Here is a 115,343-nt window from a genome sequence, read left to right as displayed (position 1 = left end):
CTTCATGGTAGGTTGTAATAATTTCTGCTTTTTTCTCAACAATATCTTTTGTCTTACGATCAATCTTTACATCAACATCAGCAAAAGCCATTCCATAAGAATTTGCTTGTACGACAAGTTTATTATTAACAGTTCCATTTACATAGGTGTGGCTATGCCCCCCAAAAATAACATCGACTTCTGGATCAGTCTCATTTGCTAGTCGGACGAGATCACCATTTGTTACGCCGTTCTCATCTGTTGTACCTCCGTTATGTGCAAGAACAACGATAGATTTAACGCCAAGTTCTTTTAATTTCTTTACGGATTTGTTAATGGCTTCAACTTCATCTGTAATTTCTACATTCTTTAGCATAGTAGGCATAACAAGGTTAGGAACATCTGTTGTTACGACTCCGATAAAGCCAACAGGAACTCCTTGTACCTTTTTTATAGTAAATGGTGGTAAAAATAGACGACCGGTGGATTTATTATAGAAATTTGCGGCAACATATGGGAATTTTGCTCCTTTAAAATTCCCTGTTTTTTCATGGTATCCACCATAAATAAGGCGGTGCATTTCTTCAATACCTTCATCAAATTCATGATTTCCTATGGTTCCAACATCAAATTTTAAATCATTTAGAAATTCAATCGTGGGTTCGTCTTGTAATAATGCTGAAACAGGAGGACTTGCTCCAACAACATCGCCAGCATGAACCTTTAATGTATTCGGATTTTGTTTTTCATGATCACGTAAATAAGCCGCTAAGTACTCGATTCCCCCTGCATCTTTATTGTTAATTTTCTTTACAGTGTCTAGTTGCCCATGAAAATCGTTAATACCGAGCATTTGTACATCTATGTAGCGGTTTGGTTCTGTAGTTGCTTGAGCTGGAGGCGCAGCAAATACACTTGAAAAAGTAACTGTACTTAATGCTAAAGCAACTGGAATGATTTTTTTCAACATAAAATTTTCTCTCCCCTTATTACAATCTGACATCATTCGGTATAATTTTAATAGATTAAGAAGATTATTTCTATAAAAATTCTACTAATTATAAAAATTAATAAGATTTTATTGTTTTCCGACAAAAGACTCATTCCTCAAAAATGTGAAGGTGTGAAATACCAATTTTAGGTAGGAGGTGAATATCGGTATGCATGAGCCTACGTTTTTTTGATTAGGATATAAAGAAAAAGTGCCACCGGCACTCCAAACATATATATAATCAAAACGCACACCATTGGAGCCAATGGCATGCGCTACATAAATTGTTAGATATTCGCACACATCTGTTTTACAAACTATTCACAGGAAAACAGATTCATATAGATGAAATGACAGAATCAGAGTAAACGTAAAATAGGGTGAGTGCAAAATTATGGATGTTACTTTTACATTGTTCTTTGTGAGGCAGCCTTACACATCCGTCAACTTAAGAAATTGGTAGTTCTCCAAAACAAAGAAAATAAGCTAAGTTCTTATAAACAACTGTAAAATAATAAAATTTTCGTTTTGGGGACACTTCAAAATATTAGCTTGATGGACGTGTGGTACTACACCAAATAACAATAAAATCCTTCGAAAATTAATATAGTTTTTTAAAAATAGAGATGATATGATGGATAATCATACCATTTTTTTCACTTCATGCATGATTTTACAGTAGGATACCTCTATATTAAGATGATGTAAATAAGAGGGTATATTAGTAACAGGGGGAGAATAATGAAAAAGTTATTACAAGAAATTATAAATTGGATTAGTATGACCGATGAACAGATTGTTATTGGCATTTCAGGACACGGTGCTGCCGGAAAAACAACGTTCGCCAATAAGCTCATAAACCAATTAAATCAAAATAAAGTGAGTTATATTAATACAGATCCATACATTGTTAGTTCAAATGTACGAAAGTATACAAATATCCACTATACATATCAGAATGAAAATCATTATGATAAAATGACAGCTTGTCATCCATCAGCCCATCATTTGTCTGCGTTAGAAAGAGATGTTCAAATGGTAAGAGCTGGTTTAGATTTTTATACAATGGATACACATTATATAAAAAGTGAGTTAATTTCTACGAAAAATAAGGTGACGATTGTAGAAGGAATGAGTGTCGCATTTATTAATCCAAATTTATTTGATTTGAAAATTTACTTCTATACAGATGGAGAAACAGAATTAATGAGAAGGTCTAGCCGTGATATTATTGAAAGAGGAGCCGATATTAATTACTTAAGGAAGTCTCATGAAGAACGTCGGATTCAGTATGAAGTGTTTATGCATCCATATAGTCAACGTTTTGATATTATTATCAAAAATTCCAATGAAACAATATGTTTAGAAAAAAATACATTTGAGTTTTATAAAGTTTAAATGCAAATACTTTATTTACTAAAATAGCAAGTTAGTGAATAAATTGTTCATATTTTTTCGGAAGGAGGTTAAGCAATGAGAGCACCGTATCAAGTATTGATATTTCCTTATATAAAAACTGACGATTCCATTCAATATGCCATTTTTAATCGAAGTGATTATGGTTATTGGCAAGGAATAGCTGGTGGTGGAGAAGATGGTGAGACTCCTATTGAATCAGCAAAACGGGAAGCATTTGAAGAGGCTGGTATTACAAGAGAAAGTCCATATATAAAACTAGATTCTGTGTCTTCACTACCAGTAGAGGATGTAGTTGGTGAATTTCTTTGGGGCGAAGATGTTTATGTAATAAAAGAATTTTCTTTTGGAGTTAAAGTTCCTACAAAAAATATTAAATTATCTAAAGAACACTTCAATTATAAATGGCTGTGCTTTGAGGAAGCCGTAACGCTTTTAAAATGGGATAGTAACAAAACGGCTTTGTGGGAATTAAACAAAAGGCTGTTAAAATAATTAAAGTGTTAGTTAACAAAGCCGATAGTGGAGCGAGAATTAAACAACTTAAAAAAGCTTTGCTACATTACCTATGTAGCAAGGCTTTTTTCTTAGCGTACGAAATCGCGTTTTGTTGGCGGCACCCCGCTAAGAGCATGCAAGATTTTATACAGTTTTTCGGCTAATCCAATAACAAACGAGAACCCGAAAACCCGCGCCACAATAGAAATGTATAAAAAGATGTATAGAATGATAGAAAAAGAAAAAGGCGGATTCCTTGTGAGAGTAAGGGTCCGCCTATTTCCTTGCTACCGATAATGAAACGTTATGTTAACCTAGCATGAATATGATATACAATAAAAATATAAAAAGGAGGTAATAAATTCGATGAATATAAAAAAGATGAATAAAACCACTGTGATATTATCTTTTGCTTTGATGCTTGGTATTGTAGGAATATATAGTACTGTATTAACTCAAAAAAGTACCCCTATTGTTCCTGAAAAGATTGAAGTTGCAGAATCTATCTCAACAAAAGAAAATAAGACAGAAAAGGTAGGGTATTCAGAACTAATTTCTGTAAAAAAGTCAGATAAGGATAAATTTACAGAAGAAGGTTGGAAAGAAGTTTTAAAAAAAATTCAAAGTGGAGAAGTTTATTGGGAAAAGTAAAAGAGATATTATGAATTATTACTAATCTTAAATAAACGATAAGTTAATTTCCGTTAACGAGAATTATGTAAATAAGCTATCCATATGGGCGGCTTATTGTTTTTTTGCTTAGCGTGTTTTTTTCAAAATGCTAGTGGTACCTGTAAAATGATAATAAAGTTATTTAATTTTAAAAGCTCAACCAAGCATAACCCCGTTCTAAATTTAGGACGGGGTTAAAAATATAGTTGTTTAATTTTTAAAGTAAGGTATTTCACTACACTAAAAAATATAATAATAAAGTCGTTTAAAAATCTAATTTTTATTCAACAATAGCGCCCGATTGTGGAAAATATGTAACTTCCTTTTATATGTTGATCCAAAGAAAGTAACTGAATTATTGATTTAAATCCATATATTATTTTCAGCAGTTAGTTTGGAATTAGTTTCACCAGTGTTGACTACACCTTTAGGCTCTACCAGCATTATATGGCATTCCTTTTCAGCATAAGGCTTATGCTCCACACCTTTTGGTATCACATACATTTCTCCTTTGGAAAGTTTAACCTGTCCATCGCGGAATGTGATGGACATCTCGCCGTCTATCACGATGAATACCTCATCGGTGTCTTTATGATCGTGCCATACAAAATCCCCCAGAATCTTAACTAACTTAAACTGATAGTCATTCATTTCACCAATGACTTTGGGCGACCAGTGTTCACTGAATTTGGACAGTTTCTCGCTTAGATTAATAGCATTATAATTGATATAAATCCCCCCAGAACTATTCTTACCCTTATTTTACAACTTCGATAGATTAATTACTATTTTGATTAAGATCTCAAAAGTTTCTGCTGATCTTCCACAAAATGGCCCGATTGTTGAATAAAACTTAGATTTTTAAACAACTTTATTATTTTTTAAGCGACTTTATTTTAAATTAAACAACTTTTTTGTCACTTTACAGTACCCCTGATTTGAAAAATTCACTTTACTGTATATAGCAAGAACCCTGTTATCTCCACTTATAAGTACACTTGTAAATATATTTGCAAGTGTACTTATAAGTGAATTATTTGTATTCTTGTCTATATAATTTAAACGAATAAATAGCTCCAACGAAGAATACAAAGGCTTCAAATAATATAAAGATTTGACGGAAATTCTCAATATCTTTACCAACTAAAGAAATAAATATAGCATTCATTAGAATTTGAGTAGTAAACATACGAGAAGTAATTTTTAAATAAATAGGATTTGTTCTTTCATATGGTTTACCAATTTTTTTGTAAATAATAATAAGTGCAATTACTGAACCCAAAAATAGAAGTGCTGTAAGTCCTACAACGATATTGAAATTGCCTGTACTTTCTAACATCCATTTATTTAATAGATCAATCATTATTATCTTCCTTTCCTACATAAGAGAATATTTCGTTCTTCTTTTTCACTATAATAAAAAATGAAAAAGGAAAACATCGAACTTTCTTACAAACATTCGTGCATTCTTACAGTTTTGTCACTTTGTAAATGTATTCATCGTCTTGCCTTTCGCTATTTTCTTTGAAAAACATAGTGAATTACGAGAAAGAGTGCTACAAGATCAACTTCAAAGAAGTAGTGCACTAAACCTCTTAATTAATGCAATTAGTATGTGGAATATTATTTATTTAAGTGAAGCAATAAAAGCTTTGAAGAAAAAAGAACAATTTGATGAAGAATTATTAAAACATAGTTCTCCAGTAAGGTGGGAACACATTAACTTTCTAGGAGAATACCGATTTAGCAAAAGAGAAAGTGCACCAGTAGACTCTCTACAATCACTAGAAACAACTAAACAGTAAGAAACCGATGATCTCTTAGCGTACGAAATCGCGTTTTGTTGGCGGCACCCCATGCCCATCAACTTAAGAATTTAGAACTCCCCCAAAAAATTATGAGTTTTTTGTTACAAGTTATCACAAAATTTTCGTTTTTTGGGTAGTTTTATTTTCTTAGCTTGATTGCGATGAGCGGTACCCCATAAAGGCCCCTGATACATAATTGATGTTCTGCCATTTGTAGAAAACAATCCACTTATACCATTTTAACAAGAAGAAATATCTCGTCCATGTTGTAATATTGGCTTACGTTAAGCTTGTGAAAAAAACATATTCATGTATAATACAATTGATGTATGATACATTAGTTGTGGGAGGGTGACCTTTTTGAAAAGAGAAGATGCCTTAAAACTAAGAACAGATATTAAGAAAATGATTATAATAACTGGGGTTTTTGAATCTCAAAATTTGCCCAATGGACCATTTGAAAAACCTTTACCAACTTCTCAAATGATGGCGTTAGAGGAACTAGAGGTGGAAAAATTAACTGTTTGGCAACTATCCAATAAACTTAGATTAGAGACTTCAACTGTAAGTAGATTGGTAGATAAGTTAGTAAAAAAGGGGCTTATTTATCGTGAAGTAAATGAAAAAAATAGAAGAGAACTTTTTCTGCACCTCACAGAAAAAGGTCACATAACTGTTAATTGCTTAAGAGAGCAATCCATTACATTTTATCAAAGTATTCTCAATAATTTATCAGAATCAGAACAAAAAATAGTTGTGGATGGTTTTGAATTATTTATTGATTCTATTTCTAAGCCTTTTGATTAGAGTGAGGTAAATCATAACATTTGGAGGGTAAAATGAGTTTGGATTTTGAACGTCCTATTATTGAATTAAAAGAGAAATTTGATGAATTAAAGAAAATTATGAAAGAAAATAATGTAGATTTATCGCCAGAAATTCATGTATTAGAAAAACGTTTAAATAAAATGCAAGATAAAATTTATTCTAATATTACACCTTTTCAACGAGTTCAAATTGCAAGGCTACGTAACCGGCCCACGACATTGGACTATATACCTTTATTGTTTACAAACTTTCTCGAACTTCATGGTGATCGATTATATGGTGATGATAAAGCAATGATAGGTGGTATTGCACAATTTAAAGGGATGCCCGTTACGGTTATTGGTCATCAAAGAGGTAGAAATACAAAGGAAAATATAGAAAGAAATTTTGGAATGGCACATCCAGAAGGTTATAGAAAAGCGCTAAGACTTATGAAACAAGCTGATAAATTTAATCGCCCTATTATTACATTTATTGATACAATAGGCGCCTACCCAGGGAAAGGGTCTGAAGAACGTGGAATTTCTGAAGCGATAGCTCGAAATCTATTTGAAATGGCTACACTTAAAGTGCCAATTGTTTGTATTGTAATTGGAGAGGCATCAAGTGGTGGAGCTCTTGGCATTAGTGTCGGTAACCATATCCATATGTTAGAGTATTCATGGTACTCGGTAATTTCGCCAGAAGGAGCAGCATCTATCCTATGGAAGGACGCTAAGTATGCTCCAGAAGCTGCTGAACATATGAAAATTTCAGCAAAAGATTTAAAACATTTAGGAATTATTGATGAAATCATTCCTGAAATTAAAGGTGGAGCACAAAATGATATAAAATCACAGGCAAAAGTGATTGAATCTGTAATCGAATCATCTCTAAAAAAATTGATACTATTATCCTCGGAAGAGCTTATACAACAGCGGTATGAAAAGTATAGACAAATAGAGAATTATAAATGAAAATATTTAAAGTCCGTATTACATTTCGGAGGATTTTCGCAAAAAAATTCTAAATATTTTGTAAGTAACCTCTTAAACTGGGATATGCTGATACTATTACTCTACAAAAGGTGTGTGATCGGTATGGAAAAGGAAAATTTGTTCAAATGGAAGCATTATCACATACCCATCAACTTAAGAAATTGATTGTTCCCCAAAACGAAAAAATGAGCTGAATTCTCATAAATAACTGTAAAAAGGTGAAAATTTCGTTATGGGGGGTATCTCAAAAGCTTAGGTTGATGGCAATGTGGTGCTCCCCCTGTTAGTAGTAATTTTAATATCACTATGGATAAATTACTTTTAAAACTTTACTTCCGAGAACGATAATTATGTAAATAAGCTGTCCATATGGGCAGCTTATTTTATTTTTTGTTTAGCACGGGGATCTTTTCCGATAGTTTTTTAGCAGAAGCAAGCAGCTCCAACGATGATTAATAAAATAAACAATACAACTAATAAAGCAAATCCTCCAGCGAAGCCCCAGCCGCCACAACTACCACCAAAGCCCATAACAGTTCCTCCTTTAGATAGGAGGGGGAAGACAAAGGTTCACTCATGTGTTTTAACGGATTCAATTTACTTTATGCATTTATGAATGGAGCAGGTCCTTTTGAAAATAAAGAAAAGACACCTTATAAGGTGTCTTCCTTCGATTTGAAACATTTTAAGTTTAATAATATACGGTCTCGCCACTGACCTATTAGGCTGGAATTTTATAGTGTTTCTGAACAAAATTTTGTGCTAATTTTGAATCCTTAAGTTGATGGCGATTCTTTTACCTTTTGTCATTTTTAAAGAAATCCTTCATCATTTTAGCGCCTTCAATGTTCAATGTCACACCTTCTACTTTATCTTTCTTCTCATCTTTAGCAATCGTAATTTTCTCCTTATTATCAACCCATACAAGAAACTCTTCTTTTGCGTCATCTTTATATGTAACGGTAATAGTAGAATGTGCAGATTCTCTCTTTTTTTGATCTAATGTGATTGTTTTTGGTGTTCCGTTTTGGACTGCTGAAGCGATTGATTGTATCATTTCCTCGTTATCTGTTTGAGATTTGGAACTAGTATTACTTGTTGTTCTAAGCATCTCAATGTTGGTAATGTCTGCAGAGTTTAATTGAATGGTATTTTTCGTATTTTCTTGCTTAGTTGTTGGAGTATTGTTTGTAGTAGAAGTGCTTGTACAACCTATTAAAGTGAAAGATAGAACACTTAGAGCGCATATAGATATGATTTTTTTCATAGTATCCCTCCTTACGTTTAATTATAACAATTTTCTGTTATTTTAGGTAGTTATTGTAAGGAGATCATTTTGTAAGTCGTAGGGAGACATGTTTACTAGTTTTAATGATGTTCGTATGAATAATATGAAGCGTATATATGAAAAATATGCGGTTCATTCTCTATCAAAATCAAAATTCACATAATTTTTTTCATATTTTATGTTTAACATTTCGAAAATGGGTGTATTACATATAATATAACAAATAATTCATTTTAGAGGAGGAAGTTAAAGATGGAAACGAAGTATAGTAAACCTTTTGTATATGAATTTATTACGGAGAAAGAGGTCATGAATGCGGCGAATGATCTAGTGAAGAAAGGAATCGACCAAAAAGATATTTACGTATTAACACATGAGAAAGAAAGGACAGATAGAATCGCAGACAATGCAGACGTGAATACAATTGGAATAAAAGAAGAGGGACTTGGGACAAGTATTATTAATGTCTTTCAAAAAACGGGAGATCAGTTAAGAAATAAGATGCAAGAGTTAGGACTTAATGAGGAAGAAGCTAACTTTTATGAAGAAAAGCTGGATGAAGGAAAAATCTTGTTATTCGTTAAGGATTTAGAAAGAGTCGGTGAATGGTTACAAGAAAGAAGATGCACGTATTCTATTTAAATTCATACTCTTTAAATCTACAAATCTATTACGAAAAGGAGATTGGAAATATGAGTGAGAGCGGGCTAAAAGAACAAATTACTGGTAAAGTTGAAAAGAAAAAGGGACAAGTAAAAGAAGGAATTGGTGAAGTTACAGAAGATAGAGAGTTGAAAAATGAAGGGAAGTGGGAGAAGACGAAGGGAACTGTAAAAGAAAAAGTCGGAAAAGTGAAACAAAAGATAAGTGATGGATTGGATAACAAAGAATAATACATGTTTATCAAGCTTTGGTTAAACGCCAAAGCTTGATAAATCCATTATAAAAATATACAGGAGGTCTAATTGTGGGACTTATTATTACGTGTATTGTAGGTGGACTTATTGGTATGTTAGCTGGAATGATTACAGGAAAAGACTTTCCTTTAGGTATAGTTGGTAATGTTATTGCCGGATTAATCGGATCTTGGGTAGGTAGTGCGTTATTTGGTCATTGGGGTCCTGAATGGGGAGGTATTTTTATTCTTCCAGCGTTATTAGGTGCAATCGTCTTTATTTTAATCGTTACATTCTTTTCTAGAATGCTACGGAAAGCATAAGTATTATAATGAATAGTAATCTTAAGTTTATTATATGTAGCTATAAAGTTAATAAACTGATAAAAATACATAAAAAAGCATCCAATTAAACTAATTTGGATGCTTTTTTTATGTATTTTACATAGGAATGAGTGGAGGATGAAGAACCCCCACTCATTAAAATTACACTTTCAATTATGTATTAAACCATCGTTACCTTTTTACAATTATTTATTCTTACGACCTGCCTTGGTTCTATATGAGATAAGTCGTCGCTATTACCTATATCAACTACAATTGTATTCGTTAGTATGTTAATAATGGAACCAATTAATTTTGTAGCATGATCGTGTCGATAAGAAAATTGAACAAAATCTCCCTTTTTAAAGTTGTGCTCTTCCATAGATAGATCCCCCTAAAAATAATGTTTATACATTATACATACACAAATTTATAAAGTTTAAACATTTGGTAGTATTTTTTTTAGTGTTAAGCTAAGAAAGGTGTAGAAAATTTATTTATAATTAAAATGAAAAAATATGTTTAAAACTAATTTTTATGGGTAATTAAATAGTAGTAGTTTGAGATAAGGGGGCGGAAATGATGAATTTGGCAATAAATATTTTGCAAAATGATTTAGGTTATACAGTACAACTTAATGGTGAGATTGATGCGTATACGGCATCAGATTTGAAAAATAAGATCATGCCTATTGCAAGTGAGAAAGAGGTTTATATAGTAGTAGATTTTAATAAGGTAGATTATATGGATAGTACAGGTTTAGGCGTGTTTATAGCTCTATTAAAAGCAATTAAGAAAAATGATGGAAAGCTAGAGTTTATTGGTGTATCTAAAAGACTAAAAAGATTATTCGATATTACAGGATTAACGGAAATATTGAATTTGAATTCCGATTTTGAAAAAGTAGAAAGAAGGTGACTAGGGATGATGGAGAAATTTGAAAAGATAGAAATGAAAATTCCTGCAAAAGCAGAATATGTGGCTATTATTCGTTTAACAATGGCTGGTGTTGCGAATCGATTGGGCTTTGCTTATGACGATATAGAAGATATGAAAATTGCTATTAGTGAAGCATGTACAAACATTGTACAACATGCATATAAAGAAGACGTTGGAGAAATTACAATTGTCTTTGGTCTATATGAAGATCGATTAGAAATTATGGTTGCGGATAATGGGGTTAGCTTTAATTTTAGTACCTTAAAAAGTAAAGTTGGTCCGTATGATATTAATAAACCAGTAGAACATTTGCCGGAAAATGGTTTAGGTTTATATTTAATAAATACGTTAATGGATGATATACAAATTATGCATGATGAGGGCATGACAGTTTTAATGACAAAATATATACAAAGAGAGCAGGTGGAGAATGATGGAAATCCAATCTCAACCTACAAATCTTACTAAAGAAGATGTTATTAAACTAATTGCAGAATTCCAACAAAACCAATGTGATGAAGCACAGGAAAGGTTGGTTAATCACTATAAAAATCTCGTATATTCCATTGCATACCGCTATTCAAAAGGTGGGCCGATGCATGAGGATATTATACAAGTAGGGATGTTAGGGCTCTTAGGCGCAATAAGAAGGTATGATTATTCGATAGGGAATGCTTTTGAGCCGTTTGCAATACCTACGATAGTAGGGGAAATAAAGAAGTATTTACGTGATAAAACTTGGGGCATTCATGTTCCAAGGCGAATTAAAGACTTGGGCGGGAAAATTAAACTTGCGATAGAGGAACTAACAGATCACCTACAACGTTCACCGAAGATTATAGAGATTGCGAATCATTTAGGACTATCCGAAGAGGAAGTTCTAGAAATTATGGATGCTAAAAATAATTATCAAGTATCTTCCTTAGATGATGTAGTTGAAAATTCATCTGATGGAAGTTCGGTAGCGAGAATTGAATCTGTAGGTGAAGTAGAGCAAGGATATGAACAGACAGAAAGACGTCTCGTTTTAGATGATATTTTTAACGTATTAAATGATACGGAAAAGAGTGTTATTCATTATATATTTGGAGAAAATTTAAATCAAAAGGATACAGGAGAGCGGTTAGGTATTTCACAAATGCACGTTTCTCGTATTAAAAGACAAGCGATAAGTAAATTGAAGCAAGCGGCGTTTTTAGATACATAAAAAATTTAAAATAATTATGTTTAAAACATGAGAAAAGGGGTAGTTATTAAGTATAGGAGGAGATATTAAAATGTCACACGATGTGAAAGAACTAATCGAAGGATTGAATGAAGATTTAGCAGGAGAATACTCGGCAATTATTATGTATAACCATAATGCAGCTACGGTTTCTGGTATATATAGACAAGTGTTAAAACCTTTCTTTGAATCTGAAATTAGTGATGAACAAGGACATGCCCTATATTTAGCGGAGAAAATTAAGACGCTAGGTGGTACACCTACTACGATCCCTTTACCAGTGAAACAAGTAGAAGATGTTAGAGAAATGTTAGAAGCAGCTAGACAATCAGAATATGAAACAATTAAGCGTTATGAAACGAGAAAAGAACAGGCAGCGAAATTAAATATGACAGAGTTAGTTGTAAAGTTAGAAGATATGATTGCAGATGAAACAAATCATATGGAAGAATTAGATCGCCTTTTAAATGACAAAGCAATGGTGTTAAATTAAAAGTGGAAATTTATAGAGTGAAAGAACAAACTCTCATTTCTAGGGGGTTTGTTCTTTTGCTGTATAAATACGTATGAGTAGGAAATTTTTATTTTATAACTGAGTATGCAATACTAGAAAAATAGAGAATGATAATAGATTTACATTTTAAATAAGAAAAGGGGAAATAACTTGTGTCCATTTTAATTGTCGATGATAATCCGGTTAACATCTTTGTAATTGAAAAAATTTTAAAACAAGCCGGATATCAGGATCTTGTATCGCTTAATTCTGCACAAGAGCTTTTCGAATACACCCATTTTGGAAAAGATTCTTCCAGGCATAATGAAATTGATTTAATACTATTAGATATCATGATGCCTGAGATTGATGGACTTGAAGTTTGTAGGCGATTACAAAACGAGGAGAAATTTAAAGATATTCCTATTATTTTTGTAACAGCTTTAGAAGATGCGAATAAATTAGCTGAAGCGCTTGATATAGGTGCAATGGATTATATTACGAAACCTATAAATAAAGTTGAATTGTTAGCTCGTATGCGTGTGGCATTACGCTTGAAATCGGAATTAAATTGGCATAAAGAACAAGAGGAAAATCTTCGTAATGAATTAGATTTAGCTACACAAGTACAAAGAAACTTATTAAGTAGCCCATTAAGAGAAGATCATATAAAAATTGAAGCAAGTTACTTACCTTCATTCAAACTAGCTGGAGATATGTATTATTGGTATAAAATCGATGAAAACCGCTACGGTATTATATTATTAGATGTGATGGGACATGGTGTATCTGCTTCATTAGTTTGTATGTTTATTTCGTCTGTATTACGTGAAACGATAAAATGTTTAATCGATCCAGAACTCGTCATTAAAGACTTAAATAAATATATGACTCTTTTACATAATGAGAATGACAATATTCCATATTATTTTACAGCAATATACTTAGTAGTTAATACAGAAAATAGAACAATTGAATATGTAAATGCAGGACATCCTTCGGGATACGTTTTAGTTGATGAAGAGAATATAATTGAACTAGATCGTGGGGGTTGTGCGGTAGGATTTTTTGATGAAATAAAAGTCGAGAAGACAGTCATACCTTTTGAGAAAAACGCTCAAATATTATTGTTTACAGATGGTGTTCTTGAATCAATTGCAAATGATGAATTTGAGTCTGAAGAGAAGTTGCGTACTTTTACAGAAAGAAAATGGGGAGATTTAGAAGGAGAGATAGAAGGATTTTATAAGGAAGAACAGAAGAAAACACAATCAGATGATATGTGTCTAATTATGATACAAACGAATGCGAAATAAAAAGCGTATGAAATCCAAACATAGGATTTCATACGCTTTTTATTGTATTTTTTGATAGATTTGTTCGTTAGGATTAAATTGGATATAATGCGGCATTATATCTGAAAAACGAAGAGTTTCTTTATTTCCTAAACATAGGAATCCATTGTGGCCTAAACTTTCATAAAATAGTTGCTGTACTTGGTTTTGAAGTTTACTCGTAAAGTAAATTAAAACGTTACGGCAAAGTATAATATGAAATTCGTTAAAAGACTGATCAGTTACTAAATTATGTTGCGCAAAAATAATGTTTTGTAACAGGGATGGATTAAAATAAGCAAAACGACTATCTGTTGAATAATAGTTAGAAAATGCTTGTGTACCGCCAGCTTGTAAATAGTTTTTCGTATAAGTTTGCATTTTATTTAACGGAAGGATGCCTTGTTTTGCTTTTTCTAACACATTTGTATTCATATCTGTTGCGTAAATAACAGCTTTTTCACTTAATCCTTCTTCGTGAAGTAAGATGGACATTGATAACACTTCTTCACCAGTTGCGCATCCAGCATGCCAAATTCTAATTTCAGGATACTTTTTTAATTCAGGAATAACATGCTCTCTTAACGCTTTAAAAAAAGTAGGGTTACGGAACATTTCAGTTACATTAATGGAGAAATCATTTAATAACTGTTCTAAAAACCCTTCCTCATGAATTACTTTTTCAATTAATTTTGAAATGGTAGGGATATTAGAGAGCTGCATTCTATTACAAATTCTTCTATAAATAGATGTGCGAGCATATTGGCGAAAATCAAATCCTGACAGTTTAAATACCGCTTCCAATAGTAATTCAATTTCTAAGTTCGTACGCTTATCCATATCTACGGATGGATCAAAATTATAATACTTATTTTCCACTTAAACTAAACCTCACTTATTTTATTAACCATACACTCATTACCGAATAGAGTTGATGTAAATTTAATGGTTTACTTATATAATCTGAAGCGCCAGCAGATAAACATTTTTCTTTATCATTTGGCATTGCTTTAGCAGTTAATGCGATAATAGGTATTTCATGTAACCCTAAATTCATTCGGATATGTTCCATCGTTTCATAACCGTCCATATTTGGCATCATAATATCCATTAAGATAAGGTCAATATTTGTATTGCTTTTTAGTATTTCTAAACACTCTATGCCGTTTTGTGCAGTAATAATGTTGGCATGTTGTTTTTCTAATGCATTTTGTAATGCAAATATATTTCGATGATCATCATCGACAATTAAAATAGTTTTCTCTTGGAAGACGTTATTTGTTTCTGGAGTAACTATAGTTTCCTCAATAACTTCAGCAGGAATAACATCTTCTATCGTTGCTGCAACTTCTAAATTGGATACTTGTATATCAGTTAACCCATTTGGAAGGTTAGGGATATATACGGTGAAAGTACTGCCTTCTCCTACATTACTCTCTAACGTAATCCAACCGCCTAATAATCTAGCAAACTCTTTACAGATAGATAATCCTAAGCCTGTACCACCATATTTCCGAATCGTTGCTCCATCTGCCTGTTGAAAAGCTTCGAAAATAAGTTGATGCTGTTCTGTAGCGATACCAATACCAGTATCTTTTACTGAAATTGTAATCCAATCATTACTTATAGACTGCATTTCATTACTCAAATTGGTTGTTTCTATCGGATCGAAATGTAAAGAGACGGATCCTTTTTCCGTGAATTTAAATGCATTGGATAATAAATTTTTAATAATTTGCTCAATCCGTTTTGCATCTGTATAAAATAAATCAGGAATAATATCACTGTCTTCAATAGTAAATTCGACATTTTTTTGTGCAGCTATATGTAAAAAGTTTTGCTGCATATTTGCTGCCATGTCACTTATGTTCGTTGCTTCAAAAATAACATCTAGTTTCCCAGCTTCTACTTTAGATAAATCTAGTATGTCATTAATTAAAGTAAGTAAATCTTTCCCTGATGAATGAATGACGGTTGCTAATTCAATTTCATCATCGGATAAATGATTATCATGATTTTCTCTTAACATTTCAGATAATAGTAAAATACTATTTAACGGTGTGCGTAATTCATGTGACATATTTGCTAGGAATTCTGATTTGTATTTTGAGCTACGTAATATTTCACTTGCTTTTTCTTCTAATTCTGATTTAGTGATTTCTAAATCAGTTGTCTTTTGTTCAGCCTCTTCAGTTCTAGACTCTAGTTGTTCATTCGTTGTTCGTAATTCTTCGGCTTGCATTTGTAGTTCTTCAGCTTGCGTTTGCAATTCTTCTGATTGAACTTGTAACTCCTCCGTCATTGCTTGTGATTCATGTAAAAGCGTTTGAATTCGCATACGTCCCATAATACTATGGATTGTTAGACCTAGGTTATCAACGGTTTGTTGAATTAAATCTTGATGTAAGTCTGAAATCTCAGTTACACTTACTAACTCCATTACTGCGATCACTTCATCTTCAAATAAGATAGGGATGACTAGTAGGTTTTGAGGGCGTATTTCTAATAAGCCGCTAGTGACATAACGAAATTCTTCTGGTATTTCTCGAAGAATAAAGCTTTGTTTTTCTAAAGCACATTGCCCAATTAAACCTTCACCCATTTTAATGGATTGTTTTCCAACATCAGAACCTTGATCGGCGAAAGAAGCTTTCTTCACATAGTAGACAGTTTCTTCAATTTCTTCACGTACATAGAATGCACCGCAAGAGGTTTGCGTTTTTTGTATAACTCCACTAAGAATTTTTTTACCTAACATCTCAATAGAAGGTACACCTTGATACATTAAAATTAATTCTGCAAGCTCGGTTTGTAACCACTCTCTTTTAGATATTTCGTCTAGTAGGTGGTTCGTTGTATGAGCAAGCTCTTTTATTTCATCCCGCGTGTTTACATGAATTCTTTCAGTAATTTTTTCTTTAGAAGAAATGGATTTAATAGCTTGAATTACGTTTTTAATCGTTTTTGTAATGGAATTCGAAATATAGAGTGAAATGATAATAGAAATACAAGAAAGTAAGAACAATAAACTGTATAACCAAATCTCTAATTTATTATTTTCAGTATCTAATTGTGCAGCTCTTTTTTTCGTTAGTTGCTCCTCTACACCACGGAAGTTAGTTAGCTGCGATTGTAATGACTGAATTTGAGTCGTGTCAATTGCTTGTATGTTATTACTATTGTGATTTGTAATTAATGGATGAATCTCTTTATTAATCCAACTATTAATATTTTCGTTAATCTGTTTTAATTTTTCTTGCTGAGAGGGGTTATCCTCTAATAGAGCCAAAAGATCTTGATAATGTTTTTCGTAATCCTTTTCCGCAGTGTTAAGGGATTGCACGTAATTTGCGTTATTAGAAGTAATAAATCCTTTCGCTTTATTTTCAATTGTTAGCAATTCTTTCTCCACTTGATTCGTTAAATTAAGAACTTTAAAATCGTGATCAATAATAAAATTACGAGATTTTTGTAAATTGGAAATCTCATTGTTTAACATAATGAAAGAAATAAGTAAGAACAAAATCATAACTAAATAACCAGACATAATTTTGTAGCGAATACTAAATTTTGCTTTCGATTTCATTAAAAATTCCTACCTTCAAGGTTATTCAAAGTTTTCTATTGTAAAGAATGAAAAACGTAATATATATTATATCAGTTTTCATAAGGCCAAACTAGAAATCCCCCTATTGTATAAGGGGGTCTCGTTTTGAATAGAGGAAATCATTTTGAAATATAAACATATATGAAAAGTAACGATTGAGGGAATAGGGGGATAATAAAACTTTTAAGAAGGAAAGAGTGTTCTTAAAGCTTTTTTTGCATCTATTCCTTCAAAGATAAATAATACAAGCTCTCTTTTTTTTACAGTAAGGAAGAAGGATATTAATGTGCTTAAGGTTTTAATAGAAGTAAGTGTTCCGTGTTTACTTATAAATAGATTAGTTTGAAATGTTGTCATTAAAGCATAAAAATGATGAATCTGCGTTATTGTAGGTGTTTCATTATAAAGAATAGTAGTAGATTGGATTGCATTCATCGAAATATTCCTTTCTGTATAGTAAGCATAACAATATAAACATACCCGTTTTAAAAAATGTTAAACATATAAATAAGAAAAAATATAATTATAGTTTTTTAGGTTTAGAAAGGGTTACGAAGGGTATACATATACTACAAAGAGATTGACTGAAGATGAATTGTAAGATTTCTAGTCTATAAAAATATACTTTTACTTTAAATGAAAAGGAGTCTGGTATACATGAATGAAATGATGATTGATATTACATTTGATTTAATTTACTTGTTAAGTAGTTCGCTTGTAATGCTTTTACTATTCGCTTTTTTCGTAAATGGTTATGTTAATAAGAAGGTTAGTGTATACAGAAATGAAGAAAGATAAAGATACATTATATAAAACTTTAGGAGGTTAATAGTTATGGATGTAGATAGAAAAATAGTAGGTATTTTTAGAACAATTGATGATGCGGCATTCGTTATTAATGAATTAAAAGATAAAGGATACTCGGCGGGTAACATTTCAGCTATTGCGAAGGATCAAAAGGAAATTGAACATCTGGAAGAAAAATCGGGTGAAAAAGTGAATAGTGAAACGGCACATAAAGCGGATATCTTTTCAGCGACAGGGCTTGTGGCAGGAGGAGTAGCAGGCGGACTTGGTGGTTTATTAACAGGTCTTGGTATACTTGCTGTTTCTGGAATGGGTCCAATCGTAGCAGCGGGACCTATCGCAGCAGCTATTGGAGGAGCCGGTATTGGCGGAGGAGCTGGAAGTTTAATAGGAGCATTTATCGGATTAGGAATTCCTGAAGAACATGCTAAAAAATATGAAGAATACATTTACGATGGAAATATATTAATTTTAGTAGATGCAAAATTAGATGATAAGTTAGAAATCTATAAAATATTTGATAAGCATAATGCTTATAACTCTGATTTCTTTAAATAATATTTACTTCACATATCAATTATGCAAAATGTAAACATAGTGAATATCGTTTTTTGATCTTACAACTTTGGCGCGGCCGAGGAGTCGTATGACTATAAGAGAGGAAGGGCTTATAGTAAAAGATCAAGTTCTATTCTGTTACCTCGCTATTTGTGGGCAGTAAGACCCCCACCTCAAAATTTAGTGAAAGCAAAGAAGTTAAGTGGGGGTCGGGCTGCCCGTAAAAGCCCGATTGGTGAGGGCTGATTAAAGTTTCACTTTATTGAAAAGGAAAGAGGTGTCTTTTCGTGATTGTAAAAATAGTAAAGGATAGTAGTAATAGTTTTCTTTGTACAGTTCAAAAGAAAAATGGAGATCAGTATGTGAAGAAATGGTTTCGTAAACAGAAAAACAAGGAAGAAGTAGGGCGACCAACTTTTAAAGAAGTAGAAAAGGATTGGAAAGAAAATAGAGAATCGTTTATGTATCCTGATGCTAAAGCGCTTTATTAAAAATAATAGGCGTTTCATTCTTACAAAATTGTCACATTCATGTAAGGTAATTCAATAGATTAGATACTTTTTCCATGTCATAATAAAGACATAAGAAAGCTAATCAAAAAACTATAAGTTATTAGGAGAGTGTCAGTCATGATTGTAACAACAACGTCTGGAATTCAAGGTAAAGAAATTATTGAGTATATCGATATTGTAAATGGTGAAGCTATTATGGGTGCAAATATTGTCCGCGACTTATTCGCTTCCGTTCGTGATGTTGTCGGTGGTCGTGCTGGTTCTTACGAAAGCAAGCTAAAAGAAGCTCGTGATATCGCAATGGATGAAATGAAAGAACTTGCAAAACAAAAAGGTGCGAACGCTATCGTTGGTATTGACGTAGATTATGAAGTTGTTCGTGATGGAATGTTAATGGTTGCTGTAAGTGGTACAGCTGTACGTATATAAGTAAGTAAAAATACAGGCTCACCCCTTGAAGCTTATGCTTTGAGGGGATTTTTTTGTTTCGTGATTAAAGTTAAAATGAAGAAGAGTGGACGGATTTTTATAAGTGGAAAAAATAAGATGAGGGCGGATGTACTAGCTCACTCAAATGATATAACGGTTTAAGTGATAAAGTTGAAAAGAAACTATAATTTACATATGTTTAAAGTGCCAAAACTTTTTCGTCAAACGTTATTGTAAAAAATGCTAGGATTGCTCCTAGCATTTCGTGAGGGGGTATTGCACGGGAATTTAGATAATAAGCAGACGTACCCGCTTATTTCAAATGTAGTATATATTGTTTTCAAGGAGAAAAGTAAGAAATACAACAATCTTTATATATGTTTAACGAGAGTGTTAACTTTATGATAAATAATAAAATTGTTATTTGAGATAAGGAGAGGGAAATCAATAAAAAAGGTGTATAGGATATGAAAGGGAAGGTGATAGTGTTGATGCAAAAATAAAGGACAGTACATATTGTATATGGCTACTATGTACTGTCCTCACTTATTTCTTTTGGATTATGAAAACTCATTACCTGTCTTGCTATAAATTTCATAGGCGAAATAACCAAATAAATAGCCTATTCCAGATCCTAAACTAATGGAAAGTAGTGAGGAATCCGGAAAAAACATACCGAAAATCAAACCAATCATACAGCCAACAAGCATTCCCATAGGTATGAAACTATCTAATAACAGTTGAGCTTTTTGAGATTTTTTCTTACCTAATTTTCCGTTCTTATATTTATGTTCCAATCTTTTAATTACAAATACTACAATTCCACCAACTATTACAACAGGCGCGATTGCCGAAATGAACCACATGTTAGAAGCTCCTTTCGTTTTTAATTAAATTACACCATATATTAACATTTTAAATTTAAGCGGAGAAAAGATCTTCTGCATTTCTTTTCCTTTTATTCATGACTAAAGTTAATAGGAATAAAATGAAGCTTAAAAGTGCCATTATAATAAAAACTTGCGTATAACCATCAAAATAGTCACGAGCGATTCCTGCTAGGACAGGAATGAATCCGCCCATAATGTATCCTCCGGACTGCATCATAGCGGTCCATGCACTCGCATCTTCTGAAGTTTTTGTTTCATATAGCGGTAGCATGAGAGCGAGTGGGAATACGCCGCCGAGCCCGATACCTAGTAAAATAGAAGGGATCCATGGTGTAGTTAGTGGGTAAATCATAAGCGATAAACCTACGAGTACAAAGCATATACTCCCTAATAACCAAAGTGCTCGGTTTTTATAAATATCCGCTAATGTTGGAATTAAAAAGCTGCATATCATTTGAACAACTGTAAAAACAGTTATGAGAGTACCAGCTTGTTCGCTACTGACACCCATATTTTGATTTGCGGGCGCAAGCCAAGTCGTAATGGAATAAAAGATTCCTGATTGTAGTCCGAAAAAGATTGTGAACAACCATGCTTTTTTATTTCTTAAAGGTAAACTATTATTCTTTTTATCTTGTGTGCTCGTATTCTTTTTTCGTTTCATAACCGGATACCAAAATATAATAGCGATTATAGTAAGTACACCCCAAAAAGCGAGTGCCATATTCCAATCGTCTTTTAATACATGTTGTAAAGGAATCGTTAATCCTGCACTTAAAGAAGCGCCAGTTCCCATGCCTACTGAATATATTCCAATCATTAAGCCGATTTTCGTAGGGAATTTTTCTTTAATAAAACCTGATAGTAACGGACCTGCAAGTGCAATTCCAATGCCGATAAATAAAGAGCTCGCGAATAATGTGGAAATGGAAGAGGTAAAAGCCCTCATACATGTAGCAAAGCCAATTAAAATAAGACAAGCCATAATTGCTTTTTCTGCCCCATATTTTTTAATTACCTTCCCAGTCATTAAGGCGAATGTCCCCATACAAAAAACAGGAATAGCTGTTAAAAAACTAACGGAAAAATTGCTTATATTTAAGTCTTGTCGGATGGTTTCTAATAAAGGTGAAATAGATGTAATTCCGATACGTAAATTAATGGAAACAAAAAATAGTGCTAGTATATACAAATAAGTTCGTCCTTGATGTTTCAATTTGATTTTCTCCTCTCATAAACATCAGATGTTATTGAGTATATCATCTGATGTTTAAGTGTAATATATAAGGAGCTTATTTCAGCTCCAAATTTTGAACGGCGTATGTTCGTGCCTCTTCGGCATTTTGTTTTAAAATAGCTTGGAATAATTTTTCATGAATTTCAGAGTTATCTTCATAGTTCACTGTATTTAATATTAATTGGCTTAAAATGTGGCGAAGGGCAGGTACGAAAGATTGATACAAATCAAGTAGAACTTCGTTTTTGCTCGCCTTTGCAATTGCTAGATGAAACTGAATGTCTGCATCTATGTATGCTACATAATTTCCTTCTTGAAGGGCATGTTTTCTTTTATTCAAATGTCCTTTTAAGTATAAAAGATCCTCTTCACTTCGGCGCTGTGCCGCTAACATCGCTACTTCTTTATCTAACATATTTCTTGCTTCATACACATGATTAATATTAGCTGCTTGCAGTCGTTTTTCAAATGAATCTTGCGTTGTATTTAGTGAGACAATACGAGTACCTTGTCCTTGTCGAACTTCTAATATGCCGGCATGTACTAATATCTTTATGCTTTCTCGCAGCGTCGAACGCCCTATACCTAATTCTTCCATTAATTGCGGCTCTGTAGGGAGGCGATCACCAACTTCATACTCGCCAGAAAAGATTTTTTCTTGTAAACGTTCCAACACTTCATCGACTAATTTCCGCCGAGAAACTTTTGAAAAAGATTTCTTTTCGTTTATATTCATCTGCTCATCTCCTGTTATATTCGCTTTTATGATAACCAATTTAAGTTCTGTTGACAATGTTATTTTTTAGGTAGTTGAAGCGGGATACTAAAATAGGGTTTATAAGACATAAAAAGATCTATTTTGAAAAAATCAATCAAAATAGATTCTTCAATTGCATTTAATAACTCGTCAAAAACACTTTCCCTTTCGTTTTCTCAGCAGACTGTACAACATCAACTACTGTTTTCACATCCGCTAAGTCATACGTAGAATGGACTCTCATAAAACGTAATTGCTTATTTTCCACTAAGCGAATTAAGTGACGAAACGTTTCTTGCCATTTATATGGTGACACTTCTTTATTCCAATGTCGTAAATGAAATATGTTCGCGTGCACTTTTGCTTTCGTGACAATCTCTGCCCAGTTAACTTGTATTCCTGATAGAAGACCGATCGTTAAAAAGCGCCCGTTTGGACGTAAGGAGAAAGCTAATTCATTTCCATCCGGTCCCCCGATAGAATCAATCGCAGCATCCGCACCGAGCCCGTTTGTTAATTCCATAACTGTTTCATAAAGTGGGGCAGTGGAGGTATCTATTACATATTCAGCACCGAGCTGAAGTAATTCCTCTGTATGTTTACTATTTCTCGTAACTGCAATTAATCGGAAGTTTAAAATTTGTGATAACTGAGCAAAAAGATGACCAATAGCGGATCCACAAGCATTTACTAATAAAATATCATTCTGTTTTAAGTTTAGCGTTTCTGTACATGTGACCCACGCCGTAAGGGGATTAATATACATTTGTGCCGCTGTAAAATCATCGATGGAATCAGGAATAGGGACTACAAAGTCAGCTGATGTTGTAACGAACTCTTGCCAAGTACCATCTCCGCGTAAAGGTAATACGCGTTTACCGATAAGGTCTCTAGTAACGCCCGCGCCTACATCTTCTACAATACCAACACCTTCATAACCAGGGATGTTAGGTAAAGGGATTCTATGTGCATATGCTCCGGTTACGGGAATTAAGTCAGATGGATTAATCGGTCTAACTAACATACGAACTAAAACTTCATTATCTTTTAATGGTTCTATATTTTTAGATTCAACTTGTAATACATCTTTTGGGTTACCAAACTCATGAAATTGAATGTATTTTCCGTGCAAGATAGTTGTTCCCCCTTAGTTTGATTGGGTTTATTATAGCATTTTTGGTTTAAATGATTATTTCATTAGCACTAAATAAAAGGGAACAGAAAGTCGTCGTTTATACTTTGAGGAGATTTTGATTGTGCAAACTTTTAAAATATACATTAATTATGTAGCATTGTATGGATTGCTGAATAATAATCTTACATAAACATCAATGCATTTCGATATACAATATTTCATATTTGTATTTGGTAATGAGGATGAAGAGGAATAAGGGACTTATCCCGCTATTTGTGGGAGTCGGGCTGTATGTAAAAGCCTTCACTTTATCAAAATGTAAGTTGCATCTTGTATAATGTAATGGTGGAGGTCAGATATGAAAAAAATAAGTTTAAATATAGATTTGGATACAAATGTATTGGAAGTGGTATTTATTCCAAGAAGGTTTATTATTTTATGGATTACACTCGTATATATAGCTTCAGTACTTTTAGAATTTCGTAATAATATTTTCTCTATGGATAGTTTTTTCTTTACAATAGTCATTGTTATTCATACTATTTTTCATTGGTATGCGAGTTCATTAAAAAATAGGCAATTGTTGTACTTCTTTTTTGTACAACTTTTCATTGTGTTTTTGGCTGCGTTTATTGCAACAAATGCTTCGATAGCGATTTTTGTTGGATTAACTCCTATTTTAATCGCCCAAAGTTTATATGTTTATAACAATATATTTAAAGTAATGGCAGTTTTTACTCTTATGTATGCAATATTTTGTGCTGCAATTAGTATCAATTATGGTGTGAATAAATTAGCTATTCTTATCTCTATGTTTCTTTTAGTGTTAGCAATTATTATTCCTTTTTCTTATATTAATAAGCAGCAATTTGATGCACGTAATCGTATACAGAGCTATATTCAAGAGTTAGAGTCTGCATATATGAGAGTGGAAGAATTGACATTAGCTAATGAAAGGCAGCGTATGGCAAGAGATTTACATGATACGTTAGCGCAAGGTTTAGCAAGCTTAATTATGCAATTGGAAGCGATAGATGCCCATATGCAAAAAGGGAATACAGGACGATCTCAAGAGATTATGAAACAAACTATGATAAGAGCGAGACAAACTTTACATGATGCAAGGTTGGTTATTGATGATTTGCGTCATACTACTAATTCATTTAATGGAGCAGTAAAAGAAGAGATTCAACGTTTTTCTGAAGCTACGTCTATACATGTGAGATTTACTATCCAAAGTCCACCGTATATTTCAAGCGTAGTAAAAGAGCACTGCTTATATGTAATTAGTGAATGTTTAACGAATATCGCAAAACATTCACAGGCAGCAGATGTAAATTTAAATGTTGAATATATCGATGATCTTGAAAAACTTACTATTGAAGTTGAAGATAATGGAATTGGTTTTGACACTAGATATATCGGTAAGAATCCTGGACATTATGGTTTAATTGGTCTAAATGAGCGTGTTCGATTGATTAAGGGAGAAATACATATATTGAGTGAAAAGATGAAAGGTACGAAAGTGTATATTCAAGTGCCTATAAATAAAGAAGGAGATAGCCATGAAACATAACGTATTAATTGTAGATGATCATTTCGTTGTAAGAGAAGGTCTGAAATTAATAATAGAAACGAGTGATTCATTTCAAATTATAGGTGAGGCTGCAAACGGAGAAGAAGCCCTTTCTTTCATAGAAAAGAAGAAACCTGATGTCATTTTAATGGATTTGAATATGCCTAAAATGAGTGGTTTAGAAACAATTGAGGCTTTGAATGAAAAACAAAACCATACGCCGATTATTATATTAACTACTTATAACGAAGATGAATTAATGTTAAAGGGAATTGAGTTAGGGGCAAAAGGATATTTGCTAAAAGATACGGATCGAGAGAATTTGTTTCGAACATTGGAAGCGGCTATTCGAGGTGAGATTTTACTACAACCAAATATTATGGAAAAGATAGTGAAGTATAAAAGGAAAGAAGTACATGCTGATAAGGTTGCAGAAAATAACTTAACGGTTAAAGAATTGTTTGTGCTGAAAGCTATTGCACGCGGATATAAGAATAAAGAAATTGCATTTGATATGGGAATAGCTGAGCGAACGGTAAAAGCATATTTAACAAATATATACAATAAATTAGGTGTTAATTCACGGTCAGAAGCAGTAGCTGTATCTATTGAAAGGAAGTTAATTCATTTTTAAAACATTATATATGCCCAATCGTACATTATAGGCTTGCCCTTTTGTACGATTTTTTTATTTCTTTCTCATGTTATGCTTCAGAAAGTATGAGAGATTTAAGAACAATCTAATTGCATTACAATTATAGACGTTTCTAATGTAGGAAAGGAAGAAGAATAATTAAATGGAAACTTTGCTTTTAATTCCTGTATTAATTTTCTTTGGCTGCAAAGCAAACAAAGAAAATTAAACTGGATAGATATTATAACTTTTCTCATGATGATAGGGATTATTACTTATACGGCGCCGCAACAAATGACTAGGGATTTACAAGCAGAGTTACTGGCAGTTACGCTTATTTCTTTCGCTATTGGTGTTTGGCAAGGTGGGGGAATTACAGTCTGTTATGAGGATGAAATTTTATATATTACAAATGGAAAACAGTATTCCATTTCATGGATTCTCTTAATAATTGGCAACATAATTATTATTAATATATTTGAAGATGAATTTACATTTAATGGATCGTGGTTTCTTTTGTGTGGTGTTGTCATTACATCTGGGGTGAAAAACAGTATTCTATGTGTTCTGTACAAATTAACAGTGCGAAATTGAATGGAAAACCAAAGTTATTTTCTTTTACCCCAACATAAAACGTATTGCTGTAAGTTCATTAAAAGACCGTAGTTGATAAAAAATGAGATGGAAGTATTGGAAGAATGGGGGAGTTAACGTAGATGTTTCTACCTATTACTACATTTGATAGGTTTAGTTGGCTGGGGAATGTTGCTTTCTCTTCAGAAAAGACTAGTAGGAATCGAGCGCTATCGAGGGCTGAAGAAAGCAATGTTAATTTGTGTGAAAATAAATGTAGAGATTCAGTTAATAATATTCATCAAAAAATAAATGTGGATGCTTTGGACTATAGTAATAATCGTATATTGGGCCGTGCAGAACCCCATTCAACAATTGTCATAACAAGTAGTGATATGTATGTTGGAAGCGGACGAGTTAATAAGTATGGAGAATTTAAAATATATACAAATGATTATCTGGAAGAGTATTTGGTACTAGAAATTCAGTTGATAATGGGCGGTTTCTATCAAGGAAGTATAACGGTAAAGTTAAGGTATGATGATTTCCTTTTTATTTAGTAAATAAAAAGGAAGCAACCGTAGTCGCTTCCTACATCTATTAAGCCGAAGCTTTCTTCATTCTCTCAAGTAAACTAGATAAAATATGTGTACGATAAGATTCTAGTTTTTTACCTTCGTAAGTACGAATCCCTAATTTTTTAAGTTCTTTTACATACCAACCTTTGCTTCCGAAATACATGTGATCGCTCCCCTTCAACTTTGTTTATTTGTCCTGATTGTACTTGGAGGTACGGGTAATATAATGAAGGAAATGAATTTCGCGCGAAAATGGTTAACTTTGTTGCAAAAGACATATATACTAAGGGTAGTATATAACGAGGTGGGCAAGACGTGATTATAGAGAAGCACGAAATTCAAATTGACCAAATTACGAGCGGTAAAGTGAATATCTTTACTTTCTATAGAAATAGAAAGCAAGTTGATGATCATTTTTTACGATTGCAAGAACCATCGCTTACAGCAAACTACTTCTTCCATTTTCATTTTGATGCAGAGAGCTTGCATCTTCTGCAGGAAGAATTTCCAGGCGTATATCCGTACGACCGTAGTGACACGATTCACGACTGGACGGAAAAGATGAAAGCGGAATTGCAACATCAGATCCAAACAGGTAAATGGAATAAACGCGTACGTATCGGTAATCGCATTCTAGATGTGGTGTTTACGTGGTGTGACGAAGATATAGTAGAGTGAAAAAGAAGCGGATGACGCTTCTTTTTTTAGCGCTGGAATAAAACGAGCTTACCTGCAGAAGATGTGCAGCGATGTGTTTTTTCATACAATCCTTTTTCTTGTAAAATAGATTCACCTTTTGCTTTCGCTTCTTTTTCAGTTGCTGCCTCGAATGATTCGTCTAATGCTTTTGAACCATCTTTTTCAAAGACTGTTAGAACGTATACTCCCATGAAAATTCCCTCCAATAATTAAAATCAGAATCTTATAACTATTTTGGCATAAATCAATAGAATATGCAAAGAAATATATGACATTGCGTGTTACAATAAAGTGAAACTTTAACTAGTGGGGAGTCTTTTCATCCCCACTAGTTATTAGTTGAACCAATCGGGTATTTATGGGCAGTTTACTTTCAGATTGGCTCCTTTGCCTACTGCCCGTTAATACGGGGTAAAGTGAAACTTTAACTAGTAGGGAGTCTTTTCATCCCCACTAGTTATTAGTTGAACCAATCGGGTATTTATGGGCAGTTTACTTTCAGATTGGCTCCTTTGCCTACTGCCCGTTAATACGGGGTAAAGTGAAACTTTAACTAGTAGGGAGTCTTTTCATCCCCACTAGTTATTAGTTGAACCAATCGGGTATTTATGGGCAGTTTACTTTCAGATTGGCTTCTTTGCCTACTGCCCGTTAATACGGGGTAAAGTGAAACTTTAATTAGTGGGGGATTTTTTATCTCCCGCTTATTACTAGTTTTCAACAATTGAGCATTTATTGTTTGTGTTCATGCGGATAAGATGAAACTTTTGAACTATAGAAAGGATCGTTATTTGTGAAACAAGTGAAGTTTATACATGCGGCTGATTTGCATTTGGATAGTCCGTTTAAAGGGATGGAAATGAATGTACCACAGTCTGTTTGGGAGAGAATGAAGCAAAGTACGTTTGAATCGTTCGAGCGTATTGTTGATAAAGCGATTCAAGAGCGCGTTGATTTCGTATTACTAGCCGGGGATTTGTATGATGCGGAGACGAGAAGTTTGAGAGCGCAAGTGTTTGTGCGTGAGCAAATGAAGAGACTTTCGCAGTACGATATTCCCGTTTTTATTATTCATGGTAACCACGATCATTTAGGAGGAAGCTGGGCAGCGATTGAGTTTCCGGAAAATGTTCACGTGTTTACGGAGCCTTATGTGGAAGAGAAGTCATTTTATAAAAATGGTGAGCTTGTAGCTTCTATTTATGGTTTTAGTTATTTGCAGCAAGCGGTAACGGATAATATGACAGCGCAGTATACGAAAATGAGTGATGCGCCTTTCCATATTGGAATGCTTCACGGAAGTGTGGAAGGGGATGCAGAACATAATCGTTATGCACCGTTTCAAATTCGTGAGCTGAAAGAAAAGCAGTTTGATTATTGGGCTCTTGGTCATATACATAAACGTGAAATTTTATCAGAAGAGCCGTGCATTATTTATCCGGGTAATATACAAGGGCGTCATCGTAAGGAAACAGGGGAGAAAGGTGCGTACCTGATTGAACTCACGAAACAAGGAACGCATTGTTCGTTTTTCCATACGGCGGATGTTGTGTGGGATGAGATTGAAGTTAGTATCGATGGACTTGAAACTGTTGATGATCTTATGACGAGCGCGTCAACTGCGATGAATGAATGCAGAAGAGAAGAGGAAGGCACGCTTTTAACTGTCGTATTTACAGGGCAGGGGCCACTTTCTCCTTATTTGCGTGAAGACAAGCGCGTGGAAGAGATTTTTCATATTTTAGCAGCTGGCGAAGAGCGAAAAGACTTTGTGTATGCGATGAAGTGGAAAAATGAGACGGTTTCTTTTGCGGAAATTGAACGTTTGAAAGAAGAAAATCATTTCGTCGGTAGTGTGCTGAAAGAGTTAGAAGCTTTCACAAATATGGACGGAGTGTTGCGCACCATTTGGACATCTCCTGTAGCACGTAATAGCATTGAAGCTTTTACGGAAGAAGAGAAGAAAGAGATTCAAAAGGAAGCGGAAAATATTATTTTAGAGCAATTATTCCAGCAAGAGAGGGATAAAAAATGAGAATTGAAAAACTCCATATTTATGGCTATGGAAAACTAGAAAATGTGGAAATGGATCTGTCAATGCTGACGGTGTTGTACGGTGAAAATGAAGCGGGAAAATCGACAATTCGCTCGTTTATGAAAAGTATTTTATTCGGTTTTCCGACGAGAGGACAGCGCCGTTATGAGCCGAAAGAAGGCGGGAAGTATGGCGGAGCGGTCACTGTTCAAACAGAAAAGTACGGCCGTTTGAAAATTGAACGATTGCCAAAGACGGCAGCTGGTGAAGTGACCGTTTATTTTGAAGGCGGGAAAACTGGCGGCGAAGATATTTTAAACGATATATTAAGCGGTGTGAATGAAAGCTTATTTGATTCTGTTTTTTCATTTGATATGCATGGTTTGCAAAATATTCATCAGCTCGGCGAAGCGGATATCGGCAATTATTTATTTTCGGCCAGCGCAGTCGGAAGTGATGCGTTATTGCAGTTAGATAAAAAATTAGAAAAAGAAATGAATCAGCGCTTTAAGCCGAGTGGTCGTAATCCTGAAATTAACGTGTCACTGCAAGAGATGAAGAAAATTGAGGAAAAGATGAAAGAGTGGCAAGGGAAGATTGGCACGTATGAAAAACAGGTCGAGCAGTTAAAAGAAAGTGAAGAGAAACTTGCTTCTGTTCGTGCGGAAAAAGAGTCAGCCGAAAGACGAAAGCAAGACTATGAAATATTAGCGGCGCTTGAGCCTCTCGTTATTGAAAAGAGTGCGCACGAGAAAGTGTTGAAAAGCGAGAGCGGGCAGTTTCCTGTAAACGGAATGGCGCGCTATGAGGCGGTAAAGGCAAAGATAGAACCGCTGCAAGTACAAGTAGATTCGCTTCAAAAAAAGATAGAAACAGTGCAATCAGAAATTGATTCCACAGAAATAGATGAAGCATTTTTACAAAAAGAAAGTTACGTAGAAGAACTTCGTATGCAGCATATGTCTTATGAAAATGCACGCCAAGAAATGCGTGATATGACGGGAAGTATTGCGAATATAAAAGAAGAAATCGCAGAACTACAGCAACAAATTGGCGCTACTTTTGAACAAGAGACTGTTCTTTCATTTGATATAAGTTTAGCGACGAAAGAATTAATTACACAAACGGTGCAAAAAGCGAGAGAGTTAGAAACGCAAAAAACACAGCTTGATGAACGTTTCAAAACGGCTCAGGAGCAATTAGAAGAGCAAGAAGAAAATATAAAACAAATAAGTCAGCAAATGTTAGCTGATGAAAAACGAAATACGTTAGTTGAGAGAGAAAAATCATTTCAAGATGCGGCGTTTATCGGTATGGGCGCAGAGAGAATGAAGCGTAAGTATGAGGAAAAAACAGGGGCGGCTATGCAAAAGAAAAAACAGTGGCAAAGAATTTGTCTTCTGTTACTTCTTATTAACACGCTTGTTTTATTCACGAGTCTATTTATAGATAACCGCGTGCTGTTATTTATTAGTGTGATTGTTTTTGTAGGGATTGTTTTAGCACTCGTTTTATATAAAGATCCTTCGGGTGGATTACAAGAAGAGCTTCTTACTCTTCAGCAAAGTGCTGGCGGGCGTCAAAGTGAAGAGGCGATGTCCGTTCGTTATCAGTTAGAAAAGGATGAAGAGATTCGAAAGTTATTTGAGCGAGAGTCTTATAAATTACAACAAATGGAACGTGCTTATGATAAAGTCGTTTCATCTTATGAGGAATGGGAGCGAGAAACGTTCCGCATTAGCGAACAAGTAGATGTGTATAAAACGCGCTATATGTTCCCTGAATTTTTTACATATGCGCACATGTTGCCAGCGTTTGAGCGTATTGAAAAAATGCAGCAATTATATCGTGATTTAGAGAAGCAAAGTAAGCGGAAATCTTCATTATATGAAATGATTTCGCACTTTGAGCATAAACTAGAAACTGTTATCGGTAGCACGGAGTATAGTAATTTGCATGAGGCGCAAAGTCGTATGCAAAATGAAAAAGAGAAGCGCCAAACTTGTAAGCAGCTGAAAGAGAAGCTGGCGGAATGGCAAGAAGAATATGAGTTCATGCAAGAGCAATTAAAACAACTACTAGTAGATCGAGATGGGTTATGGCATATCGCAGAATCTACAGATGAAGAGATGTTTTTAGAAGCAGGAAAATTGGCAGATAAACGTGAAGACGCGGATAAGCAAGTGGGGCGTTTATTACCTCAAATTGATTTGTTAGAACAGCGCTTAACGAGTTTGTCATTAGCTGAGCATTATGAGGCTGACGGTTATGATGAAAAATTAAAGCAAGAAATTACAGCCGCGCAAAGCTGTCTGGCGCAAGAGAAAGAACTGACAGAGCGTATTGCGAAGCATCGAATAGAAATTGCGAATTTAGAAGAAGGCAGTACGTATGGTGATTTACTACATGAGTGGGAAATGAAAAAAGCGCAAGTGCGTGAACAAGTGAAGAAGTGGGCTGCATATGCGGCCGCAAAGACAGTATTAACGAAAACGAAGCAATATTATCATGAAGTGCATTTGCCGCGTATTTTACAAAAATCCGAAGAGTATTTCGTGTATTTAACAGGCGGAAGATATAGTAAAATATTCTCACCGTCAGAAGCAGAACCGTTCATTGTCGAACGTAACGATGGTATGCGTTTTTACAGTCATGAACTAAGCCAAGCGACAGCGGAGCAGTTATATTTATCATTGCGATTCGCGCTAGCGAAAACGTTTGAGCATGACTATCCATTTATTATTGATGATAGCTTCGTACATTTTGACGCGGTAAGGACGAATCGAACGATTGAACTTATAAAAGAAATTGCGAAAGATAGACAAGTTATCTTCTTTACATGCCATGCGCATTTATTAACGTATTTTACAGAAAATGAGATTATAAAATTAACACGTAAGCGTAAAGAAAATGAGTTGTAGTATGCTATACTAAAAGTAACTGATTTGGTGGAGGAATTCGAATGAAAAAGAAAATTGTAGAATATGAAGTTGGTGAACAAGTCGATGTTTTCTTGTTAATTAAAACAGCGACAAAAGGTCTCGCAAGCAATGGTAAGCCGTTTTTAACAGTAATCTTACAAGACCCAAGTGGAGATATTGAAGCGAAACTATGGGATGTATCACCAGAAGTTGAGAAACAATATGTAGCGGAAACAATCGTTAAAGTAGCTGGAGATATTCTAAACTATAAAGGACGTATTCAATTACGTGTGAAACAAATTCGTGTTGCGAATGAAAATGAAGTAACAGACATCTCGGACTTTGTAGAAAAAGCTCCAATAAAAAAAGAAGATATGGTTGAGAAAATTACGCAATACATATTTGAAATGAGAAACCCGAACATACAGCGTCTAACAAGACATTTGTTAAATAAGCATCAAAACGAATTTTTAGAATATCCAGCAGCGACAAAGAACCATCACGAGTTCGTATCTGGACTAGCTTACCATGTTGTATCAATGTTAGATTTAGCGAAAGCTATCTCGGCTCTGTACCCATCGTTAGATAAAGACTTACTATATGCGGGCGTTATTTTACACGATCTTGGTAAAGTATTCGAACTATCTGGCCCAATTTCTACAACGTATACGTTAGAAGGAAATTTACTAGGCCATATTTCTATCATGGTGAACGAAATTGGTAAAGCAGCAGACGAACTACAAATCGATGCAGAGGAAGTATTAATCCTTCAGCACATCGTCCTTTCCCATCACGGAAAAGCAGAATGGGGTAGCCCAAAACCACCATTAGTGAAAGAAGCAGAAATTCTGCACTACATCGATAACTTAGATGCAAAAATGAACATGATGGACCGCGCATTAGGACGCACAAAACCAGGCGAATACACTGAGCGTGTCTTTGCACTTGATAATCGTTCGTTCTATAAACCGACGTTCCATAATTAAGATTGTGAATAGAATGGCCTCATTAAGTGTGGCATGACAATAAAATTGTTTAAAAAGATGGTGTGAAATTAAGTTTTCACACCATCTTTTATTGCCCTGATAAGGGAAGACACTGCAAATAGCTTTAAAAACCATTATTTATTCCTTGATGAGGAAAGAAATAATGAGAGAAAAAGATGTAAATCATACGGCAAATTTATATTCCATTAGCTCGTGTAAAGCTAATGGATGAGGATCTGTTGTCAATAAAAAAACGGATCTTAAACAAAACAACCCTTTTGCATATCATGTGATGCAAGGGAGGCAAGAGAACGTGTTCGTTGATTGGAAATCTTTTGTAGAGTATTCTAAATATAGAGTTGTATTAGGAATATTCTTTTAAGGAGAGTGATTACTTTATGCTAGGAAAATGGATGGATAAAGTAAGAGAACCTAGATGTATACACAATTATAAATTTATTAAAACTCAGGATAGTGAAAATTTTAAAACAGGGCAGATTGGGACAGCTAATATTTATAAGTGCGAAAAATGTGGTAAAGAAAAGGTTGATTATAAATATAACAGTGATATAAATAGTGATTTTTGGAATATATAAAATAAATCATTTAATGAAACAGAGAATTACTAATATTAATTATTCGCTAAAATTACAATTTATTGTAAGGATATTTGACTATTAAAGAATTTTAATAGCCTATGATTAGTTCATTGATTGTAGGCTATTTATTTTGGCGAGTGAAAAGGTTTTATTACCAGTAGATATGAAAATAATTACGCCACAAAACATATAGCATTTTAAACTAATACTGAGATATTAAAAAATATCTCGAATTCAAGATAATTTACTTGCTTTTTAATCACTTGAGTTGTAAAGTGATAGTAACGAAAGGAATTATTACTTTCGAACGAATCGTTTTACACAGTGAATTATTTTTTTAACTATCACTTGACTGGTAAAATGAACTGATTACTTTTATAAATACGCGCTTTGTTGACCAGCGAGCAAAAATAAAACAGTTAAATATAAATTAAAACCATTGGAGGAATATAAAATGAACCAATTAAAAGGAATTCACCACGTTACAGCAATTACAAGTAGTGCAGAAAAGAACTATGAATTTTTCACTCACGTTTTAGGAATGCGTTTAGTTAAAAAAACAGTAAACCAAGATGATATTCAAACGTATCATTTATTCTTTGCAGATGATAAAGGTAGTGCAGGAACAGATATGACATTCTTTGACTTCCCAGGTGTTCCAAAAGGAGTACACGGTACAAATGAAATTTCAAAAACTTCATTCCGCGTTCCGACTGACGCAGCACTAGAGTATTGGGTGAAACGTTTTGACCGTCTTGAAGTAGAACATACAGGAATTAAAGAGCAATTTGGTAAGAAAACTCTTTCTTTCGCTGATTTTGATGATCAACACTATCAATTAATCTCAGATGAATTTGATAAAGGGGTGGAATCAGGTACACCTTGGCAAGACGGGCCAGTTCCATTAGAATATGCAATTACTGGCTTAGGACCTGTATTTATCCGTATCGCGAATTTCAGTTATTTCAAAGAAGTACTAGAAAAAGTTCTATTATTTAAAGAGATTGCTCAAGAAGGAGAATTCTACTTGTTTGAAGTAAACGAAGGTGGAAATGGTGCCTCAGTCATTGTAGAACATAATACAGTTCTTCCAGAAGCACAACAAGGTTTTGGTACAGTGCACCATGCTGCATTCCGCGTAGAAGATCGCGCTGTATTAGAAGAGTGGATTGAGAGAATCGGTAGCGTTGGCCTTCCATCATCTGGCTATGTAAATCGTCACTTCTTCGAGTCATTATACGCAAGAGTTGCACCACAAATTTTATTTGAATTTGCAACAGATGGTCCTGGTTTTATGGGAGATGAGCCATACGAAACACTTGGAGAAATATTATCGTTACCTCCGTTCCTAGAGCTAAAACGTGAAGAAATTGAAAAATTAGTTCGTCCGATTGATACAGTGAGAAGTACTAAGGAATTTATTAAAGAGTAAAAGTAGAGATAATAAGTAGGAGAGGAAGTAGTTTTAGCGAATCGCTGGAATTGCTTGCTTTTTTATTTGGGCTATAAAATTTTCTGAAAAATGTTTCTCAAGTTTTTTAAATAGAAATATTTGGTATAATTCATTTAAATTATAAATTTTCTGACAATTATTTTTCAATACATATAAAAGAGGTGATAATATACAATTCGGATAATTGTATAAAAATTCTAATTTTTTGAATTTGGAGAAAAGGGGATGCGAAGGTATGGGAACAGATGTAGTAACGAAGGAGCAAATGAAACATTCTTTAGATAATTGGTATCGTGTAATGTTGCAGCAAAACATAGAGAAAGCAACGGAAATGAAAGAAGAAATTGATAGTAAGATTAGTGGTTTGGAAGTGGATCAGGAATTATCTTTGTATTTTACGTTATTAGATTTTAGATATAAAATGCTGACGGATTGGTTAAATATAAAAGAAAATAGTTTTGAGAGAATAGAATCTTTTGAAGTTCCAACTGAAGGATTTTTAGCATATTATTATCATTTTTTTAAAGGGATATATTGTACTTCAATGTCTAAATATAATGATGCGAAGGAAAGTTATGAAAAGGCAAATATACTACTGAAATACGTTTCGCACTCTTTAGAGAATGCTGAGTTTGATTATCGTATGGGTAATTTTTACTATCAGACGTATCAACAAGTTAATGCAATTGATTATTTGAGAAAAGCAAAAGAGGAGTTCAAAAAACATATAGGTTGCGAAATAAATATAGCGCTATGTGAAAATGCTTTTGGTCTGTGTTGTATTGATTTGAAAAATTACGAACTCGCGGAAGAAAGCTTTAATGCTGCTATGGATATTTTCCAAAAGGTAAATTATGAAAAATATATTTTAATGGTGCGTCATAATTTAGCCTTTTTGTATGCCAGTCAAGATTTATCGGAACTTGCAGTTCGTCATGCATCCGAAGTTACAAAAAAACAGCCGAAATTCTTTAAAGCGCTATTTGTTGAAGCTCGTGAATGTTATAAATTAGGACAATATCAATTGGTGGCAGATTTGATTGAAAAAGGTTTGGATATTTGTAAAGAGTTAAATAAGGAAGAGTTTCAATATCGTTTTATGATTTTGAAAAGTGTAAATGACAAATCACCTACATTAAGCTTAGAGCAAGTAGTTTTAGAAGGTATTTCTTATTTTGAAAAAGAAGAGCTATGGGAGTGTATACAGGAATACGCTGAAATGTTAGCCTTAAGGTTTTATAAAGAAGAGAATCACGATAAAGCAAGTCATTATTTTTACATGAGTCATAAAGCTCAAAAAAAATTATTAAAAAAAGGGGCGCTAAAATAATGAAAAAGATTCACTTTGGAATGTTGGGGATTGCATTAGTAGGTGCGTTATCAATTGGAGCTAATAGTTCATTTACAAATCAAGCATTAAATATAGGAGAAACAGGCGGAGCACCAGCAAGACCAGACTACGTTAATATAGGTGACACGGGAGGAGCACCAGCAAGACCAGACTACATTAATATAGGAGATGGCGGAGCACCAGCAGATAATAGAGGCGACGGTGGCGGAGTAAGCCAACTATAATACAAATAAAGAAAGGGACTTCAAAATGGAGTCCCTTTCTTTATTTTTAGGCCACGTAGAGAAAAGAATTGACTTACTTTTCATATGTAACTATAATAGTTACAAAATAACCATCATTAATAGAAATGAGTTATATTTTTTTAATTTGATTGTAACTAAAGTGGTTACAATCAAAAAAGAACATAAAACAACCAAATAATGTAAAAACTTTAAATAGCAACATGAGAAAGGAGACGGGAATTTTGAAACGGTTTAAATTTTATTTTATTAGCGGTATTGTGCTCGTTTTGTTAATCGTATGTAACTTCGTTGATAAGCCGATTGCGAAGGTTGGAGAAGTGAAAGATACTGTGATGATGAGGATGAATACGAAAGAGAGTATGGCGCAGATTGATGGGCAGACGATTTATTTTAAGCAAATTGGTGAGGGGAAACCGCCTTTACTTATGCTTCACGGGTTCGGTGGTTCTTCAGATGGGTTTAATGATATTTATCCGGAACTTGTAAAGGATCATACGATTATTGCGGTTGATATTTTAGGGTTTGGGCATTCTTCTAAACCAATTGATTTTCAGTATTCGTTTCCCACGCAAGTGAATTTATATTATAAGTTAATGAAGAAACTCGGATACGATCAATTCGCAGTACTTGGTCATTCGATGGGCGGAGAGATGTCTCTAAATTTAGCATATTTATATCCGGATGCAGTAACGCATCTCGTTTTAGCGGATTCTACAGGAATAGAGTCTTTCCAGCAAAAAGAAAGTTATGAAGTGCCGCCACTATCGACAGACTTACAAACTGTAACAGAGATTACGGATTATAATAAAAATGAAGTGAAAAATAGTCGCGATGATAAAGAGCATTATGATCAGCTTACGAAAATGAGAGAGCGCCGCATTGCGATGGAAGCAGATAAAATTAAGGTACCGACTTTAATTATATGGGGACGACACGATAAGAGTGTTTCTTGGAAAAATGGTGAACTGTATCATGAGCTATTTGCAAATAGTACGTTCCATATCATTGAAAAAGGATACCACGCACCGTTTCGCCAGGAACCAATCGAGTTTATGGAATATGTACAAGCGTTCTTCGCGAAGAATCCACAATAAAATTTAAGCATAAATCCACTTCTTTCCTCATAAAGTGAAACTAATAAGGCTTGTCTAAGGAAAGGGATGAACGAAAGTGGAAACTTTACCATGGTGGATTTATCTTGTAATCATTGGGATCGTATTGAGTGGCTACATGGTTTTATATACTTCGAAAAAAGAGCAAGAGATGGATAATGATTTTATCGAAAAAGAAGGCGAAGTATATATGAAGCGTTTAGAAGAAGAGCGAGAGAAGCGGAATCAGGATAGTGATAAAGATTCGGTATTGCTTTAATAGAAAAAGTTTGAAGAAGAGAAAAGGATTTTGTTTCTCTTCTTTTTATTGTTCGGGAAATTATTATAGAAGAAAAGCATATGAAATCGACATGATACATAGCGTCATTTTTAGATGTAACGCACAAGTTGCACAACCTATGCAACGATAACTAGCTTTACTCTTCATCATTTATTTGACCATACTAGACATAGAGAGGTGATAAACACAGTATGATTTTTAGTGAACGTTTAAAAGAAGAAAGGGAAAAAAGAAATTGGTCGCAAAATGATTGGGCTGAAAAAATTCATGTAAGTAGGCAGTCTGTTTCGAAATGGGAGACGGGAAAGAACTATCCGAGCATTGAAATTATTATTCATTTAAGTGATCTGTTCGGTATTACAATTGATGAGTTATTGAGGAGTGATGAAGAGTTGACGCAAAAAGTAATTGAGGATAGTAAGCAATTAGCGTATCCGAAATGGAAGGTGTTTTTCGATAGTCTATTTATGATGGGCGTATTTTTATTTATTACAAAAATCGTTGTATGGGCGTTAAATAAGTTTGCAGGAGCAAGCATTACAATTGTCGCAGATGCACCATATGTAATGAATTTTTTACCGCTCCTATTAATGATTATAGGTGGTACGGTTTCTGATAAGTTGAAGAAAATATATAGATAAGAGAAAGATTTGTAAGAAATCCCCTACACTAGCTGTTCTTTTCACCCAAATTGTGTACTATAAAGGATAGATAGGAAGGGGACGGTTAGAATGGAATTTCATGAGCAAAAGATTTTGCCGGCAGTGAGGCAAATTAAAGATTTGGAGAAGCTATTACATAGTTCGTATGAGTATATTGTTATTTTAGATATTCATGTCGGTCAATTGAAGAGTGTTGTGTCGCTCGCGAAGCAGCATAATAAAAAAGTATTTTTACATGTGGATTTGATCCATGGATTACAAAGTGATGGGCATGCGACGGAGTTTTTATGCCAAGAATATAAACCGTACGGGTTATTATCGACAAAGGCGAGCGTAATTATGAAGGCGAAGCAAAAAGGTGTCGTCTCCATTCAACGCATCTTTTTAATTGATTCTAGCGCAATGGAAAAGAGCTGTAATTTGCTAGAAAAGACGAAGCCGGATTATATAGAGGTGCTTCCTGGTGCGTTAACGGGTGTCATTGCTGAGGTGAAAGAGCGTACAGGTGTACCAATTTTAGCAGGTGGTTTTATTCGAACGGTAGAAGACGTTGAAAGAGCGTTAAATGCGGGTGCGACAGCAATTACGACATCGAAAAAAGAACTATGGAAACATTACCAAAAAAAGTGACGAAAATGTGAAAAAATTCTGTTGACACCGCTTTCATTAAGGGTTAACATTATAGACAAGTTAATAAACGTGACGGAGAAAAGAAGAGATCCACATTTTATTGTTTCTATATATATTATATAGAAGCATGTAAGCTGTGGATCTTTTTCTTTTGAAAAAAACGAATGGCCATTCATTTTACCTCTATCACTTTTCGAAAGCATTTAAATTGATTGTGGAGGGATTTTATGTCAGCATTTTTAGGGGAATTAATAGGGACTGCGTTGTTAATCTTACTTGGTGGCGGTGTTTGCGCTGGTGTAAGTTTAAAGAAATCGTTTGCGAAAGATTCTGGTTGGATTGTAATTACAATGGGTTGGGGTCTAGCGGTTGCTATGGCAGCGTATGCAGTTGGATCAATTAGTGGGGCACATTTGAATCCGGCTTTAACGATAGGACTTGCGTTTAAGGGAGCGTTCCCATGGAGTGATGTACCTATGTATATCGCAGCACAAATGATTGGGGCAATTATCGGGGCAGTTCTTGTATATTTACATTACTTACCACACTGGAAAGAAACAGAAGATCCAGGAACAAAGTTAGGTGTATTTGCAACAGGTCCAGCAATTCCGAACACATTTACAAACCTTTTAAGTGAAATGATTGGAACATTCGTTTTAGTATTTGGTATATTAGCAATTGGAGCAAATAAATTTGCAGATGGTTTAAATCCATTTATCGTAGGTTTCTTAATTGTAAGTATTGGTTTATCATTAGGTGGAACAACAGGATACGCAATCAACCCAGCTCGTGATTTAGGTCCGCGTATTGCACACTTCTTCCTTCCGATTGCAGGAAAGGGCGGTTCAAACTGGAAGTATGCATGGATCCCAGTAGTTGGTCCAATTCTAGGTGGATCACTTGCAGGATTATTCCATCAAGTTGTATTTGAAGGAAAACAAAATTCAGCACTTATTTATGTGATTATTACAACTGTGATTGTACTAGCAATCTCTTATATGACAAGTAAAAAAAGTGAAGCTACTACAAATAGTAGAAAAGTAGCATAGGGGGAAACTGATATGAAAAAATATATTCTTTCATTAGACCAAGGAACAACAAGCTCACGCGCAATTCTTTTCAATAAAGAAGGAAAAATCGTTCATTCAGCTCAAAAAGAGTTTACACAACATTTTCCAAAGCCAGGCTGGGTTGAGCATAATGCACAAGAAATTTGGGGATCTATTTTAGCAGTTATCGCAACTTGCTTAAGCGAAGCAGATGTGAAGCCAGAACAAATCGCTGGTATCGGTATTACGAACCAACGTGAAACAGCGGTTGTATGGGATAAAACGACTGGAAAACCAATTTATAACGCAATCGTATGGCAGTCTCGTCAAACAGTTGAAATTTGTGATGAGTTAAAAGAAAAAGGTTATAGCGAGATGGTTCGCGAAAAAACAGGTCTTTTAATTGATGCATACTTCTCTGGTACGAAAGTAAAATGGATTTTAGATAACGTTGAAGGTGCAAGAGAAAAAGCAGAAAACGGCGAGTTATTATTCGGAACAATTGATACATGGCTTGTATGGAAATTGTCTGGCGGTAAAGCGCACATAACAGATTACTCAAATGCATCACGCACATTAATGTTTAACATTCACGACTTACAGTGGGATGATGAGCTTCTAGACATGTTAACAGTACCAAAGAACATGCTTCCAGAAGTACGTCAATCATCTGAAATATATGGAGAAACAATTGATTATCACTTCTTCGGTCAAAATGTACCGATCGCAGGTGTAGCTGGTGACCAGCAAGCAGCATTATTTGGACAAGCTTGTTTCGGTGAAGGTATGGCGAAGAACACTTACGGAACTGGTTGCTTTATGTTAATGAACACAGGCGAAAAAGCAGTAGCTTCTGAGCATGGCCTATTAACAACAATTGCATGGGGTTTAGATGGTAAAGTGAATTACGCATTAGAAGGAAGTATTTTCGTAGCTGGTTCTGCAATTCAGTGGTTACGTGACGGACTGCGTATGTTTAAAGATGCGAGCGAGAGCGAAGTGTACGCTAGCCGTGTTGAATCAACTGAAGGTGTATACATAGTACCGGCATTCGTAGGACTAGGTACACCGTATTGGGATAGTGAAGTACGCGGCGCTATGTTTGGTGTAACACGCGGTACGACGAAAGAGCATTTCATTCGTGCAACGCTAGAATCTTTAGCATACCAAACGAAAGATGTACTATGCGCAATGGAAGCAGATTCAGGTATTGAACTAAATACATTACGCGTTGATGGCGGGGCAGTTAAGAATAACTTCTTAATGAAGTTCCAAAGTGATATTTTAGATGTTCCTGTAGAGCGTCCAGTGATCAATGAAACGACAGCTTTAGGTGCAGCATACTTAGCTGGTCTTGCGGTTGGATACTGGAAAAACCAAGATGAAATTAAAGCACAGTGGCATATGGACAAACGCTTTGAACCAACGATGGAAGCGGAAACAAGCGAAGAGCTATATGCTGGATGGAAAAAAGCAATTGAAGCAACTAAAGCTTTCAAATAATCATAAACAGTGTTATAATGATGACAAGTTAATAATTCGGTAGGAGATTTGGAGAGACCACAACACGCTATAGAGGCGAAATCTATAGCGGAGCTTGTGGTCTCTTTTTTCGTTATCAAAGGGAGGAATTACCATGAAATTTTCAAGTAAACAACGTAAAGACGTATTAAACGGAGTAAATAAACAAGAGTTAGATGTGATCGTAATTGGTGGAGGTATTACTGGTTCTGGTATTGCATTAGATGGGGCAACACGCGGTTTATCAACAATTGTGTTTGAAATGCAGGACTTTGCAGCAGGTACATCAAGTCGTTCAACGAAACTTGTACACGGCGGTTTACGTTATTTAAAACAACTTGAAGTGAAAATGGTAGCAGAGGTGGGGAAAGAGCGTGCGATCGTATATGAGAACGGTCCCCATGTAACAACACCGGAGTGGATGTTACTTCCGTTCCATACAGGCGGCACGTTCGGGTCATTCAGTACATCAATTGGTCTTCGTGTATACGACTTCTTAGCAGGTGTAAAACGAAGCGAGCGCAGAAAGATGTTTAACCGTGAAGAAACGCTAAATAAAGAGCCTCTTGTAAAACAAGAAGGATTAAAAGGCGGCGGTTACTACGTAGAATATCGTACAGACGATGCGCGTCTTACAATTGAAGTAATGAAAGAAGCGATTGAACATGGTGCGAAAGCTGTTAACTACGCAAAAGTAGACAGTTTCTTATATAAAGATGGAAAAGTATGCGGTGTACGTGTAATCGATTTACTAGACGGAGAAGTGTATGAAGTTTACGGTAAGAAAATTGTAAACGCAGCTGGTCCTTGGGTAGATACACTTCGTGAAAAAGATAACTCTAAAAAAGGGAAAGTACTTCAGTTATCAAAAGGTGTGCATTTAGTAATTGACCAAAAACGTTTCCCATTAGGGCAAGCAATTTACTTTGATACACCAGATAAACGTATGGTGTTCGCGATTCCTCGCGAAGGAAAAACGTACGTAGGTACAACAGATACGTTCTATGATAAAGACGCAGCTGTACCGCACATGACAACAGAAGATCGCACATATATCATTAATGCGATTAATTACATGTTCCCAAGCGTGAAAATTACAGAAAAAGATGTGGAATCAAGCTGGGCTGGTGTACGTCCGCTAATTTATGAAGAAGGTAAGAATGCATCTGAAATTTCTCGTAAAGATGAAATTTGGACTTCTGAATCTGGTTTAATTACAATCGCGGGCGGTAAATTAACAGGATACCGCAAAATGGCTGAAATGGTAGTAGACTACGTAACGAATCTATTACAAAAAGAAGGCCATAGCGCATATAAGAAGAGCGATACGAAACATATGCCAATCTCTGGTGGTCATGTAAGTGGTTCACACGGATTCCCGGCATTTGTTGCGAAAAAAGCAGGCGAAGGTACGAAGTATGGTTTAACGACAGCACAAGCGGAAAAATTCGCGAAATTCTACGGCTCTAACGTTGACGTACTGTTTGACTTAGCGAAAAAACATAAAGACGAAGCGAAAGAATACAACATGCCGCTAGACGTTCTAATCCCGCTTGTATACGCAATGGATTACGAAATGACAGCGAAACCAGTTGACTTCTTCGTACGCCGCAGAGGTGCTGTATTCTTCAACATCCACTGGGTATACGAGTGGAAAGAAGCAGTAATCAACTACATGGCTGCGAAACTAGGCTGGAGCAAAGAAGAGCAAATGAAATACACAGCAGAACTAGAAAAAGCGTTAAGAGATGCTGTAATTCCTGTAGATCAACAAGAGCAGGCGGCTGCGTTAGCGTAAAATAGAAAACCACCTGAAGGGGAGCCTTTAGGTGGTTTTCTTTATGGTTTATTTTTCTAACTATGCTGCATAACGACATATGTTGTTATACGATGTAGGTAAGGAGGTGGTATTGTTGGACAAAGAAATCTTGAAGGGAAGTATAGATATTTTATTACTTTCTATCATTGCAAAACGTGATACATATGGATATGAAATAGCCCAAAGTTTAAAGGATGCAAGTGAAGATTTGTATAGTATGGGGCAGGGAACTTTGTATCCAGCTTTAAAGCGATTAGAAAAAAAGGAATTTCTTGAATCTTATTGGAATCAATCTGAGAATGGGATGAAAAGGAAATTTTATACTATTACAAGTAAAGGGAAAAAAGAATTGCAGAAGAAAGTGAACTCTTGGGAGCGTGTAACATCATTAATTCAAACTTGTCAGAAAGGAGTTATTTATGAGTGAATTTGATGAGTATATTAAGTCCATTTTAGCTTATTCAGAACTTAGTAATATTGAACAGGATGAGCTATTTCTAGAAATATATGATCACTTGAACAGCTTGAAAGAAGAATATATGGAACAAGGTATGAATGAAAAAGAAGCGGTGTATAAAGCGATTCAAACTTTTGGCGAATCAAAAGTTATTGGTTTAGGGATTAATCAATCGGTATACGAAGTTCCTAGACCATTAAAGATATTATCAAAAATTTTATGTATTCCTTATATAATGATTTGTTTTATTGTCTTTTTGGGAACATTTATTTCAACTTCTACATTTGACTCTATTCGTAGTTTGACAGGTGGAACTGTCTATCATCCTCTTGAATTTTGGCAGCAATTTTTACATATATCTGATTTAGAAACGTTATTACAACTTTTTGGAATAACACTTTGGCAAATTAAAGATTTTATTGCGCATCCGGGTTTGTGGGGGAACTCAACTTATTGGTTAATCGTTTTACAACATATAATATTGTTAGTTCCATTTGGATTTTTCGTTCCAGTGTTGATTAATAAAGTGACGAACTATAAGAAAGCTTGTAAGTGGTATGTTATGACCTTTCTTGTTTGGGAGTTATTACATTTACTAACTTTATCTGATGTTTTTGATGTGTGGCGGATTGCTATAAATATGCTCGGTGCATCGATAGGATATCTTTTATTTATAAGCCTGATACAAATGGATAATAAATTTAGGGTTATGCGCAAGAAGATATTTGAAAATTAACTTGCTATCATGTAGTTAAAATTATATAAATTAGTTCGGTGGTAATAGAGTATCACTGAAAACATAGGTATTATGTAGTGAGCCAATTTTTTATACTCGTAATAGGTGTTTTTAGTTGTTTATTTATTCATACTGTTATGAAACTGTTGCATAATCTGTCTTTATTGGCGCCATAAATGATGATAGCGTCGAAATGAAATACACAGCTGAATTAGAAAAAGCATTAACAGACGCTGTAATTCCTGTAGATCAACAAGAGCAAGCAGCAGCGTTAGCATAAAAATAAACCGCGTGAGGGAGAGCCCTCGTGCGTTTTTTTGTTTTATTATATTTGTATAGAGTGTACTGAAATTAACTGAGTGTAGATTTTTGTTGCTTAACAGGATATGAATACGAAAGGTATAATAAGTATTATTATACCGTTTGAATAACTTAACAATTGTAGTAGTGTATTGGAGTTGAAATGAATCAATTTATTAATTTGCTTCTACAGTTAGGATTTATTGAGCAGGATTAATTTAAAGAGGTGAATGGAATGAATACTAATGTTCAAAAAGAGTTAAATCAATTAGTAGATAAAATGACTTCCTCTCTTTCTGATGTTAATAAAATTATTTTATTTGGGTCTCATGCTTACGGTATGCCTAATGAGGATAGTGATTTTGATTTGTGTGTAGTGGTTGATGGTATTGGTAAGAGGAAAAGAGAAGCCTTAAAGAAATTGAATTTAAGTATATTCGATGTAATGAAAACACCAGTCGATTTACTTGTTTACGGTTCTGAAGAATTTAATGAGCGTTCTGGTAATCCTGTAACAATGGAATACAAGATTGCTGAAGAAGGTAAGGTATTGTATGAAAAATTTCAGTGAGGCAAATTTATGGTTTGAAATTGCAGATTCAGATCTTAGAGCTTCTAATCATTTATTGTCTTTAATGCCTATTCCTTTTGCAATTATCTGTTATCATTGTCAACAGTGTGCTGAGAAATATCTAAAGGGGTATTTAACGTTTAAAGGAACTCATCCGCCTAAAACGCATAATTCATTGCTGTTAGCAAAGGAATGTGCTGAATTTAATATGGAGTTCAATGATTTAATAGATGATTGTGCAGAGTTAAATAGTTATGCGATTGAAGTCAGATATCCTTATTTTGAAGAACTTAATAAAACAGACGTATCGCAAGCTATAAAAAGTGCGGGGAATATTAAAAGTTTTGTTTTAGAAAAAATTAAATAGTAGAGGATGAACCAAACGGTATGGACATTTCCAACCGTTTTTTTTATGAATTTATAAAACTTTTCCATACAGTGCGTCGTCTAATATATGGGAAGGAGGAAATGATGTGGATGAATTAACGGTAGAAGCGTTTGAAATAGAAGATAAGGAACTCCTTATCGATGAAATAATGAACAAGTATGGACAAGAAGTCTTACAGCTTGTGTATTCATATGTGAATAATAAAGAGGTCGCTGAGGATTTAACGCAGGATATATTTGTGAAATGTTATAAATCTCTTCATACATACAAAGGGAATTCGAATGTGAAAACGTGGTTGTGGAGAATTGCCATTAATCATTGTAAGGACTATATAAAAAGTTGGTATAACAAAAAGGTGATCGTGACAGAGGATGAAGCTGCTTATATTGGGGTTCAAAATGATAGTGTCGAACAAACTGTTATTCAAAATGCGAAGGACCGTGAACTGGCTTCTGCAGTAATGAATTTACCGATAAAATATCGAGAAGTCATTTATCTATTTTATTATGAAGAACTATCAATTAAAGAGATTGCTATTGTAATAGAAGTGAAAGAAAACACAATAAAAACGAGACTGAAAAAAGCGAAGGAGCTTTTGAAGAAAGGATTGGAGGAATAATCAAATGGAAGATCGATTAAAAGGCCTGCGAAAATCAATGGAGAATACAACGTTTAAACATTTGAGTTTTTCTGATCAACACCGAAAGCGGGTGCGCGAAAAAATCAATGCATCACACGAAAAGGAAGAGGACATCTCGTTAGCCATTTTACAACTCCTCAGTAATGAAAAAACAGGATACGAATTGTCACAGCTACTACGAGGGAGAGGGATTCGAAAATTCGAAGGAAATGAAGGGTTTTTATATACCGTATTACATCGGCTAGAACAGAATCGTTTAATCCAATCAAGTTGGGATCATGCAGGAGCTAAATATTATCAATTAAATGATAAGGGAAGAAAGATGCTGCGAAAGGCAGAGAAAAATGCTACGAAGGTACAATTTATATTAAAAGGCTTAGTACAGGAGTGAGGCGAAATTGAATAAAAAAGGGGAGCGTTTTGTAAGCGAAGTTACGAATCATATTAAATCAAAAGAAGCAAAGAGCTTTGTAGCAACTGAACTAGATTTTCACTTAAAACAGGCGAAGAGCACATGGATAGAAAAAGGGTTAAGTGAGGAAGTTGCTGAAAATAAAGCGGTGGAACAAATGGGAAGTCCGATTAAATTAGGGCGGGAGCTTAACAAACTACATAAGCCGAAGGTGGATTGGTTCTTACTTATTTTATTAGTGGCTGCTATGGGGTTAGGGTTTTTGCCAATAATAGCTCTTGGGCATACGAACGATTTATTAATGAACAAAGTAATTTTTGTTATTCTCGGCATTGCAACAGCTGTTGGGATAATGCTACTTGATTATCGAAAGTTAGAGAGGCTTGGATGGCTGTTTTATACAATCGGAGTACTTATTCTGTTAACGTTAAAATGTTTTCCAAGTGGTTACGTGAATGGGGAAGCGCTCATAAAAACTGGTCCCATCAAAATTGACTGTTTAATGACGATACCATTCTTTTTTCTAGCCTGGGCTTCATTTTTTAATAACAGTAGATTAAAATTTATACATCTTTTCATGCTGTACGTATTTTCTTTATATCTATTTTTAACGACATCAATTCTTTTACCAATTTTCATTTATATTACGATGGTATTTGTTATGCTTTGGTGGAGTAAGTTAGGAAAGAAAACGGCATGGCTCATTACAATGTTACCAATTTGTTTCTTTATTATTAGGGATTTACTTTCCTGGTCTGCCGTAAAAGAATATCGGATAGCTAGAATTTTAGGATTTTTAAACCCGGAGCATGATCTATGGGATTTACGTTTAAAAGAGGTAATGTCGTCGGCAGGTTGGTTTGGTACATATGGAAATATAAAGTCTATCCCTGCTGCGCATACTGATTTTGTATTCGCGAGTTTGACTTACTACTATGGATATGTGCTTGCGCTTGTTCTTGTCTTGATTCTTTCTCTTTTTGCAGTAAGAATAATGACCATATCGTATAAAACAAATGATGGTTATGGTAAATTGCTACTCGTTGGTGGAGTAACCCTTTTTGTAGTCCATTTCATTTGTAACGTTGGCATGATCCTCGGGATATTACCACGTGTTGCTATATCATTACCTTTTATTAGTTATGGATTAATACCAACTCTGTTTCATGCATTTATAATGGGGATCGTGCTAAGTGTATATCGACGTAAAGATATGTCGTTTAGAATGAAAAAAACACCTTGATAAAAATCAAGGTGTTTTCGTTATACATTTAAAACTCTCCGAAGCAGCCCCTGTTACAAAAGGACTAACCTCACCAACGCTATAAAGCTGCAATTCATGCATTGCGCGTGTACAAGCAGTGTAGAACAATCTACGTAGGCTTTCATCACTGTACACATCTTTAGAAGCATCGTAAATAATGACAGCATCAAATTCGATACCCTTCGCTAAATAAGCAGGGATAACGACGATGCCTTGCTCATACTCGGCTGAGTTACTTTTCACAAGTTTAATATTCTCGATATGACTGAGTGCCTCGTATGCAGCGGCACTTTCAGCCGCGGATTTACATATAATTGCGATCGTATTGTGCTGTTGTTTTTGTAGTTCAGCAACTTTGGAAGTGATACGCTCATGCAGCTCACTGTAATCCGAAACTTTAGTTACTGTAGGCTTTTCACCGTCACGTTCAAATGCATTAATGTTCTTTCCTTCAGGTACGAGGTCCCGTGTAAATTCAATAATCGGTTTTGTTGATCGATAGCTACGAGTTAAGTTGATGCCGTTTGTTTCATCTGGTCCGTATAAGCTAGTAAGTGTATTGAAATTAACTGTTTCACTCGCATGGGCAAATATCGCTTGGTTAAAGTCTCCGAGTACTGTCATTTTTGCGGCAGGGAAGAGACGTTTTAAAAACTCGAACTGAAACGGAGAATAATCTTGTGCTTCATCTACGAGTACGTGTTTAATTGATCTGTTCGTTTGGAAGCCTTCAATTAATTCTTTTAAAAGTAAAAATGGAGTCGCATCCTCGTAATGTAGCTTTCCTTCATCAAGCATGTTCACAGTTAATGAGCAAATTTCGTCCCATTCTTTAGGCTTTTCTCCAGTAACCCATGATGCATCTGTGAAGAGTTGTTTATATATGCCTGTAAAATTGATAAAACGTAGTGTTTGAACGCCTTTACGTAACGGTTTTAATTTTTTACGGACAATCATACGACCGAGTACTTTCGTTTCTTTTTCATAATCATTAAAGGAGTTGTCATCAAACTCGCATTTTTTCTGTAAGTATTTATAAGCTTTTTGATATTCATCTTTACTAAGTAGTTCAATTTCTTCTTCTACCCAAGGCTTTTTCAGTTCTGTTTTTTCAATTGTGTCTATTTGTTTGTTTAGCCAATCCGTTAACTTCTCAATTCGATTATGGAAGCGGAGGGAGGAATCAGTATTATAAAATTGCTCTGTAATTTCTTTAGCAGAGGCAATCAGTTTTCCTCTAAATTTCATTCCTCTAAATAGCATGCCTGAAGATTCAAGAGATTGTCTGTATGATCTAATCATCTCGAAAAATTGAGTAGATGCTTTAAATCGAATGCTCGCATTTCGAGTTTTATAATTTGCGCTATTCGTTTCAGTTAGCATATATTCTAATTGCTCGTAAGGATCCTCAACGTCAAATGACTTACTTAGTCTATGGTTTAAATATTCTTGGAATGTAACTTGCTGCATATTCTCTTCACCGAGTTCTGGCAGTACGTTAGATACGTAGCTGTTGAACATGGAGTTAGGGGAGAAGAGAATGATTTGATCTGCTTTTAGCCATTCGCGATATTTATATAGTAAGTAGGCGATTCGCTGCAGGGCAGCTGACGTTTTACCGCTACCAGCAGCTCCTTGAACGATAAGTAGTCGCCCTTCATCGTGACGGATAATTTCATTTTGCTCGCGCTGAATAGTAGCAACGATACTTTGCATATGTTTGTTTGTTCCTTTTCCGAGCGCTTGTTGCAGAATTTCATCGCCAATTGTGAGGCTCGTATCGAACATGGAATCAATCTCGCCATTCTGAATTATATATTGTAATTTCTTCTCCACATTACCGCAGATTACGCCTCCTGGTGTGCTGTATTCAGCCGGTCCTGGTGGATAATCGTAGTAAACACTTGAAATTGGTGCGCGCCAATCGTATATAAGAAAGTTTTCTCCGCTTGCATCGGTAAGTGTAGCAACGCCGATATAAATTTGTTCTGCACCAATTTCTCCTTCTTCTTTGAAATCAATTCGTCCGAAGTAAGGTGCTTTATGCATACGGCGTAGTGCGGCAAGTCGATTAAAGGTGTGCTTATGGGTAATTTGTGTTACGGCTAGTGACTGAGCTTGTTGTCTTAAGTTGATAACTGTTTCAAGATAATCGTCAAAAGTATCAGTATTAACTTTTACATCATCCCAAAAGTGTTTACGAATGTTGATTACTTCTGCCCGGCGTCTGCCAGTTTCGCTTTCCAGTTTATCAATTTGCTCCGTAATCGTTTCTATTACGTTATCCAATCGTTTTTGCTCTTGATCAAGTTTTTTGTTCATACGTAAGCACTCCTTTAAAAGTGAAAAATAGAGGTTGACTGAAGATGTGTTTTGGTGTACAATTAAGATACGGATAAATACATTCTTTTATTTTTAGCGAATGCGTTTCTGTACTAATTTAACATAGTTTTTTAATTTAATCAATGATAATAAGATAAACCTTGGTTTCGTGCTGTACGAAATCAAGGTTTTTTTGTGTTGAATGGAGTAAGATGGGGGAGTATATCGATTTATCGGTAAAAAACTACTACAAAATAAAAAAGCTTGGGGCTACCCAAGCTTTTTTCACTTCATTATTTCTTTGCGTCTTTTTTAGCGTCAGCTTTTGGTTCTTCGAAAAGATCTTTCAAATCTTTGTCGTCAACTTTTACGTCAGCTTTTTTGATTTCTTTCATCATAAGATCGTTCATAAATTGAGCATCTTGTGTTTTTTCTTGAACTGCTTCTTTTTTGATGTCAGCTTTTGCTTTATCGAAAGTTGCGTCAGCATGAGTCTCAGTTACTTTAATGATATGGTAACCATGCTGTGTTTTTACTGGTTCACTTACTTCATCTTTTTTCAGCTTACGAGCAGCTTCATCGAATTCTTTTACCATTTTATCTGGTCCGAAGAATCCTAAGTCGCCACCTTTTTCTTTTGAACCTGGATCTTCAGAGTACTTTTTCGCTAACTCTTCGAAAGATTTACCTTGTGCAAGTTCTTCTTTCACTTTTTTAGCAGTCTCTTCATCTTTTACAAGAATATGGCTTGCTTTAATTTCTTGCTTATAGTCCTCAAATTTTGCTTTTAAGTCTTTATCAGTAATTGCTTTTTCAATCGCTTGTTCTTGAGCTAATGAAGCGCGAACGCCATTTTTAACTGTTTCTTCTTTAAGGCCTTGTTGTTTCATTAGTGTATCGAATTGGTCACCGACTTGCTTTTTCATTTCATCGAACTTTTTGTCTACTTCTTTTTCATCGACTTTGTAGTTTTTAATAAGTACTTTTTCCATAACCATGTTATTTAGTACTTGTTTACCAGCTTGTGTCTTCATTTGATTGTAGAACTCTTCTTTAGTGATGTCACCAGCTTTAGATGTAACAATTTTGTCTGATGATGATGTTCCACATGCTGATAATGCGATTACACTTGTTGCGGCTAAGGCAAGCATAGCTTTCTTCATTCAATAAACACTCCTACTATTATGTATTTTTAATTTATCCCATACGAATGAAGAAACGCCTTATGATAGGTTATTTTCGTTCATAAGAACCTGATTAAGTCTCACTGATGTCTTTGCTTTTTTTATATGTAAAAGCACGCTTAACAGGGCTTACCGAGGCTTTAGGATAAAGTTTAGATGCGTGTCGTTTATTTCATAGTATAAGCAATATGTACAAAATTTAATATATCATATTTCGACGGGTTTTCCTATTGATAAAGAAATTTTAACCAGTTTGTGTCAGATTTTGAAAGGGTACCATATTGGGCGGATGTCGCATATACAGAAAAGAGGAGGGGATGGGGGATGAATTCAAAACTTATTTTATTACTTGTACTGTTTATTTTATTAGTCATAGTAGGTATAATTTGCTTATAGAGGAAAAAAATGAGGAAGGGGCTTCCTTCCTCACTTTCCATGAAATATAATTTCTACATAACTAGAAATTAATAGAATGGTAATACATACATTAATAACTCGAAAGACACCGGGCTGGCGGCTCGCAGATATTTGTTTTCGCTCACACAGTGTATGTGTCATGAAATTCGTGTAAAATATAACAAGAAGTGCGAATGCAACAAAAACAACGGTTATAAGAGTCATGAGGCGAGACCTCCTTTTGGCTAAAATACATATACTTTATATATTGTATCATACGATATTTTGTTCGTGTTACAAAATTCAGAAATAGAAGACTTTGTGTTAGGAAGCGAGGGAGAAAATGGACGTTGTAAGAAGACTAGAACAAGCTGAATACTACGTAGACCTACTATTTAAAATGATTGATGAAGAAAAGTGTCCATTTTATTCTTTAATCATAAAGAAAAAAGCTCGTAAAAAAGACATTGAACGTATACTAAAACTTTGTGAAAAGCTGAACGAACAATATGTAGTGGAGAAAGCAGAAGGCCTTCTATTGTTTGATGCGCTATTAGATCAATTTGAAAAAGCGCTTCCACATCAGCTCGAAGTATACGAAACTGCGGAAGCGCTAGCAAAGCAGGGCTTATTTGTGCCACTTATGAATGAATTCTTACGCATGATTGCGAAAGGATAAATAGATTATTTCTTAACTAATTTTTGATCGGTCTCCGTAAAGTTCTCCTCAATATTCTCTAATGATTTCTCAAAAATATCGATGAAGTCCTGTCCGTAAATATTGCGAAGGATCGCAATAAGTTCGATATTTTCTGGGAACTTACCGTAAAAATTACGAAGTTCAAGTGCACCATTAAAAACAGAATTATTTTCAGGGTCATACTCCTCCATTAAGCGAAGTAGTAATTCTTCCCCTTTGTCTGTAATTTCAATGTACGTATTTCGTTTATCATCTTCTTTTTTAGAGAATACAAGATAGCCGCGTTCTTCTAGCTTTTTAGAGAAGTTAAACGCCGTTGATACGTGCATAACTCCAAACTTAGCAATCTCAGAAATAGAAGCCCCTTTTAAATGATAAGCGATTGATAAAATATGATGCTCGTTAATGTTTAAATCGTAAGGTTTAATCCATTGTTGCCAATCTTTCTCTACGCATTTCCATAACGCTTTCGATAATTGAGCAATACGTTGGCTGAAAATCATCGCTTCTTTTACCGAGTAATTTTTTTCTCCACTTTTCATTTACTCACCCACTTTAACATTCTTTTTTCATTATTATCTATTATGCCAGTAAAATAAAAATTAATAAAGTCTTTTTGTGAGAATTGTGAAAATTTTTCGGAAAAATAACATTCTATACAAATCATGCATAACTATGGAAGCGTTTTATGAGTCGAGAATACATGTGTTGTCTTTACATGTTAAGGGATAACATATATTGTAAATGCATAAAAACACGGCATATCTATGTGATATGCCGTGTTAAGGTCAATTCGTATGAAAAATATTTGTTATATGCAAAAAACTAAGCAGGAATATGTTTACGCTTTTTCTGGAACGGCTTCTTGTAGTTTCTCAATTGACTTTTGAATGTCTAAAATTTCTTTTTCGATATGTCGTTTGTTTTGAGAAATATCTTGTTTCCAGTTAGAAAGCGTGTCATGCATATCGTCTTTTAGTTCTTGGAATACTTCTTTACCTTCTGAAGCAGTTTCAACGATTTGACGCTTTAATAACTTCGTATCAGCTGTAATATCAGCTAATGTTTTTTTAATATTAGTTCCTTTTTCTTTCAGCTTACCGCGCATAGCTTTACCAGAAGAAGGAGTTGAGAAAAGAACGGCTAGTCCAGCAACTGCTCCGCCGCAAAGTACACCTGTAATAAAGGATTTAGCTTTTGACATAAAAGGAAACCTCCTTATTTTTCGTTCGTATTCATGATGTATAAAAGTGTGCATATCTTTAAGACAAGGGGAAGAAAAGTGAGCTTTTCTCTCTTGTACATGCTATGCACAAAAAATCATACCCCCGGCATTTTTTGTGAAGAAAGAAGCCATACAATAAATGCCAGAGGAATCGGCTTGTTATGTATTACTTCTTATTATAGTGGCACTATTTCACACTATTTGCAATTGTACTTGCGATGTTTTGTAAATTTTCCATTGTGTATTCATTTTGGTGTGATTTCCAAACAGCACCGAAACCATCGTTTTCACCGTAGCGTGGAATTAAATGAAGGTGGAAGTGGAATACAGTTTGTCCAGCTTTCTCGCCGTTATTGTTAAGTAGGTTGAAACCAACTGGATTAAATTCTGCTTTCATTGCATTTGCGATTTTTGGAACGACCGCAAAAATATGTGATGCGATTTCTGGCGTTAACGCAAAAATGTCTTGTTTGTGAACTTTCGGAATAACAAGAGTATGTCCTTTTGTTACTTGACTAATATCTAAAAATGCAAGTACATGTTCATCTTCGTATACTTTTGAGCAAGGGATTTGCCCGTCAATGATTTTACAAAAAATACAATTGTCCGCTGTATGATTCATCGATCTCATCCTTTCAAATAGTCTTAGCCGTATTTTACCATAATTACATAGGAGAACAAACACGAAAAACAGGAAGCTGACTCAGCTTCCTGTTTTCTGAAGAGGGATTGAAAAAGCATTTTTTATAATTTACGGTTCGCAGACACCTCATTTATTTAAGAAATGCACGGTAAATCGGCTAAAGTTTCTGCCGTAGACACCCCATTTTCAAGTGAAATGAATTGCAATCTTTTTTTAAAATGAAATTGTTTATTTTTTAAAACAGTATATGCTCTTTCGGAGACACCCCGTTTCGAAAATGAAACAAATTATCTGGTTATGTGTAAATTTCATTGTCCAACTTGGACACCCCATTTCATGATGACTTCACTATGTTGTTGTACTCATCAATTGGTGGTTGCTTTTTCAATGTGTTCCTTCTTCACTAATTATGATGTCCGCTTTCGTAAAAATATATGCCAAGAAATTTAAATTTTTTTTTGAAGGCATCGATACTATGTAGTGCACCATGATTTTTGGTAAGATGAATATATACATTTCTTACAAAAGTGAATGAATATAAATGAAGAAAGTGGTGTCGTATGAGCGAGTTATTGCGTGTAGAAAATGTTACAGGAGGATATACGAAACGACCTGTACTGCAAAATGTTTCATTCTCTGTTAATAAAGGCGAACTTGTCGGCTTAATCGGTTTAAATGGAGCTGGGAAAAGTACGACAATTAAACATATCATCGGTTTAATGGAGCCGAAAAAAGGAACTGTCACAATTAACGGGAAAACAATTCGTGATGATATGACAGCGTACCGTTCTAGTTTCTCCTTCATTCCAGAAACGCCAGTATTATATGATGAGTTAACGTTAGAAGAGCATTTGAAATTAACAGCGATGGCGTACGGTGTAGATGAAAAACAATATGAAGAACGCGTAGGGCAACTATTACAAGAGTTTCGCATGAAAAATCGCTTAAAATGGTTTCCGTCTCATTTCTCAAAAGGGATGAAACAAAAAGTGATGATTATGAGTGCATTTTTAGTTGAACCATCTCTTTACATTGTGGACGAACCTTTCGTTGGGCTTGATCCGTTAGCGATTCAATCACTTCTTCAAATGATGGATCAAATGAAAAAGAGTGGTGCGGGCATCTTAATGAGTACACATATTTTAGCGACAGCAGAGCGCTATTGTGATTCATTCATCATTTTGCATCAAGGTGAAGTGAGAGCGATGGGAACATTATCAGAACTTCAATCCGGGTTTAATATGCCTGGTGCAACGCTTGATGATATTTATATTGCGTTAACGAAGGAAGAAGATTATGAATAGCACAGCGTTATGGAAAGAACGATTTCTGCACTTTCTAAAAGAAGTTCGTACATATAGTAAATACGTATTTAATGATCATTTGAAATTTATTTTCGTATTTATCATCGGCGCAGGAGCGTATTATTACCAGCAATGGTTACAAACGTTAACACCTTCGTTTCCGACAGCGTTTGTTATGGCAGTCTTACTTGGCCTCGTATTAACAGCTGGGTCCATCCAAACGTTATTAAAAGAAGCAGACCTCGTGTATTTGCTTCCAGTTGAAGAAAAGTTAAAGCCTTACTTTACGAAGGCATTTCTCTTTACGTTTATGATTCAGTTATACATAATCGCAATGGTAGCAGCTGCGCTTGCCCCGTTATATTTCCAGCAAATGAAACAAACAGGTGCCAATTACATATGGATTGTAATCGCGTTTGTCATTGTAAAAGCGTGGAATTTATTCGTAGCGTGGGAAAAATCATTTTTAACAGATCAAAGCGTTCAAAAAGCAGATTGGTTCATTCGCTTTATCTTAAACGGCTTATTTGTGTACTTCCTTGTAGAACGTACTTCATTCATTTTTACCGGTGTAATTGTCTTTCTTATGGCACTATACCTTGCTGTTATGCATCAAAAGGTGAAAGGAAAGCCGCTAAACTGGGAGTATTTAATTTCTGAAGAAGGTAAAAAAATGATGCTGCTGTACCGCATTGCGAATATGTTCGTTGATGTACCAGCGTTAAAAGAGAGAGTATCACGTAGGAAATGGCTTGATTTCATTCTTTCGATGATTGGTGAGAAACGTACATATTTATACTTATATACGAGAACATTTTTAAGATCGGGTAACTATTTCGGATTATATATGCGTTTACTCGTTCTTGGGGGAATTATTCTTTACTTTATCCCATTTTTATATGGACGTTTTATCGTAAGCCTTGTTTTCTTATACTTAATCGGCTACCAGCTCTTAACCCTTTGGAAACATCACCGTATGAAAGTTTGGCTTGATTTATATCCGGTAGGGGGAGACGAGAAGAAGAGAGATTTCCTTACTTTATTAAATGCGATTCTTATTATCGGCAGCGTTGTATTTACAGTTATATTTGCACTTGCGACGAAAGATTTCATAATGACCGGCATTTTATTTGTCGTAAGCATATTATTTAGTATTGGTTTCGTTTATCAATACGGTGCGAAACGCATTGAGCGTTTAAACTGAAGGGAATGAACCTATGATTACATATGAAGAGAAGGTTATAAAAGAATTGGAGCAGTGGAAAGCTACATTCATGAAAGATTCTTCTATGATGACACGGTTCTCTAAAAAAGTGCAGGTGAAAGTGCAACAACTAGTGCCCGCGAAAGTGCAAAAGGTACTAACAGAAACGATTCGGATGATGGTGCAAACAATTAGTGCTGGATCAAACTTCATAAAACCGAAGCTAAAAGAAACGAACTGGTCACTGCAAAGACGAGACGATGAAGTACGTAAAAAAATGGATGAGTACAAAAAAGTCGCAGCGGCAGAAGGGGCAGGAACAGGAGCAGGTGGTATTCTCCTTGGCCTTGCCGATTTCCCGTTATTACTTACTATTAAAATAAAATTTTTATTCGATGCAGCAACATTGTACGGATTTGATACGAGTAAAAAAGAAGAGCGCCTTTTTATTCTTCATGTTTTCCAACTTGCTTTTTCAAGTGACGATCACCGAAAAGAAGTATGGAAAGCGATTGAAACGTGGGATACAGAAGAAGAAAATCATATGGACTGGGAAAAGTTCCAAACAGAATACCGAGACTATATCGATTTAGCGAAAATGCTTCAGCTCGTCCCAATTATCGGTGCCCCGGTCGGAGCGTACGCAAATTATCAATTGTTGCAAAGGCTTGGGGAAGTAACGATGAATTGTTATCGTATGCGCTTGCTTAATAGAAATTAATTTGTTTTATCAAAAAAGAAAGCCTCTTAAATGTGTAATTTAGGAGGCTTTTCTATTTATCCCGCATTAACGGGCAGTAAGACCCCCACCTCAAAATTCAGCGGAAGCAAAGAAGTTAGGTGGGGGATCAACTGCCCGTAAAAGCCCGATTGGTTCAACTAATAATCAGTGGGGATGAACAAAACCCCCACTGATTAAAGTTTCACTTTATTATTTTGGCTGTTTTCGTAGATATTGTTGCTTTTGATGCAAAAACGAAGAGGGGTAAAGCCCCTTTTCGTTCCTACTTCCTCATCGAACTCCCTACGATCTTACCTGACGGTTCGTCCACGAGTTTATTTATATCGCCTAACAACTCTCGCTGTTTAGCCGGAAAGGTAACGAGTGTTACTTCTTTTCCTTTGAATGACGCATCATCGAGTTGATATTTGGTTGTATCCGCTATTACCTTGCTGACTTTTGCATCTTTCCAACTACCATCTACTCCATCTTTCGCTGCTTGCGATAACGAGCTCCAAACCAATTCCCTTACATCCTTTGTCGTTTGTGCTGTTTCTGTTTTCGGGGTTTCGTTGGTTTTTGTTGTTCCACAACCGCTTAAAAAGATGGATACACAAGTGAATGCAGATACAATCATGCCGATTTGTTTCTTCAAGATGCAAAACTCCCTTCATCGCATAGATACTTCCATATTCCACGTCCTGACACATATCCCTTCTTCACACCAAGGTATATCAATATACGATATTTCAGGATTAGCTCATACACATCTCAAAGAAGAGACGGTATGAAAGTTCGCTCGTTGACACACTTGCAGAAGCAAGAGCGTTGCTTGTTCCGACTTTGGCATTTAGTGATTGAGATAGTTCTCAATCACTTTTTTTATATTTTTATTCATATTTTTAATTTTTTTACCAATAATATACAAATAAAGTTACTTGAGCTTACTTTACTGTATTTAGGGGTGCAAAATATGAAAGTATCAATATTTATTACTTGTGTTGCAGATGTTTTTTATCCAGAAGTAGGGAAAGATGTTGTGGAAATTCTTGAAGATTTAGGGTGTGAAGTTGATTTTCCAAAAACTCAAACTTGCTGCGGACAACCTGCTTATAATAGCGGGTATGTGAAAGAAACAAAAACAGCTGCAAAACATATGATTGAAGCCTTTGCTAGTTCAGAATATGTTGTGGCACCATCGGGGTCTTGCGCTATGATGGTTCACGAGTTTTCTAGCTTATTTTCTGAAAGTGAAGCGGATTGGAAGAAAAAAGCTACTGAACTTGGAAATAAAACATATGAATTCACACAATTTCTAGTTGAAGTGTTAGGGAAAGAAGATTTAGGTGCGGAGCTTCATAAAAAAGCAACGGTTCATACATCTTGTCATATGAGCCGATTAATGGGGATTAAGGAACCACCGCAAAAACTATTAAAGTGTGTAAAGGGACTGGAAGTTGTTTCATTGCCGCATAATTATGATTGTTGCGGATTTGGAGGGACATTCTCGGTGAAAATGCCAGAAATCTCTGAGCAAATGGTTGAAGAAAAAGTAAAGCATATTATGGAAACCGGTGCGGAATTGTTAATCGGGATGGATTGTAGCTGCTTAATGAATATAAAAGGACGTTTAACACGTAATGGTTATCCAATTGATGTAAAACATATTGCTCAAGTATTAAATGAAGATCGAAAACAAGGGGGGATATAGAGATGGGAATGAAAATTGGGAACGATCCCTTTCATAAGCGTACTGCAACAGGTATTGGGGATCAATTTATGCGACAGGCTGTCAGGAAAGCGCAAGATGGTCTGAGAGTCAAGAAATTAAAAGCTACTGAGAGTCTTGGGAACTGGGAAGAATGGCGAGCTTTAGGAGAAGAAATTCGAAAGCATACATTAGAAAACCTTGATTATTATTTATATGAGCTGAGTGAAAATATTGAGAAAAACGGTGGTTTCGTTTATTTCGCAAAGACTGCAGAAGACGCAAGGGAATATGTAAAAGAGATTGTAAAAAAGAAAAACGCGAAAAAAATTGTGAAATCAAAATCGATGGTAACGGAAGAGATTAGTTTAAATGAAGCGATTGAAGAAGCTGGAGCGGAAGTGTTAGAAACAGATCTTGCTGAATTTATTCTACAAGTGAACGACCACGATCCTCCATCACATATTGTTGTTCCGTGTCTTCACAAAGATAAAGAGCACATTTGTGAAATATTTAAAACAAAGTTAAATTACACTGGAACATCTGATCCTACGGAAATGGCGAGGTTTGTAAGATCGTATTTACGTGATGATTTTTTTGCAGCGGATATAGGGGTGACTGGATGTAACTTTGCTGTTGCAGAGTCGGGATCAATTTCTATCGTAGCAAACGAAGGAAATGCAAGACTTACTACGACACTTCCAAAAACGTTGATTACAGTTATGGGGATGGAGCGTATTGTTCCGACATGGGAAGAGCTTGATGTTTTAGTAACACTTCTATGCCGAAGTTCTGTAGGACAAAAGTTAACAAGTTATATTACAGGGTTAACTGAGCCTGGCGGGGAAGATGGACCTGAGGAATTTCATTTAGTTATTGTTGATAATGGTCGTTCCGATATTGTAGGAACAGAATTCCAAAGTGTTCTTCAGTGCATTCGTTGCGCGGCATGTATTAATGTGTGTCCTGTATACAGGCATATTGGTGGACATGCATATGGCTCTATTTATCCAGGACCAATTGGAGCTGTGTTGACACCGCTTTTAGGGGGATATGATGAATATAAGGATTTACCTTACGCATCTAGCCTTTGTGGTGCTTGTACAGAAGCGTGTCCAGTGAAAATCCCGTTACATGACTTATTAATTAAACATCGCAGCCGCATTGTAGAAGAAAAACGATCACCTGTAGCTTGGAACGTGGCTATGAAAGGTTTTGAAAAAGCGGTGAAGAGTCCTAGACTATTTTCTTTTGCAGCGAAGAGCGCTCCGTATGCATTAAAACCTCTTGCAAAAGGGGATAAGATCGAGCGTGGAATTGGGCCGTTAAAAGCTTGGACGGATGCGAGAGATTTTCCAGTTCCGAAAAAACAACCGTTTCGAGAGTGGTTTGAAAAACACGAAAAGGAGAACGATGATGGCCATCCAAAATCGTGAGGAATTTTTACTCCAGTTATCAGAAAAGCTTGGTAGGAAACGTCCAGAAGCAGTGAAAAAACCGAACTGGTCTTTTTCCCCGCAGTGGACTGTTTTTGACGGACTGGCGCAAGACGAACTTGTATTAAAGTTAATAGAGCACTGCGAAGTGATTCATACAGAAGTAAAGCGAACAACAAAGGAAAATCTTGTTGAAACATTGGGGTCTTTTATAAAAGAATGGAATATCAAATCTGTTATATGTTCGAATGATGAGCGCTTTAATGAGTATGGTCTTACGCCATGTTTCAGCAATAAAGGTACAACACATTTTCGTACATGGGGATTAGAACATAAAGAAGAGGACATAAAATTTGCGAAAGCTGCTGACCTTGGTATTACGTTCAGCGATATGACCCTGGCAGAATCGGGAACCGTTGTGCTTTTTAATGACGGGTTAAAAGGAAGGCATGTTAGTTTGCTTCCAGAGTCATATATTGCAATCGTTCCTAAAAGTACGATCGTACCAAGGTTAACCCAAGCTACAAAACTGATTCATGATCAAAGTAAAGCGGGAGAAAACCTGCCAGCTTGTGTGAACTTCGTTTCTGGTCCGTCAAATAGCGCAGATATTGAAATGAACCTTGTCGTAGGTGTACACGGGCCAATTAGAACAGCGTATATTATTGTGGATGATCAATAATGATTTACGTGTGCGACAGAGCGCCCGCGCATACGAGTTGGAAATATAAATGAAACATTATAAGAGTACTGAAAATAGAAAGCGCTGGCTGTTAAATATAACCGGGGCTTTTTATTTTGCGTGCCCAGGTTATTAGTTTTTAAGTTCTAAATTTTTTGAATGAGACATAGAGCTTATACGATATTCTCCGCCACCATATTCTACATCCACAGAGAAAGTTTTACTTTTGTCATCTTTAACATGTCCATTTATAAAAACTGTTTGAAAATCATTGGGAGCAAATTTATGACTTGTAAGGGTTACTTCTAAATTCTCTTTTTCTTTGAAATATTCAATTGTTACTTTTTCTGCTTTATTAACTATTTGTTGTTCATCATTTTTTTTATCTATAGTACATCCTCCTAAAAGTATAAGTGTAAAAATAAAGAATAATCTTATACCAAATTTTTTCACGTAGAATCACTCCATTAATATTGCGTTATATTTCTTTTTCCTAAATTTTATACCCACTGAACATTGTGGTGGGGTATAAAGAAAAGGCACTTTAAAAGAGTGCCTTTTCCTTTATTATTTTAAATGTAAATTTTCACTTGTAGAGATTGAACCTATTGTATATTCATCTCCACCGTATTCTATTGTAATATTAAATGTTTTGCTTTCATCATTTTTTATATAGCCGGAGATAAAGATACCTTGTAAATCACTTGGACCAAATCTATAATCAGTGATTACTACATCTAAGTCTTGTTTTTCTTTGAAGTATTGGATTGTTCTTTCTTGTGCCTTTTCAACTATTTGTTGTTCAGTATTTTTTTGATCTATCGTACATCCTCCTAAAAGGATAAGTGTGAAAGTAAAGAATAATCTTATAGCATATTTTTTCACGAATAATCACTCCATGAATGTTGCGTTATATTCCTCTTCAATAAATTTTATATTCACTGAACATTGTGTGGTGAAGTATAAAGAAAAGGCACTCTAAAGTGCCTGGATTATTAGTTTTTAAGCTCTAAATTTTTGGTGGTTGAAATAGCGCCGATATGATAATTATTTGCGTATTCAACTGAAGCAGTAAATTCTTTAGTTTTATCATTAGTCACATAGCCTGATATAGAGATAGTTTGAAAGTCTTTTGGTCCAAATTCATGATCAGTAATTGATACATCTAAGCCCTCTGTTTTTTTGAAATATTGAATGGTTTCTTCTTTGGCCTTTTCAATTATTTGTTGTTCGTCTTGTTCTTGTTTCACAGTACACCCTCCTAATATAGTAAGAATAAGAATTAAAACTAAATAAAAACTAATTTTTTTGTTTTTATTTGCCATAATTACCTTCCAAAAAATGTTATCTTAATTATTATAATACTTTTTTTATAGGAGGAGAAAAGATGACTGGAAATAATCAAGTTTTAGATAGTACATATTATCAATTATCTAATATGGCATATTATAATGATAAGAAACTTAAAGATAGAGTTTATATTAAAGATAGTAGCAATAATGTAATGCAAGAGTGGGGCGTAAATGAAACATTCCACGACAAACAAACCGGAATGGACGCAGTAGTCTTTGAACGAGATGTCGATGGGAAAAAGCAAGTTATGGTAGCTTTCCGAGGTACAGAAGGGGACAAAATTATAGAGAAAAACTCTTTAGGCATTCCGATGAAGCCAGGGGAAGGCATGAAGGATTTAAAAACGGATACTAATCATTTTGTATTACGAGAAGGTGTTCATGAACCAGCAGCACCTCCTGTAGCAGGGACTGAGAATGAAGGTTCAAAGAAATATTGGAATGAAGAGAATCAGCGCTGGGAAACACACAATCAATTCGAACAAGCTGAAAGGGTCATGAAACAAGTAACGGATACATACAAAGACAGGGATGATGTGGAGATATATACGACGGGTCATTCGTTAGGGGGGAGCTTTAGCGGAATATGCAGCGGCATCTAATGACAATGTAAGATGTATGTCATGGAATGCGCCGAGTGCAAAACATTTGTTACCGTCTGATTTACAAGAAAGAGCAAATGATGGTGAGTTTAATAATAGAATTGTAAGTGTTGTTCACGGAAATGATTCGATTGGTTATGGGCCGTTTGGCTCATATGAAAGTCATATAGGATCTACTTATGCGGTAACACCACCAATTTCGAAAGAAGCAATGTCAAAGTTACCATTACAGCAAAAGCTCGGGATGGATGTTGTTCGATTTTTGAATTCGATAAGTGGCCCTGGTTATCATTATCAAACAGATCGGAACTTCCGTTTTGGAGAGAATGGATCTTTATCAAATGAATACTTGTTAAATGTAGACACGAATGAAAGAGTTTATGATTCACCGGGCGCGTTATTAGGCGGGGGAGAGATTCGTGTGGTTGTAGAGAATTTGGAAAAGGCCGTAAGAGATATGAAGCGAAACGCGCAAGAATTTCAAGATAGAGTACCGAGGTTAATTTCTAATATGATGACATTATTAGAAACGGCTGAAAGTAGACGGGTAGAAGCTAAAGTAAATAATATACGTGGACATGTAGAGCATTTAAGTTTTTGGTACATACGAACAGCAACGGAAATTTCAGATTTTATTGAGAAGAAAGCCGATGATTATAAGAAGACGGATCAACAATATTAAGGGAGAAGATTAGGATGCCGAGAATTTACTTAAATGAAGAAGCATTGAGCCAAGCTTTACAACAATTTGACCATATGATTCAAGACTTAAACCATAATAAAAGAGTTGTAAGTACTGTACATGATTTACTCTTATCAAGCTGGTCTCAACTTGGAGTAGGGAAAAAAGCCATTAGCGATTTAGAATCTTTTAAAAAAGATATTGAAAGAAGAATGGAAGAATTAGAGTCTGATAAACGAGAGTTAAAGGGTGCGATTGATTTACTAAAAGCGCTGGACCAAAGTTATGATTACATGGGTCCTAAATATTAGATTACAAGAAGCACTCATAAAGGTGCTTTTTGTGGTTTAAATGGATTAAAGATTACTGTAGTAATTATTGAGGAATATGGCTCGGATCCATAATGTTGATCAAGAAAGTACCATATAGTAGTTTTAATAAAGAAAACTTGCAAATCATTCATTTTCATTTTACAATTTACTTACCGACCGGTAAGTAAAAATAAGTGAGGTACAGTATGACAAAGAATTTACAAACATCGAAGAACATTGTAGAGGCATCATTTAAACTAATGGCAGAGCACGGTATTGAGAAGATGAGTCTTTCAATGATTGCAAAAGAAGTTGGCATATCAAAGCCAGCTATTTATTATCATTTTCCGTCTAAAGAAGCGCTAGTTGATTTTTTATTTGAAGAGATTTTTTCTGAATATCAATTCGAGGGTTACTTCGTTAAAGAACAATATACGAAAGAAAATTTTGAAGAAAAATTAATTGCAGATGGTTTACATATGTTGTCGGAGTATAGAGGTCAAGAAGGTATATTACGCATTATAAATGAATTCATCGTAACTGCGACGCGAAATGAAAAGTATCAGAAACGCTTATTTGAAATACAAGAAGAGTTTTTAAATGGATTCCACGATTTATTAAAGAAAGGTGTGGAACTTGGTGTTGTGTCACAACATGCAACTGAAGAAAACGCGCATACGTTAGCGCTCGTTATTGATAATATGAGTAATTACATATTAATAGGATTCGATTTAAAGTATAAAGAAATTTGGATTCGAAATGTGAAAAACGTAATGACGGAGGGGGAATAAAAATGAAAATGCAGAAAAACTGGTGGCTCGGTTTTCTGGGGTTAATTGGAATTTATAAAATCCCAGGTATGATTGAAGCTTTTCAAGCGGATAAAGGTTGGTTCGCGTTAATTAGTTTAGTTTGGCTGCTTTGGTTCGGGTATTTTATTCCTGAGAAAAAAGAGGATAAATAATAAATTTTCAATTTTATGTAAAGTTATGTAAAATATAGATTGAGACAATTCATATATTAGATTAATAGATTTGGAGTGGTTACATGGATCCATTGAAAAATGAAATTCATCCTGACATGGTCAAGGTGTGGAAAGTTCGTGCTGTAATTGAAGATGGGATCGGTATTCTCGTCATTTTAGCTTACCTGTTCCTTATGATAAAGTTTGATTGGTGGGCGTGGATTTTGTATGTGATGGTTGGGTTAACAGTTGCGCTAGCACCATTTTCGTACTTTGTATTCCCGAAACTACGTCAGCGTTATTATAGCTATCAATTAAATGAAGAAGAGCTTGAAATTCAGCACGGTCTTTTCGTAGTAAAGCGCGTATTAGTACCGATGATTCGTGTACAGCACGTGACAATTGAACAAGGGCCAATTATGAGAAAACATGGATTAGCAGAATTACATATTGCAACGGCAGCAACTTCTCACAGCATTCCAGGCTTAACGATGTATGAAGCAGAAATGTTAAAAACGAGAATCGCAGAATTAGCGAAAGTGAGTGATGAGGATGTATAAGAGGCAGCATCCCATTACGATGTTATTAGAATTAAAAATAACAGACTTTATACCATTACTTATTTTCATGTTTAGTTTAAATGGAAAGTTTCCATTTTGGTATTTAATTCCCGCTGGATTCGGTTTACTCACCGTTTTTTCAGCGTTTGAGAAATGGTATTACACAACATACTGGGTTGAAAATAACGTATTACATGTGAAACAAGGGCTCTTTGTGAAGAAGGAGAGTTACTTAAATAAAGAACGTGTCCAAACGATTAATACGAGTTCTAACGTGTTATATCAAATGCTCGGTTTAAAGAAAATTCAAATCGAAACAGCTGGCGGAGGCGATGATGCAGAAGTTAGCTTAGCTGGTATTACGGAAGACGAGGCGAAGGAGCTTATTTCCTTACTAAATGAGCCAACTCCAGAAGTGAAAGCAGAAGAAACATCAGAAGAAGTAGTAGAAAAAGAAGTTATGACAGAGGAAAAGCAAGCGACAGAGTACAAATTAACTTTGAAAGAAATTTTATTAGCATCCGTTACATCTGGTCAGTTTGGACTATTATTCTCATTAATCTTTTTCGTGTATCACCAAGTAGATGAGTACATTCCGAAATGGATAAAAAATAGCGTAGAGTCGTATGTAATGGATCATGATATATACGGCTGGATTTACATGGTAGCTATTTTACTCGTCCTTTCGTGGATTATATCTACAATTGGTTACGCGTTAAAACATGGTAATTTCACAGTAAATCGAAAAAACGATGAAGTGCGTATTTCTCAAGGATTACTTGAAAGGAAAGAACTAGTACTAAAGTTACACCGCATTCAAGGGATTACGATAAAAGAAGGTATTTTCCGTCAGATGTTCGGTTATTGTGCTGTGCAAGTCGAAGTCATTCAAAGTAAGGGATTGGGAGAAGAGAAAGACAAAGTTACGCTGCATCCGATTATTCGAAAAGATCGTGTGCAAGAGTTACTCGCTCATTTACAATTGCCATATGAACTGAATACAAATATTACTGCATTACCAAAAGCAGCCTTGCGCCGTTATTTAATTGATAGTTTCATTTTCTTCGCAATGCTAGCAGTCCCGCTTACTGGGATAAGCATATACTTTGAAAAGTATTTCATCATGTGGGCGTTGTTACCGCTAGCTATCCTCATCTTTACACTTGGATACGCAACATTTAAAACAAATGGTTACGGTGTAAATGGAGAACAAATTACGATTATACATCGTAGTATTGGGAAACATACAGGACTTGTAAGAAGAAGACACGTCCAATCAATTGAAAAAACACAATCATATTTCCAGCGCCGAGCGGATTTATGTACGTATACATTTTCTAGTGCATCATCGAATTATAAACTAGAGCATACGAGAGTAGAAGATGCGGAGAGAATGCAGGATTGGTATAAGAAGAGAATAAGTGAGAATTAATTTGAAAAGGCTTGCCTAGTATGAAAGGCAGGCTTTTTTGTTATGGAGAAATGAGTAGTTTGATTCATATATGGGTGCAAATACAGCTCGCATTTCTCAATACGTATCAGAAAAAAAGGTAGTACCTTTCTATTTCAGGGAAATTCGTGAAATTTTTGATATAAATGGTATACTAATATAGAAATAATATTAGGAGGTTATATATGATAAGTCAGTTGAAAAGAGAAGCACTTGATGCATTAAAAGGAAAATGGGGATTAGCGGTAGGGGCAACCTTATTACTTGGAATCCTTATTGTAGCTGTTGAACTTCTAATTACAGGTGTTTTCTCGACGTTTTGGGGTTGGGAAGAAGCAAGTGATTCGCTTACAGTAAGTATTATTGCAATGCTTGTTATCGGTCCGTTAACAATAGGCGCCTACTATCTTGTTTTAAATGTAATCCGTGAGACTAGTGCTCGCATTGGTGATTTATTTAGATGGTTTAGCGATGGAAGTAAGCTTATGAAGTCGTTTTTAACATATTTACTAATGTATGTATACTTGATGCTATGGACATTACTTCTTATTATTCCGGGTATTATTAAATCATTTTCTTATTCTATGACGTATTTTATTTTGAATGATCGTCCAGAATACACAGCGAATCAAGCAATTACCGAAAGTCGCCATATGATGAATGGACATAAAATGGATTACTTTTTACTATGCTTAAGTTTCCTTGGCTGGTTCATTTTAAGTATTCTTACTTTAGGAATCGGTTTCTTATGGTCTGCACCTTATTTCTACGCGACATCGGCAGCATTTTATGAAGAGATTTCAAAAGAATATTATAAAAAAGAAGGTACTACCTTCTAATAAACCACCTAAACCACTTGTCCCTAAAGAATATAGGGAACAGACGGTTTAGGTGTTTTGATATGTGTTCTGTTTTTGGGGTTCACTTCAGGATAAGGTATAGGTTTTTATATAGAAATTATTCCCTCTATGTTTTATCATAGAGGGTTATTTTTTTATGTAAAAATGATAGGAAATAGTGAATAATATATATATAGAAGGAAAAAAGTGAGGTGAATGAGATTGAGCAAATTTTTAATTCCGTATTCATTTTCTATATTAAGTTTCTTTATTTCAGCAACGGCACTTGATTTATATGATAGGATGGGAAAAAATGATGAGATGACTTCGCCGAACATAATTGGAAAGATAATTCAATCTACTGCGCAAATGGGAGTCCTTACATTGTATTTTGGAGTACCTATCATTTTAGGTGGCTGTCTTCTTGGTGAGCTATTGTTTAGAGGTATCATTTTACGATTTAAACTAAGCTATATTATATCTTTATTATTATATTTACTTTTAGCTTGTAGTATTGTTTCAGTAACGGTTGGGATTCCAACTACATATGAAGATTCTAATATTTTTTTCATGGGAATAACTATGATTTGCGCTGTGACATTCTTTGTGGGCCGGAATATATGGGAGAAAAAACAAGTTAATAATGGAGTGACAGAATGAAATATACTTGTCCATGCTGCGGGTATAGAACAATAGAAGAAGAACCACCAGGTACATATGAAATCTGTAACATATGTTATTGGGAAGATGATCCTGTTCAGTTTAACGATCATGACTTTGAAGGCGGAGCAAATGAGCCCTCGTTAAGACAAGCGCAGAGAAATTTCATTGCGTTTGGTGCTTGCGAGGAATGTTTCGTTGGATCAGTTAGAAAGCCGACTAGTGAAGATGTGAAGGATGCTAGTTGGAGAGAAATTTGTTAAGTGGTTTATAGGTAGAAAATGTTATTACTTATAGAAAGAGAAGTAATAACATTTTTTATTTAGTGATTAAAGAATTGGCACCGTCTTATAAAATAAAACAATAAAGCTGATAGGGTGGTAGGAAGACCAGCGTCGAAAAATGCTTGAAAACTAAAGGATAGGAAATCGACTCGTTAAAATTGTATTTCACATTTATGGTAATATTAGGAATTTTTATAAATGTATAGATGTATAGTCTACGGAGTGTATTTAATGTTATCATATTGGATGATATGGAAATTTTTAATAGAAGAAGCAACTAACAATTCAAATGTAATGAAGCCTATATTGAATACAAAATATCTAGTAGTATTCAACAATATTAAAAATAAAATACGTATTTAGATAGAATTAGTAGAAATGAGGGTTTAAAAAGGAATGAACACGAGCATAACACGGCAAAAAATTTTAGCCGCCGCTTCTCAAATTGTTCAATTTAAAGGAGTAGCTAAGTTAACTTTAGAAGCAGTAGCAAAAGAGGCAGGTGTAAGTAAAGGTGGGTTATTGTATCACTTTTCAAATAAAGAAGCTTTAATAGAAGGCATGATACTTAAAGGGACAGAGGAGTATCATGGTGCTATTCATAATAAGGTAACGGAAGGCACAGAGAAGAAAGGAAGGTGGGTTCGTTCTTTTGTAGAGGAAAGATTAAGTAATGAGAAAAGAACAGAAGAGTTGTGTAGTAGTATGATGGCAGCATTAATGCTAAAACCTGAATTACTTGAGCCATTACAACAAGCATTTCAGCAATTGCAAACTAAAATAGAAAATGATGGAATGGATTCTGTTTGTGCCACAATTATTAGATTAGCAGCTGATGGATTATGGTATTCGGAATATTTAGGGATCGGAAGACTAAGCCCTGAATTAAGAGAAAAAGTGATTCAAGCCCTTATTAACGCTTCCTATAAATAGAATATATAAACTATAGAATAAAAAAATTCCCCATTGGTGTATTTAATCCGGCGGGGAATTATTTTTTTATTAGAATAATAGAACAATTGTATAGGTGTTGAATTATAACCGTCCAGACGGTATAGTAATATTTGGTACAAGTGGAAAATGAAACAAAAAAAGAATAAAACATATTTTTAGCACACTATTCGAAAGGATAGGCCGCAAAGCTTAGAGTCTACGGTAATATATATTGGTTACTAAGATCGTCTGGTTGCACTTTTTGATGCAATCGGACGATCTTTTTTATTATATAAATATAATATTCAAGGAGGAGAATATGCAAGCGAAAAGTACTAAAAGGCACATTTCAATGATTTCATTAGTTTTTCTAGTATCATTTTCAGTGCTGAATGTGTGGGCTCCAGTTATTCAAGCTGCTGTGATGAAAAGTCCAGTGGATGATATTAGCATATCCCGTACTGATGGCACGATATCTGAACCATATCAGGCTTCAGATGGTATGAAAGTGGAAGTGAAGTGGTCAGCTAAAGAACAGATAAAAAGTGGAGATCAATTCACAATTGATATGCCAAAAGAATTTCGAAAAGATCTTATGAATATGAGTTTTCCTTTAAAAGATGCTGAAGGAAAAACAGTTGGTACATGTGAGATGAAAAAGGGTCTATTGACGTGTACTATGGGTGATTATGTAGAAGGAAAGAATAACATTAAAGGTTCTTTATTCGTAGAATTCTATTTTGCTCTAGAAGCATATGATGGTGTTCAAAAAATCCCATTAGAATTTAACGTTGATGGTCAAATCGTAAATAAAGAAGTAAGTGTAAATAATACGACAGAGAGACCGAAGCCACAGCCAAATACAGATAATCTATTGAAATGGGGTTCTTATAATCAGGAAGATCCTTCAATTGCAGACTGGACGGTATATGTAAATGCAACTGGAACAGAAATGCAAGATCTTAAATTAACAGACACATTAGGACCTGGGCATGAGTTAATTACAGACAGCGTAGTATTAGAAGAGGCTGTATTTGAAGATGGCTATGCAGCAACAAATATTAAGCCAGCAGATTTATCTAAAATTAAAATCAATACAACGAAGACTGGATTTACAATTGAATTTCCAGACAGCTCAAAAGGTTATATTTTAAGATATAAAACAAAAATTACAAATCCTGCTGCAAAGCCTCATAAAAATACAGTGAAATTAGAAGGCCAAAATATTGAAACTGAAGAAAAAGTAGGACAAGTATTTGTAAGTGGTGGGGGAGGAACCGGTTCAGGTGACAATAATCCACCTAGCATTGAAAAAAATATAGTTGATGAGAATGGTAAGCTTGTAGAGAATCAGCAGTTAACACAAATGGATCAAACTATTCAATATCAAGTTGGTACGCATATACCACAAGATCCGCCTAATTATACATCAATGGTAATTAGTGATGATTTAGAAGATGTATTAGACGTTATAGATGCGAAAGTACTTGATCAAAGTGGTCAAGATATTACGTCTAAAGGAAAGCTAACGATAGATAAACAAACAAGTAAAGTAACAATTACGTTCGGTGAGAGCTTTGACTATAAGTCATATGAAGACCAGATAATTAACTTGAATATTAAGGCGAAAATTAAAGCTGATGCAGACTTATCTTCTTACGTAGATAAGAAGATTCCTAATAAAGCAGAATTACATTATGATGATAAGAAATTAACATCGAATGAAGTAACGGTTACGCCGCCGGAACCTCCAAAAGAAGGTACAGTAGCTATTCATAAAATAGATGCTGAGGATCCGAATAAAGAGTTAACAGGTGCCGAATTTGAAGTTCGAAATAGTGAGGATAAGGTTGTTGCAGTACTGAAAACAGGCGAAAAAGGTTTTTCAGCCCCTCAAACTTTAGCACCTGGAACGTATAAAATTTATGAAAAAGTAGCACCTGAAGGATATCAAAAATTAACAAGTCCGGTAGAGGTTACACTTCAAGCTGGAGAAACAAAAACAATTGAAATTAAAAATACCATGCAAAAGGGTCAAATTGAATTAAAGAAAATTGATTCGGAAAATGGTGGTAAAGCGTTAGCAAATGCAGAGTTTGATGTAGTAAAAGACGGTGTAGTAGTTGAACATATTATTACAGATAAAGACGGTAAGGCAATTTCTAAACCGTTAGCACCAGGAAAATATATTTTAAAAGAAACGAAAGCGCCCGAAGGATACCAATTAAAAGAAAAAGAGTTCGAAGTAAATGTAACAGGGGACGGCATATTCCCAATAACAGTAGAAAATGCAATGGTAGACAAAGGTAATGTAGAAATTACAAAAGTGGACAAAGAAAGCGGCGCAGTATTAGCGGGTGTCGAATTTGAAGTCCAAGATGAGAAAGATAAAGTGGTAAGAAAAGTAGTAACAGATAAAGATGGAAAAGCAAACGTTTCAGATCTATCAGTAGGAAAGTACAAATTAGTAGAGACGAAAAGCTTACCAGGTTACAAGAAACTAACAGAATCAGTATCATTTGAAATTAAAAAAGGTATGACAGAAGTTTTATCATTGAAAGTAGAAAATGAGCAGTTAGACAAAGGCTCATTAGAAATTACAAAAGTAGATAAAGACAGCCAAAAAGTATTAGAAGGCGTAGTCTTCGAAGTGCAAGATGAAAAAGGAAAAGTGGTAAAAAAAGTAACGACAGATAAAGATGGAAAAGCGAATGTCTCAGACTTATCAGTAGGAAAATACAAATTAGTAGAGACGGAAAGCTTACCAGGTTACAAAAAATTAACAGAGCCAGTATCATTCGAAATTAAAAAAGGTATGACAGAAGTCTTATCACTGAAAGTAGAAAATGAGCAGTTAGATAAAGGCTCAGTAGAAATTATAAAAGTAGATAAAGACAGCCAAAAAGCATTAGAAGGTGTAGTCTTCGAAGTGCAAGATGAAGCTGGAAAAGTAATAAAGAAATTAACAACAGATAAAAGTGGAAAAGCAAAAATTGCAGACCTATCAGTAGGAAAGTACAAACTAGTAGAAGTAGAAAGTTTACCAGGCTATAAGAAACTAACAGAGCCAGTATCATTTGAAATCAAAAAAGGCATGATCGAGGTACTATCATTAAAAATAGAAAATGAAATGGTAGATACGGGAAATGTAGAGATAACAAAGATAGATAAAGATAATAAGGCACCGTTAGCGGGAGTAGCGTTTGTTGTCCAAGATGAAAAGGGCAATGAGGTGAAAAAAGTAACGACAGATAAAGATGGAAAAGCAAATGTTTCAGATTTACCTGTAGGAAAGTATGAATTAGTAGAGGTAGAAAGTTTACCTGGTTATAAAAAGTTGGAAAAGCCAGTGTCATTTGAAATTAAAAAAGGTATGACGAAGTCTTTAACATTTACTGTAGAAAATGAAATGGTAGATACAGGGAATGTAGAAATCACAAAGATAGACAAAGATAGTAAAGCACCATTAGAAGGTGTTGTGTTTGAAGTACGTGATTCAAAAGGGAAAGTAGTTACTAAAGTAACAACGGATAAAGATGGAAAAGCCAATGCTTCAGATTTATCTATTGGAAAGTATGAGTTGGTGGAGGTAGAAACACCAGCCGGATACAAACCACTAGAAAAACCAATTTCATTCGAAATTGAAAAAGGTAGAGTTACAGCATTACAATTAACTGTCGAAAATGAATTAGTGGATACAGGAAATGTAGAAATTACAAAAGTAGACAAAGAAAATAAAGATGCTTTAGCTGATGCCGTATTTGAGATTCAAGACGAAGCAGGACAAGTAGTCGCTAAAATAACGACAGATAAAAAAGGGCACGCACAGGTTACTAATTTATCAGTTGGAACATACAAGTTGGTAGAAGTAAAAGCACCAAAAGGATATAAGCAATTAGTAGATCCTATTACTTTCCAAATTGAAAAAGGTATGACAAAATCTCTTGCTTTAACAGTAGAAAACGAAATGTTAGAAAAGGGTAATGTAGAAATTACAAAAGTAGATAAAGAAGGCCAAAAAGCATTAGCGGGCGTAGTCTTTGAAGTACAAGATGAAGCAGGCAAAGTAGTAACAGAAGTAACGACAGATAAAGATGGAAAAGCAAACGTCTCAGACCTATCTGTAGGCAAGTACAAATTAGTAGAAAAAGCAGGTTTACCGGGATACAAAAAACTAACAGAGCCAGTATCGTTCGAAATTAAAAAAGGTATGACGAAAGTTTTATCATTGAAAGTAGAGAACGAACTGTTAGATAAAGGTTCAGTAGAAATTACAAAAGTGGATAAAGAAAGTGGCGCAGTATTAGCGGGCGTAACCTTCGAAGTGCAAGATGAAAAAGATAAAGTAGTAACAAAAGTAACAACAGATAAAGATGGAAAAGCAACAATTTCAGATTTATCAGTAGGGAAATATAAGCTAGTAGAGGTAGAAAGCTTACCAGGATACAAAAAACTAACGAAACCAGTATCGTTCGAAATTAAAAAAGGTATGACAGAAGTCCTATCATTGAAAGTAGAGAACGAAAAGTTAGATAAAGGTTCAGTAGAAATTACAAAAGTAGATAAAGACAGTCAAAAAGTATTAGAAGGCGTAGTCTTCGAAGTACAAAATGAGCAAGGAAAAGTAGTAACAGAAGTAACGACAGATAAAGAAGGAAAAGCAAAAATCTCAGACTTATCTGTAGGCAAGTACAAATTAGTAGAAAAAGCAGGCTTACCAGGATACAAAAAATTAACAGAACCAGTATCATTCGAAATTACAAAAGGTATGACGACAGTCCTATCACTGAAAGTAGAAAATGAGCAGTTAGATAAAGGCTCAGTAGAAATTACAAAAGTAGATAAAGACAGCCAAAAAGTATTAGCAGGCGTAGTCTTTAAAGTTCAAGATGAGCAAGGAAAAGTAGTAACAGAAGTAACGACAGATAAAGAAGGAAAAGCGACAATTTCAGATTTATCTGTAGGAAAGTACAAATTAGTAGAAAAAGCAGGCTTACCAGGTTACAAGAAGTTAACAGAACCAGTATCATTTGAAATCAAAAAAGGTATGACGGAAGTCTTATCATTGAAAGTAGAGAATGAGCAGTTAGACAAAGGTTCAGTGGAAATTACAAAAATGGCTGCTGAAAGCAAGAATATATTATCAGGAGCTGTGTTTGAAGTTCATGATGAAAAAGGTAAAGTAGTAGCGAGAGTAACAACAGATAAAGAAGGAAAAGCAAAAGTCTCAGATCTATCTGTAGGTAACTACACACTTGTAGAAGTAGAAGCACCAAAAGGATATGAAAAATTAACTAATCCAATTCCATTTGAAATCACAAAAGGAATGATAAATTCAGTTCAATTAGAAGTATTAAACGAATTGAGTCATTTAGCACCACCAGGTCCAGAAAAACCAGATCCAGAGAAACCGGAAAAACCAAATCCAGAAAAACCGGAAAAACCAGATCCAGAAAAACCGGAAAAACCAGATCCAGAGAAGCCTGGAACAACAGATCCAGAAAAACCGGAAACAACAGATCCAGAGAAGCCTGGAACAACAGATCCAGAGAAACCTGGAACAACGAATCCAGAGAAGCCTGGAACAACGAACCCAGAGAAGCCTGGAACAATGAACCCAGAGAAGCCTGGAACAACGAATCCAGAGAAACCTGAAAAAGAATTACCGAAGACAGGGCAGAAAATGCCTGTGGAACCATATATGGGAGCACTTCTTGTAATGATGAGTTTTGGATTACTCGTATTAGGTAGAAAACAGCAAAGATAATAAAAGTGAAAAGGTATCCTCAAAGTATTTGAGGATACCTTTTTTATCTTTATTTGGCATAAAAAAAGCATCTAGCAAAAGAATTAGCTGCAAATAAAAAACACAAGGGAAGATAAATGTCTTCCCGCTTCACGAATGTGCTTATTTCAAAAAAAGTATAAAAACTAGCTTTATTATATATATTTGATGTGTAAAGGTATGGAAGGAAAAGGTTATACGTTTTCGTAGTGTTTTGTTGAAAAAAGAGCAATCTATGTAATTAATTTTAATGATTTAGGAAATAAGTCCCGTTCTTAAAGCGTTTGAAGAGCGATAGTCCAATAGTAGGTGGGAGATGAAATTAGGGTTGGAATCTTAGTGGATCTTAAAATGTAGAGGGGAAAATAATGTAAAAAAAACTATTGTATGTTTAAAACCTTTATGTTACATTTGTGTTACAAGAGAGTTACAAATCGTGACTTTTGTTACGTTTTGTTTTCTGTTGCTTTTCGGTATGTTACAGATCATAGTTTGTATTCCAATTAGCTGAGAATGTTTAAAGCTGAAGAAATAGCAAACTATAAACGAAAAATGATTTTTCTATGTGTATAAGAGTGTGTGTAGTAAAGATTCTGAGTAAGGGCTTTATTAAAATTCCTTTCTGTCTTAAAAGAAGAAGAAAACCAACTACCAACTATTTAGGAGTTTTAAGTAATGATAGTAAATGAAATGTACAGTACATATTTACTTTCAGTCTAATTACTACACAGACTTTTATACATATGATGTTATTGTTTTAGGTATATATAGGGGGAGAGAAAATGAGAAAGTTATTAACGGTAATTGGACTTACGTTTTTAATGCTAGCTGGATGTAGTAATGGGGATTTTGACAAAGCAATGGATGAAGGGAAGACCGCGTTAACGAATAAAGAATATAAAAATGCTTTATCATCATTTGAACGAGCATTAGATGAGAAAAAAGATGATTCAGATGCAACAGTGCTTGTAGAACAAACGAAAGTAATGATTGAAGCAGTGAAGTTAAAAGAAGAAAAAAAGGTAGAAGAATCAATCAAGTCATTTGGAAAAGTAGAGAACATGAAGAATGGAAATAATACGCTTATAAAACAAGCCAAGGAAGAACGAACAGCATTAGTAGCGATCTTAGAACAAAAAAAGAAGTATGAAGAGCAACTGACAAAAAGCGAAGAGTTAATAAGTAAGAAAAATTATGCAGATGCGAAAGAGATGTTAAATAAGGTACTTTCAGAAACAAAAGATAACAAGAACCTTGAAGAATATAATAAAAAGGCTTTAGGATTAATCACTAAAATTGGTGAAGAGGAAAAAACTGCAAAGAGTGTAACGACAGCAGCGAAGGCACAAAAAAATGATGCAGTAACGAGTCAAAAGGTAGCGACAGAAAAGAACCAAAAAGCAGAGACAGAAAAAAATCAAAAGGCAGTAACAGAAAAGAACCAAAAAACAGAGACAGAAAAAAATCAAAAGGCAGTAACAGAAAAGAACCAAAAAACAGAGATAGAAAAGAATCAGAAGGTAGTAACAGAAAAGAACCAAAAAGTAGAGACAGAAAAGAATCAAAAGGTAGAGACAGGAAAGAATCAAGATGCATTTACTTTTGAGAAAGCTAAAGAATATATCAAAAAAGAATATAAAGAAGAATATAATTACACGCTAGAGGATACGCAAGTAGAAAATGGAAAGAAATATTATCAAATTAGAGTGCGTACGACATATAAAATAGAAGGTGCAGCTGGAGCAGGATTTACTGGAGTATTCAAGGTGTTCGAAGATGGTACAATTGTTGAAATGCACTAAATTGATGAAAAAGGTATCCTCAAAGTATTTGAGGGTACCTTTTTAGCATAAAAAAAAGCATCTAGCAAAAGTACTAGATGCAAATAAAAACACAAGGGAAGATAAATGTCTTCCCGTTTCCCGTAAGTAATTATATCAAAAAAATTATAAAAAACTAGCTTTATTTTTAATATAATGAATGTGTGAGGCTATGATGTTGTAGAATTACATTGTTTTCATAGTGTTTTTATTAAAAGGAGTGAATTATAGTGCTCAAAGTAAAATTTTATGATTGGAAAAAACAACGTCCTAAAAAACATTATTTGCGTGTGCATGAAATTAGGATTTTTGAGTTAATTTTCTCAAAGAAAATTAACGAGTTTGAAATGGGATTAGGAGAGATTGAGCAAGTTACTGTCTATTGTTTAGCTAATGAAAATACTGATATTTCATATAAAGTGAATAGAGCTTTAGGTGAAATTTGTGTATATGTTCCTTACGATTTTATGGAATTTTTAACACGTGATTCAGTTGAAGAGAAATACAATGAGTTTTGTAAATTAGTACATCAATATGTTATCCCCGGACTTGAAGAAAACTCTACTCTCTCACCATCTATTGTTAGAGAGTATGTCGAGGAGTCTTTGGGAGAAATTGTGAAACAAAACTATGAAGGGATATTTTTAGTAGGGAAGACACCTAAAAAAAGCCCAAGCCGTAAGAAGATAGCGATATTAAAAGGAATTCATCGTGTTAAAGGTTTCCAACTACGATGTGAGGTGTACGATGAAAAGGGTTTAAAGATTCGCGATCAATTATTGGTGGAAGAGGTAGGTAACGAAATGGTGTATTCAAGATTTTTAGGCACATTAAAATGGGAAAGTGAAAATTTAATTGTGGTCAAATCAAAATCTAGTAGTCGGAAAGAAGAAATTTATATTTAATAATAAAGCTATTATAGAAGAAATGATTTGTAGAAAGAAGAGATGCTATTGCTTCTTCTTTCTTTATGTGTATTCGATTAATGAAGGGAATTTTAAAGAAATGCTCGACACAATGTAAGGAACTATAATTTTACAAAACTGTATATAACAACTAATATATAATTAATAAATTCATATAATTGGAGTGATGAGATGCAGCCGTTAGAGAGGGAGATTCATTCTAATATGCTAAAAGTGTGGAGAATTCATGCTTTAATTGGGGCGGCAGTTATACTAGCAGTCGTAATTGCGTATTTCTTTTTTATGATTAACTTTAACTGGTGGGGCTGGTTGTTTGGATTGTTAGTGACAGGAGCAGTTATATACATACCACTCGACTATTTTGTATTTCCAAATTTACGTCAACGTTATTATAGTTACAGATTAAATGAAGAAGAGATTGAGATTCAAAAGGGAATGTTCGTTGTAAAACGCGTACTTATTCCGATGATTCGCGTGCAGCACGTAACGATTGAGCAAGGACCAATTATGAGAAAGTATAATTTAGCAGAATTACATATTTCAACAGCGGCAACTTCGCATAGTATTCCAGGCTTAACGAAAGAAGAAGCAGAACAGCTGAAAAGACAAATTGGAGAGCTTGCGAAAGTGAGTGATGAGGGTGTATAAGAGGCAACATCCGATCACGATATTGTTAGGTATTCGAATTGCGACTTTGTTGCCTTTTATTTTTCTTGTTTTATTTCGTTCAGATGGTGAAGTAAAACCTTGGTATTTCTTACATCTTGTTCTTTTGTTTGTATTATTTATTATGGCAATTTTCTCAGCTATAAAATGGTATTTCAAAGTGTACTGGGTTGAAAATAATATTTTACATATAAAACACGGTGTTTTTGTAAAGAAGGAAAGTTATTTAAATAAAGACCGTGTGCAAAACATTAGTACATCTTCTAATGTCATTTATCAAATGCTTGGGCTTACGAAATTAAATATAGAAGTAGCGGGCGGCGGTAGTGAGCCGGAAGTGATGTTAGTTGGTATTAAAGAAGATGAAGCGAAGGAACTGATTGCCTTATTAAATAAAAAAAGAAGCGCTGCGAGTGAAGAAGTACCCATGGCAGAAGAAAGTAAGACGATTTATCAGTTAACGATGAAAGAGATTTTAGTAGCTTCCATTACGTCTGGTAGATTCGGATTAGTGTTTTCTGGATTACTTCTTATTTACACAGAGTTTAATCAATTTCTTCCAGAATGGCTCATAAATAAAGTGGAAGCGTATGTGATGGATAACGGTGTATATGAATTAATCGTTATGGCCGCGATTTTAATGGCAATTTCGTGGGTCATTTCTACGGCCGGCTATGCATTAAAATACGCGAACTTTAAAATTGAGCGAAACGGAAATGAAATTCGTATCGTTCAAGGGTTATTTGATAAGAAAGAGTTTGTGTTAAAATTACACCGCATTCAAGCGATTACTGTAAAAGAAGGAATTCTCCGCCAGCCTTTCGGTTATTGCTCTGTCGAAGTGGAAGTCATTCAAAGTATAGAAGCGGCAGGGAATGAAGTGATGTTACATCCTTTTATGAAGAAAAAAGATGTACAGCAGCTACTTGCCTATTTACAGTTGCCGTATGAAATAGAAGAGGAAATCGTTCATTTACCGAAGGCTGCATTACGCCGTTACGTCGTAATGGGCTGGATTACAAGTGCTGTGCTCGCTGTGCCAATCGCTGGTGCGAGTATATATTTTAAACAACATACTGCGTTGTTCGTTCTTATACCGCTATTTATTGTATTTACAATACTTGCATACGCTAGATATAAAAGTGGTGGATATATGATACGAGACAATCAGTTAGTAATGGTGCACCGAGGTCTCGCGAAATATACAGGGATCATGCGAAGAAGGCATATTCAAGTGGTCGGATACAATCAATCTTATTTTCAAAAGAAAGACGAGTTATGTACAGCTGCTGTAGCGGTGGCGGGACATGGTTATGAAGTGAAGCATATGCGAAAAGAAGACGCGCTTCGCATATATAATTGGTATAAAGAAAAAGGAAACACCGGTGTGTAATGGTGTTTCCTTTTTTGTGTGTCGTCATTTGTCGATAAGTCGATATATTTCGAGTTGCGCCGATATATTCGAAAAATCGCCGATATAATTTCACATACCGCTGACTCCGAACTCCGAAAATTAAACTAACACATCAAAAGTAGTCACGAACGACGGGCGCGAGAAAATACTTTTTTGCTGTTCTGCATGTGGATGCGCCTGAGCCTGAGCTTGTCCCTCTGCTTGTGCAGGACGTTTTTTGTGAGCATTTTCGAATGAACGTGATTCTGTCCAGTCTTTAAAGTTTTGCTCAGTTTCCCACATCGTTAAGATGACATATGTATCATTACTTAATGGGCGAAGAACACGGATTGCTTGGAAGCCAGGCTCATTTTCGATTAGACCAGCACGGTTTTTAAAACGTTTTTCAAATACAGGGCGACCTTCGTCTGTTACAGAAATGTTGTTACAAACGATGTAGCCAGATTGTCCTTTAAATTCTCCAACAGCGTCTAATACGTCATACTGAAGTGTCGATTCTACAGATTCTTCAGTATTTTCTTTATAAAACATATCTTTTTCGTTATTTTTTGCAGTGAAATGTGCTTGTTCTAGAGGTGTTTCGTATGAAATAATAGCCTTCATTTTAATGCCCCCTTTATGGTTTGTCTCTATTATATCAATTCTCTTAAAAAACTTCGAAGATTATATACATAAAGATACTTCTTTTTCAAATAATAAATGTACCATCATTTGGAAAGAAGGCCGATGTATGAAGAAAGCAAAGTGGACTTTATTAGGCGGGGTAGCAACGTTCCTAGTAGCGATTGTACTCTATAAACTTATTGTGTTAACTGGTGGCTATATGATGGATGAAAAGCAGCTTGTTTTCCACTCTTCATCACGTATCGTTGACCAGAAAGGAAAAGAAATTACGAAGTTATATGTAGAAAATAGAGAGCTCGTGCCGATTGAAGAAATTCCAAAGTACGTGCAGCAAGCATTTATTGCTGTGGAAGATTCTCGTTTTTATGAGCATCAAGGAATTGATTACCCTTCTATATTTCGGGCGCTTTATAAAGACGCGTTAGCTGGAGAGAAGGTAGAAGGCGGTAGTACGATTACGCAGCAACTGGCTAAAAACGTCTTTTTAACTCGCGAAAAAACATTTACGCGCAAATTGAAAGAGGTCGCAATTTCTCTTCAATTAGAGCAAAAATATACGAAGCAGCAAATTCTTGAAATGTATATGAACCATATTTATTTCGGTCATGGGGCATATGGTATTCAAGCGGCAGCAAAGTTGTATTTTAATAAAAATGTAGAAGATTTAACAGTGGAAGAGGGAGCTATGCTTGCAGGGCTTCCGAAATCGCCAAATGGCTATTCACCGTACTTATCCCTAGAAAAGAGTAAAGGGCGCCGTGATCTTGTTTTGTCACTTATGCATAAACAAGGCTATTTAACAGCGGAAGATAGTGTTCGTTACCAAGGGAAAACAATCGCTCTTTATAAAAATTCAGATGAACGTGAACTCGCATATATGCCGTATATCGATATGGTTATAGATGAAGCGGCGCGTTTATATGGTTTATCGCATCAAGAAGTACTGCGCGGAGGATATACGTTTGTCGTACCGATGGATGAAAAAGTTCAAAAGGTAGCATATAACCAGTTTCAAGATGCGAGAAATTTCCCTGGTAAAGAAAACGGGGCGCAAGGTGCATTTTTATTAATGGATAATCAGACTGGCGGAATTAAAGCCGCGATTGGCGGAAGAGAATATGTTCCGAGAGGGCTTAATCGCGTTTTTGCAAAGCGGCAGCCTGGTTCTGTTTTAAAGCCGCTTATCGTATATGGACCTGCACTTGAGACGAAGAAATATAATCCATATTCTTTATTAACGAATGAAAAAAGTTCTTTTGAAGGTTATGAACCTCGAAATTATAATCATGAGTATACGAAAGAGATGACGATGTACGATGCGGTATTAGAATCAGCAAATGTGCCAGCTGTATCTTTATTAAATGAATTAGGGGTAGATGAGGGAAAGCAATATTTAGAGAAAGGGAATGTTCATATTGCAGACTCAGGTTTAAGCACAGCACTTGGCGGGCTGAAAAATGGTGTGTCTCCATTTGATCTTGTCAAAATGTACCGATCTTTTTTAGCAAACGGGAATATTATTGAACCGCACGTTATCGATAAAGTATTAAATAGACACGGGGCGGTCATTGGAGAATCATCAAAAGCTGAAACGAAAGTCTTTTCGAAGCAAACGGCATGGTATATGACAAAGATGCTTGAAGGAGTTGTGAAAGAAGGTACGGCGAAAGCTGGCGTATATAATGGAGCTTTAGCTGGAAAAACAGGCACAACTTCATTGCCGAATGATGACAATGGTGCGCGTGATATGTGGTTCGTTGGATATACACCGAATTTAGTAGGTGCAGTTTGGATTGGCTATGACCGCACCGATAAAGAGCATCAATTACAAGATGGAAATGCATCTGCAACGATGTTATTTAAAAAGATTTTAACGAAAGCAAACATACAAGATAAAGCGAGTTTTCATAGGCCAAAAGGTGTTGAAACAATTGGACTGCCAATTCGTTTAGATAAGATTCAAAACGTGGAAGCAAAACTAGCATTTAGTCCTTTCGGTTTATTTGCAATGAAACTAAGCTGGACGCCGCTTCCTGATGAGCGAATTATGTATCGGATTTATAAAGTTGAAAAAGGAATTCATACTCACGTTGGAACGGCAAAAGGAACGGGGAAATATGAGGAGAAGTTTATTAATATATTCTCAAAACCAAGTTTTTACGTTGTGCCATATAACACACAAACGAACCGTGAAGGAGAAAAGTCAAAAGTAGCTAAACCGTAGTTTTTCTCTGTGCTATAATAAGAATGTTGTGAAAATAGTAAACGTTTTTACGAACGTTTGTGTCAATTTAATGAACAACGTACATAATGTTATGCATTTTGTTTTTACAAGCTGTATAGTAAAAAAAGATAAATATCGGAATAGAGCATATTTAAAGAAAAAGCATTGGTAAGGAAGGGAGCTAGGGTCTTGGTAAGAACTATAAATGAGACATTTTTAAAAGCATGTAGGGGGGAACGTACAGAGTATGTACCAGCATGGTATATGCGTCAAGCAGGTCGTTCACAGCCGGAATATCGAAAGATAAAAGAGAAATATTCTTTATTTGAAATTACACATAATCCAGAGTTGTGCGCTTACGTTACAAAGTTGCCAGTTGATCAATATAACGTAGACGCAGCAATTCTTTATAAAGATATTATGTCACCACTACCTGCAATTGGTGTTGATGTGGAAATTAAATCTGGCATTGGTCCAGTTATCGATAGTCCAATCCGTTCTTTACAAGATGTAGAAAAATTAGGGGAAATCAATCCAGAAGATGACGTACCTTACATACTAGATACAATTCGTTTATTAACGACAGAAATGTTAGATGTACCGTTAATCGGTTTTTCAGGAGCTCCATTTACGTTAGCGAGCTATATGATTGAAGGCGGTCCTTCTCGTAACTACCATAATACGAAAGCGTTTATGTATGCAGAGCCGAAAGCTTGGTTCGCTTTAATGGATAAGCTTGCAGATATGGTTATTACATATTTAAAAGCGCAAATTAACGCAGGAGTAAAAGCGGTTCAAATTTTCGATTCTTGGGTTGGAGCAGTAAATGTAGCGGATTACCGTATATTTATTAAACCAGCGATGGAGCGTATTTTTGCAGAAGTTCGCCCGATGGGTGTTCCAATGATTATGCACGGCGTAGGTGCTGCACATTTAGTGAATGAATGGCACGACTTACCGCTTGATGTAGTAGGTTTAGATTGGCGCTTACCGATTGAAGAAGCACGCGCACGTGGTGTTCACAAGGCGGTACAAGGAAATATGGATCCTTCATTCTTATTAGCACCTTGGCCTGTTATTGAAGAACATGTAAAAGGTATTTTAGATCAAGGGATGAAGCAGCCAGGTTATATCTTTAACTTAGGTCACGGCGTATTCCCAGAAGTAAATCCAGATACATTAAAACGCTTAACTACATTTATTCATGAGTACTCTAAAGAACAGTTAGCGAAGTAAAGGAGATTGTCTGTATGAAAAAGAAAATTGGTTTGCTTGTAATGGCATACGGAACGCCATATAAAGAAGAAGATATTGAACGTTACTATACACATATTCGCAGAGGAAGAAAGCCAAGTCCTGAAATGCTAGAAGATTTAACAGAGCGTTACCGTGCAATTGGTGGTATTTCTCCTTTAGCTACTATTACATTAGAGCAAGCTAAAAAGTTAGAGACACGTTTAAATGAAATACAAGATGAAGTAGAGTACCACATGTATCTTGGTTTAAAACATATTGAACCGTTCATTGAAGATGCAGTACAAGCTATGCATAAAGATGGAATAGAAGATGCAATTGCACTCGTTCTTGCCCCTCACTATTCTACTTTTAGCGTGAAGTCGTATGTAGGACGAGCGCAAGAAGAAGCAGGAAAACTTGGAAACTTAACAATTCACGGCATCGATAGCTGGTATAAAGAACCGAAATTTATTCAGTATTGGGTCGATGCAGTGAAAGGTATATATAACGGTATGTCAGAAGCAGAACGTGAAAAAGCAGTGTTAATCGTATCTGCACATAGTTTACCAGAAAAAATTATCGCACTCGGCGATCCATACCCGGATCAATTAAACGAAACAGCTGACTATATTGCACGTGGTGCTGAAGTAGCAAATTATGCAGTAGGTTGGCAAAGTGCCGGAAATACACCAGATCCTTGGATTGGTCCAGATGTACAAGATTTAACGAGAGAACTAAATGAAAAATACGGCTACAGTTCATTCGTATATGCACCAGTTGGATTTGTTGCGGAACATTTAGAAGTTTTATATGACAATGACTTTGAGTGTAAAGTGGTAACGGATGAAATTGGCGCGAAATATTATCGTCCAGAAATGCCAAACGCATCGGACGCATTTATCGACTGTTTAGCAGATGTTGTATTAAAGAAAAAAGAATCTGTAATGTAAGTAGAAAGGGGGAGCTTACTTGAGGAAAAAAGTTGTGATCATCGGCGGTGGCATCACAGGATTGACAACAATGTATAACTTACAAAAAGAAATTCGTGAAAAAAACTTGCCGATAGATGCATTGCTTATAGAAGCGTCTGGTAAACTTGGCGGGAAAATTCAAACCGTTCAAAAAGATGGATTTACAATTGAACGCGGTCCTGATTCTTTCTTAGCAAGAAAAGAGAGCGCAGCTAAATTAGTGAAAGAATTAGGACTTGATGCTGAACTTGTAAATAATAAGGCTGGTCAATCGTTCGTTCTCGTAAACAATCGGTTACATAAAATGCCGAGCGGTTCAATGATGGGAATTCCAACGCAAATTACGCCGTTTCTATTTTCCGGATTGTTCTCCCCAATTGGTAAACTAAGAGCTGGTTTTGACTTATTAATGCCTAGATCAAAACCAGTTTCTGATCAATCACTCGGGCAGTTTTTCAGGCATCGCCTTGGAAATGAAGTCGTTGAAAATTTAATTGAGCCATTATTATCTGGTATTTATGCAGGGGATATTGATGAAATGAGTTTAATGTCAACATTCCCTCAAATTTATCAAATTGAACAGGAGCACCGTAGTATTTCACTCGGTATGCGTACGCTCGCTCCAAAGCAAGAGAAGGCTGAATTGAAAAAAGGAATATTTAAAACTGTGAAAACCGGTTTAGAATCTATAGTAGAATCTCTTGAAACGAAGATTCCTAATGATATGATAATGAAGGGAACTCGTATCGAAAAGGTTGCAAAACTTGGTGATAGTTATACGATTACGCTTAGTAACGGAAAAGAAATGGAAGCAGACGCGATTGTAGTTGCGACGCCGCATAAAGTATTGCCATCTATGTTTGCGCAGTATAAGCAGTTTCGTTTCTTCCGTAACATTCCGTCTACATCAGTTGCAAACGTGGCACTTGCTTTCCCAAAGTCTGCAATTCAGCGTGATATTGATGGTACCGGATTTGTCGTATCAAGAAATAGTGATTATACAATTACAGCGTGTACGTGGACACATAAAAAATGGCCACATACAACGCCAGAGGGAAAAACGCTTCTTCGCTGTTACGTCGGGCGCCCAGGTGATGAAGCGATTGTTGAACAAACTGACGAAGAAATTGTACAGCTCGTATTAGAGGACTTACAAAAGACAATGGATATTACAGAGGATCCAGAGTTTACAATTGTAAGCCGCTGGAAAGAAGCCATGCCTCAATATACAGTAGGCCATAAAGAGCGAATGAAGAAGCTCACAACATTTATGGAGGAAGAATTGCCAGGTGTGTATTTGGCAGGTAGTTCTTACGCTGGTTCTGGTCTTCCGGCTTGTATTGAGCAAGGTGAGTTAGCGGCGAAACGTGTGTTATTTCATTTAGAGAAAGTAATGGAGACTAAATTAGTCGCACATTAAAATATTTCAAACAAAACGCCTTCAATTATATTGAAGGCGTTTTGTTTATTGGATAAAATACCTTTAGTCAATAAACCTATATAAGTTATTTTGTATTATAGTTTGAAAACTTGTAAATTAAATAAATTTTGTGTAAAACTTGTCGAAATATAGTTCTATATAACGAATCATTTGATATGATAGAAATGTTGAGAAAATATGAAATAGGGAGAGGGAGATGGCTGTGAAGAAATTGTTAAGTGTCTTTTTATCATTAATGTTATTGCTTTCATTTACTGGAACTTTAGCGCAGGCGGAAGAAACTACTTCTATGTCAGTAGAAAAAGCAATTCAAGTATTTAAGCAGCAAGGGAAAACGAAGGGGATAGTGGAAGGATATATCGTTGGGTATACGCAAAGTCCTTCTAAATACACGAAAGATCCGGCTAAGTTTGACGACACAAACGTGGCAATTGCCGATTCGCCAAACGAAACAAATCCAGACAAGATCATGCCTGTTCAATTACCAAAAGGTGATGTGAGGACGGCTGTAAACGTGAAAGATCATCCTGAAAATATCGGGAAGAAAGTTAGGTTGACAGGGACGCTTGAGTTATATTTCGGTAGCCCAGGTTTAAAATCAGTAACAGCTCATAAGTTTCAAGGAGAAGAACAAAACCGCGTTAGCGATGTAGTGGCATCACCAAATGGTGGGGAAGTTGCAAAAGGAACAGCAGTAACATTAACAACGAATACAGAAGGAGCAACAATCTACTATACGTTAGATGGCTCTAACCCTACAAACAAGAGTGTTCGTTATAACGGACAAATTGTAGTGAATGAAAATAGTGTGATTAAAGCAATTGCAGAGAAAGAAGGGCTTACTTCTTCAGCGATTTCAACATTTTCATTTATTATCGTAAATAATGAACCAGTTCGTATTCATGATATTCAAGGGAAATCACATATTTCTCCTTACAATGGGAAGAAAGTAAACAGTGTGGAGGGCGTTGTCACAGCGCTTGATAAAAATGGTTTTTATATAGAAGATAATCAGCCGGATAATGATCCAGCTACTTCTGAAGGTATTTACGTATACAAAAAAGATGCGAATGTAGCAGTAGGAGATCTTGTCCAAGTTGATGGAGAAGTAGAAGAATATGTTGGACCTGGATATGCAGAGCGATTTGAAACAGACTTAACGACGACGGAAATTAAGGCGAGTCGCGTTGCTGTAATCGCAAAAGATCAACCTTTACCAGCGCCGATTGTATTAGGAGAAAACGGTGTGAAAATCCCTGATCAAATTATCGATAATGATGCATTCGGTCTATTTGATCCAAATGAAGATGCAATCGACTTTTATGAAAGTGTAGAAGGTATGCGCGTTACGATGCCAACACCAAAAATTATCGCTCCGCAGAAAAACGGTAATTTATATGTAACAGTAAAAAATGGCGGAGATAAAGTAGTAACGAAGTATGGTACACCTTTATTAGATAAAGAGCAATTAAATCCAGAGCGTCTTTCTGTAAAAGTACCTCGTGATTATGTCGCGAAAGTAGGCGATACGTTCACTGGAGATATAACAGGCGTAGTAGGATATGACTACGGTGCGTTCCGCATTTCGCCAGTAACGGAATTACCATCTGTAGTGGACGGCGGATTTAAGCAAGTAGGGGCAAATATTCAGCCGCGTCTTGATAAGTTAACAGTTGCTACATATAACATTGAAAACTTCTCAGCGAACAAAAAAGAAACAACAGATGAAAAAGTGAAAGCGTTAGCTTATTCTATTAAATATAATTTAAAAATGCCTGATATTATCGGTGTACAAGAGATGCAAGATAATAATGGAGCAATCAATGACGGTACGACTGATGCATCTTTAAGCGCAAAACGTATCATTGATGCTGTATTAGAAATTCGTGGACCGAAGTATGAGTATGTAGAAATTGCGCCGAACAACAATCAAGACGGCGGGGCACCTGGAGCGAATATTCGCGTCGGTTTCTTCTATAACCCATCTCGTGTGAAATTAGCGACAGCACCGAAGTTACTAGATAAAAATGTTGTTCGTATTGGAGACGAAAATTCATTATTTGAAAGTACACGTAAACCGTTAGCGGCAGAATTTACGTTCCAAGGACAAAATGTTGTTGTCATTTCAAATCACTTAAACTCAAAACTAGGAGATGCAACGCCATTTGGAAAAGTGCAGCCGCTCGTATTAAAGAGTGAAGAAAAACGAGTTCAATTAGCACAAGAAGTGAATCATTTCGTACAAGGTATTCAAGAAAAGAATACAAATGCACCAGTTGTTGTATTAGGTGATATGAACGACTTTGAATTCTCTAAACCTTTAGAAGCACTAGAGGGAACGATATTAAAAGACATGTTAAACACAGTGCCGAAAGAGAACCGCTATACGTACATTCATGAAGGTAACGCACAAGTGCTAGATCATATTTTAGTAACAAATAACATCGCACCGCACACAATTGTAGACCCAGTACACTTAAACTCAAACATTATGAAAGAACATGGACGTGTAAGTGACCACGATCCAGTACTTGTTCAAATTGATTTGAAGAAGGCTTCTTAAATAGTCGAGAAAGAACGCTTAGAAATATACTAAGCGTTCTTTTACATTATTAGGAATTCTTATGGTGAAATAGATGGAATATTCATTCTTCAACGCAAGGAGGTGTAGACATATGGTAGCCCGAATAAACGGGAAATTAATGAATCAGCTTGCAATTTTTTTTAGCATGATCGTCATGCTTCAGTTTGTAGCTGATATAACAGGGCTTACACAGAATCTAGATAGTATGTATTACTTAATAAATACCGCAACTTCCTATATAACGTTTAGTTTGGCGGTTATTTTTACTTTAATCGGTGCAAGAAGAGAATTAAGTAAATATGCAATTATTGCATTATGTTTAGTGGTAGCTATTAAAGCAATTTATTTTGCGACTGTTGTTATTTTATGGGGATTGGCTGGTACGCCGTAAATGAATAAAAAAAACCTAATTTCCAAGATAACGTGAGGAAATTAGGTTTTTATCCCGCTATTCGCCGGGCAGTAAAACTCCCACCTCAAAATTCAGTTGGAGCAAAGAAGTTAGGCGGGAGATAACTGCCCGTAAAGCCCCCACTGATTATTAGCCTTCACTTTATAATGGCTGAAAAGCCTTTCTACATCGATCTCGTTTTTGAAGTCTTCTCATATATCTTTTTTTGTCCCGTTGTAATCCTTTTATGTACATAAATAAGCTGACAAGGAAGAAAAATGTACATTGTAAAATGTATGGTGACATCCCGTGTAATGGTTGTTTTGGATCATATAAGTGAATAGGTGCTCCGCCTATTGTAGGGAATATTGTATTTAGCAGGACGAAGGGAATGGAAGTAACTGCCAATGGGAATAGAAGTGCCATATAATCCTTTTGTGACCATGTGGACGCTGCTAAACCTAAGAGGGCCATTAAACCAGCGAATAAAAAATTAATCCCAATATATAGATAAATATAAGTGATGGGAGAAGAGAAATATAACTCTGCGAACATTCCGTTGCCATTTATCATGCTAGTACCGACGGTTGGATCTCCATTTGGAATTGTTAATTTGCAAAGTAATAAAGAAAGAATGAACGGTAAAGTATAAAGAAATCCCCCGCAGAAAAATGTAACGATATACTTTGTAAAGGAATACGAGAATAGGGAAATTTCCTTACTTATAAAAGTTTTGAAACCATCGGATTTATCGGAATTATAACTCGTACTAAATGGTAAACTTGCAATAACAGGCATTAATAATAAATAAATCTCCATTTCATTATTACGAAACCCGATCCATTTAAAAGCAGTTGCTATAGCCCCATTCGTTGCGTCTCCTAAATAACGAATTACATAATAATAATGATAAACAGAAATAAGAGCTAATCCACTAAACATAATAATTAAAGAAACACGATTACAAAAAGCTTGCCTTATATTTAAACGAAGCGCACGCATCATGATTGAAAAAGCCTCCACTATTTTGATAAACTTGTCTATTTTCTATATTACTATTAAATGTAAAGATTTTCTTGTTTTTTTATTTGATTATTTGAAAAAAGGGAATTTCGTTGTCGTTAAGTAAGGTTTAATCATATATCTTAAGAACACCTTTTCTTTTTCTCTTTTCTTCTGATACACTATGACAGTATTATATAACTTGACTGGAATTTTTTTATACTGGAAATAATAAAAAAGAGAACTTGTCTAGAATGTAAGCGTGTGGTAATATCAAAGATGTACTGATTGACTATATTATCCAATTGGTCATTTTTGGAGGTGAAGATGTGGCGATAGATCGAAAACGTTCTATTATTGAAGCTGCAACAAAGTCTTTTTCAGCGTTCGGTTATAAAGCAACAACGATGGATCAAGTAGCGAAGTTAGCGAATGTAGGAAAAGGAACGATTTATACTTTTTTCAAAAATAAAGAAGAGCTATTTGGTGAAATTATTTCTAATTTAATTACAGAAATGAAGCAAGTTGCAGAAAATGCAATTCGTTCAGATATTTCATTTTTTGAAAATGTACATAGAGCATTATATAGCATATTAGAATTTAGAAAAGAACATCAGCTCATGATTAAACTAATTCAAGAAGAGCGTGATATGGGAACGAAAGAAGTACAAGAAGTGATGCAACAAGTAGATGTGGAAATCGTTTCTGTTATTCAATCGTATTTAGAAATTGCGATTGAAAAGGGTGAAATCAGCAAATGTGATCCAGAAATTACAGCGTTTATTATGCTTCGCCTATACGTATCGCTTATTTTTGATTGGGAAAAAAATCATGAACCGTTAGAAAAAGAAAAAATATCGGAATTATTCGAACTTTATTTACTAAAAGGATTGTCAAATTAAGATAATCCTTTTAATATTATAAAAAATGACTAATTGAACAAATTGGTCAATCGTATAAGGAGGATGGTTAAATATAATCATGTAGATGAAAATGTGCATAGTATAAATTCGGGGATAAGGCATATGTATGAACAGATATAGCCTTTTTATTTGGGTAAAAATGACCATAAATCGATTTTGGTCATTTTTAAAAAGGGGGATAAATTATGAAATGGCATAAGTTGCTTAGTAAAGAATTTACAGAGATTATAAAAAGTAAAAAAATATTAATTCCAATTATCGCGGTTTTATTTGTACCGATTTTATATGCGGGTATGTTTTTATGGGCCTTTTGGGATCCGTATGAACAGCTAGATGACTTGCCAGTTGCGGTAGTCAATTTAGATAAAGGTGCAGAACTTGATGGGAAACCAATTGAGGTCGGGAAAGGGCTCGTTGATAACTTAAAAGATAATAAAAGTTTTAAATGGGAATTTGTAAGTGAAAAAGAAGCGAAAGAGGGAATGGAAGGCAGAAAGTATTACATGTTAGTACGTATTCCAGATGACTTCTCAAGTAACGCTACAACGTTATTAAAAGACGATCCGAAACCATTGAACTTAGAATATATTCCAAATGAAAGTTTGAACTTCTTATCCTCACAAATTGGCGGAACAGCCATTGAAAAAATTAAAAGTGAAGTATCAAGCACGTTAACGAAAACATATGCAGAGAAAATGTTTGATTCCATTAAAGATGTCTCAAAAGGATTAGCAGATGGAGCGGACGGAGCAAATAAATTACATGATGGAGCTAGTGAGTTGCATGATGGATCAAGTAAAGTGACGGATGGGCTCTATACACTTCAAGAGAAATCTGGGGAGATGAAAGATGGAGTTGGGAAGTTAGTAGATGGATCTAATAAATTACAAGATGGGTCCGGAAAAGTAACAACAGGTTTAAATACGTTAAATAGCAAAACGGGTGAAATGCAGATAGGTATAGGGAAATTACAAGATGGATCTCAGAAAGTAACTGATGGTTTGAATACATTAGCAAATAAATCAGGTGAATTAAAAACAGGAACGAATGAATTAGCGAACGGTATGGAAAAGCTTGTTGGAGGACAAAGTCAATTAGAAGAAGGTTCTCAAAAAATTGAAAATGGTTTGCAAGATTTAAATAGTACAGTAAAGCATTCTGTTGTAGGTTTAGAGGAAATGCAGGCGAAAGTTCCTTCTATATTAAATACTGTAAATGAGAAAATGAACGGAGCTGCAGAAAACGTAAATCAGTTAAATGAATTTACTCAATCAACAGCAGGAGATGCAAAAACTGCAGCGCAAGATGTAGCTAATTTGCAAAAGCAAATCGAGAGTTTACCAAAAGAATATCAAGAGAAGTTACAACCATATATAACAAATGCGGCGAAAAGTACAGCGACAGTTCAGCAGAAAGCTATTGGAGTAGCAGGTGGAACAAATAAATTAAATGAAGAAGTAAAACAATTAAAAGGTGAAATAACTCAAACAACAAGTGATGCGCAAAACAAACTACCGAATACAGCGAAATTGCAATCTTTAACGGAGGGTATTGAGAAATTACTGAATGCGCAAAACGAATTTGTAAGCAAATTTCATGGATTTGGTGAAGGATTAAGTAATGCCAAAGTAGGTGTAGATAAATTAAATAACGGGTCAGGTCAATTAATTGATGGAGTAACTCAATTAGCAGATGGCTCAAGTAAAGTAACAGGTGGTTTAGGTACATTATCTGTAGGAGCAAGCCAAATGACAGGAGGAATAACGCAATTAGAGGATGGCTCAAGTCAAGTAACAACAGGCATAGGTACTCTAAATGGTGGTCTAAATAAAATGTCAACTGGCTCAACACAGCTAATCGACGGCGTAAATAAACTAGCAGACGGCTCTGGAAAAGTGACTGACGGACTCGTAAAAGTAAACGACGGTTCAGGTGAACTTGCTGAGAAGCTTGGTGAAGGCGCAGAAAAAACGGGAGAAGTGAAAGGGACGGATAAAACGTATGATATGTTTGCAAGCCCTGTAAAAGTGAAGACGGAGAAAATGGCGGAAGTTCCAAACTACGGAACAGGATTCACACCGTATTTCTTATCACTCGGTTTATTCGTTGGGGCATTACTATTATCTATCGTATACCCATTACGCGATACAGTCGGCGTTCCGAAATCAGGATTCAGCTGGTTTATTAGTAAGTTTGGTGTTTTACTATCAGTCGGTATTATTCAAGCAATAGTAGCAGATGTCATATTACTGTTCTGGTTAGGTGTAGAAGTACAAAGTATTCCATACTTTATACTCTTTAGTATTGTTACGAGCTTAGCGTTTATTTCATTAATTCAATGTTTAGTAACAGCATTCGGTGATGCAGGGCGTTTCATCGCAATCATCACATTAATTATTCAGCTTACAACAAGTGCTGGAACATTCCCGCTAGAGTTGATTCCGAAGTATTTACAACCATTTAATGCTTGGTTACCGATGACATATTCTGTATCAGGATTGAAAGCAGTCGTATCAAGCGGAGACTTTAACTTCATGTGGCAAAATATTGGGATACTCATGATCTTTATCGTTGTATTATCACTTGGAACAATTGCTTCATTAATGTGGATGCACAAACGACAATTTAAAAATATTGCTGAGAATCAATCGGTTGAAGCGTAGGGAAAAAGCACCTTTTTGGTGCTTTTTTATTTTAGCTTATCGTTTGTATAGGCTAGTCTACTATGTTAATGTTTCTTTTTGTTTTAGTTCTTTAATTCCATTTCTATTCTTTTTAATGCTAATTCAGCTGCCAATTTCCCGTTATGTTGTCCATGTTCTTTAACCCAATTTAGTTTTTCGCTAGCTGGCACGTATCTATGGAAACCTAGAATTTCAGCCGCTCTCTCTTGTACCCACATATCCGAGTCGTCCAAGAAGGGAAGTATTTCATGCAATTGTGTGTAAGGAGTTAAAGCCATAATTGAAAATAAATATTGAGTTCTTTTAGCTTCATTTAATTCAGGTTGTTTAAGAAGGTTTTTCAATTCTTTAATGGTGTGTACATCTTGCTGTATTTGCAATTCATCCGTATTTTCTTTGGAACAAGGATAATGTTTTGGAAGTTCATACCAATCGATTTCAGGACTTTCTAATAGAGTGTTTATTAACGTTTGTACATTAGGATATACTGGGGACAAATCCATTTCTTCATGGTCTATAAAACAAACTCTGCCTGATAGCGGCCCTAACATGTAAACACCTATATAATTGGAATTATCATCTGTCCATAATGGGAAAACTTCTGAAATAGTAACATCTTCATGTAGGTATAAATACACTTCTGTGGCTTCTTCAAAGGATAATAAACGTATTGAAAAATCATTCTTGTGCTTCAAATAGATTGGGTCTTTGAAAGCATTCATTATTTCTTGAGGTAATGATATGTTTAAAAAAGTTGCAATTTGATTAAATAAATTGTCCATTATGTATTCTCCATTCATTATATTTAAAACTAACTCGAAATTTGAACCTCTTTATAAATGGAAACGAATGTTTCTTGGGATTTTTTTGTCATCAACAATTTCGTATTCTATTTACTTATACTTCTATAAAATTTTTTCTATATATTTATAATACAAAAGTCCTTTGCAATAACACCAATGTTTTAGAAAATAGATTTTTTATTTTCTTTATTAATTTGGCTATTCCCGAGGTTCAATCAATTTGTCCTTGGAGCTCTTGCTTTTAATTTCTAATTGCAGTCTAAACAAAAGAAAAGGAATTACAACAATTTACAGAGAAAACTAGAATAGAGGAGTTGATATGATGAAAGGAAATCTTACTTATTATTTTATCGTAAATCCGCCAATCATCTTTCTTGTTTACGCCCTTTCACCTATCTTGTTTCATAAAGAATAATATATAAATATGAAAGATGCACTAGGAATACTTTTATTCTACTATGTGCTAATTAGCGGGTATTACCTTATGGATGTTATAAGTAAAAGAATGAAGAAGAATAGTAAAGACAAACGATAAATTTTATTGCATAAAAACCGATGGAGGACAACAAAATGACTGAAAGTGAAATGAAATTCAGGGATACGACGATTCGTAACTTTTTCGATAAAGAGGACCGCCTAAAATCGATTCCAGGTCAAAAGAAGAAAAAACTAGTATTGTTGGAGCATTTAATTAGCAAGTTAAACGCTGAAAATCAATATACAGAAAAAGAAATTAATGCATTCATAAAACAATATCATGATGATTTTTGTACGATTAGAAGAGAGTTTATCGTGCACGGATTTATGGATCGGGAGGATAATGTGTACCGTGTAAATGGGAGAGAAGTATGGAGGAAGTGGGAAGAGTTATAAATGTAATGAGGAAGGGGGATTTTCTTGCAAGCTAGTAGTCTTATGCATGAAGAGATTTCTGGAAAACCATCGATTTTTGGGATATTCACTTCGCCAACACTACAATTCAAAAGGATGAAGAATCAAAGAAATATATTCTTTCCACTAGTCCTTTTAATTGTGCTTATTATAATTTCAAGTGCCTTAATGTCTTGGAATTCTTTAAATAATCCTGCACTCAGTATGTTTCATGATAAAACGGGATTTACTGTTCCGAAATACATAACTTTCTTTACTACATTTGGATTTTCAGCAGTCAGTGGAATCGTAGCTATACTTTTTGCACCTATATTCTATAAGAACATTATGATTTTCTTTGGAGTTGATATTAACTATAAAGAAACATTCCCGATAATCATTTATGCTTCGTTTGTATTAAGGATAGGGATGATTTTAAACGGATTAATTGCATTTTCTCTAAGTGGGTATGAGATATCTTATACAGGTTTAGGTGCAATAGCGACAGATAATATGATCTTGCATACAATCGCTCAAAGAATAGATATATTTAATATTTGGTATTACGTTTTATTAGGAATAGGTTTAAAAACGATTACGAATTTAAATAAAGACAAACTTATTCCTCTTATTATTGTACTTTTCGTTTTCACTAGTTTATTAGCGAGCATGGCTGGGTTTATGCAGGAAATATCTAAAGCGTAAGGATAGGTGGGAAGTATAATTATAAGCTTGTATGAAAAAGGTGGTTTGGATATGGACAAACCACCTTTTATCCCGCTATTTGCTGGGCAGCAAAACTTCCGCCTCAAAATGCGGCTGGAGCAAAGAAGCTAGGTGGGAGATCAACAGCCCGTAAATGCCCGATTAGTAGCCCGCGCTAGTCTTGCATTTTTCTTTGTAGTAAGTCTATGAACTCTTCAATATTTGAACTTGTAATGTATCCCACCGTTATATATTCATCTTCATAATAAAATATTATTTTTTTGTCAAAAATTCTTCTCTTCGTTTCTATAGATACAATTTTTTCATACTCAAATTCGGCAATTAATGTATTTTTATATTGGCTAAAAAAGAGAAGTCTTCTATTAGTAGCAAGTAGCATGCCTGGATATGGGACTTTATGCGTATTTACATAGTCAGTAAGTGAACATTTTAAAGTAGATAAAATCTTTTCTTCTTTATGTAGTAGTTGTTTTGCAGCTGTTAAAATTGGATTCATTGCACACTTTCCTTTTATACAGATGTAAGGATATTGTATCAAAAGTGAAAAGATTCTCAATATGTAATGTTGCATATTGAGCGTTTTAGATGTTCTTAGTTTGATAGATTCAGTACGAGTCTTTTAAGAAAAAGGTACGAGGTGATTCAGTGATACGATTAGCAAAAGAGGTTGATGCGGAATCAATTATGGATATTAGAAAAGAAATTATATTATCAGAAACTACTACAAAGTTTTTTATATCATCTCCAAATAAATTACCAAATGATATTGATTCAGAAAGAGAAAAGATACAGACAAGTAGTGAAAAAGGAAACCTTTATATAGTTTACGAGGTAGATAGTAAGGTGGTTGGCTTTCTGGTTTTCAAACGATATGAACTAGAACGGTTACGACATGCAGGCACAATGGGAATGGGGATTAGGGAGGCGTATTGTAATCAAGGCATTGGTACGAAACTAATTGAATTTCTTATTAGCTGGGCTAAAGGGCAGAAAGGTTTAGAGAAAATTTGCTTAGGTGTAGTTTCTATTAATGATAGGGCAATTAAAGTGTATAAACGAACTGGCTTTGTAGAAGAAGGAAGGCAAAGAAAGCAAATTAAATATGAAGATGGATCATATGGAGACGACGTATTGATGGGTTTTTATATTGAATAGAATTCTTATTAATTAAGAAGGTGTATATGCGTTATGGTATGTACATCTTTTTTCATATGCATATTGTGAAATTCTAAAAGTAGTGTGTAATTCCCTGCCATTAACAGACTTTTCCCTATGTATAATATTAATATAGTAAAATCATAAGAACCTATATTGCAGTTTCCAATAATATACTATATAATCAGGATAAGAAAACGTTTTCATGCAAAGGGGGAAATTTCGTGTCGACTATCGAGGACGTGGCGAAATTAGCGGGGTTATCAAGGACAACGGTTTCTAGGGTGATCAATAATCATCCATATGTTTCAGATGAGAAGAAGAAAAGGGTTCAATTAGCAATGAAGCATTTAGGCTTCGTTCCTAATTCTGCGGCGAGAAGGCTTCGTAAACAAAAAACAGAAACAATTGCGGTGCTTGTTCCAAGGATTACAAATCCTTTTTTTAGTAGATTTATTGAAGCAATCGAGATTGCTGCTTCTGAACATAAATATAAACTGATTATTTGTCAAACAAGATATTTACCGGAAAAAGAGATGGAGTATTTACAATTATTATCTACGAAACAAGTAGATGGGATTATTCTATGTTCACTAGAAAATCCATGGGAGAATGTGGAGCCATACTTGCAACACGGTCCAATCGTGTTATGTAATGAATATATTGAGGAAGCAAATGTTCCAACAGTGAAGTTCGATCATGCACAGGGTGCATACATAGCTGCCAATCATGTATTAGAACAAGGATATCGTAATCTGATTTTTTGCCGTGGCAACGAAACGAAAGTAGTGAGCCAACAGCGAAAAATGGGCTTTTTACGCGCTATTACTGAAAAGAGTAGAGAAGTGGAAGCGATCGATTTTCTTGAAAACGCTTTCTCTTGGGATGATGGAAAACGAATATTCAATGAAGTATTAAAGGACAAAAAAAATCCTACCGCGATTTTGGCAGGAGGCGACGAGGTTGCAGCTGGAATTATCTCAGAGGCGAAACGCCATGGTTGGAGTATTCCAGAAGATCTCGCTGTGATCGGTTTTGATAATCAAATTTTAGCGCAGATTACAGAGCCAGGTATTACGACAATTGAACAACCAATCGACGAGATGGCCCGAAAAGTTGTCGACTTAATGATGGATAAAATCCATACGAAAAATTATCGACAAAAAGAATTGTATGAGTTTGAACTGGAGCTCTTGGTGAAAGGTTCAACGATGAAGGATACGATGTTATTAGCCTAGTAGACTATGTCTGCTAGGTTTTTTTATGTTTACAAACTACTATTCTTCGTGAACGCAATCGTCACATTTGTTATGGTATGCTTCGTGCTGCTCATCAATTTCCTTCCCGCAATGAGCACAAGTTTTCGTCGGTAAATTTCGGAAAAACTCCATTGGTTGATCGATCATGTCAATCCCTCCATTTCCATTTCTTACTATCATTGTATTAGTACAAAAAACAAAAGTCAACAACTGTTTTATAACAAAAGTGAAAATTAATGAAAAAGTTTAGGAAATGGATTATAGTTAACAATGTAGGATGTAAGTAAAAAACTTTCTCAAGTACGGAAAAAAACGGCATTCCTACGCGGTTTTAGAAAGGATGGATACATATGAAGATGACTGTTGTCGGCTTTTGGGGCGGCTTTCCAGAAGCGGGAGAAGCAACGTCGGGGTATTTGTTTGAACACGATGGTTTTCGTTTACTTGTAGACTGTGGCAGTGGTGTACTAGCACAGCTTCAAAAATATATAACACCATCTCATATAGATGCAGTTGTACTGTCGCACTATCATCACGATCATGTTGCAGACATTGGGGTATTGCAATATGCAAGATTAATTATGAGCGGGGCGAAGGGACAACTACCGGAATTACCAATATACGGTCATACGTTTGATGAGAATGGATTCCATTCTTTAACACATGAACCGCATACGAAAGGAATCGCGTACAACCCAGAAGAAACACTTCAAGTTGGACCGTTCTCCATTTCATTCTTAAAAACTGTTCATCCTGTTACATGCTTTGCGATGCGTATTACAGCTGGTAGTGACGCTGTAGTATATAGCGCTGATTCCAGTTATATTCCTGAATTTATTCCATTCACAAAAGATGCTGATCTTTTCATTTGTGAGTGTAATATGTATGCACATCAAGAGGCTGCAAAAGCAGGGCATATGAATAGTACAGAAGTAGCAAGTATTGCGAAAGATGCAAATGTAAAAGAACTTTTATTAACGCACTTACCGCATACAGGCAACCCATCTGATTTAGTAACAGAAGCAAAACAAATTTTCAGTGGCCATATTACGCTAGCGCATAGTGGCTACGTATGGAATTCATGAGGTGATACGATGTTATTTATTGATAATAAAGGGATTACAGATCCTAGAATAAACTTAGCGATTGAAGAATATTGTGTGAAGAATTTAGATATTAACGAAACATATTTACTGTTCTACATTAACAAACCTTCCATTATCATTGGTAAAAATCAAAACACAGTAGAAGAAATTAATGCAGATTACGTAAAAGAACAAGGAATTCATGTCGTTCGTCGTCTATCAGGCGGAGGCGCAGTATATCATGATTTAGGAAACTTAAACTTCAGCTTTATTACGAAAGATGATGGAGATAGTTTCAGCAACTTCAAAAAGTTCACAGAGCCTGTAACGAAAGCGCTTGGTAAATTAGGCGTAAATGCAGAACTAAGTGGTCGTAACGATATTTTAGCTGAAGGTAGAAAAATTTCAGGTAACGCGCAGTTCTCAACGAAAGGTCGTATGTTCAGTCATGGCACGTTACTATTTGACTCTGAAATCGATCACGTTGTATCGGCACTTAAAGTGAAAATGGATAAGATTCAATCAAAAGGCATTAAATCAATCCGTAGCCGCGTTGCGAATATTACAGAGTTCTTAAACGAAAAAATGACGACAGAAGAGTTTAGACAACTTCTTCTAGAAACAATTTTCGAAGGAGAAACAGAAATTCCAACGTACGAATTAACAGAAAATGATTGGAAAGAAATCCATAAACTTTCTGAAGAGCGCTACCAAAATTGGGATTGGAACTACGGAAAATCTCCGAAGTTCAACTTACAACATTCACACCGCTTCCCAGTTGGACAAGTTGACGTTCGTCTTGAAGTGAAAAAAGGGACAGTAACAGAATGTAAAATTTACGGTGACTTCTTCGGCTCACTAGATGTGCATGACATTGAAGAGCGTCTAACAGGTGTACAATTTGATAAAGATGCATTCACCGTAGCTTTAGAAGGCGTAGATATCGCACGCTACTTCGGTAATATTACAATAGAAGATTTCTTGCATTTATTCTTCTAAAAATAAGGGAGGCTGCCGTAACGGGCAGCCTCTTTTTTGCGTAGATTGTCACGTTTTATCGGTAAGTCGATATATTTTAAAAATCGCTTATATAATTTCATTCACCATAAAATCACAGGAAATTTGCCCCTCATAAAGGAATATATATATTCAAAAGGAGGCGAATTGAAATGAAAAGGATAATGTACGTTGTATTACTGCTCAGCTTCGTCATCGGAATGACAGCCTGTAACGATGAAACGTCCTCAAGTCGCACACTTTTATCTATTGGAAAGCCAGGGAGGGATAATGTCATATATTTTACGCATACAGATAAAAAACGAAAGATAGATGATATACAAACTATGTTTCAAAATAAGAAATGGAAAAGAAATGAAACGTTTAGTACCGTTGGTAAAACGCCAGATTTCGTCTTGTCGATAGATGAGGACAATAAAGGATTGCCGACATTATATGTTACAGTCTACTTGCATGAAAATGGAGCGGACGCTCTCAATTTGTATGGAGAGTATACGGCTTTAAATAAAGAGGAAGTTGAAAAACTTAGAGAGAAGATGAGTGCATATTATCCTAAAATGATTTTAGCTACAGTTTAACTATATGTTTGTACCTGTTTTTTTACATATAATTCTCGTATCTTACTAAAGTATTCTGGAAGAAAGTGGTTTATGTATATTCGATTAATAGAATATCACTTGCTACTTTAATTTTCTTTTAATATAATTAATTTAGAATTTTTAAATATTCTAAATTTTATAAAGGTGGGGTTTGTGTGAATCTCGTTCAATCTTTGGCTGAAACGGCAAAAAAGAAGGGGGATAAACCGGCGTACATATTTATGGATCAGTCGGTCTCTTATGACCAATTAAACAAAGTGGTCACTAAGTTTTCTAGTAATTTAGCAAAAATGGGCATTGGAAAAGGGGACAATGTCGCATTAGCTGTAGGCAATTCACCACATTTTTTAGTAGGTTTATACGGAACGATGAAAGCCGGAGCAACTGTCATTCCGATTAATCCAATTTATACAGCAGACGAAATACATTACATATTACAAAATGGAGATGTAAAAACAATCATCGTACTCGACGTCCTTCTACCTGTTATACAATCTCTTACAACAAGACTTCCTTCACTTGAAAATATCATTATATGCGAAACCTCATCAGATTTTACTCATACAGAAACTGAAAAAATGAAAACGTTTACTAGTTGTATAGGAACTGGAGATGTAACTTACGAAGGTCCTGAACTAGAAGAAGAAGATGTAGCTGTTATTTTATACACTTCAGGTACAACTGGAAAGCCAAAAGGCGCTATGTTAACACATAAAAATTTATATAGTAACGCAAGCGATGTGGCGTCGTATTTACAATATACTGCGGACGATCGCGTCGTTGCGGCACTGCCGATGTTCCATGTGTTCTGTTTAACTGTTGCGGTAAATGCGCCGATTGTGAACGGGGCAACAATTTTAATGTTACCGAAGTTTAGTCCGAAAGAAGTATTCCGTATTTGTCGTACGTATGAACCAACGATTTTTGCAGGTGTGCCGACGATGTACAATTACTTATATTTATTTGAAGAAGCAAGCGCAGAAGATGTGAAGACGCTTCGCCTTTGTATTTCAGGTGGTGCGTCAATGCCTGTTGCCCTTCTCCAAAACTTTGAAAACCGTTTTGACGTTATCGTTTCAGAAGGATACGGTTTATCAGAAGCATCACCAGTTACTTGTTTTAATCCATTAGATCGTCCTCGTAAACCAGGTTCGATTGGTACAAATATTTGGCACGTAGAAAATAAAATTGTGAACGAACTTGGGGAAGAAGTACCTGTTGGTGCAGTTGGGGAATTAATTGTTCGCGGACCTAACGTTATGAAGGGTTACTATAATGCACCAGAAGATACTACGGCGACAATTAAAGATGGCTGGCTATATACAGGAGACTTAGCGAAAATGGATGAAGAAGGTTACTTCTATATCGTCGATCGCAAAAAAGATATTGTTTTAGTTGGCGGTTATAACGTATATCCTCGTGAAGTAGAGGAAGTATTATATACTCATGATTCGGTAGCTGAAGTTGTCGTAATCGGTGTTCCTGATGAAAACTTAGGAGAAGCAGTGCGAGCTTACGTCGTTCTGAAACAAACGAGCGTAACAGAAGAAGAGCTTATGCATTACTGCACGTTACATTTAGCGAAATATAAAGTGCCAATGAGCATTGAGTTTTTAACAGAATTGCCGAAGAATACAACTGGTAAGTTGTTACGAAGAGCTTTGAGAGAGAAGGCATTGCAAGTATAAAAATAAAGATATCCATCTCTATGACTACATGTTTAGAGATGGATATCTTTTTGTCCCAAAAAGCTGGATTAGTTTGGATGGACAAAATTCTTACTCATTAAAGTTTCACGTTATTTTTTAGAATTGGTTAAGCTATAAGCCCATATATTTAAAACGTAATATTGCTAATAAGGAGGAGATATACGTGGAGCAAGGAATTACGCTTACGGAAAGTACAATATCTTATTTGTGACATTATGGATGAAATGAATATGGAGAGTGAAAAGAAGAACTTAGAAACATTGCAAAAGGTAATTGATCACCTTTCAGGGGCGATTGGGGATTTAGTGGATCCATCGGGTACGTATTCATTAGATTATTTAGAGGGAAAAGTGCATACTGCTCATTATTTATTGTTTAAAAATGAGCGGAAAGCATATTTGTGTAATAAATAGGTAGTATTCGTTTAATTTTTTATTTGACATTGATAATCATTATCAATATGATAGTTATGTTGGGTATATTCATATAAAGGGAGATGTCATATTGATAATGATTAAGAAAAAATATATTAATGCATTCGTTATAGCAGCAACTTTAGCAGTTCCATTTAGCGGTATCATGGTACCTATTGCGAAAGCAGATGCAGCGGTTGAAATGAAAGCAAATAGCAAACTTGCAGATGGTACATATGACGTTATTTTAAAAACTTATAAAGATCAAACGAATGAAACATCTGTTGCTTCTACATATTTGAAAAATGCAAAAGTAACAATTCAAGGTGACAAAAAAATCGTTACGTTAACAATTCAAGATAGTAGCTATTTCCAGTACCTTAGAGTAGAAGATACTAATAAAGTACGGACATTCCATGATGTGAAAGTGATCTCTGAAGATAAAACAAATAATGGTACGAAGATTGTTCAATTTGAAATCGATGAGTTCTCGAAAAAATATAATATGCAAATGCATATATTAATTCCAGCAATTAAATATGATCATAAATATCAGGTGCAGTTTGAAATCGATGCGAGTGCAATTGAAAAGAAATCTAAGTTCTCAGATGTACCGACTTGGGCACAAGAGTCAGTTCAATATTTAGTAGACAAAGAGGCAGTACACGGTAAGCCAGATGGTACATTTGCACCAGCTGAAAATATCGATCGTGGTTCAGCAGCAAAAATATTAGCTACTGTTTTAGGATTAAAAATTAATAAAGATGAGAAGCCATCATTCTCTGACGCGCAAAATCATTGGGCTACACCATACATCGCAGCAGTTGAAAAAGCTGGCATTGTAAAAGGTGATGATAAGGGTAACTTTAATCCGAGCGGGCTAATTAACCGTGCATCGATGGCTTCTATGCTTGTGAATGCATATAAATTAGAAGGAAATGAAAATATTAAACTACCAAAAGAATTTGCTGACTTAAAAGATCATTGGGGTACGAAGTATGCGAACATTTTAATCCAAGAAAATATTTCAGTTGGAACAGATAATGGATGGGCTCCAGATAAATCGGTAAGCCGCGCAGAAGCAGCTCAATTTATTGCGAAGACAGATAAGTTAAAGAAATAAATCGAAACTAAAATCAGTGGGATTCCATTCCCGCTGATTTTTAGCTTGTATGAAGTTTCTTATATAATAATTCTAAATTCCAAGTTGACACATGTGAATTGCGGAATTAAAATGGAAAGAAATCAAACAGAATACAATAGAAGCTCATCAGAGAAACTGAAGGCGCACAACGTTCACTTTTGTGAATAGATTGTGTGCCTTTTTCTATTGTACAAACTAAGGGGGCTTTATATATGAAACAGTGGAGTAAGACAGCATTAATGAAAAGTACAGGTGTTTTATTATCAGCATTTGTCCTTTTGTCAGGGTGTGGTTCGGCAACATCCACTAACAATTCTGAAGGAAGTGCAGATAAGAAGACAGTCGAACTTTTAAATGTTTCATATGATCCAACGCGTGAGTTATATCAAGATTTCAATAAAGACTTTGCGAAGTATTGGAAAGAGAAGCATGGTCAAACAGTAAATGTAAAGCAATCACACGGGGGATCTGGAAGTCAGGCACGCTCCGTTATTGACGGCTTAGAAGCAGACGTTGTAACACTAGCGCTCGCTTATGATATTGACGCGATTAGTAAGAAGAAACAACTAGCAGAAGATTGGCAGAAGCGACTTGCGGATAATTCTACTCCGTATACATCAACGATTGTATTTCTTGTGAGAAAAGGAAACCCGAAAGGAATTAAAGATTGGGATGATTTAACGAAAAAAGGTGTGTCTGTCATTACACCAAACCCGAAAACATCTGGGGGAGCACGGTGGAACTATTTAGGGGCGTGGGGATATGCACTGAAGAAATATAACAATAGTGAAGATAAGGCGAAAGAGTTTGTTGGCCAAATTTATAAAAACGTAGAAGTACTAGATTCAGGAGCACGCGGGGCAACGACGACTTTCGTTGAAAAAGGAATTGGTGATGTGTTAATCGCTTGGGAAAATGAAGCGTTATTATCACAAAAAGAACTTGGAAAAGATAAATTCGAAATTGTAACACCTTCGATTAGTATACTTGCCGAGCCGCCAGTAGCAGTTGTAGACAAAGTCGTTGATAAAAAAGGAACGAAAAAAGTAGCAGAAGGATATCTTGAATATTTGTATTCAGAAAAGGGGCAAGAAATTGCGGCGAAAAACTTTTATCGCCCCCGTAATGAAAAAGTAGCAGAGAAGTATGCATCACAATTTCCGAAAGTTCAATTATTTACAGTAGATGAACTATTTGGAGGCTGGAAAAAAGCACAAGAAAAGCATTTTAATGATGGCGGCGTATTCGATCAAATGTATAAAAAATAAGGGGGGATGAGGTGACGTTATATGAGGAAGAAGCGTGTCTTACCAGGGTTTGGATTATCTCTTGGATTTACAATGCTATATATGAGTTTATTCGTACTTATACCACTTTCTATCGTATTTATTCAAACTTCGCAGCTAGGCTGGAAGAAGTTCGCACAAGTTATAACGAGTGAGCGCGTGTTGCATTCCTATCAAGTAAGTTTCACAACTTCACTTGCAGCGGCAATCGTAAATGCCATTTTCGGTTTATTAATTGCTTGGGTACTCGTTCGCTACACATTTCCAGGGAAACGGTTATTAGACGGACTAATCGATTTACCATTCGCTCTTCCGACTGCTGTAGCTGGTATTACACTTACGACGCTTTATGCGGAAAATGGCTTTATTGGAAAAATATTTAGTGTGTTTCATATAAAAGTAGCTTTTACCCAGCTCGGCATTATTGTTGCACTTACGTTTATTGGCTTACCATTTGTCGTCCGAATGGTGCAACCAGTACTACAAAGTATTGATAAAGAAGTAGAAGAAGCAGCTTCTAGTTTAGGGGCGTCACGCTTTCAAATATTTGTGAAAATCATTTTGCCAGAAATATTCCCGGCTCTACTTGCTGGTTTTTCACTCGCCTTTGCGAGGGCGTTAGGGGAATATGGATCTGTCGTGTTTATTGCAGGTAATATGCCAATGAAAACAGAAATTGCACCGCTTATGATTATGACGAAACTAGAACAATATGATTATGCAGGCGCAACAGCTGTAGCGGCTGTGATGCTTATTATTTCTCTCCTTTTCCTACTATTTATTAATATGATTCAAACTTGGAGCAGAAGGCATGAACTGAAAAGTGAATAGGAGGGGAGAAAATGGAACCAACATTATTAGAAAAGAAAATAGTAAAAAGCGTATCAGTTAAAAAAGAATCTAAATTTGTACCAATTCTATTCATTACGATAACAATTTTATTTTTATCTCTCTTTCTATTACTGCCGCTCGTGACAATTTTTATGAAAGCGTTCGAACGAGGAATTGATGTATATATTGCCGCTGTAACAGATCAAGAAGCATTTTTGGCAATCAGGTTAACACTTCTCGTTGCATTAATTGTTGTACCGCTGAATACGATATTCGGAATAGCAGCTGCTTGGCTTATTACGAAGTTTCAGTTTAAAGGAAAGCAAGTATTATTATCTCTTATTGAACTGCCGTTTGCTGTATCACCAGTTATCGCAGGATTAGTATTCGTTTTACTTTTCACACCTCGTGCTGCTCTTGGCGGATGGTTATTGGAACACGGGATAAAACTCATCTTCTCTGTCCCTGGTATTATCATTGCGACGATCTTTGTTACGTTTCCATTCGTTGCGCGTGAATTAATCCCGGTTATGCAGGCGCAAGGGAAAAGTGAAGAAGAAGCAGCTCTATCACTTGGCGCAAGCGGCTGGAAAATGTTTTGGCGCGTCACATTGCCAAATATAAAATGGGATCTATTATACGGAATGATTTTATGTAACGCCCGGGCCATTGGTGAATTCGGAGCAGTTTCCGTTGTGTCTGGTCACGTGCGCGGCATGACAAATACAATGCCGCTTCACATTGAAATTTTGTACAATGAATATCAATTTTCAGCAGCGTTCGCTGTGGCGACTTTAATGTCACTCATCGCAGTTTTTACGCTCGTTATAAAAAACTGGATTGAATGGAGAATGGAAAAACGACAATAAGGAGTGAGTGCGGTGAGTATTCAAATTCAAAATGTATCAAAACAATATGGTACATTTCAAGCGCTGACAGACATTCATTTGGATATTCCAAAAGGTGAACTGGTCGCTTTATTAGGACCATCAGGTTCTGGGAAGACGACGTTATTACGAATTATTGCAGGACTAGAAGAAGCGGATGGAGGCTCCATTTCATTTGATGGAGAAGATTTAACTGATATTCACGTGAAAAACAGGCAAGTCGGTTTCGTCTTCCAGCACTATGCACTTTTTAAACATATGAATGTATTTGAAAATGTCGCTTTCGGTTTAAAAGTAAGAAGGAAAAGTGTAAGACCTTCAGCTGAAGTAATAAAAGAAAAAGTAACAGAACTATTGAAACTAGTAAAAATGGATGGTTTCGCAAAACGTTATCCAGCGCAATTATCTGGCGGACAACGCCAACGTATCGCACTAGCCCGGGCGCTTGCAGTCGAACCGAAAATTTTATTGCTAGATGAACCGTTCGGTGCACTTGATGCAAAAGTACGGAAAGAATTGCGAAGATGGCTCCGGAAACTACATGACGAATTTCAAATTACGAGCGTATTCGTAACGCATGACCAAGAAGAAGCGTTAGACGTTGCGGACCGCATCGTTGTAATGAATGAAGGACGCATTGAACAAATGGGAACGCCGGAAGAAGTATATGAAAAACCAGCAAGTCCGTTCGTATATGACTTTTTAGGAAACGTGAATTTATTTCACGGCCGCGTTCATAAAGGTAAACTAAATGTAGGATCGGTGGAACTAGAAGCACCAGAGCATAAGCACGTTTCAAACGTAGACGGAGTGGGATACGTAAGACCACATCACTTATCAATCGATCGTACGAAACAAAGTATAGATGCCATCCCGGCGAAAGTAACATACTCACATGCAGTTGGCCCTGTCGTATATGTAGAATTGAAGCGCGACGGAACAGATGAGTATCTAGAAGCAGAAATTAGTAAAGAACAGTTTAGACAGCTAGGCATTCAAACAGGTGAGTTTGTATACGTACATCCGAGAGAAGTGAAAGTGTTTATTCCGGAGGATTTTGTGATTTAAGAGAGTTAAAATCAGCAATCTATTAATAAGAGGAAGCCTCCTAAAATATATTTTGGGAGGCTTCCTCTTTGTTTGTAGTGATAACCTTTTCTCATATGAAATATAGTTGGAAAAGCTGTAGATATAACAAGGAGAGGGGGCGTGTTCAAACAGTTATTAAGGAATATATTCTGATTATCTTCTATAAATAAAGGTATTACAGTTAAGGGAAGCACATTTACACCAGGAATATGAAGCTCAGTGTATTAGCTTTATTGAATACTAGAACAAAATCGAAAGTGAAAATAAAAGGTTAGTTGAATGATGTTCATATCATGTCGCTAGCGAACAATAATAGATAAGATTATTGTTAATTTTCAAATATATAACAAAAAAAGTTATCTGTAATTAAATTTATAAAATTGTTGTTAAATTGTCGGATTTTATGCACAAAATCTTCAAAACTTTAAAACTATATTTACTTTACTCTTTCATTTATTTAGATTGGGATATGTAACATTATTATGTTAAAAATATTTCAGCGAGGTGAGTTTATGAAAGAAAAGAAACAAAAGAATTGGTATAGGTACTTAATCCAACTTATGGTAGTTGCATTAATTGTTACCTCTATACCACTGAATGGATTGGCGGAAACAGCACCACCGTTTACCCCATCTCCAAATTCAGAACAAAGTCCAGAAGTAGAAAAGAAAGAGGAAAAGGAGTTACCAGCTCCACATCCAGATCAGTTAAAGAAGGATAAGGCTAAAGCACAAGCAAATCCAACTGAGATTGTAGAAGAAAGAACGGAAACAGAAAAAGTTTTCGATAATAATGATGGTACGTATACGAAAAAGGTATATACGGAACCAATTCATGTTGAGAAAGATGGAAAGTTAGAAGAGGTTTCACCGAAATTAGTAGAAGCACCAAATGCAAAAATTGTAACAGAAAATACAAAGTTAGAACCAGAGTTCGAGAAAACAGCACAAGATGGAAAGTACGTTCAATTCAAAGTAAAAGATCATACAATTCAGTACAAATTAATGAGTGCAAATGGTGAAAAAGGCGAAGTGAAGCCGTCACCAGTTAATGCAACACATGAAAATAATACAGTCTGGTATAAAGGGATTTTCCCAAATATTGATTTAAAGAGTACGACGTTTAATGAAAATGTAAAAGAAGATTTTGTATTACGTGAATATACAGGACATCACATTTTTACGTTTGCATTAGAAACAGATTTAACACCAACTATACAGGAAGATGGTTCTATCGACTTCCAAAATGAGAAAAAAGAAAAAGTCTTCACATTACCGAAACCGTATATGAACGATTCGAATGTGGATCAACAATCAGGTGAGGCTGTAACGTCAGATGCGGTTCGTTACAATATTGAGAAGACAGATGAAAAAATATATACATTAACTGTTACAGCGGATCCAAAGTGGTTACAAGCGCCGGAACGAAAATATCCGGTATATGTAGATCCTTCGGTTCAGTTGAAGGATTTTGATAATGCCTATGCTTCAAGTGCATATCCAACTGTAAATTATTCAGGAGGAAAGCTTTGGGATGCTGGTCAAAATGCTTATACGTTAAAAGTAGGATATTATGATGGAGCATCTGGGACAAACTTTGCATTTATTAAACCAGAAATTTCGGATTTTAAAGGTGCAAATATTGAAAGTGCAACATTCCATGCCTATGCAGTTTGGCATTACTATGGAAATCAACCAAATGGTGTTTGGTTAGATGAAGTAACAGGTGGTTGGAATGAAGGAAGCTTAAATTGGAATAACAAGCCTGGCTCTAATAATATTGCTCATGCTGATGTTGGGCGTGATAAATGGGCTCAGTTCAATGTAACAAATACAGTGAAAGCATGGGTAGAGGGTGCTAGACCAAACAACGGTTTTAAACTACATGCAAATGGAAATGGTCAAAATCATTGGAAAAAATTTATTGCAGCTGAAAATGGAGCAAATGCACCGTACTTAGAAGTAAAATATTCATATGCAAAACCGAATAAACCAAGAGTACAAACTTACTCAAATGGGAGTGGAAGTAGTTCAGGTCACTTCAATGTACAATGGGATGCAGTTCCAGGAGCGACGGGTTATAAAGTAGCAATATTTAATGGACATGGATATGATGAAATTCCAGTTGGGAATGTAACGAACTGGACGACAAAGGATAAAAAGGTCTTCCCAACGCCAGAGCAAATTGCACATGGACAATATGAATTACTTGAAGGAGGACAAGGTGGAGAGGCACCTGTCAACCCAGGACCAATTTATAAAAACGCATTTCTAGATAAGAGTCCGTATGGAGATTATAGTAGTGCGCGTGGATATTGGGTTCGTGTTATAGCGACATATCCAACTGGTGATGATAGTCCACTTTCTGATGAAGCAATTGTTTACATTCCACTAGAACAAGTGAAAAAGCCAGATGGCTCTGCATATATTAATGCGACAGATCAGCAAACTGGTTATGTAACGCTGAAGTGGGACTCAGTTCCAGAAGCAGCCGGCTATAAAGTTTGGATTTATAACGGAAAAGATTACGAAGCGTTCGATGTAGGAAATAAAACAAATTGGACAACGCAAAATGAGAAGATTTGGCCAACAAAAGATGAAATAACGAAAGGCCAATATTTACTTCATCACGATAAAAAAGGTGCAGAATTAGCAGTTGATCCATCACCTGTGTATAGGAATTCTGGTGGAATCTATGCAGGTTCGAAAAACTACTGGTTCCGTGTAACAGCGTATGGTAAAGCTGGGCATGCTGAAAGTGAAATTTCGCATGAGTTTGCACCTAGATTCTCCCAAGATTTTGGATTTATAGGGATGTTTGATTACTGGGCATCAGTTCCGGTGTTAAATGGTAAAGTAAATGCTACAAATGGTAACTTTATCATGAGTGAGAAAGATATTACATTATCAGGGCGCGGGCCGGATGTATCAGTAGAAAGAACTTATAATAGCCAAAGTAAAAAGATAGGTTTATTTGGTACGGGTTGGTCTAGTGGATTAGAAGAAAGAATTTGGGCCGACGGAAATGGAAACTTACTTTTAATTTCTGCTGACGGTGCGAATATTACCTTTACTAGAACAGGAGATAATACGTATCAAGCTCCTACTGGTATATATTTAGAGATTAAGCAAGTATCAGGTGGGTATGAAATAAAAGATAAAGACCAAACTGTTACTTTCTATAAATCTGGAGATGCGCAAGGGCGTATTGAGTATACAAAAGATAAATATGGAAACACGACGACATATGAGTATGATGGCGAATCCCGTTTATCAAAAGTAAAGAATGCATCTGGCAAAGAGTTACTCATGCAATATGATGGGAATAATAAAAAAGCAGCAAGAGTAATCGGTCCAGATAATAAGACGATTACATTTAAGTATGATGGAGATTTACTTGTTTCTTCTACAACACCAGAAGGGAAAGTATATAAATATGGATATGATAATAGTTTATTAACATCTATTTATGATCCACAACATACAGATGCAAAACCATATAAAACATCGTATGCGTACGAGAATAATAGATTAATAAAAGTGACGGATCCATTAGGAAAAGCTACAACATTAGCATATAATACGGATGCGAAAGAAGTTACGTTAACGAATCCAAAAGGGCGTAAGACTGTTTATACGTATAACGATGCTGGAAATCCAGTTAAAACAGTCGAAGATTCTGGGCGTCTGAATTTAACAACGGCGTATGAATATAATGCAAATAATTTAGTGAAAACTACGACTCCTAAAAATCAAACAGAAACTGCGACCTATGACGGTAATGGGAATGTTACGTCTGTTACCGATGAAATGGGGACAGAAAAGTTTGAGTACAATAAAGACAATGGGATTATAAAAGCGACAGATAACGAAAATCGTGAAACAACTGTTGCTTATAAATCAGCAAACACAGAAGTATCTGCAACAGACCAATCAGCACATACTTCTTCTGTTACTCAACATGATAAATATGGAAATCCTATTGAAACAAGTAAAGACCTGGGTACAGGTGAAAATTCGATTCAAAATCCAAGTTTTGAGACGGACATAACGAAACAATGGACGAAAACAGCAACAGACAATAACACTGGAGCGATTGTAAAAGATACAAATCCAGCACCAGGTGGTCTTGGTGGAGATTCGTCATTAAAGATTACAACAAAAGCGACGAATAATGATTGGGGCTATATTGCCGCAATCCAAGAAGTAACGTTAGAGCCAAATACAACGTATACATTAAGTGGTATGATCAAAACCGATTTATCTGCGGGAGCAGCTTTCTTCAATGTACAGTCACTAAATGAACATGGTGCCGGTATAGATGGTGGTTGGCACGATACTCGTCATAATAAAGTGCAAGGGACGCGTGACTGGGTCAATCGTCAAGTTACTTTTAAAACGACAGAACAAACAAGAAAAGTAAAAATCTATTTACAAGTAGAAAATGGTGGTTCTTCTACAAGTGGTTCCGTATGGTTTGATAAATTACAGCTTGAAAAAGGAGAAGTTTCTTCTAGTTTCAATCCTA

At 35.3% G+C, this 115,343-nt stretch carries 116 protein-coding genes, 4 pseudogenes and 1 riboswitch (2 of these 121 cut by a window edge); of the genes and pseudogenes, 90 read left to right on the top strand and 30 right to left on the bottom strand.

The window, feature by feature from the left end; all coding sequences use genetic code 11:
* A protein-coding gene (locus CQ058_RS07760) for a bifunctional metallophosphatase/5'-nucleotidase (protein ID WP_105589560.1) crosses the window boundary here: on the bottom strand, positions 1-949 show its 5' portion. Its footprint begins 641 nt before the window's first position; only the first 949 of its 1,590 coding nucleotides appear in the window; it begins with the start codon at positions 947-949; its stop codon lies beyond the left edge, outside the window.
* 762 nt (positions 950-1,711) lie between these two features.
* On the opposite strand from CQ058_RS07760, the gene CQ058_RS07750 reads away from it, so the two are divergent.
* The 3 genes from CQ058_RS07750 (at position 1,712) to CQ058_RS07740 (ending at position 3,535) form a co-directional block, all read left to right on the top strand.
* Entirely contained in the window at positions 1,712-2,368 is a 657-nt protein-coding gene (locus CQ058_RS07750) for a uridine kinase family protein (protein ID WP_003193613.1), read from the top strand.
* A gap of 75 nt (positions 2,369-2,443) precedes the next feature.
* Entirely contained in the window at positions 2,444-2,881 is a 438-nt protein-coding gene (locus CQ058_RS07745; RefSeq protein WP_001202613.1) for an NUDIX hydrolase, read from the top strand.
* A 369-nt stretch (positions 2,882-3,250) separates the two neighbouring features.
* Positions 3,251-3,535 (top strand): hypothetical protein, encoded by a 285-nt coding sequence (locus CQ058_RS07740; RefSeq protein WP_105589559.1) that lies wholly within the window; start codon positions 3,251-3,253, stop codon positions 3,533-3,535.
* Positions 3,536-3,919: 384 nt separating this feature from the next.
* Here CQ058_RS07740 and CQ058_RS07735 read toward each other — a convergent pair whose 3' ends face one another.
* Entirely contained in the window at positions 3,920-4,285 is a 366-nt protein-coding gene (locus CQ058_RS07735) for a cupin domain-containing protein (protein WP_050001571.1), read from the bottom strand.
* Positions 4,286-4,589: 304 nt separating this feature from the next.
* Positions 4,590-4,919, bottom strand: a complete 330-nt coding sequence (locus CQ058_RS07730; RefSeq protein WP_002168994.1) for a hypothetical protein — start codon at positions 4,917-4,919, stop codon at positions 4,590-4,592.
* Positions 4,920-5,070: 151 nt separating this feature from the next.
* Here CQ058_RS07730 and CQ058_RS32085 point away from each other — a divergent pair.
* The 3 genes and pseudogenes from CQ058_RS32085 to CQ058_RS07715 all read left to right on the top strand — a co-directional run.
* A pseudogene (locus tag CQ058_RS32085) lies at positions 5,071-5,361 on the top strand (Tn3 family transposase); the annotation flags it as partial.
* Positions 5,362-5,724: 363 nt separating this feature from the next.
* A complete protein-coding gene (locus tag CQ058_RS07720; RefSeq protein ID WP_000817662.1) occupies positions 5,725-6,171 on the top strand; it encodes a MarR family winged helix-turn-helix transcriptional regulator in 447 nt (148 codons plus the stop codon).
* A gap of 32 nt (positions 6,172-6,203) precedes the next feature.
* Entirely contained in the window at positions 6,204-7,148 is a 945-nt protein-coding gene (locus CQ058_RS07715; protein WP_105589558.1) for an acetyl-CoA carboxylase carboxyltransferase subunit alpha, read from the top strand.
* Between the two features lie 444 nt (positions 7,149-7,592).
* Here the strand turns inward: CQ058_RS07715 and CQ058_RS07710 are convergent, their stop codons facing one another.
* Together CQ058_RS07710 and CQ058_RS07705 are read right to left on the bottom strand one after the other, a co-directional pair.
* Positions 7,593-7,700 carry a YjcZ family sporulation protein gene (locus CQ058_RS07710; protein WP_078176885.1) on the bottom strand — a complete coding sequence of 36 codons (108 nt, stop codon included), beginning with the start codon at positions 7,698-7,700 and terminating at the stop codon, positions 7,593-7,595.
* A 265-nt stretch (positions 7,701-7,965) separates the two neighbouring features.
* A complete protein-coding gene (locus tag CQ058_RS07705; protein ID WP_105589557.1) occupies positions 7,966-8,436 on the bottom strand; it encodes a hypothetical protein in 471 nt (156 codons plus the stop codon).
* A 273-nt stretch (positions 8,437-8,709) separates the two neighbouring features.
* Between CQ058_RS07705 and CQ058_RS07700 the strand changes: the two genes are divergently transcribed.
* The 3 genes from CQ058_RS07700 to CQ058_RS07690 all read left to right on the top strand — a co-directional run bounded on the left by CQ058_RS07700 (position 8,710) and on the right by CQ058_RS07690 (position 9,676).
* Positions 8,710-9,099 (top strand): YflT domain-containing protein, encoded by a 390-nt coding sequence (locus tag CQ058_RS07700; RefSeq protein WP_000448809.1) that lies wholly within the window; start codon positions 8,710-8,712, stop codon positions 9,097-9,099.
* A 50-nt stretch (positions 9,100-9,149) separates the two neighbouring features.
* Complete coding sequence (locus tag CQ058_RS07695) at positions 9,150-9,350, top strand: CsbD family protein (RefSeq protein WP_000004264.1); 201 nt, start codon at positions 9,150-9,152, stop codon at positions 9,348-9,350.
* A gap of 74 nt (positions 9,351-9,424) precedes the next feature.
* Positions 9,425-9,676, top strand: coding sequence for a GlsB/YeaQ/YmgE family stress response membrane protein (locus CQ058_RS07690; RefSeq protein ID WP_000522906.1), 252 nt, complete (start codon positions 9,425-9,427; stop codon positions 9,674-9,676).
* A 181-nt stretch (positions 9,677-9,857) separates the two neighbouring features.
* On the opposite strand, the gene CQ058_RS07685 is transcribed toward CQ058_RS07690, so the two are convergent.
* On the bottom strand, positions 9,858-10,058 hold the full coding sequence (locus tag CQ058_RS07685) for a methyltransferase (RefSeq protein WP_000390988.1): 201 nt from the start codon (positions 10,056-10,058) through the stop codon (positions 9,858-9,860).
* Between the two features lie 197 nt (positions 10,059-10,255).
* Between CQ058_RS07685 and rsbV the strand changes: the two genes are divergently transcribed.
* The 5 genes from rsbV (at position 10,256) to CQ058_RS07660 (ending at position 13,649) form a co-directional block, all read left to right on the top strand.
* A complete protein-coding gene (rsbV, locus tag CQ058_RS07680; protein ID WP_044444094.1) occupies positions 10,256-10,594 on the top strand; it encodes an anti sigma b factor antagonist RsbV in 339 nt (112 codons plus the stop codon).
* Positions 10,595-10,600: 6 nt separating this feature from the next.
* Complete coding sequence (gene rsbW, locus CQ058_RS07675; protein WP_044444093.1) at positions 10,601-11,083, top strand: anti-sigma B factor RsbW; 483 nt, start codon at positions 10,601-10,603, stop codon at positions 11,081-11,083.
* Positions 11,046-11,822, top strand: a complete 777-nt coding sequence (gene sigB / locus CQ058_RS07670) for an RNA polymerase sigma factor SigB (protein ID WP_105589556.1) — start codon at positions 11,046-11,048, stop codon at positions 11,820-11,822. The genes rsbW and sigB overlap by 38 nt, the downstream gene beginning before the upstream one ends.
* A 70-nt stretch (positions 11,823-11,892) precedes the next feature.
* Positions 11,893-12,333, top strand: a complete 441-nt coding sequence (locus CQ058_RS07665) for a ferritin-like domain-containing protein (protein ID WP_002011070.1) — start codon at positions 11,893-11,895, stop codon at positions 12,331-12,333.
* A 173-nt stretch (positions 12,334-12,506) separates the two neighbouring features.
* Positions 12,507-13,649, top strand: coding sequence for a fused response regulator/phosphatase (locus CQ058_RS07660; protein ID WP_105589555.1), 1,143 nt, complete (start codon positions 12,507-12,509; stop codon positions 13,647-13,649).
* 39 nt (positions 13,650-13,688) lie between these two features.
* Here the strand turns inward: CQ058_RS07660 and CQ058_RS07655 are convergent, their stop codons facing one another.
* The 3 genes from CQ058_RS07655 to CQ058_RS07645 all read right to left on the bottom strand — a co-directional run bounded on the left by CQ058_RS07655 (position 13,689) and on the right by CQ058_RS07645 (position 17,709).
* Entirely contained in the window at positions 13,689-14,546 is an 858-nt protein-coding gene (locus tag CQ058_RS07655; protein ID WP_002166216.1) for a CheR family methyltransferase, read from the bottom strand.
* A gap of 16 nt (positions 14,547-14,562) precedes the next feature.
* Positions 14,563-17,253, bottom strand: a complete 2,691-nt coding sequence (locus tag CQ058_RS07650) for an ATP-binding protein (RefSeq protein WP_105589554.1) — start codon at positions 17,251-17,253, stop codon at positions 14,563-14,565.
* 204 nt (positions 17,254-17,457) lie between these two features.
* Entirely contained in the window at positions 17,458-17,709 is a 252-nt protein-coding gene (locus CQ058_RS07645; RefSeq protein ID WP_105589553.1) for a hypothetical protein, read from the bottom strand.
* 222 nt (positions 17,710-17,931) lie between these two features.
* On the opposite strand from CQ058_RS07645, the gene CQ058_RS31755 reads away from it, so the two are divergent.
* From CQ058_RS31755 to CQ058_RS07625, 4 genes are all read left to right on the top strand, one after another.
* Positions 17,932-18,072, top strand: a complete 141-nt coding sequence (locus tag CQ058_RS31755) for a hypothetical protein (RefSeq protein ID WP_002011076.1) — start codon at positions 17,932-17,934, stop codon at positions 18,070-18,072.
* Positions 18,073-18,108: 36 nt separating this feature from the next.
* Positions 18,109-18,639 (top strand): general stress protein, encoded by a 531-nt coding sequence (locus CQ058_RS07635; protein WP_002011077.1) that lies wholly within the window; start codon positions 18,109-18,111, stop codon positions 18,637-18,639.
* A 287-nt stretch (positions 18,640-18,926) separates the two neighbouring features.
* The gene (locus CQ058_RS07630) at positions 18,927-19,130 is read left to right on the top strand and encodes a DUF4028 family protein (RefSeq protein WP_002188588.1); all 204 of its coding nucleotides are present in this window, start codon (positions 18,927-18,929) and stop codon (positions 19,128-19,130) included.
* A 138-nt stretch (positions 19,131-19,268) separates the two neighbouring features.
* On the top strand, positions 19,269-19,580 hold the full coding sequence (locus CQ058_RS07625) for a YbjQ family protein (RefSeq protein ID WP_000637510.1): 312 nt from the start codon (positions 19,269-19,271) through the stop codon (positions 19,578-19,580).
* A 560-nt stretch (positions 19,581-20,140) separates the two neighbouring features.
* Here CQ058_RS07625 and CQ058_RS07620 read toward each other — a convergent pair.
* From CQ058_RS07620 to CQ058_RS07605, 4 genes are all read right to left on the bottom strand, one after another.
* Complete coding sequence (locus CQ058_RS07620; protein ID WP_002188590.1) at positions 20,141-20,446, bottom strand: hypothetical protein; 306 nt, start codon at positions 20,444-20,446, stop codon at positions 20,141-20,143.
* 55 nt (positions 20,447-20,501) lie between these two features.
* Positions 20,502-21,686, bottom strand: coding sequence for an MFS transporter (locus tag CQ058_RS07615; RefSeq protein ID WP_105589552.1), 1,185 nt, complete (start codon positions 21,684-21,686; stop codon positions 20,502-20,504).
* Positions 21,687-21,762: 76 nt separating this feature from the next.
* Positions 21,763-22,443, bottom strand: a complete 681-nt coding sequence (locus CQ058_RS07610; RefSeq protein ID WP_002188592.1) for a FadR/GntR family transcriptional regulator — start codon at positions 22,441-22,443, stop codon at positions 21,763-21,765.
* Between the two features lie 160 nt (positions 22,444-22,603).
* Entirely contained in the window at positions 22,604-23,596 is a 993-nt protein-coding gene (locus CQ058_RS07605; protein WP_142396332.1) for a zinc-dependent alcohol dehydrogenase family protein, read from the bottom strand.
* A gap of 361 nt (positions 23,597-23,957) precedes the next feature.
* Here CQ058_RS07605 and CQ058_RS07600 point away from each other — a divergent pair, with 361 nt between their 5' ends.
* The 4 genes and pseudogenes from CQ058_RS07600 to CQ058_RS07585 all read left to right on the top strand — a co-directional run bounded on the left by CQ058_RS07600 (position 23,958) and on the right by CQ058_RS07585 (position 26,942).
* Positions 23,958-25,175, top strand: a complete 1,218-nt coding sequence (locus tag CQ058_RS07600) for a sensor histidine kinase (protein ID WP_088044841.1) — start codon at positions 23,958-23,960, stop codon at positions 25,173-25,175.
* Entirely contained in the window at positions 25,165-25,809 is a 645-nt protein-coding gene (locus CQ058_RS07595) for a response regulator (protein ID WP_002087211.1), read from the top strand. The genes CQ058_RS07600 and CQ058_RS07595 overlap by 11 nt, the downstream gene beginning before the upstream one ends.
* A gap of 163 nt (positions 25,810-25,972) precedes the next feature.
* Positions 25,973-26,403: pseudogene (locus tag CQ058_RS07590) on the top strand (hypothetical protein).
* 122 nt (positions 26,404-26,525) lie between these two features.
* A complete protein-coding gene (locus CQ058_RS07585; protein ID WP_002188599.1) occupies positions 26,526-26,942 on the top strand; it encodes a hypothetical protein in 417 nt (138 codons plus the stop codon).
* A gap of 40 nt (positions 26,943-26,982) precedes the next feature.
* On the opposite strand, the gene CQ058_RS07580 is transcribed toward CQ058_RS07585, so the two are convergent.
* Positions 26,983-27,123 (bottom strand): YflJ family protein, encoded by a 141-nt coding sequence (locus CQ058_RS07580; RefSeq protein WP_000273535.1) that lies wholly within the window; start codon positions 27,121-27,123, stop codon positions 26,983-26,985.
* Between the two features lie 152 nt (positions 27,124-27,275).
* Between CQ058_RS07580 and CQ058_RS07575 the strand changes: the two genes are divergently transcribed.
* On the top strand, positions 27,276-27,638 hold the full coding sequence (locus tag CQ058_RS07575; protein ID WP_002064091.1) for a hypothetical protein: 363 nt from the start codon (positions 27,276-27,278) through the stop codon (positions 27,636-27,638).
* A 26-nt stretch (positions 27,639-27,664) separates the two neighbouring features.
* On the opposite strand, the gene CQ058_RS07570 is transcribed toward CQ058_RS07575, so the two are convergent.
* Positions 27,665-27,850 carry a YhzD family protein gene (locus tag CQ058_RS07570; protein ID WP_000539551.1) on the bottom strand — a complete coding sequence of 62 codons (186 nt, stop codon included), beginning with the start codon at positions 27,848-27,850 and terminating at the stop codon, positions 27,665-27,667.
* 602 nt (positions 27,851-28,452) lie between these two features.
* On the opposite strand from CQ058_RS07570, the gene CQ058_RS07565 reads away from it, so the two are divergent.
* The 21 genes from CQ058_RS07565 to CQ058_RS07465 all read left to right on the top strand — a co-directional run bounded on the left by CQ058_RS07565 (position 28,453) and on the right by CQ058_RS07465 (position 49,069).
* On the top strand, positions 28,453-29,694 hold the full coding sequence (locus tag CQ058_RS07565; protein ID WP_061674053.1) for a metallophosphoesterase family protein: 1,242 nt from the start codon (positions 28,453-28,455) through the stop codon (positions 29,692-29,694).
* Positions 29,691-32,615 carry an ATP-binding protein gene (locus tag CQ058_RS07560; protein WP_105589549.1) on the top strand — a complete coding sequence of 975 codons (2,925 nt, stop codon included), beginning with the start codon at positions 29,691-29,693 and terminating at the stop codon, positions 32,613-32,615. Before CQ058_RS07565 ends, CQ058_RS07560 begins: the two co-directional genes overlap by 4 nt.
* Positions 32,616-32,656: 41 nt before the next feature.
* The gene (yhaM, locus tag CQ058_RS07555) at positions 32,657-33,601 is read left to right on the top strand and encodes a 3'-5' exoribonuclease YhaM (RefSeq protein ID WP_002011096.1); all 945 of its coding nucleotides are present in this window, start codon (positions 32,657-32,659) and stop codon (positions 33,599-33,601) included.
* A 398-nt stretch (positions 33,602-33,999) separates the two neighbouring features.
* Positions 34,000-34,197 (top strand): hypothetical protein, encoded by a 198-nt coding sequence (locus tag CQ058_RS07550; protein ID WP_002150116.1) that lies wholly within the window; start codon positions 34,000-34,002, stop codon positions 34,195-34,197.
* 457 nt (positions 34,198-34,654) lie between these two features.
* Positions 34,655-35,632 (top strand): ring-cleaving dioxygenase, encoded by a 978-nt coding sequence (locus tag CQ058_RS07545; protein WP_105589548.1) that lies wholly within the window; start codon positions 34,655-34,657, stop codon positions 35,630-35,632.
* 256 nt (positions 35,633-35,888) lie between these two features.
* Entirely contained in the window at positions 35,889-36,983 is a 1,095-nt protein-coding gene (locus CQ058_RS07540; protein ID WP_002087201.1) for a response regulator aspartate phosphatase, read from the top strand.
* Positions 36,983-37,228 (top strand): Phr family secreted Rap phosphatase inhibitor, encoded by a 246-nt coding sequence (locus CQ058_RS07535; RefSeq protein WP_002188609.1) that lies wholly within the window; start codon positions 36,983-36,985, stop codon positions 37,226-37,228. Before CQ058_RS07540 ends, CQ058_RS07535 begins: the two co-directional genes overlap by 1 nt.
* A 242-nt stretch (positions 37,229-37,470) precedes the next feature.
* On the top strand, positions 37,471-38,343 hold the full coding sequence (locus CQ058_RS07530; protein ID WP_142396331.1) for an alpha/beta fold hydrolase: 873 nt from the start codon (positions 37,471-37,473) through the stop codon (positions 38,341-38,343).
* Positions 38,344-38,419: 76 nt separating this feature from the next.
* Complete coding sequence (locus tag CQ058_RS07525) at positions 38,420-38,620, top strand: sporulation YhaL family protein (protein ID WP_002087191.1); 201 nt, start codon at positions 38,420-38,422, stop codon at positions 38,618-38,620.
* Positions 38,621-38,832: 212 nt separating this feature from the next.
* On the top strand, positions 38,833-39,282 hold the full coding sequence (locus CQ058_RS07520) for a helix-turn-helix domain-containing protein (RefSeq protein ID WP_105589547.1): 450 nt from the start codon (positions 38,833-38,835) through the stop codon (positions 39,280-39,282).
* A gap of 90 nt (positions 39,283-39,372) precedes the next feature.
* A complete protein-coding gene (glpP, locus tag CQ058_RS07515) occupies positions 39,373-39,933 on the top strand; it encodes a glycerol uptake operon antiterminator GlpP (protein WP_000394293.1) in 561 nt (186 codons plus the stop codon).
* A 227-nt stretch (positions 39,934-40,160) separates the two neighbouring features.
* Positions 40,161-40,982 carry a glycerol uptake facilitator protein GlpF gene (glpF, locus tag CQ058_RS07510; RefSeq protein WP_002134791.1) on the top strand — a complete coding sequence of 274 codons (822 nt, stop codon included), beginning with the start codon at positions 40,161-40,163 and terminating at the stop codon, positions 40,980-40,982.
* Between the two features lie 12 nt (positions 40,983-40,994).
* Entirely contained in the window at positions 40,995-42,485 is a 1,491-nt protein-coding gene (gene glpK / locus CQ058_RS07505) for a glycerol kinase GlpK (protein WP_105589546.1), read from the top strand.
* Between the two features lie 133 nt (positions 42,486-42,618).
* On the top strand, positions 42,619-44,301 hold the full coding sequence (glpD, locus tag CQ058_RS07500; protein ID WP_002030199.1) for an aerobic glycerol-3-phosphate dehydrogenase: 1,683 nt from the start codon (positions 42,619-42,621) through the stop codon (positions 44,299-44,301).
* 115 nt (positions 44,302-44,416) lie between these two features.
* The gene (locus tag CQ058_RS07495; protein WP_061674045.1) at positions 44,417-44,749 is read left to right on the top strand and encodes a PadR family transcriptional regulator; all 333 of its coding nucleotides are present in this window, start codon (positions 44,417-44,419) and stop codon (positions 44,747-44,749) included.
* Positions 44,742-45,515: a VanZ family protein gene (locus tag CQ058_RS07490; protein ID WP_105589545.1), complete on the top strand. Its 774-nt coding sequence runs from the start codon at positions 44,742-44,744 to the stop codon at positions 45,513-45,515. The genes CQ058_RS07495 and CQ058_RS07490 overlap by 8 nt, the downstream gene beginning before the upstream one ends.
* A gap of 535 nt (positions 45,516-46,050) precedes the next feature.
* Positions 46,051-46,386, top strand: coding sequence for a nucleotidyltransferase domain-containing protein (locus CQ058_RS07485; protein WP_002087180.1), 336 nt, complete (start codon positions 46,051-46,053; stop codon positions 46,384-46,386).
* The gene (locus tag CQ058_RS07480; protein WP_105589544.1) at positions 46,370-46,753 is read left to right on the top strand and encodes a HEPN domain-containing protein; all 384 of its coding nucleotides are present in this window, start codon (positions 46,370-46,372) and stop codon (positions 46,751-46,753) included. The genes CQ058_RS07485 and CQ058_RS07480 overlap by 17 nt, the downstream gene beginning before the upstream one ends.
* 106 nt (positions 46,754-46,859) lie before the next feature.
* Positions 46,860-47,393, top strand: a complete 534-nt coding sequence (locus CQ058_RS07475) for a sigma-70 family RNA polymerase sigma factor (protein WP_105589543.1) — start codon at positions 46,860-46,862, stop codon at positions 47,391-47,393.
* A 4-nt stretch (positions 47,394-47,397) separates the two neighbouring features.
* Entirely contained in the window at positions 47,398-47,805 is a 408-nt protein-coding gene (locus tag CQ058_RS07470; RefSeq protein WP_105589542.1) for a PadR family transcriptional regulator, read from the top strand.
* Positions 47,806-47,812: 7 nt separating this feature from the next.
* The gene (locus CQ058_RS07465; RefSeq protein ID WP_105589541.1) at positions 47,813-49,069 is read left to right on the top strand and encodes an FtsW/RodA/SpoVE family cell cycle protein; all 1,257 of its coding nucleotides are present in this window, start codon (positions 47,813-47,815) and stop codon (positions 49,067-49,069) included.
* A 6-nt stretch (positions 49,070-49,075) separates the two neighbouring features.
* Here the strand turns inward: CQ058_RS07465 and helD are convergent, their stop codons facing one another.
* The 3 genes from helD to CQ058_RS07450 form a co-directional block, all read right to left on the bottom strand.
* A complete protein-coding gene (gene helD, locus CQ058_RS07460) occupies positions 49,076-51,412 on the bottom strand; it encodes an RNA polymerase recycling motor HelD (RefSeq protein ID WP_105589540.1) in 2,337 nt (778 codons plus the stop codon).
* Positions 51,413-51,705: 293 nt separating this feature from the next.
* Positions 51,706-52,575, bottom strand: coding sequence for a peptidylprolyl isomerase PrsA (gene prsA / locus CQ058_RS07455; protein ID WP_002087171.1), 870 nt, complete (start codon positions 52,573-52,575; stop codon positions 51,706-51,708).
* A 447-nt stretch (positions 52,576-53,022) separates the two neighbouring features.
* Positions 53,023-53,217: a hypothetical protein gene (locus tag CQ058_RS07450; protein ID WP_000172693.1), complete on the bottom strand. Its 195-nt coding sequence runs from the start codon at positions 53,215-53,217 to the stop codon at positions 53,023-53,025.
* A 118-nt stretch (positions 53,218-53,335) separates the two neighbouring features.
* Here CQ058_RS07450 and CQ058_RS07445 point away from each other — a divergent pair, with 118 nt between their 5' ends.
* Entirely contained in the window at positions 53,336-53,671 is a 336-nt protein-coding gene (locus tag CQ058_RS07445) for a DUF1878 family protein (protein WP_002140722.1), read from the top strand.
* 5 nt (positions 53,672-53,676) lie between these two features.
* Here CQ058_RS07445 and CQ058_RS07440 read toward each other — a convergent pair whose 3' ends face one another.
* The 3 genes from CQ058_RS07440 to CQ058_RS07430 all read right to left on the bottom strand — a co-directional run bounded on the left by CQ058_RS07440 (position 53,677) and on the right by CQ058_RS07430 (position 55,539).
* A complete protein-coding gene (locus CQ058_RS07440; RefSeq protein ID WP_002011118.1) occupies positions 53,677-54,234 on the bottom strand; it encodes an HTH-type transcriptional regulator Hpr in 558 nt (185 codons plus the stop codon).
* A gap of 299 nt (positions 54,235-54,533) precedes the next feature.
* On the bottom strand, positions 54,534-54,896 hold the full coding sequence (locus CQ058_RS07435) for a YtxH domain-containing protein (protein WP_002188631.1): 363 nt from the start codon (positions 54,894-54,896) through the stop codon (positions 54,534-54,536).
* 208 nt (positions 54,897-55,104) lie between these two features.
* Positions 55,105-55,539 carry an HIT family protein gene (locus CQ058_RS07430; RefSeq protein WP_001016832.1) on the bottom strand — a complete coding sequence of 145 codons (435 nt, stop codon included), beginning with the start codon at positions 55,537-55,539 and terminating at the stop codon, positions 55,105-55,107.
* Between the two features lie 581 nt (positions 55,540-56,120).
* Between CQ058_RS07430 and ecsA the strand changes: the two genes are divergently transcribed.
* Genes ecsA through ecsC form a run of 3 tightly spaced genes read left to right on the top strand, consistent with a single transcriptional unit; the run spans position 56,121 to position 58,789 of the window.
* Entirely contained in the window at positions 56,121-56,864 is a 744-nt protein-coding gene (ecsA, locus tag CQ058_RS07420) for an ABC transporter ATP-binding protein EcsA (RefSeq protein WP_001292616.1), read from the top strand.
* Positions 56,857-58,068 (top strand): ABC transporter permease, encoded by a 1,212-nt coding sequence (locus CQ058_RS07415; RefSeq protein ID WP_105589539.1) that lies wholly within the window; start codon positions 56,857-56,859, stop codon positions 58,066-58,068. The genes ecsA and CQ058_RS07415 overlap by 8 nt, the downstream gene beginning before the upstream one ends.
* A 13-nt stretch (positions 58,069-58,081) precedes the next feature.
* Positions 58,082-58,789, top strand: a complete 708-nt coding sequence (gene ecsC, locus CQ058_RS07410) for an ecs operon protein EcsC (protein WP_002030211.1) — start codon at positions 58,082-58,084, stop codon at positions 58,787-58,789.
* A gap of 283 nt (positions 58,790-59,072) precedes the next feature.
* Here the strand turns inward: ecsC and CQ058_RS07405 are convergent, their stop codons facing one another.
* Positions 59,073-59,444, bottom strand: coding sequence for a hypothetical protein (locus tag CQ058_RS07405; RefSeq protein ID WP_012260511.1), 372 nt, complete (start codon positions 59,442-59,444; stop codon positions 59,073-59,075).
* A 318-nt stretch (positions 59,445-59,762) separates the two neighbouring features.
* On the opposite strand from CQ058_RS07405, the gene CQ058_RS07400 reads away from it, so the two are divergent.
* Genes CQ058_RS07400 through CQ058_RS07390 form a run of 3 tightly spaced genes read left to right on the top strand, consistent with a single transcriptional unit; the run spans position 59,763 to position 62,615 of the window.
* The gene (locus CQ058_RS07400; RefSeq protein ID WP_002166203.1) at positions 59,763-60,500 is read left to right on the top strand and encodes a (Fe-S)-binding protein; all 738 of its coding nucleotides are present in this window, start codon (positions 59,763-59,765) and stop codon (positions 60,498-60,500) included.
* Between the two features lie 2 nt (positions 60,501-60,502).
* The gene (locus CQ058_RS07395; RefSeq protein WP_002087163.1) at positions 60,503-61,933 is read left to right on the top strand and encodes a LutB/LldF family L-lactate oxidation iron-sulfur protein; all 1,431 of its coding nucleotides are present in this window, start codon (positions 60,503-60,505) and stop codon (positions 61,931-61,933) included.
* Positions 61,914-62,615: a LutC/YkgG family protein gene (locus tag CQ058_RS07390; RefSeq protein WP_002188636.1), complete on the top strand. Its 702-nt coding sequence runs from the start codon at positions 61,914-61,916 to the stop codon at positions 62,613-62,615. Before CQ058_RS07395 ends, CQ058_RS07390 begins: the two co-directional genes overlap by 20 nt.
* 132 nt (positions 62,616-62,747) lie before the next feature.
* Here CQ058_RS07390 and CQ058_RS07385 read toward each other — a convergent pair whose 3' ends face one another.
* The 3 genes from CQ058_RS07385 to CQ058_RS07375 form a co-directional block, all read right to left on the bottom strand.
* Entirely contained in the window at positions 62,748-63,068 is a 321-nt protein-coding gene (locus CQ058_RS07385; RefSeq protein ID WP_002188637.1) for a hypothetical protein, read from the bottom strand.
* 114 nt (positions 63,069-63,182) lie between these two features.
* Positions 63,183-63,500: a hypothetical protein gene (locus CQ058_RS07380; RefSeq protein ID WP_002188638.1), complete on the bottom strand. Its 318-nt coding sequence runs from the start codon at positions 63,498-63,500 to the stop codon at positions 63,183-63,185.
* A gap of 110 nt (positions 63,501-63,610) precedes the next feature.
* Entirely contained in the window at positions 63,611-63,940 is a 330-nt protein-coding gene (locus CQ058_RS07375; RefSeq protein ID WP_002188639.1) for a DUF1433 domain-containing protein, read from the bottom strand.
* 62 nt (positions 63,941-64,002) lie between these two features.
* Between CQ058_RS07375 and CQ058_RS07370 the strand changes: the two are divergent.
* The 15 genes and pseudogenes from CQ058_RS07370 to CQ058_RS07300 all read left to right on the top strand — a co-directional run bounded on the left by CQ058_RS07370 (position 64,003) and on the right by CQ058_RS07300 (position 81,842).
* A pseudogene (locus tag CQ058_RS07370) lies at positions 64,003-65,251 on the top strand (lipase family protein).
* Positions 65,252-65,265: 14 nt separating this feature from the next.
* Positions 65,266-65,562, top strand: a complete 297-nt coding sequence (locus tag CQ058_RS07365; RefSeq protein ID WP_002030222.1) for a hypothetical protein — start codon at positions 65,266-65,268, stop codon at positions 65,560-65,562.
* Between the two features lie 206 nt (positions 65,563-65,768).
* Entirely contained in the window at positions 65,769-66,353 is a 585-nt protein-coding gene (locus CQ058_RS07360) for a TetR/AcrR family transcriptional regulator (protein ID WP_002188641.1), read from the top strand.
* 2 nt (positions 66,354-66,355) lie between these two features.
* Entirely contained in the window at positions 66,356-66,526 is a 171-nt protein-coding gene (locus CQ058_RS31750) for a hypothetical protein (RefSeq protein ID WP_002188645.1), read from the top strand.
* Positions 66,527-66,609: 83 nt separating this feature from the next.
* On the top strand, positions 66,610-67,086 hold the full coding sequence (locus CQ058_RS07350) for a PH domain-containing protein (RefSeq protein WP_002188646.1): 477 nt from the start codon (positions 66,610-66,612) through the stop codon (positions 67,084-67,086).
* The gene (locus CQ058_RS07345) at positions 67,079-68,518 is read left to right on the top strand and encodes a PH domain-containing protein (RefSeq protein WP_002188647.1); all 1,440 of its coding nucleotides are present in this window, start codon (positions 67,079-67,081) and stop codon (positions 68,516-68,518) included. Before CQ058_RS07350 ends, CQ058_RS07345 begins: the two co-directional genes overlap by 8 nt.
* A gap of 203 nt (positions 68,519-68,721) precedes the next feature.
* Positions 68,722-69,375, top strand: a complete 654-nt coding sequence (locus CQ058_RS07340; RefSeq protein WP_002188648.1) for a DUF975 family protein — start codon at positions 68,722-68,724, stop codon at positions 69,373-69,375.
* A gap of 222 nt (positions 69,376-69,597) precedes the next feature.
* Positions 69,598-70,035 (top strand): hypothetical protein, encoded by a 438-nt coding sequence (locus CQ058_RS07335; protein ID WP_002188650.1) that lies wholly within the window; start codon positions 69,598-69,600, stop codon positions 70,033-70,035.
* Positions 70,032-70,298, top strand: a complete 267-nt coding sequence (locus CQ058_RS07330) for a CPCC family cysteine-rich protein (RefSeq protein ID WP_002188651.1) — start codon at positions 70,032-70,034, stop codon at positions 70,296-70,298. The genes CQ058_RS07335 and CQ058_RS07330 overlap by 4 nt, the downstream gene beginning before the upstream one ends.
* Before the next feature lie 417 nt (positions 70,299-70,715).
* Positions 70,716-71,252: a TetR/AcrR family transcriptional regulator gene (locus tag CQ058_RS07325; RefSeq protein WP_002188656.1), complete on the top strand. Its 537-nt coding sequence runs from the start codon at positions 70,716-70,718 to the stop codon at positions 71,250-71,252.
* A gap of 168 nt (positions 71,253-71,420) precedes the next feature.
* Positions 71,421-71,513, top strand: a riboswitch (cyclic di-GMP riboswitch).
* 58 nt (positions 71,514-71,571) lie between these two features.
* Entirely contained in the window at positions 71,572-77,019 is a 5,448-nt protein-coding gene (locus tag CQ058_RS07320) for a SpaA isopeptide-forming pilin-related protein (protein WP_002188657.1), read from the top strand.
* Between the two features lie 800 nt (positions 77,020-77,819).
* The gene (locus tag CQ058_RS07315) at positions 77,820-78,839 is read left to right on the top strand and encodes a cell envelope integrity TolA family protein (RefSeq protein ID WP_002188658.1); all 1,020 of its coding nucleotides are present in this window, start codon (positions 77,820-77,822) and stop codon (positions 78,837-78,839) included.
* A 248-nt stretch (positions 78,840-79,087) separates the two neighbouring features.
* A complete protein-coding gene (locus CQ058_RS07310; RefSeq protein ID WP_142396330.1) occupies positions 79,088-79,762 on the top strand; it encodes a hypothetical protein in 675 nt (224 codons plus the stop codon).
* Between the two features lie 192 nt (positions 79,763-79,954).
* Positions 79,955-80,431: a PH domain-containing protein gene (locus tag CQ058_RS07305; RefSeq protein ID WP_002186468.1), complete on the top strand. Its 477-nt coding sequence runs from the start codon at positions 79,955-79,957 to the stop codon at positions 80,429-80,431.
* Entirely contained in the window at positions 80,424-81,842 is a 1,419-nt protein-coding gene (locus tag CQ058_RS07300; protein WP_002188665.1) for a PH domain-containing protein, read from the top strand. The genes CQ058_RS07305 and CQ058_RS07300 overlap by 8 nt, the downstream gene beginning before the upstream one ends.
* 120 nt (positions 81,843-81,962) lie before the next feature.
* Here the strand turns inward: CQ058_RS07300 and hmoB are convergent, their stop codons facing one another.
* Positions 81,963-82,466, bottom strand: a complete 504-nt coding sequence (hmoB, locus tag CQ058_RS07295; protein ID WP_002188666.1) for a heme-degrading monooxygenase HmoB — start codon at positions 82,464-82,466, stop codon at positions 81,963-81,965.
* A gap of 127 nt (positions 82,467-82,593) precedes the next feature.
* Between hmoB and CQ058_RS07290 the strand changes: the two genes are divergently transcribed.
* The 6 genes from CQ058_RS07290 (at position 82,594) to CQ058_RS07265 (ending at position 91,334) form a co-directional block, all read left to right on the top strand.
* Positions 82,594-84,711: a transglycosylase domain-containing protein gene (locus CQ058_RS07290; RefSeq protein ID WP_002188668.1), complete on the top strand. Its 2,118-nt coding sequence runs from the start codon at positions 82,594-82,596 to the stop codon at positions 84,709-84,711.
* Positions 84,712-84,900: 189 nt separating this feature from the next.
* Positions 84,901-85,947, top strand: a complete 1,047-nt coding sequence (gene hemE / locus CQ058_RS07285; protein ID WP_002011155.1) for a uroporphyrinogen decarboxylase — start codon at positions 84,901-84,903, stop codon at positions 85,945-85,947.
* Between the two features lie 14 nt (positions 85,948-85,961).
* Positions 85,962-86,897, top strand: coding sequence for a ferrochelatase (gene hemH / locus CQ058_RS07280; RefSeq protein ID WP_002134839.1), 936 nt, complete (start codon positions 85,962-85,964; stop codon positions 86,895-86,897).
* Positions 86,898-86,916: 19 nt separating this feature from the next.
* On the top strand, positions 86,917-88,338 hold the full coding sequence (gene hemY, locus CQ058_RS07275; RefSeq protein WP_002193290.1) for a protoporphyrinogen oxidase: 1,422 nt from the start codon (positions 86,917-86,919) through the stop codon (positions 88,336-88,338).
* Positions 88,339-88,555: 217 nt separating this feature from the next.
* The gene (locus CQ058_RS07270) at positions 88,556-90,922 is read left to right on the top strand and encodes a DUF6359 domain-containing protein (protein WP_002188670.1); all 2,367 of its coding nucleotides are present in this window, start codon (positions 88,556-88,558) and stop codon (positions 90,920-90,922) included.
* 112 nt (positions 90,923-91,034) lie between these two features.
* A complete protein-coding gene (locus CQ058_RS07265; protein WP_002188671.1) occupies positions 91,035-91,334 on the top strand; it encodes a hypothetical protein in 300 nt (99 codons plus the stop codon).
* A gap of 162 nt (positions 91,335-91,496) precedes the next feature.
* Here CQ058_RS07265 and CQ058_RS07260 read toward each other — a convergent pair whose 3' ends face one another.
* On the bottom strand, positions 91,497-92,339 hold the full coding sequence (locus tag CQ058_RS07260; RefSeq protein ID WP_002188673.1) for an ABC transporter permease: 843 nt from the start codon (positions 92,337-92,339) through the stop codon (positions 91,497-91,499).
* 326 nt (positions 92,340-92,665) lie between these two features.
* Here CQ058_RS07260 and CQ058_RS07255 point away from each other — a divergent pair, with 326 nt between their 5' ends.
* The gene (locus CQ058_RS07255; protein WP_000963368.1) at positions 92,666-93,238 is read left to right on the top strand and encodes a TetR/AcrR family transcriptional regulator; all 573 of its coding nucleotides are present in this window, start codon (positions 92,666-92,668) and stop codon (positions 93,236-93,238) included.
* 206 nt (positions 93,239-93,444) lie between these two features.
* The gene (locus tag CQ058_RS07250; protein ID WP_002188674.1) at positions 93,445-95,922 is read left to right on the top strand and encodes a YhgE/Pip domain-containing protein; all 2,478 of its coding nucleotides are present in this window, start codon (positions 93,445-93,447) and stop codon (positions 95,920-95,922) included.
* Positions 95,923-96,005: 83 nt separating this feature from the next.
* On the opposite strand, the gene CQ058_RS07245 is transcribed toward CQ058_RS07250, so the two are convergent.
* Complete coding sequence (locus CQ058_RS07245) at positions 96,006-96,725, bottom strand: hypothetical protein (RefSeq protein WP_002188675.1); 720 nt, start codon at positions 96,723-96,725, stop codon at positions 96,006-96,008.
* Positions 96,726-97,065: 340 nt separating this feature from the next.
* On the opposite strand from CQ058_RS07245, the pseudogene CQ058_RS07240 reads away from it, so the two are divergent.
* From CQ058_RS07240 to yknW, 3 genes and pseudogenes are all read left to right on the top strand, one after another.
* A pseudogene (locus CQ058_RS07240) lies at positions 97,066-97,281 on the top strand (hypothetical protein).
* Between the two features lie 35 nt (positions 97,282-97,316).
* Positions 97,317-97,619 carry a DUF2087 domain-containing protein gene (locus tag CQ058_RS07235; RefSeq protein ID WP_002166187.1) on the top strand — a complete coding sequence of 101 codons (303 nt, stop codon included), beginning with the start codon at positions 97,317-97,319 and terminating at the stop codon, positions 97,617-97,619.
* Between the two features lie 24 nt (positions 97,620-97,643).
* Complete coding sequence (gene yknW / locus CQ058_RS07230) at positions 97,644-98,321, top strand: YknW family membrane protein (protein ID WP_002188678.1); 678 nt, start codon at positions 97,644-97,646, stop codon at positions 98,319-98,321.
* Positions 98,322-98,496: 175 nt separating this feature from the next.
* Here yknW and CQ058_RS07225 read toward each other — a convergent pair whose 3' ends face one another.
* Complete coding sequence (locus CQ058_RS07225; protein WP_002188679.1) at positions 98,497-98,838, bottom strand: PH domain-containing protein; 342 nt, start codon at positions 98,836-98,838, stop codon at positions 98,497-98,499.
* Positions 98,839-98,987: 149 nt separating this feature from the next.
* Between CQ058_RS07225 and CQ058_RS07220 the strand changes: the two genes are divergently transcribed.
* On the top strand, positions 98,988-99,497 hold the full coding sequence (locus CQ058_RS07220) for a GNAT family N-acetyltransferase (RefSeq protein ID WP_002140756.1): 510 nt from the start codon (positions 98,988-98,990) through the stop codon (positions 99,495-99,497).
* 224 nt (positions 99,498-99,721) lie between these two features.
* Positions 99,722-100,735 carry a LacI family DNA-binding transcriptional regulator gene (locus CQ058_RS07215; RefSeq protein ID WP_002087115.1) on the top strand — a complete coding sequence of 338 codons (1,014 nt, stop codon included), beginning with the start codon at positions 99,722-99,724 and terminating at the stop codon, positions 100,733-100,735.
* A gap of 39 nt (positions 100,736-100,774) precedes the next feature.
* On the opposite strand, the gene yhfH is transcribed toward CQ058_RS07215, so the two are convergent.
* Positions 100,775-100,903 carry a protein YhfH gene (gene yhfH / locus CQ058_RS07210; protein WP_000567010.1) on the bottom strand — a complete coding sequence of 43 codons (129 nt, stop codon included), beginning with the start codon at positions 100,901-100,903 and terminating at the stop codon, positions 100,775-100,777.
* A 203-nt stretch (positions 100,904-101,106) separates the two neighbouring features.
* Between yhfH and CQ058_RS07205 the strand changes: the two genes are divergently transcribed.
* The 11 genes from CQ058_RS07205 to CQ058_RS07155 all read left to right on the top strand — a co-directional run.
* Positions 101,107-101,841 carry an MBL fold metallo-hydrolase gene (locus tag CQ058_RS07205; protein ID WP_002188682.1) on the top strand — a complete coding sequence of 245 codons (735 nt, stop codon included), beginning with the start codon at positions 101,107-101,109 and terminating at the stop codon, positions 101,839-101,841.
* A gap of 9 nt (positions 101,842-101,850) precedes the next feature.
* The gene (lplA, locus tag CQ058_RS07200; RefSeq protein WP_002188687.1) at positions 101,851-102,840 is read left to right on the top strand and encodes a lipoate--protein ligase; all 990 of its coding nucleotides are present in this window, start codon (positions 101,851-101,853) and stop codon (positions 102,838-102,840) included.
* 170 nt (positions 102,841-103,010) lie between these two features.
* On the top strand, positions 103,011-103,436 hold the full coding sequence (locus tag CQ058_RS07195) for a hypothetical protein (protein WP_002188688.1): 426 nt from the start codon (positions 103,011-103,013) through the stop codon (positions 103,434-103,436).
* Between the two features lie 176 nt (positions 103,437-103,612).
* Positions 103,613-105,145, top strand: a complete 1,533-nt coding sequence (locus tag CQ058_RS07190) for a fatty acid--CoA ligase family protein (RefSeq protein ID WP_002188689.1) — start codon at positions 103,613-103,615, stop codon at positions 105,143-105,145.
* A 236-nt stretch (positions 105,146-105,381) separates the two neighbouring features.
* On the top strand, positions 105,382-105,579 hold the full coding sequence (locus CQ058_RS07185; RefSeq protein WP_050551310.1) for a hypothetical protein: 198 nt from the start codon (positions 105,382-105,384) through the stop codon (positions 105,577-105,579).
* A 97-nt stretch (positions 105,580-105,676) separates the two neighbouring features.
* Positions 105,677-106,702: an S-layer homology domain-containing protein gene (locus tag CQ058_RS07180; RefSeq protein ID WP_105589538.1), complete on the top strand. Its 1,026-nt coding sequence runs from the start codon at positions 105,677-105,679 to the stop codon at positions 106,700-106,702.
* 233 nt (positions 106,703-106,935) lie between these two features.
* The gene (locus CQ058_RS07175) at positions 106,936-107,991 is read left to right on the top strand and encodes a sulfate ABC transporter substrate-binding protein (RefSeq protein ID WP_002011197.1); all 1,056 of its coding nucleotides are present in this window, start codon (positions 106,936-106,938) and stop codon (positions 107,989-107,991) included.
* A gap of 21 nt (positions 107,992-108,012) precedes the next feature.
* Positions 108,013-108,840, top strand: coding sequence for a sulfate ABC transporter permease subunit CysT (gene cysT / locus CQ058_RS07170; protein ID WP_002168928.1), 828 nt, complete (start codon positions 108,013-108,015; stop codon positions 108,838-108,840).
* A gap of 11 nt (positions 108,841-108,851) precedes the next feature.
* A complete protein-coding gene (gene cysW / locus CQ058_RS07165) occupies positions 108,852-109,709 on the top strand; it encodes a sulfate ABC transporter permease subunit CysW (RefSeq protein ID WP_105589537.1) in 858 nt (285 codons plus the stop codon).
* A 12-nt stretch (positions 109,710-109,721) separates the two neighbouring features.
* On the top strand, positions 109,722-110,795 hold the full coding sequence (locus tag CQ058_RS07160; RefSeq protein ID WP_002188697.1) for a sulfate/molybdate ABC transporter ATP-binding protein: 1,074 nt from the start codon (positions 109,722-109,724) through the stop codon (positions 110,793-110,795).
* 533 nt (positions 110,796-111,328) lie between these two features.
* Positions 111,329-115,343: the 5' portion of a DNRLRE domain-containing protein gene (locus CQ058_RS07155; RefSeq protein ID WP_105589536.1), read on the top strand. 2,630 nt of this gene lie beyond the right edge of the window; only the first 4,015 of its 6,645 coding nucleotides appear in the window; it begins with the start codon at positions 111,329-111,331; the stop codon falls past the right edge of the window.

The sequence above is a fragment of the Bacillus sp. MYb56 genome, from assembly GCF_002976445.1.
GTDB classification, from domain to species: Bacteria; Bacillota; Bacilli; order Bacillales; family Bacillaceae_G; genus Bacillus_A; species Bacillus_A mycoides.
The sequence above is the reverse complement of the archived record's forward strand: the minus strand, read 5'-3'. Positions and strand labels throughout refer to the sequence as shown.

Coding starts and splice junctions, on each gene's coding strand:
- CQ058_RS07645 (WP_105589553.1), bottom strand. CDS start 17,709: ATGAATGCAATCCAATCTACTACTATTCTTTATAATGAAACACCTACA.
- CQ058_RS07330 (WP_002188651.1), top strand. CDS start 70,032: ATGAAATATACTTGTCCATGCTGCGGGTATAGAACAATAGAAGAAGAA.
- CQ058_RS07340 (WP_002188648.1), top strand. CDS start 68,722: ATGATAAGTCAGTTGAAAAGAGAAGCACTTGATGCATTAAAAGGAAAA.
- CQ058_RS07635 (WP_002011077.1), top strand. CDS start 18,109: ATGGATGTAGATAGAAAAATAGTAGGTATTTTTAGAACAATTGATGAT.
- CQ058_RS07520 (WP_105589547.1), top strand. CDS start 38,833: ATGATTTTTAGTGAACGTTTAAAAGAAGAAAGGGAAAAAAGAAATTGG.
- CQ058_RS31750 (WP_002188645.1), top strand. CDS start 66,356: ATGAAAATGCAGAAAAACTGGTGGCTCGGTTTTCTGGGGTTAATTGGA.
- CQ058_RS07700 (WP_000448809.1), top strand. CDS start 8,710: ATGGAAACGAAGTATAGTAAACCTTTTGTATATGAATTTATTACGGAG.
- yhaM (WP_002011096.1), top strand. CDS start 32,657: ATGAAAAAGAAAATTGTAGAATATGAAGTTGGTGAACAAGTCGATGTT.
- CQ058_RS07390 (WP_002188636.1), top strand. CDS start 61,914: ATGGCCATCCAAAATCGTGAGGAATTTTTACTCCAGTTATCAGAAAAG.
- glpF (WP_002134791.1), top strand. CDS start 40,161: ATGTCAGCATTTTTAGGGGAATTAATAGGGACTGCGTTGTTAATCTTA.
- CQ058_RS07705 (WP_105589557.1), bottom strand. CDS start 8,436: ATGAAAAAAATCATATCTATATGCGCTCTAAGTGTTCTATCTTTCACT.
- CQ058_RS07570 (WP_000539551.1), bottom strand. CDS start 27,850: ATGGGAGTATACGTTCTAACAGTCTTTGAAAAAGATGGTTCAAAAGCA.
- rsbW (WP_044444093.1), top strand. CDS start 10,601: ATGATGGAGAAATTTGAAAAGATAGAAATGAAAATTCCTGCAAAAGCA.
- CQ058_RS07535 (WP_002188609.1), top strand. CDS start 36,983: ATGAAAAAGATTCACTTTGGAATGTTGGGGATTGCATTAGTAGGTGCG.
- sigB (WP_105589556.1), top strand. CDS start 11,046: ATGATGGAAATCCAATCTCAACCTACAAATCTTACTAAAGAAGATGTT.
- CQ058_RS07695 (WP_000004264.1), top strand. CDS start 9,150: ATGAGTGAGAGCGGGCTAAAAGAACAAATTACTGGTAAAGTTGAAAAG.
- CQ058_RS07750 (WP_003193613.1), top strand. CDS start 1,712: ATGAAAAAGTTATTACAAGAAATTATAAATTGGATTAGTATGACCGAT.
- CQ058_RS07350 (WP_002188646.1), top strand. CDS start 66,610: ATGGATCCATTGAAAAATGAAATTCATCCTGACATGGTCAAGGTGTGG.
- CQ058_RS07685 (WP_000390988.1), bottom strand. CDS start 10,058: ATGGAAGAGCACAACTTTAAAAAGGGAGATTTTGTTCAATTTTCTTAT.
- CQ058_RS07595 (WP_002087211.1), top strand. CDS start 25,165: ATGAAACATAACGTATTAATTGTAGATGATCATTTCGTTGTAAGAGAA.
- CQ058_RS07545 (WP_105589548.1), top strand. CDS start 34,655: ATGAACCAATTAAAAGGAATTCACCACGTTACAGCAATTACAAGTAGT.
- glpP (WP_000394293.1), top strand. CDS start 39,373: ATGGAATTTCATGAGCAAAAGATTTTGCCGGCAGTGAGGCAAATTAAA.
- CQ058_RS07480 (WP_105589544.1), top strand. CDS start 46,370: ATGAAAAATTTCAGTGAGGCAAATTTATGGTTTGAAATTGCAGATTCA.
- cysW (WP_105589537.1), top strand. CDS start 108,852: ATGGAACCAACATTATTAGAAAAGAAAATAGTAAAAAGCGTATCAGTT.
- CQ058_RS07620 (WP_002188590.1), bottom strand. CDS start 20,446: ATGTGGTTCATTTCGGCAATCGCGCCTGTTGTAATAGTTGGTGGAATT.
- CQ058_RS07415 (WP_105589539.1), top strand. CDS start 56,857: ATGAATAGCACAGCGTTATGGAAAGAACGATTTCTGCACTTTCTAAAA.
- CQ058_RS07745 (WP_001202613.1), top strand. CDS start 2,444: ATGAGAGCACCGTATCAAGTATTGATATTTCCTTATATAAAAACTGAC.
- ecsA (WP_001292616.1), top strand. CDS start 56,121: ATGAGCGAGTTATTGCGTGTAGAAAATGTTACAGGAGGATATACGAAA.
- CQ058_RS07485 (WP_002087180.1), top strand. CDS start 46,051: ATGAATACTAATGTTCAAAAAGAGTTAAATCAATTAGTAGATAAAATG.
- cysT (WP_002168928.1), top strand. CDS start 108,013: ATGAGGAAGAAGCGTGTCTTACCAGGGTTTGGATTATCTCTTGGATTT.
- hemH (WP_002134839.1), top strand. CDS start 85,962: ATGAAAAAGAAAATTGGTTTGCTTGTAATGGCATACGGAACGCCATAT.
- CQ058_RS07250 (WP_002188674.1), top strand. CDS start 93,445: ATGAAATGGCATAAGTTGCTTAGTAAAGAATTTACAGAGATTATAAAA.
- CQ058_RS07290 (WP_002188668.1), top strand. CDS start 82,594: ATGAAGAAAGCAAAGTGGACTTTATTAGGCGGGGTAGCAACGTTCCTA.
- CQ058_RS07175 (WP_002011197.1), top strand. CDS start 106,936: ATGAAACAGTGGAGTAAGACAGCATTAATGAAAAGTACAGGTGTTTTA.
- glpD (WP_002030199.1), top strand. CDS start 42,619: ATGAAATTTTCAAGTAAACAACGTAAAGACGTATTAAACGGAGTAAAT.
- CQ058_RS07195 (WP_002188688.1), top strand. CDS start 103,011: ATGAAAAGGATAATGTACGTTGTATTACTGCTCAGCTTCGTCATCGGA.
- CQ058_RS07600 (WP_088044841.1), top strand. CDS start 23,958: ATGAAAAAAATAAGTTTAAATATAGATTTGGATACAAATGTATTGGAA.
- CQ058_RS07180 (WP_105589538.1), top strand. CDS start 105,677: ATGATTAAGAAAAAATATATTAATGCATTCGTTATAGCAGCAACTTTA.
- rsbV (WP_044444094.1), top strand. CDS start 10,256: ATGATGAATTTGGCAATAAATATTTTGCAAAATGATTTAGGTTATACA.
- CQ058_RS07550 (WP_002150116.1), top strand. CDS start 34,000: ATGCTAGGAAAATGGATGGATAAAGTAAGAGAACCTAGATGTATACAC.
- CQ058_RS07610 (WP_002188592.1), bottom strand. CDS start 22,443: ATGAATATAAACGAAAAGAAATCTTTTTCAAAAGTTTCTCGGCGGAAA.
- CQ058_RS07445 (WP_002140722.1), top strand. CDS start 53,336: ATGGACGTTGTAAGAAGACTAGAACAAGCTGAATACTACGTAGACCTA.
- CQ058_RS07245 (WP_002188675.1), bottom strand. CDS start 96,725: ATGGACAATTTATTTAATCAAATTGCAACTTTTTTAAACATATCATTA.
- CQ058_RS07315 (WP_002188658.1), top strand. CDS start 77,820: ATGAGAAAGTTATTAACGGTAATTGGACTTACGTTTTTAATGCTAGCT.
- glpK (WP_105589546.1), top strand. CDS start 40,995: ATGAAAAAATATATTCTTTCATTAGACCAAGGAACAACAAGCTCACGC.
- lplA (WP_002188687.1), top strand. CDS start 101,851: ATGTTATTTATTGATAATAAAGGGATTACAGATCCTAGAATAAACTTA.
- CQ058_RS07365 (WP_002030222.1), top strand. CDS start 65,266: ATGCCGAGAATTTACTTAAATGAAGAAGCATTGAGCCAAGCTTTACAA.
- CQ058_RS07205 (WP_002188682.1), top strand. CDS start 101,107: ATGAAGATGACTGTTGTCGGCTTTTGGGGCGGCTTTCCAGAAGCGGGA.
- CQ058_RS07470 (WP_105589542.1), top strand. CDS start 47,398: ATGGAAGATCGATTAAAAGGCCTGCGAAAATCAATGGAGAATACAACG.
- CQ058_RS07260 (WP_002188673.1), bottom strand. CDS start 92,339: ATGATGCGTGCGCTTCGTTTAAATATAAGGCAAGCTTTTTGTAATCGT.
- CQ058_RS07440 (WP_002011118.1), bottom strand. CDS start 54,234: ATGAAAAGTGGAGAAAAAAATTACTCGGTAAAAGAAGCGATGATTTTC.
- CQ058_RS07450 (WP_000172693.1), bottom strand. CDS start 53,217: ATGACTCTTATAACCGTTGTTTTTGTTGCATTCGCACTTCTTGTTATA.
- ecsC (WP_002030211.1), top strand. CDS start 58,082: ATGATTACATATGAAGAGAAGGTTATAAAAGAATTGGAGCAGTGGAAA.
- CQ058_RS07400 (WP_002166203.1), top strand. CDS start 59,763: ATGAAAGTATCAATATTTATTACTTGTGTTGCAGATGTTTTTTATCCA.
- CQ058_RS07435 (WP_002188631.1), bottom strand. CDS start 54,896: ATGTCAAAAGCTAAATCCTTTATTACAGGTGTACTTTGCGGCGGAGCA.
- CQ058_RS07270 (WP_002188670.1), top strand. CDS start 88,556: ATGGCTGTGAAGAAATTGTTAAGTGTCTTTTTATCATTAATGTTATTG.
- CQ058_RS07730 (WP_002168994.1), bottom strand. CDS start 4,919: ATGATTGATCTATTAAATAAATGGATGTTAGAAAGTACAGGCAATTTC.
- CQ058_RS07265 (WP_002188671.1), top strand. CDS start 91,035: ATGGTAGCCCGAATAAACGGGAAATTAATGAATCAGCTTGCAATTTTT.
- CQ058_RS07225 (WP_002188679.1), bottom strand. CDS start 98,838: ATGAATCCAATTTTAACAGCTGCAAAACAACTACTACATAAAGAAGAA.
- prsA (WP_002087171.1), bottom strand. CDS start 52,575: ATGAAGAAAGCTATGCTTGCCTTAGCCGCAACAAGTGTAATCGCATTA.
- CQ058_RS07560 (WP_105589549.1), top strand. CDS start 29,691: ATGAGAATTGAAAAACTCCATATTTATGGCTATGGAAAACTAGAAAAT.
- yhfH (WP_000567010.1), bottom strand. CDS start 100,903: ATGATCGATCAACCAATGGAGTTTTTCCGAAATTTACCGACGAAAACT.
- CQ058_RS07740 (WP_105589559.1), top strand. CDS start 3,251: ATGAATATAAAAAAGATGAATAAAACCACTGTGATATTATCTTTTGCT.
- CQ058_RS07185 (WP_050551310.1), top strand. CDS start 105,382: ATGGATGAAATGAATATGGAGAGTGAAAAGAAGAACTTAGAAACATTG.
- CQ058_RS07665 (WP_002011070.1), top strand. CDS start 11,893: ATGTCACACGATGTGAAAGAACTAATCGAAGGATTGAATGAAGATTTA.
- hmoB (WP_002188666.1), bottom strand. CDS start 82,466: ATGAAGGCTATTATTTCATACGAAACACCTCTAGAACAAGCACATTTC.
- CQ058_RS31755 (WP_002011076.1), top strand. CDS start 17,932: ATGAATGAAATGATGATTGATATTACATTTGATTTAATTTACTTGTTA.
- CQ058_RS07650 (WP_105589554.1), bottom strand. CDS start 17,253: ATGAAATCGAAAGCAAAATTTAGTATTCGCTACAAAATTATGTCTGGT.
- CQ058_RS07585 (WP_002188599.1), top strand. CDS start 26,526: ATGTTTCTACCTATTACTACATTTGATAGGTTTAGTTGGCTGGGGAAT.
- CQ058_RS07345 (WP_002188647.1), top strand. CDS start 67,079: ATGTATAAGAGGCAGCATCCCATTACGATGTTATTAGAATTAAAAATA.
- CQ058_RS07710 (WP_078176885.1), bottom strand. CDS start 7,700: ATGGGCTTTGGTGGTAGTTGTGGCGGCTGGGGCTTCGCTGGAGGATTT.
- CQ058_RS07715 (WP_105589558.1), top strand. CDS start 6,204: ATGAGTTTGGATTTTGAACGTCCTATTATTGAATTAAAAGAGAAATTT.
- CQ058_RS07375 (WP_002188639.1), bottom strand. CDS start 63,940: ATGGCAAATAAAAACAAAAAAATTAGTTTTTATTTAGTTTTAATTCTT.
- CQ058_RS07305 (WP_002186468.1), top strand. CDS start 79,955: ATGCAGCCGTTAGAGAGGGAGATTCATTCTAATATGCTAAAAGTGTGG.
- CQ058_RS07235 (WP_002166187.1), top strand. CDS start 97,317: ATGACTGAAAGTGAAATGAAATTCAGGGATACGACGATTCGTAACTTT.
- CQ058_RS07490 (WP_105589545.1), top strand. CDS start 44,742: ATGAGTGAATTTGATGAGTATATTAAGTCCATTTTAGCTTATTCAGAA.
- CQ058_RS07320 (WP_002188657.1), top strand. CDS start 71,572: ATGCAAGCGAAAAGTACTAAAAGGCACATTTCAATGATTTCATTAGTT.
- CQ058_RS07540 (WP_002087201.1), top strand. CDS start 35,889: ATGGGAACAGATGTAGTAACGAAGGAGCAAATGAAACATTCTTTAGAT.
- CQ058_RS07325 (WP_002188656.1), top strand. CDS start 70,716: ATGAACACGAGCATAACACGGCAAAAAATTTTAGCCGCCGCTTCTCAA.
- CQ058_RS07580 (WP_000273535.1), bottom strand. CDS start 27,123: ATGTATTTCGGAAGCAAAGGTTGGTATGTAAAAGAACTTAAAAAATTA.
- helD (WP_105589540.1), bottom strand. CDS start 51,412: ATGAACAAAAAACTTGATCAAGAGCAAAAACGATTGGATAACGTAATA.
- CQ058_RS07395 (WP_002087163.1), top strand. CDS start 60,503: ATGGGAATGAAAATTGGGAACGATCCCTTTCATAAGCGTACTGCAACA.
- CQ058_RS07360 (WP_002188641.1), top strand. CDS start 65,769: ATGACAAAGAATTTACAAACATCGAAGAACATTGTAGAGGCATCATTT.
- CQ058_RS07430 (WP_001016832.1), bottom strand. CDS start 55,539: ATGAATCATACAGCGGACAATTGTATTTTTTGTAAAATCATTGACGGG.
- CQ058_RS07625 (WP_000637510.1), top strand. CDS start 19,269: ATGATTGTAACAACAACGTCTGGAATTCAAGGTAAAGAAATTATTGAG.